Here is a 115,343-nt window from a genome sequence, read left to right as displayed (position 1 = left end):
TGTTCGCTTCTAAAAACACGGGCGCCATCGGACTGGCGATGGGCGTTTTAACGGGCGCTTCAAGGCGCGCAATGGTTGCGCCGATTAAAACAATTTTTCCTTGGAAAGCATCAGGCGGCACGCGATCGGTAAATACATCCGCAAAAGAATATGTAGGAAAAGGGGGTTGATCATTTTTCCATTTATAAAACATAGGATAAGCGCGGAATTGTTTATCGGTAATGAGTGCTTTGCCATCTAACAAAATGCCGTCTTTAAAAGTGACCGCAAATTTTTTCTGGCGGTATTCATTGCTCCAGCGAGTGGCTTGTAAGGCAAAAGACGGTAAGTAATGATCGCCGTGTAAGCCAATTAAGGGACGGGTCGCATTTAAACCATCCAGTGACGGTTGTCCCACGCCCAATCCGATGCCGCGCACGGCTTGGCCAATGACGCCTACCGGCGCGATGATGTCGTCTACTTTGATGGTGCGGCTGGGACGGAAAAATTCGGCGAACCAATTATGTTGACCCTTTTGATACAGCAATTCTTCAATCACATGCGGCTGCATAATGGTGGGCAATTTACTGGGCCGGGCGGGTCGGCTGGTTAATGCGGTATAAGGCACGGATAACAAAACATTGCCGGTGCGGTTAAAGGTGTGAGCTAAGGTACGATCTGTATTGAGTTGTAATAAAACCAGATTGAGCAGGCGCAACGTGTCTTTGTCGACTTCGTTGTCGCGATAATTACTCAGCGCACTCAAGGCGAGTTGATTTTGCGGTTCGTCAAAGGGCAGTGTGTAACCAATAACGGTGGCGCCGGCATTATCGAGTTTACGTGTGATAGTAGTGAGTTCATCGCGGGTCCATGGCCAGCGACCTAACATCTTGATCGAGGCATCATCGACGGTAACCACGACGACTTGTGGATTGGGACGACGATCCGGTGTGATCCAAACTGCGGTGTTATAAGCGCCCCATTCAAGATCACGAATAGTATTAGACCCACCGAGTACGATGAGCACGATGACAACAGCGAAACCGATGATCCAGTCTGACTTGAGGGATAATTTTTTTAGCAAAGCCAATTCCAAATGGTTTAGCAACGGGCGTAGTAAGGTCTGTATTAAGAAGGACTATATCAGTAAATTTGTGTTTAGATGAGGACGTATATCCGTTTTGGTGCGCGCTTAATCAGGAATTTTTTTTTAGAATTCAAACAACTAGCGTTGAATGCTCAACAGGCCCCCGTCACCGATCAAACAGCGCAAGATGCTTAAAATTTTAGGGAGCGGGGAGCATGGCCGCTAAGCTGTTGATGGCGGCTTATTCGTATTACGGGATTGTGTTAAGACGCAATTTTTACTACCCTTTGCAACCCTAAGCGAACCTCTCGGTATTGGCGAAGGTGTTAGTCAGGTTGCCGGAAACAGCTACCCGAAGTAAGCGTTTTATAAGGCCGGTTGCAAGTGATCGGCAATTCAAAATATTGTCCACAAGACAGCATACGGTGGGGTTCAAAAGACCTCGGTTTTAATCAAGAAAAAGGGTTTGCTATGGCCGATTCCAAAATTACGTTGCAAGATCCAAGTAATAATAAAAGTTTTGATCTTGATGTCCATCAAGGTACGTATGGCGCACCCGTCATCGACATTACGCCGCTCAATAAACAAAGCGGTTATTTCACGTATGACCCCGGTTTTGTATCCACTGCAAGTTGTCGCAGTGAGATCACCTATTTAGATGGTGAGAAAGGCGAGCTGATGTATCGTGGTTATCCCATCGAACAGTTAGCAGAAAAATGTTCTTTCTTGGAAGTGAGCCATTTATTGTTAAATGGTGAATTGCCAAATCCAAAAGAAAAAGAAGCGTTTGAATATTCTATTAGTCATCACACCTTAATCAATGAATCCTTGCTGCAATTTTTTAAAGGTTTCCGCCATGATTCACATCCAATGGCGATGATGACCGGCGTAGTAGGTTCTTTGTCAGCGTTTTATCACGATGATTTAGATATTTTAAATCCTGAGCATCGCATGTTAACTGCGCATCGCTTAATCGCAAAAATGCCGACGATTGCCGCCGCTTGTTATAAGCACATTGTTGGCGAACCCTTTATGTATCCGCGCAATGATTTAAGTTACACCGGTAATTTTTTACACATGATGTTTGCGCGTCCAGTAGAAGATTATGTGATTGATCCGATTGCTGAAAAAGCGTTAGACGTGTTGTTTACCTTGCATGCCGATCATGAACAAAATGCTTCTACTTCAACAGTACGTTTAGCCGGTTCATCAGACACCAATCCGTATGCAGCGATTGCCGCAGGTATTGCTTGTTTGTGGGGGCCAGCACATGGCGGCGCGAATGAAGCGGTATTGCACATGTTGGATGAAATTGGTGATGTCAAAAACATCGACAAGTTTATTGCGAAAGCTAAAGACAAAAATGATTCGTTCCGCTTAATGGGTTTTGGTCATCGCGTTTATCGCAATTTTGATCCGCGCGCTAAAATCATTAAGAAAATTTGTCATGAAGTATTGGCTAAATACGGCAACGATCCGCGTATGGAATTAGCGATGCGTTTAGAAGAAATTGCTTTGAAAGATGAATATTTTGTTGAACGTAAATTGTATCCAAACGTTGATTTTTACTCCGGCATTATCTACAGCGCACTAAAATTCCCAGTAGAAATGTTTACCGTGATGTTTGCGATTGCGCGTACGGTAGGTTGGATTTCGCATTGGAGCGAAATGATGGCCGATCCGAATAAAAAAATCGGCAGACCGCGTCAGTTATATACCGGCCCTGCGGCGCGCAATGTAATGGATTTGAAAAAACGTTAAGTTAATGGCGCGTTGCGTATAAAACGACGCATTAACGTGATCTCTAACCCTTCCCTGATAGCTGTCTAGGCGGCTGTTTCGGAAGGGTTTTTTTATGGGATGCATGTTGTAGCGTATTGAGTGTCTGCTCTAACCGCGCATAATAATCCTGCACTTGTTCATGAGTTAACTGCTGCGCATCACTGCGCAAATGATCTAGATATCCCAACATACCGGTGTGGTTGGTTTTATACATGAAAATCCCTTTTCATCGCTTAATAGAGTGTTTGCCCTGCTGCCGCTCGGCCTGTAAGTCCACCCTAGCGGCCAAAAACATTAAAGCTTGATGCTATCTACCAACACCATCGGGCATAATGGCTGCCTTGAGGATTTTCGTTATGCAAGACACGCTCACTCACTACCCGCACTCGGTAACTGCCAAAAAATTGGAGAAACGCTTGCGCCGTCAAGTCGGACAAGCGATTGAAGATTACGGCATGATTGAAGCGGGTGATCGTGTCATGGTGTGTTTATCGGGCGGCAAAGATTCTTATACTTTGTTGGACATGTTATTAAGTTTGCAGCGCAGTGCGCCCATTCAGTTTGAATTGTTAGCAGTGAATCTCGATCAGAAACAGCCTGATTTCCCCGTGCATGTATTGCCTGAGTATTTACAAGCACTCGGTGTGCCTTATCAGATTTTAGAAAAAGATACCTACAGCATCGTTAAAGAAATTATTCCGGAAGGCAAAACGATGTGCAGTTTATGTTCGCGCTTGCGGCGCGGCACCTTGTATGAGTTTGCACAAAAAAATGCGATTACCAAAATCGCTTTGGGCCATCATCGTGATGATATTTTAGAAACCTTATTTTTAAATATGTTTTATGGCGGCAAGTTAAAAACCATGCCGCCGAAATTAAAAAGTGATGACGGTAAAAATATTGTGATTAGACCGTTAGCGTATTGTGCTGAACACGATATTCAAAAATACTCGCAATATCGTGCGCATCCGATTATTCCTTGTAATTTATGCGGCTCGCAAGAAAATCTACAGCGTCAAGCGATTAAGAACATGTTGCAAGACTGGCAACAACGCTTTCCAGGTCGTATCGAAAGCTTGTTTCAGTCTTTGTCTAATATCGCGCCTTCGCATATGCTGGATACAGAGCTGTATGACTTCATGGCGCTGCCTGCAACTAACAATAATGAAGTCTCAATCAATCCCTGTGATACCTCATCTCAACGTACGCAAGATCTAGCGCTGCCGATAAAAGCGCAAGTCATAAAATTTATTTAATAATGTTTTTCTAATGAATTGGAGCCGCGCACAATTAAGTCAATTGATCCAGCAAGCCTTAGTGGATTCAGTGCCGGCTATAACATCAACTTCACAAAAACGCGCGGCGGTATTATTGCCATTGGTATGGCATGAACAAGCATGGTATTTGTTATATATCAAGCGCGCTGAAAATCCGCACGATATACACAGTGGTCAGATTGCATTTCCGGGCGGCATTGCACGTGCGGATGAAACACCATTACAAACTGCATTGCGTGAAACGCAAGAAGAAATTGGGGTTTTGCCAGAAGCTATTGAGGTGCTCGCGTGTTTACCCAGTATGCTTAGCATTACCGGCGTACAAGTCACACCCGTGATTGGTATTTTGGAATGGCCGCAAACATTCGTTTTGCAAACCACTGAAGTCAGCCGCACCTTGATCATGCCTTTGCAATGGTTGCGACAGGCTGAAAATTATGAAATGAAGCCACGGGTTTCGCCGGTTAGTTCGGTTAGCAATGAGGCAGTAGCGACGTTGCGTGCTCAGCTAGTGTATTATCGCGACTACGAAGGCGAGCGTTTGTGGGGATTGACCGCCAGAATGACGCAGGATTTATTGGCTCTTTTGTCATGAATGTTGCTCTAACTATCTGCTGATATTTTGTTATCAGTAAACGATTAATAAAGTGGGAGGTGTTCGTGTTTGATCAAACGTTAAAATTATTAAGTGCCCGTGTATTGTTGAGCGTAGTGTTGGGTTTAGTCGCCAACCTCGCGCTTGCCTATGAATATAATGCCACCACGCCTGGTACTCGTGCCGCTGGTATGGCCGGTGCGTTTATTGGTCAAGCAGATGACGCCTCCGCTATTTTTTATAATCCCGCAGGTTTGTCGTTGAATGCGCCTGATTCAGAAGTTGCAATTAATGTTGGTAATGCGCCTAGTTATAGCAGTGACGCACCAAGCGAAGTAACGCAAGACGATTTTTTTGTGCACTGGATAAGTTATCGCGTTAATAATTATGGTTTTGCTTATTTTCAACTACAAGATTACACCTTGCCTGCGAGCAGTCTAGAAGGCGCCAAAAATATTAAAAACTCACAGTGGTCTGTGGCAGGTGCATGGGACGTGCACGATTATATTGGGCTAGGTGCGAGTTTCGACATGATTGCTGCTAGTGAAGATTTTATTTGGGAAGATAATGCGTTTGGTTTTACTTTTGGTTTGCACAGTGCGTTGTTGAATATGCGCACGGTGGGTTTGAATGCGGGTTTAACTTATAAAACAGAAGCAGATTTTGGTACTTATACAGCAGATCGTTATTTTGGTCGTCCGCAATCCTTGGCATTAGGATTAAATGGCCGTTTTAATATTGCGTCTGCCTTACTTAATTTGAATTATCAAATTGAAACATTGGCTTGGGATAAAATCACGAGTACTCCTTCAGGTTCTTCAGTGATTGGTCAATATGAAAAAAGCGCGTTTGGCTTAGAAGTAGCAATGCCGATTAAAAATATTAATTATGCTTTGCGTTTTGGTTCGGCTACCGCGACCGAAGAAACAACGCTGCAAAAACCACAAGCGTATGATTATGACAGCAGCACTTTCGGTTTTGGTGCAAATTTTTCAGAAAACTACACTGTTGATATTGCCAATGAAGTGCGTGATTATGATTTAAATGGCGTGACGCTGTCAGAAACTTTTATTACCGTCGCGTTGACAGTGAAAATGAGATAAAGCTTTTATTCAATAGCAGATCGCTTGCGAAAGCGTTCTGCTATTGTTGTTCTTGCTGTTGTGATTATTTTAATAAAGTATTTAATAAGCCAGCAAAGGTGCCAACCAACGTTCGGCAGTTGCAATGTCCATATTTTTACGTGCTGCATAATCTTCTAATTGTTCTTTGCTGATTTTCCCAACGCCAAAATAGCGCGCATCGGGATGAGCAAAATACCAACCCGACACCGCAGCAGCAGGCCACATAGCTTTGCTTTCGGTTAAGCTCATGTCGATGCGCTCAGGTTGTAACAACGTCCATAAAGCATCTTTTTCAGTATGGTCTGGGCAAGCAGGATAACCGGGCGCAGGTCGTATGCCGCGATAGTTTTCTTTAATTAAATCTTCGTTATTTAAAATTTCATCGGACGCATAAGCCCAAAATTCTTGGCGCACGCGTGCATGTAAATGTTCAGCAAATGCTTCGGCTAAACGATCTGCCAAGGCTTTTAGTAAAATAGCATTGTAATCATCGTGATCTTTTTCAAAACGCGCTACATGCGGCTCAATGCCAAGCCCTGTGGTTACAGCAAACGCGCCTATGTAATCAGCTAAGCCGCTGGTTTGCGGCGCAATATAATCCGCTAAACAGTGATTATAACGACCTTGTTGTTTAATGCTTTGTTGTCGTAAAAAATGCAGCGTGTTTAATGTGGGTTGACGTGTTGTGTCTGTATATAAAGTGACGTCATCTGCGCCATTGCTATTGGCAGGAAAAAATCCAAACACCGCTTTCGCTGTTAGCCATTTTTCTTGAATAATTTTTTCTAGCATGATTTTCGCATCAGCTAATAATTTCCGCGCCTCCTCACCCACAATTTCATCATCTAAAATAGCGGGATAATTTCCAGCTAATTCCCATGATTGGAAAAACGGTGTCCAATCAATAAAGGGCACTAATTTTTCTAATGGATAATTATCCAGAATTTGTGTGCCTAAAAATTGGGGCGTGGGTGGTGTATAAGCGGACCAATCAATCGCTTGTTTGTTAGCGCGCGCATCAACCATGGAGGCTTGTTTGCGATTATCTTGTTGCGCGTTACGGCGATCACGCATATCACGATATTCTTCTTTTAAAGCTAGCGTATATTTTTCACGATTTTCGGGGCTTAATAAATTGCCTGCAACACCCACAGCGCGTGAAGCATCGGGAACATACACCACTGGATGTTCGTATTGCGGATCAATTTTTACCGCCGTATGTAATTTAGAAGTGGTTGCGCCGCCAATCATTAAAGGAATTGTAAAACCTTGGCGTTGCATTTCTTTTGCAACATGCGTCATTTCATCTAACGAAGGCGTGATTAAACCTGACAAACCAATAATATCGCAATTTAATTCTTTCGCTGTTTGCAGAATTTTTTCGGTAGGTACCATGACACCTAAGTCGATGACCTCATAACTATTGCATTGCAATACTACGCCAACAATATTCTTGCCAATGTCATGAACGTCGCCTTTTACGGTTGCCATTAAAATGCGGCCATTTTTTGAAGCGCCGGCTTTTTCATCTTCCATATAGGGCATTAAATAAGCGACTGCTTTTTTCATTACGCGTGCCGATTTTACTACTTGAGGCAAAAACATTTTCCCTGCGCCAAATAAATCACCGACGACATTCATGCCGTCCATTAACGGACCTTCGATAACATGCAAAGGTCGTTCGGCTTGTAAGCGCGCTGCTTCGGTATCCATCTCGATGAACTCATCAATGCCTTTTACTAAAGCATGCGATAAACGTTCATTCACCGGTAATTGGCGCCACGCTTGATCTTCTTTCTTGGCTTCTACGACTTGGCCATCACCGCGATAACGTTCGGCAATGGTAAGTAAGGCTTCGGTTGCGCCGCTGTGGCGATTTAAAATTACATCTTCAACTGCATCACGCAAGTCGCTGGGAATATCTTCGTATAATGCTAATTGACCGGCGTTAACAATGCCCATGTCCATGCCGGCTTTAATCGCATGAAATAAAAATACGGCATGGATAGCTTCGCGTACGGGATTATTGCCGCGAAATGAAAACGAGACGTTTGATACGCCGCCCGATATATTAGCGTAGGGCAGAGTTTGTTTAATAAGGCGTGTGGCTTCAATAAAATCTACGCCGTAATTATTATGTTCTTCGATACCGGTTGCGACCGCAAAAATATTAGGATCAAAAACAATGTCTTCTGCTGGAAAGCCGATTTGTTCCGTTAGAATTTTATAAGCACGTGTACAAATTTCCACTTTACGTTGTTGAGTATCGGCTTGCCCCGCCTCATCAAATGCCATGACGATGACCGCTGCGCCATAGCGCCGCACCAGTTTGGCTTGCTCAATAAATTTGGCTTCACCTTCTTTTAGCGAAATCGAATTAACAATGCCTTTACCTTGAATGCATTTTAAACCGGTTTCAATCACTTCCCATTTTGAGGAGTCGATCATGATGGGCACGCGTGCGATATCGGGTTCAGCTGCTATCAGATTTAAAAAACGTGACATCGCTTGATGCGCGTCCAGCAAGCCTTCATCCATATTAATGTCAATAATTTGCGCGCCGCTTTCCACTTGTTGACGCGCAACATCTAAGGCTGTTTCAAAATCGCCTTCTTTAATTAATTTTAAAAAACGCGCTGAACCCGTTACGTTGGTACGTTCACCGACATTAATAAATAAACTATCAGCGGTAATATTAAAAGGTTCAAAACCGGCGAGTCGTAATGCTTTAGGTATCGTCGGAATAACACGCGGCGCATGTTTGCGCGCCACCGCAGCGATGGCTGCAATATGTTCAGGCGTGGTGCCGCAGCAACCGCCAACAATATTTAAAAATCCTGCACTGGCCCATTCATCAATATGTTTCGCCATATCTTCCGGTGATAAATCGTAACCACCCAGTTCATTAGGCAAACCCGCATTCGGATGCGCAGAGACATGCGTATCGGCTAAGCGTGATAACTCATCAACATAAGCGCGTAATTCTTTGGGGCCTAGCGCGCAATTTAAACCAATTGAAATAGGTTCTGCATGTCGCAGTGAATTCCAAAATGCTTCAGTGGTTTGGCCGGTGAGCGTGCGGCCGGAGGCATCGGTGATGGTGCCCGAAATCATAATCGGTAATGACCAACCGAGATCATCAAATAATTCTTGTACCGCAAACACGGCAGCTTTAGCGTTTAGTGTGTCGAAAATAGTTTCTATCAAAATAATATCAGCGCCACCTTCCATTAAGGCTTTAGCCGATTCGTAATAAGCGCCGCGTAATTGATCGAAGCTGGTATTACGAAAACCGGGATCATTAACATCCGGTGAAATACTGGCAGTACGATTGGTAGGTCCTAACACGCCAGCAACAAAACGTGGCTGATTGGGGGTTTGCGCAGTTTTAGCATCGGCGGCGGCGCGGGCTAATTGTGCGGCGGCGCGATTAATTTCCGCTGACAAATCTTCCATCGCGTAATCGGCCATTGCGATGCGTGTTGCATTAAAAGAATTCGTTTCTAAAATATCGGCGCCCGCATTTAAATAAGCATCATAAATGCCGCGAATTATCTGTGGTTGGGTCAGCGTTAATAAATCATTATTACCTTTTAAATCACTGGGCCAATCGGCAAAACGCTTGCCGCGATAATCAGCTTCTTCTAAACGATGATTTTGAATCATCGTGCCCATCGCGCCATCGAGAATCAGAATACGTTGCTTGAGTGCAGCGTGTAGTTTGGTGGTGCGGCTTAATGCGGATTGTGCGAGCGGGCTGTCGGGTGTCATGATTTTGCGGATTAAGGTTGGTTTGCGAGGCGGCATTATACCTTATATAGATCCTATAAATAGATGAGCGTCTCCTTAGGCGACATGTTGTATGGTTTTTTTAGGGCGCGGCTAACGCATGTAATGCAGCGCACAAGCGACGAATGCCAAACATCATACGCGGCGTTGGTCTGAGTAATTCATCAGGATTAATGGTCATAATGCGAGCGTGCAGCGTTGGCCATTGTTGCCAATCGCGTTCTGCAGCGTGTGCTTGTTCAGTAGGCAAAGCCAACACAACCAACGCGGGCTTTTTTATTAACACGCTTTCAATATCAACTACCGGCGCTAAAGCTGGGGTATCAATAATATTATGTCCGCCACAACGTTGTAATGCATCCGTGAGTAAATGTTGCTGATTAATGCTCATTAAAGGCGCTGGCCAAATTTCAATAAAAGTATTTATTATTTTTTTATTGCGAGGTTTTAGTGTGCGTACAAAATCTTGCCACGCAATCGTCGCTTGGTTTGCTTGAGCGCCGCCACTTAAACGTCCAATGTCTAATAATTCTTTGCCTATATCATCTAAATTGCGCGGTTCGGATAAATAAACGTTGATGCTTAGCGCGCGAAGTTTTTCTATGGCATTCGCCGCGTTGCCACTTTGCCAGCCAATAATTAAGTCAGGCTTGAGTTGAATAATTTTTTCTAAATCTAAAGCGCCTGCGGCACCGATGCGCGGCAAGGCTTTAGCAGGAGTTGGATAATCGCTGTATTGCGAAACTGCGATGACCTGTGGACCTGCACCTACTGCAAATAATAATTCAGTAATATGCGGCGCTAAACTAATAATGCGTTTGGCCGGCTGCGCAAGCGTGATCGAGGTTCCGCTAGCATCACGTGCGTGAATGGCTTCATGCGCGTGAGCGACATCTATGAGGTTAATAAACACCGTGCAGATTAAAATTAAGCGCGGTAAATACAAAAAGAGCGATTGCATATTTGCCCCTTCGGCGCAAAACATGAATAATGCGACGCATTATGCCCACTCGCTCATCATTTCACCATGCTAATACGCGCCGAGAATATTTCATGCTCGCGCTGTGCGCGTTGGCTTTATTGTTAGCGGTGAGTTTAGGTATTAGCTTGGGCAGCGCAGGCTGGTATTGGCCCCTGTCTTTTGCTGATGCAAGCAGTCCCGCTTTTATTAAAATAGATGTGATTGGTGAACTGCGCATGGCGAGAGTAATAGCCGGTGCAGTGGTAGGCGCTTTATTAGCGTTAGCGGGTGTTTTATTGCAAATTGTTTTACGCAATCCTTTAGCCGAACCTTTTGTTTTGGGTGTGTCGGGTGGTGCAAGTGCATCCGTATTATTAGTAATCACTTTTGGCTGGACGTTTTTACCATTACCCTTAGCCGCGTGGTTGGGCGCATTACTCAGTTTGATATGTTTAATAGGCTTAAGTGCGCGGCATAGTGCATCACCCGAACGTATATTATTAATGGGCGTCGTATTAGCCACGGGTTGGGGTGCTGTATTAAGTTTTTTATTAAGCTTAGGCGCGCAACAACAATTACAAGTCGCTTTATTTTGGTTGTTAGGTGATTTAAGTGTGGCGCAACACTGGCCAATTGCTTTAGCGATATTGATAGTGGTATTTATTTGGGCGCACAGTATTGCACCTATCTTAGACATATTAATCCATGGCAATACCTTAGCTTATCATGCAGGCATTAATGTGCAGCGCGTGCAGTTGATGGTGTTAATAATGGCTTCATTAGCTTGTGCAGCGGCGGTGGCATGCGCAGGGCCGATTGGTTTTATTGGTTTGATTGTGCCGCATGTGTTGCGTTTAAGCGGCGTGCGTCGGCATCGTTATCTATTGAGCGCCTCGATTTTATTAGGCGCAGCTTTATTAGTTTTTGCTGATACTCTCGCGCGTGTTTGGTTAGCGCCACAACAATTGCCAGTAGGTGTTTGTACTGCGTTAATCGGCGTGCCTTTATTTATTTATTTATTGCGTCGTCGCGCTGCGGCGTTGGATGCTCTATGAGTTTATTCCAAGGGAGTTTATTGCAACTCAAAAACCTAACGATTCAACGTGGCGCTAAAAATTTAGTGCGTGATTTACAGCTGAATATTCAAGCAGGCGAACGCTGGGCAATTTTAGGCGCTAACGGCGCCGGCAAAACCAGTTTGTTGGACGCGATCACGGCGTGGTGTGCGCCTACTACGGGCAGCGTTTTATTAAATAACAAATTAATAACTGTCTGGTCTTCTTTAGAACGTGCGCAACAAATAGCTTTTTTATCTCAAGAACAAGCGTCAGTGTTTGCCAGCACCGTATATGAGCGGGTAGCACTAGGACGTTTTCCTTATCAACAATATTCTTTTTTTATTAAGAATACTCATACTGACTATGAACATCACGCGATTATTATGCAGGCTTTAACTGCCGTGCAAATGCAACATTTTGCGCAACGTGAATTAGCCAGTTTATCGGGCGGTGAGCGTCAGCGAGTAGCATTAGCAGCTGTTTTAGCGCAACAAAGCGCGTTGTTATTGTTAGATGAGCCCACTAATCATCTGGATTGGCATTTTCGCATACAGATGTTAGACGTGATTAACCGTGATCTCAGTGCGCGTGGTGCGACCTTAATCATGAGTGTCCATGAGCCTGATTTAGTTTGGCGTTATTGCACGCATGTGTTGGCTTTATTGCCGGAAGGTAAATGGCGCAGCGGTGTTGTCAGCGAATTATTAACATCTGAATTGCTCAGTGAAATTTATCAACATCCTATTCAACGTATCGAAACCGCGTTCGGTCCCGTCTTTCATCCTGCTTGATTTTTTACTTCAGTCTAAGTACTGTGCGCACACGTTTACAGGTGCTCGTCATTGCACGCGTTAAACGGGAAGTTTGGTGAAATACCAACGCTGCCCCCGCAACGGTGATCGGTTATAGCTTCATAAATAACCACTGTGTTAGTTACATGAATGTTTCAACATTCAATAGATAATATGGGAAGGTATGAAGCCGAATATTTAAAGCATATTTAAATCATGCGTTTAAACATTCAACCGTCAGCCCGGATACCGGCCTGTGAATATTAAACACGTTGCGGTGGGCCACGTGCGGGAATATTTTATTTTTTATCCCGCCACTCATCCCCGCAATATTTATTATTGTTCACAAGGGGATCTTCCCATGAAAAAACGTTTATTAAACGGGTTATGTTTATTGCCCGTATTGTTGTTAACGTCTAACACTGTTTGCGGGGCGCAAAGCAGTGCATTACCGGAAACTATTGTTAGCGCTTTACGCACGGAATCTGCAACCACTTATTTACCCGCAAGTTTCACCGTCATTGATCGCGCGGCAATTTTAGCGAGCAATGCCGTCACGCTAGATCAAATATTATTAGGTCGTGCAGGCATTAGCGTTACTAATCCTGGCACCGGTGCGGTTATTGATATGCGTGGTTTTGGTGAATCAGCAGGTTCTAACGTATTAGTTTTAATTGATGGGCGACGTTTAAACAATACCGACATCGCTGCACCCGATTTAAATACCATCGCTTTAGATGATGTTGAACGCATTGAAATTATTGAAGGCAGCGCCGGTACAGTTTATGGCGATCAAGCCGTCGGTGGTGTGATAAACATTATTACTCGCAAAGCTGATGCATTACGTGCTTATGCGAAAGTGGGTGTCGGTGCTTATAACACTTATCAAGCGGATGTAGGCGCGAGTCAGCAATGGGGTTTTTATGGTTTACGTGTCAATGCAAGCGATCGTCACACCGATGGTTATCGTGAGCACAGTAAAGTTGATGAAACATTTGTTAGCGTACGCAATGAATTTACCTTTGAATCATTCGGTGGCTTGTTGGAATACCAAGGTGCAGAACAAAAACAACAAACAGCGGGCGCTTTATCGGAAGACGATGCAAAAAGTTCGCCGCGTATTTCCTATGAAGATTTTGAAAATGATTATATTAATAGCAATACCGATACGGGTCATGCGCAAGTATGGTTAGGTTTTGCAGAACATTTTCGTGCGCAATTAGATGTCACACGTGCGCGAGATGAACAAGTCTTTTTGCAAAACTTTAGTGGCTGCGCTTTGTTTAGTTCCTGCACTACTGATCCAGGTAATAGTCTGCGCGAGCAAAACACAGTAAATCCGCAAATTGAAGCGCGTTATCAATTAAGCGCAGGTGAGTTGGTGAGTGCTTTAGGTTTTGAAAGGATTGATTCGGATTATAAAAGTTTTATTCCTAGTAGTTTTGGTGACTTTGATCGCAGCAATCAACAACAAACTGAATCGCTTTATTCCAATACGGTGATTCCTGTATTGCCGATGTTGGGTGTAACGGTGGGCTTACGGACTGCCAAGGTCGATGATGAGTTAACCGATGCTACTGACTATCCCGATGGTTTAAAACACGATGACAGTGTTACCGTTTACTCGTTAGGCGCTACGTTGCGACCCATTGAAAGTTTAAAATTGTTTGTACGTTTTGATCAAAACTATCGTTTTGCAAAAGTAGATGAACAAGCTTTTACGGCGTTGGGTAGCAATGGCTTAGAAGTGCAAACCGGTGATACCTGGGAATTAGGTGCACAATGGCAAAGTGATGTTCTGTACGTTAAATCATCCGCGTACTTATTAGATTTGCAAAACGAAATTGCGTTTGACCCAAGCGCAGACAGTGGTGGATTTTTTCCGGGCGCCAATGTGAACTTTGATGAAACGCGGCGTGTGGGCGGCACTTTAGAGCTTGGCGTTAATGCAACATCCGCATTGAGTTTTGTCGGCGCTTATACATTAACTAAAGCAGAATTCCGTTCAGGTGTATTTGCCGGTAACGATGTTTCAGGTGTGCCCGAAAATGTGATCCGTGGCGCGGTTAATTATCAGCTCGCGGATGTTAGCCTGTCGTTTGAAACTAAACGTATCGGCAAACAATATTTGCCCGGTGATAACGATAATGCAGCAGATCCACTATCAGGTTACAACGTGAGTAATTTCACCTTGAACTACAGCGTCAATCAGTGGAATCTGGGTTTGCGCATTGATAATTTGTTTAATGCACAATACTACGATTATGCTAACTCGTTTGGAGCTTATTATCCCGCCACGGGCAGCAACACTTGGTTAAGTCTTGCCTATCGTTTTGAATAATTATTTGTTAGCCCTTATGGGTCATTGACGAAATAAGGGATTTTTAGACTACTTCTCTATAAATGGTCGCTGCACGGATTGTCGCGGCGGCCATTTCCCTTTACCATGCTTCGCCCCTGCACAGTGATATGTGCCAGCCAATAATAGGAGCACGCCATGGGATATCGACTTACTAAAATTTATACACGCACCGGTGATGACGGCACTACTGCTTTATCGGATGGCAGCCGTGTCGAAAAAGACACGTTTGTAATTGAAGCCATTGGCGCGGTAGACGAACTTAATTCCGCTATTGGCATTGTCGTCGCGCATGACATTCCTGAAGATATGCGCTTTTTATTATCAGAAATTCAGCATGACTTATTCGAAATGGGCGGCCAGCTAAGCTCACCTGAATACAGCGGTTTAAACGAAGCGCGGATTACTGCAATTGAAAAACAACTAGACGATTTAAACGATCACTTGCCGCATTTGCGCGAATTCATTTTGCCGGCGGGTAATTTAGCGGTGGCGAGTTGTCATTTAGCGCGTAGCATTTGTCGACGCGCAGAACGTCGTTTAGTTACGTTAACATTTGAAGAACCTGAAACGGATCCTTTACTACAAAAATATTTAAATCGATTATCCGATTTTTTATTTGTGACCTGCCGAATCTTAGCTTTGCGCGCCGACGTACCAGAAGTGTATTGGCGTTCATCGCGCTTGCGTTATCAGAGTTAATTTTTACACAATTTTATTAACCTTGATTAGACAGAGTTTTCAATAAGCTCTGGAACAAACCATTGTAATGATTCGTGTAAAGCCGCCACTTCACCAATAATAATTAAGCTCGGTTGGCTTGCGTCATTGTTTTCTGTTTGTTGCACAATATTCGCTAACGTGCCACTGATCACGCGTTGATTAACCCGCGTGCCGTTTTCAACGATGGCAATCGGCATTACATCGGGCATCCCGTGCGCGCGCAATTGTTCAGTGATTTGTGCAAGATTTTTTAAGCCCATATAAAACACCACGGTTTGTTGTGGTTTACTCAAGGTTTGCCAATCCAGTGAACCGTTCAATATAAATTCACCGTCTTCACGTAAATGTCCGGTGACAAAAATCAAACTCTGCGCATGATCGCGATGCGTGAGTGGAATGCCCGCATACGCTGCGCAGGCCGTCGCGGCAGTGATGCCAGGCACGACTTGAAAACGTACTTTCGCTGCTACTAGACTTTGCAATTCTTCGCCGCCACGACCGAAAATAAAGGGATCGCCACCTTTTAAACGGCAGACACGTTTGCCTTGTTGCGCGTATTCCACTAGTAAACGATTAATTTCGCTTTGCGGTTTGCTGTGACAACCTTGAGTTTTACCGACAAATATTTTTTCCGCATCGCGGCGTACGAGATTTAATACTTCATCGGAAACGAGTTTGTCATATAACACCACATCCGCTTGCTGCATTAAACGCAATGCGCGAAATGTTAATAACTCTGGATCGCCTGGGCCTGCACCTACTAAATATACTTCACCGCCCATTTTATTGGCGGTATGTTGATGATTTTCACCGGTGTAGTGCGTCAGTAAATTTTCGGCGATGTGTTTTGCATCAACACTATTAGTTTGCATTAATTGATCGGCGTAAGGACTGCGCAACAGTTGCTCCCAAAAACGGCGGCGCACCGTTATGTCGGGCAACGCTTGTTTAATCTGTGCGCGTAAAGCGCCGGCGAGTGTGGCGAGTTTGCCGTAGTGTTGCGGAATTAAACCTTCGAGTTTTTCGCGTAACAATCGCGCTAATACCGGCGCACGGCCACCGGTGCTCGCAGCAATAATCACCGGTGAGCGATCAATGATCGACGGAAAAATAAAACTGCATAATGCGGGTTGATCAACCACATTAACGGGAATATTGGCCGCTTGCGCAACGTCGTGTACGGTTTGATTAATGACCGCATCATCGGTAGCCGCAATCACTAATACAAACGTGTTAATGCGTTCGTTTAATAAGTCAGCAAAATCTTTAGCTGCATATGGTAACCAGCGTTCGATGGTTCCCGCTTCATGCCAGCTAAGTAATTGTGGATGCAATTCAGTGGCAAGCAAGGTGATCTGCGCGCCGGCTTGCCGAAGTAGTTCGGCTTTGCGTAACGCAACCGCGCCGCCGCCTACGATGAGGCAGCGACGTTGCTGAAGATTAAGAAAAATGGGTAAGTGATCCATTACCCTGCCTGTGGTAAATAAGTAAGTAAGTTATGCGGCGTTGGGTTTGCCTGCATGCAAACCGCATTCTTTGGTTTCAGGATTTTCCCACCACCAACGACCAGCGCGAATATCTTCGCCTTTGCTGATAGCGCGGGTGCAAGGTGCGCAACCAATAGAAGGATAGTTGCGATCGTGCAAGGCGTTATAAGGAATATCTAAGGCTTTGATATAGGCCCACACATCGCTTTCTTCCCAATCAATCAATGGGTTAGCTTTATCCAAACCAAAGGCTTTATCGAACTCAATGGCCGGCACGTCCAAACGCGTGACCGATTGGCTACGCCGTAAGCCGGTGATCCAAGCGCCTTGACTCGCTAGTGCGCGTTTTAATGGCTCAACTTTGCGGATATTGCAGCATTCTTTACGCAGATCCACGCTGTTATAAAAAGCGTTGATGCCTTTGGTGCGAGTGAATTGTTCAATCGTCGTCGTGTCGGGATAGTAATAGGTCAATTTGAAGTTATAACGGTCTTCGGTTTTCTGCATCAAGTCATACGTTTCGGCGGGCAGGCGGCCGGTGTCCAAGCTGAAAATATCGACTTGGGTGAAATCTTTGCGTAGCAAATCCGTAATCACCATATCTTCAGCGCCGAGGCTGTTAGCAAAGACGACTTTGCCATGTTTGCTAGTGATTTCTTGCAAAATCGCTTTGGCAGCGGCGACTTTGGCTTGTAAATCGGGGCTTAAGGCAGTTGTCATAGGGCACCTGTTGCAGAAGTTGGGCATCGGGGCGGCGTACGCCTACCCGAGCGGCAGGGGTGGCACTATAAAGGGCTTTGTCAGTACATAAAAGAATGTTTGTTTATTTTTTTAGCTCAAATCGGTATATAAAGGTATTCCAGATCAGGCCGAGCAGCCATGAGCTCGTCCATTATCGTTTAGAGAAACCGCACCTTATGAAACTACAACAACTCCGGTTTTTGGCAGCCATCGTCAAAAACAATTTAAACATTTCGGAAGCAGCGGAAAAACTGTACACCTCGCAGCCCGGCGTTTCCAAACAAATTAAATTGTTAGAAGATGAATTAGGCGTCGAATTATTTCATCGTAGCGGCAAACACCTCACGCATATTACGCAAGAAGGATTGCTAATCATCGCGCGCGCCGAACATGTGTTAAAAGAAGTTGAGAATATTAAAAACCTCGCGGCGGAATTTCGGCATGCGTCGCGCGGTACTTTGAATATCGCCACCACTCACACACAAGCACGTTATTTATTGCCCCCGGTCGTACAAAAATTTCGCGGCCGTTATCCCGATGTGGATTTACATTTTCACCAAGGCACGCCACGTTCAATTTCTGAAATGGCCGTATCCGCCGAAGTAGATTTTGCCATTGCCACCGAGGCTATCGCTTTATACAGCGATTTAATCATGATGCCTTGTTATCGTTGGAATCGGTGTTTAGTCGTGCCGGCGCAACATCCACTCACACAATTAAAAACGGTCAGCATTCAAGACCTCGCGCAACATCCTTTAGTGACGTATGTCTCTGGTTTAACCGGTCGTGGCCAAGTCGATGATGCATTTAAGAACGCCGGCTTAACCGCCAATGTGGTATTTACTGCCACCGATGCCGACGTGATTAAAACCTATGTGCGTTTAGGTTTGGGCGTGGGTTTAATCGCGCGTATGGCCTATTTGCCAGAAGAAGATAAAGACTTAGTGAAAATAGACGTGAGTCATTTATTTGCAGGCAGTATCACTAAAATAGCCTTTCGACGCGGTATGTTTATTCGTGCTTATATGTATGCTTTTATGCAGCTATTCGCGACGCATTTAGATCGTGATACAGTCGATGCAGTGGTAGCGTGCCATAATCAAGAAGAAGTTGACGCGTTATTTGAAAATATAACCCTGCCAGAATATTAATTTATTTCAATCATTGGAGAACACCGCTATGCGTATTTCTATTTTATTTTCATTTTTAATTTTAGTTAGTGGTTTCAGCATAACTGCACATGCAGAAGAGAGCGCATGGGTAGACGTCAGCGGTGAAGGCGTTAGTCGCGTCAATCCAGAATGGATGGCGGTGCAATTTTCAGTGTGGGAAGTACAGCAAGATAAAGCGCTCGCTAAAAGCAAAGTCGACCAACGCACGCAAGCCGCTTTAAAAGTATTGCAACAAAACAATGTGGCCAAAGCGGATATTGACGCGGGTGATTTTCGTCTAGCGCCTGAATATAGTTGGGATAACAACACTCAAAAACTTACCGGTTATCGCGCAACCCGCAGCGTGCGTGCGGTGGTCCGCGATTTAAAAATCTTAAACACCATCACCGATGGTTTATTGCAAGCAGGCGTCAGCGAAATCAATCAAGTTGAACCCGGTCGTGAAAGTGTTGAAAAAGCCGAACAGGAAGCTTTAGCTAAAGCGTATGCATCGGCTAAATCAAAAGCCAATGAATTAGCCAAAGCCAGTGATCGCCGTTTAGGTGCTGTTTTAGAAATTAGCGAACAAGGCATCTCGCGCCCACCGATGTTAGAGCGCGGCATGAAAATGCAAGCAATGGCCGCTGATGAACCTGCGTTTGATCCGGGCATGCTAGAAGTGCGTGCGCAAGTGCGGATTAAGTTTGCGTTAAAATAAATTTTCTTAATTTTTAAAATTTTTTCAGAAGGTCTTATTGAATGATTAGCGCGGCCAATGCTTTTGTTTATAGCAATATCCGATTTGTCGAAATGGTCGGCGTATTAATGCGAATTTTTAGTTTCACATTAGTTAGCTGGATGGGACCCGAAAGTCCTTTCTTATTCGTTTGGGCATTTAATACCATTGATGCGATTATGTTGTCATGGTGTGCGATTTTACGTAAAGACAATGCCTATACATTGCTGAATCTGTTTTGGATTATTGTGGGGATTGTGGGTATGTTACGGGCGAGTGGGATGTTGCATTAAAAGTATTTTATTAGTTGGTCGCGTATCAATATTTTACAAACAAAAGCGTTTCGCTCGTCGCTACGCGACTACAGCGAGTGACTTTTTGTCGTAACAAAAAGTCACCAAACGCCGCTCTCTTGCATCCCTGCAATCGCGGCATTCGAACATCCTGTTCATCAATACTCTCCCCGATATCACGTACGGAAATGGAATGAAATTCCATTTCCGTATTCCCTCGTCATATTTAAAGGCTGACGCGTCGCCTCCACGCACATCCTGTTGCGATCGGCTCACATGAACATCCCTGTTCATGTGCCGCTAGCCTTTAAATATGCCTCAGCGTGCCATAACGGGTTTTTCCCTTGGTTTAATATCATTACAGTTTTTGATAATTATAAAGCTGAATGTGCCTTAGCATCGAAAACAAAGAAACGTAGGGCGCAATGCGCTACGCGTATTGCGCCCTACGGCGCTAAAATGGAAAATGGTATTATCGGCATGGCCTTCATGAGTGTTGTCCTGATCGAAGCACGCAGCGACGGTAAAAAATACACTGCGATTGCTGTTTACAAAGATGTCGTGGACGCGCAGCAACATAAAGAGATAGAGTTTTATGAAGTGTGGGGAGCTGCGTTGGATAATTGACGGCGCTAGTTAATAAGATATAAATAACTGTCTATAGGCTAATAAAAATGGATATTGATACATCATCACTAGAGTCCGCACGAAGAAATTTGGTGGTCCTTTCTACGGGTTTCATTTTGTTTGCGCTAGGAGATGCCCATTTAGGAAATCAAGAGCATGTTTCTACTATATCAGTACTTGCCAGCAGCATTACTTTTAAAAAACCACAAGTGCTAGCTTATTTTGCTTGGATTATGTTGGCTTGGTTTTTGTTGCGATTTTGGCAGTTTTCCAATCATAAGAATGATTGGCTTTCATATACGCATTCTATGTATAAGTCTGATCTCATGGGCAAATGGTTGAAACAAGAAACAAAGGACGGAACAAGTGCATATGACGGCGATACTTACCAACCCGTGTTTGGTTTATGGCAGTGGCAAGTAAAAGCAGGAACACGCAGCGCTCAAGAATTTTTTAAAATAAAACCTAATCAGGTATTTAGGAAATTAACATTGTTTTTATATATTGCATTTAAAACTGAAAAATTTGGACAATATTATTTTCCATATTTTATGGCGTTCTTTGCTGTCATTGCAAAACTGTTTTTTTAATCACAAAGGCATGGTATGTTTTTGATAGCAAAAACGTTCTGCTAACTATACTGTAAAAAATTTTCACAAAGAAAAGAATTATACCAATCGCTGCCCGACTGCAGTGAGTAACTTTTTGTCGTAATAGAAAGTTGCTAGCGTCGCTATCTTGTATAGGGGTGCTTTCCTCTTTGTTTTGTAACTCCTGTGATATTCACGCATTTGTCGATATTTGATTAATCACAATAAATAACGAAGGAGCATTCCCCTCGTGGCTCGCTGAGTGTTGCACGACTTGTCGGGGAAAACAAACAGGAAGTTTGTTTTAGTTCCGCCGCGACAAGGACGTCGCATCGGGACGACCCGTTACAAGTTGCGCAATACGAGGAGACTGCACGTGTTTGTTTACGCGCAGCGAGACATCGGGGAGAGTATTGATGAACAGGATGTTCGAATGCCGCGATTGCAGGGATGCAAGAGAGCGGCGTTTGGTGACTTTTTGTTACGACAGCAGATTTTTGCTCCTACAAAATCTGCATTCATGCCATCCATGGCAATCAAAGTTACTCGCTGTAGTCGCGTAGCGACAAGCGAAACGCTTCTGCTTTTATAAGAATATTCAATTTCTTGTTACGACAGCAGATTTTTGCTCCTGCAAAATCTGCATTCATGCCATCCATGGCAATCAAAGTTACTCGCTGTAGTCGCGCAGCGACGAGCGAAACGCTTTGTGTTGTATGGTGAAATATAAATGCATAATGAATTAAGTATTAATTTTTCCTAAATCATCTATTTTTAGATCGCGTCGCCTGTGGATAATGGTCAGCACATAGATATTTTTTTGATGAATTTGATAAATGATACGGTAGGAATAAACAGAAATTTCTCTTAAGGTTTCGTCATTTATTTCGGGAACAATTCTGCCTAATCGTGGCAATAAGTCGAGGGTGTTGGGTTTTGCGTAAATATCGTCAGTGACTTTTTTGGCGTAATGGACGGAATCGGAAGCAATGAAGTTGTAAATTTGTCGTAGGTCTTGTTTGGCGCTCAAGGTCCAAATTACCATTGATCCATCTCGCGGCGTAGGTCTCCGGCTGTGATAGTACGGCCTTCGCGGACATCGTTTTGACCTTTATGAACTTTGTCGATTACATATAGGCGGTACATAATTTCTTCCATATCAACGGCATCCGGTAATTGTTGGATAGCTTCAATGGCATTTTGTTTAGGTGTTTGCATATAAAACGCCTCAATTGAGTGGTTTTAGAATCAAATCGTTTTCTATGAAAAAGTATAGACTTTAGGGCGCAATAAGCAAAGCGTGAAATACTTGTAGGCCGCCTTACGTCGAATGTTTAGTTTTTATTCATATGCCGTGTTGCTGGCATTTCCGCTTTGTTCGGTTGGTATTGCACGGTAAACACATCAAACCCTTTTATAAGGTCTGCGATGTTTTTGCTAGGATCATTTTCAAATGCGTTAAAACCACAGCGTTCCATGAATTGCAGTTGATCACGCAGGACGTTACCGCCAGCGCGAATTTCTCCATTGAAGCCATAACGATTGCGTAGTAGATACGCTTGCGAGTAAGCGCGACCATCGCGGAATAAGGGAAAGTCTAAAACAATCAACGCGAAGTGCGCTAAGTCATCTTGCAGGCTGGTGACGTCGACATCATTCGGAATTTTTATGCCGAGTAATTGTGAATGTTTGATTAATTGTTCGCGCTGAATTTGCCAACGAGCGTAGGTGATGATGCTGTTTTCCGCGGGCAATGCGGTTTCGTCGTCTACGTAAACCCAGTTGTCATTTACTATTTTTCGATCACGAATTATTTTACTCATAGATGGCATCCTTAAATATTTGTATGCCGATACGATTGAACGTATCTATAAAACGCTCGCTTTCGATGCGGTGTTGGATGTAGACGTTTAATAATTTTTCCAGCGTGTTGGCGACTTCGTGTTTTTCGACGGCGGGACCTAATACTTTTCCGACCGCTGCGTTAAGGGATGCGTCGCCACCGAGTTGGATTTGATAAAACTCTACGCCTTTTTTATCAACACCTAAGATGCCGATGTGGCCCACATGATGATGACCGCAAGCATTGATGCAGCCTGACATTTTTAATTCGATTTCGCCGAGGTCGTATAAATAATCGAGTTTGTCGAATTTATCATTGATTTGTTTGGCGATGTCGATCGAGCCCGCATTCGCTAATGAACAAAAGTCTAAGCCCGGGCAGCAAATCATATCGTTGAGCGTGCCGATATTAGCCCATGCAAGATTTTGTTGGTCTAAGGCTTGCCACACTGCGAATAAATCGGCGTGTTTAACATCACCGAGCATGAGGTTCTGATTATGCGTGGTGCGAATTTGGCCGTAGCTATATTGTGTGGCTATTGCTGCTACTGCATCCATTTGCACATCGGTGATGTCGCCCGGTGCAATGGCGGGTGCTTTTAAGCTGATCCACACTGCACGATAACCGGCGACTTTATGATCGACGGTGTTGCGTTGTACCCAAGTTGCAAACAATAGATTGGTTTTTTTATGTTGTTCAAAACTTGTATCGCTAGCGGCTTGTGTGTCGTAAGTAAACGGCGTGAAGAATTTTTGGAAGTAACTAACACGTTCCATGTCGAGTTTGAGTGCGCCGGTTTTGATATGTGACCATTCGGTTTCGACGAGTTCGCCAAAACGTTTAATGCCTAAAGCGGTAACTAAAATTTTAATTCGTGCTTTGTAGATGTTGTCGCGACGCCCTTGCAAGTTGTACACGCGCAAGATGGCTTCTAAATACGATAACAAATCTTCTTTGGGTAAAAATTCGCGCACGACTTGACCAATGATGGGCGTGCGACCTAAGCCACCGCCGACTAATACTTTAAAGCCAATTTCATTTTGTGCATTGCGCACTAAATATAAACCGATGTCATGCACTTGTACGGCCGCGCGATCTTTGCCTTCCGCGCCACTGACGGCGATTTTAAATTTGCGTGGTAGATAACTAAACTCTGGATGAAACGTCGACCACTGACGAATGATTTCGCAATACGGCCGTGGATCTTCAATTTCATCTGTCGCAACACCGGCGAGTTGATCGGAGCTGACGTTGCGAATGCAGTTGCCACTGGTTTGAATGGCGTGCATTTCTACGCTGGCAAGATCTGCCAAGATATCGGGAACGGTTTCGAGTGCGGGCCAGTTGTATTGAATATTTTGCCGGGTGGTGAAGTGACCATAATTACGATCATACTTGCGCGCGATATGCGCGAGCATGTGCAATTGTTCGCTGGATAATAGACCATAGGGTATTGCTACGCGCAACATGGGTGCAAAACGTTGCACATACAAGCCATTCATTAACCGAAGTGGACGAAATTCTTCTTCCGTCAATTCTTTATTCAAATAACGTTGCGTTTGGTCGCGAAATTCTGCGACTCGTTGTGCAACAATTTGACTGTCAATGTCGTTATAACGATACATGGTCTATTTCCAATCTCAGGTTTAGCGTGCTGCGCTGTTTATTTGGCAGAAGCGCCGGTTAATTTAATTTCTACACGATCTTCAGCAGCAATGGTTTTATAGTACGCGCTGAGTATTTTTAATACTTCAGGGCGGCTAAAATTGTTGGGCACAGGCTGATCTTCCGATAATAATTTGCGTAGTTTGCTACCGGATAATAATAAGCGATGGCTGGCATCATGCGGACAGGTTTTGTCGGAGGCCATGCCTTCGCAAGCGTCACAGTAAAATGTCCAATCAAATTTCATGGCTTGAATTTGCAAAGCATCGGCAGGAATTTTGTCGAAAATAGTTTGCGCATCAAACGCGCCGTAATATTCACCTACACCGGCATGATCACGGCCAACGATTAAATACGCGCAGCCGTAGTTTTGGCGGAACACCGCGTGTAATAAAGCTTCGCGTGGTCCGGCGTAACGCATGTCTAGCGGATAACCTGCTTGAATCACGGTGCCTTTGACGAAATAGTTGTCGATCAGTGCATTGATGGCATTAACGCGGACATCCGCAGGAATATCGCCGGCTTTGAGTTTGCCAAGTAATGAATGAATGAGCACGCCGTCGGTGACTTCCACTGCGCATTTCACTAAATATTCATGTGAGCGATGCAAAGGGTTGCGGGTTTGAAAAGCGGTAACCCGATGCCAGCCGCGTTCGGCAAAAGCGGCGCGAGTTTCGGCCGGTGTCATGTAATGCTCGCCGTAAGTTTCGGGGAAACCGCCTTGTGATAACACTTTTACGGGGCCGGCAAGGTTGATCTCACCTTGATCCATGACCATTTTCACGCCCGGATGCTCAAGGTCTTGGGTAGCAAAGACTTCTTGGCATTCGAGTTTTTTATCAATACTGTATTTTTCGGTGAGCGTCAGCACGCCCATGATTTCATTGGTTTCGCTGCTGATTAAGGCGACGTCTGCGCCAATGTTGAGGCTGTCGGCGGTGGCTTTATCGGTCGAAAGGGTGATCGGAATGGGCCAGAACAAACCGTCAGCGGTGTGCATATTGCGGCAGACGCCTTCCCAGTCGGCCTTACCCATGAAGCCGGTTAAAGGCGTGAAACCGCCAATGCCGAGCATGATTAAATCGCCCACTTCACGTGAGCTAATGACGACTTTGGGTAAGCTGGCCGCACGGTGTTGTTCCGCACTTAAGGCGCTGCCGGTGAGTAATAGGGGTTTTAGTTCGCCGCCGCCGTGGGGTTTGATCAAGCCAGTCATGTATGCCTCTTTGAATACGCCGTGTTGTCGAATATTTACTTCCGCGCGGCGTGAGTCGGGGGAAGCAGGGCTGCGGCGAGATCGCCGGAGCAGGGGCGACACTATACCAAGCGGCTTTCAAAGCAAAAAGAATAAAAATGTATGAAGTTATACGTTAATCGATTAATTGATGGTTAATATGCGCGGCGGCTCATGAAAGAGCTGATTTAGCAGTCGCCGCAGCTTTATGCGGCATTAACACCAAGGGCTTGATTCAACGCCAGCATCTTGATTCATCGAGGAAGTAATTTGTCATGAGTACGCAAAAACATATTGTGATCGTGGGTGCCGGTGCGGGCGGTTTGGTATTGGCCACACGTTTGGGCAGAAAATACGGTGCGAAAAACCACTTGCGTATCACGTTAATTGATAAAAGCTTGACGCATATTTGGAAACCTTTGTTGCATGAAGTCGCTGCTGGAACCTTAACTTCTTTTGAAGATGAAATTAATTTGTTTGCGCACGGTGAACGTAATGGTTATGAGTTTAGCTTTGGCGAAATGATTGGTTTAGATAGAGCGAATAAAAAATTACAACTCGCAGAATTTCACGATGCTGCAGGTCGTGAAGTATTACCGGCGCGTGAAATGAGTTATGACCTTTTAGTATTAGCGGTTGGCAGTATGTGCAATGACTTTGGCGTGCCTGGCGTGAGTGAGCATGCGATATTTTTAGATAGTCGTGCGAATGCGGAAAGTTTTCATCAGCGTTTTCTGCACAGTTTATTGCGTAGTCATACGCGGCATTTGGCCGGTCAGTTACAAGAATTAAATATTGTGATTGTTGGTGGTGGCGCGACCGGTGTTGAATTAGCGGCTGAGCTGCAAGAGGTGATGACGAGCTTGCCTGACTATGGCATGGAAAATATTGATAAACAAAATGCGCGCATCTATTTAGTAGAAGCCGCGGGACGTTTGGTGTTGGCGCTGAATGAAACAGTGAGTCGGCGCGTAAAGCGTGAATTAGAAAAACTCGGCATCGAAGTAAAACTCAATACACAAATAAAAGAAGTTCAAACGCAAAGCGTGGTCACCGCCACCGGGCAAGTAATGGAAGCTCAGTTGGTAGTGTGGGCGGCGGGTGTTAAAGCGCCGGATTGGTTGAATACGCTGGGTTTAGAAAACAATCGCCTTAATCAGATTATTGTTAAACAAAATTTACAAAGTAGCGTAGATCCTAATATTTTTGTTTTTGGTGATTGCGCAGGTTTGCAATACGAAGAAGACGGTGTAATGGTGCGCGTACCGCCTTTGGCGCAAGCCGCAGCACAACAAGCGGAATATCTTGCGCGAGTGCTACCAGAATATTTAGCGACCGGCGTGATTAACAAATACTATTCATTTCACAATCAAGGTGCGTTTATTAGCATTGCCAGCGAAGGCGCGGTCGGCACTGTCATGGGTCGTTATATAAAGAGTATTGGTATTCAAGGTTTATTAGCGCGTTGGATTTATTTGGCTTTGTATCGCCGCCATCAATGGGTAGTGTTAGGCATGTGGACCACCGGCATCGCAATGATTAAAGATTTGTTGTCGCGTACCTTAGGCCCACGTTTAAAACTACATTAAGCTCAAATAGATTGATGATGGATGAATCGTTGATATGTGTTTAATCGTCTTGGCATTAGCGCAACATCCCGAGTATCCCTTGATACTGTTAGCTAATCGTGATGAATATTATGCGCGTCCTACTGCACCGTTGGCATGGTGGCAAGATCATGCGCAGATTTTGGCGGGACGTGATCTGCAAGCCGGCGGCAGTTGGTTAGGCATTAATCGCAACGGTTATATTGCCGCGTTAACTAATTTTCGGGAAGCGCCGCCGCTCCCAGGGATTCATTCGCGCGGTAAGATTGTGAGTGATTATTTACGCAATATAGATGACGCTAATAATATTCCTGATTTTATTAATGCTATCAAGCGTTCTGCTTATGCAGGTTTTAATGCCTTGTACGGCAATACTGCGGGTGAAATGTATTATTTTTCTAATCGCAGCAAAGAGGCGTATCAAAAATTAACGCCTGGAGTGTATGGTCTCAGCAATCATTTGTTAGATACTGATTGGCCAAAAGTACGCAGTATTAAGCAGTTGTTAGCGCAAGAATTGCAAGGAACGACTTTGGATGAAAGTGCTTTACTGAATTTGATGCGTGATACCACGCTGGCTAACGCCGATGAGCTGCCCGCTACGGGCGTGAGTTGGATACAAGAAAAAATGCTATCACCTATATTTATTAAAACAGCAGATTACGGCACACGTAGCACGTCGTTGCTAACGATTAATAAAGCGGGCCATATTAACTTTACTGAAATTGAATATTCGTCGCTGACTTTGAATTCTGACGTTATTACCAGACACGCTTTTGATTTTACGGTTTAGGCACGAAATCGAAGACATCATTAAGTTGCCAGTTATACGCATAACCATCAATTTTATTAAATTTTTGTAACTTTAATTTAAGCGCTGGACTAGCGTAACGTTGCAGCTGCGCAATAATAGCCGCATCGTTGCCGCCAAAATCTTCTGCGTACCATTTGTAGATAGTCGAAATGATTAAACGGTTGTTTTTAATAGTGACGCCACGGGAATGATTAATGTAGTTTTTGGCGCTATTGTTTAATAGATCTTGTAAGTTTGTACTCGTAAATGCTTGTGGGTTTAGATTAGGGCAGCCTAAAGAAGCGCAGTTAAGCGCGTAATGAATGCGGTTGTCTTGCCATTGAATTCTGAGGATACGATGCTCTATATCGTTGAGGCTCAGGTTTTTATTTTCAACTTTGATCAATTCTTTTTTCCAAGGCCCTGTGGAAAACCATCCAGAAATATTGATGTTGCGAATAGAGTCGGTAGGATAATGCTGTAAAATCACATTGACCGTGAGAGCGTTATATAAATTAATCCAATAAGCTAACTGTTCGTCGCGCGTTAATTTGCTAACACGCATGTTTTGTAATTGTTGTAAGTATTGTTGCAGATGTTTTTTGTCGGCAGCAGTAACCTTGGCATAACGTACACGATTAATGCCATCTGGATGAGTCACTACATATTCATCTAAAAATTGTTGCCACAACGCATGATCCACGCGATTGGACGCGATTTCTGCCGCCATGATCGGCGCGCTATTTAATGCACAAAACACTAAACTGTAGAATAACATCCAGTAAAAGCGCGGTCCGCGGATTGTCGCAAGTAACATATCAGATGCCTTATTCATAACAGTAAGCAAATATCTGTGTAACATGGATGTCGTTATACTGGCAATGGTTTAATGTGGTTAAAAATACTTTTTGAAATTATAAATCTATGCGAAAAATTATACATATCGATATGGATGCTTTTTTTGCAGCAGTGGAGCAGCTTGATTTTCCTGAATATCGACAACGTCCGGTCATTGTAGGCGGCCCACCGGATCGACGTGGAGTGGTTGCGGCCGCGAGTTATGAAGCGCGGCAATTTGGCATTCATTCGGCGATGCCCTCTTCACAGGCGTATCGTTTATGCCCGCATGCAATATTTACAGTGCCGCGTTTTGAGCGGTATCGAGAAGTCTCACGTCAGCTACAACATATTTTTCGGCAATATACCGATTTAGTAGAACCGCTTTCACTTGATGAAGCGTACCTTGATGTGACTCATGTGTGGGATGCGTCGGGTTCTGCGACGGCTTTAGCCAAAAAAATCCAGCAGGATATTTTTCAACAATTGCAGCTGACCGCATCGGCGGGTGTTTCTTATAATAAATTTCTTGCCAAAATTGCTTCCGATATTAATAAACCGAATGGCTTGTATGTGATCACGCCAGAAAAGGCACCAGCATTTATTGCAGCTTTGCCAATTGGGAAATTTTTTGGTATCGGCAAGGCAACCGAAGGAAAGTTACATAAGCTCGGCATTTATACAGGCGCAGATTTAAAAAACTGGGAGAAGGCTGAGCTCATTGCAAGTTTTGGTAAGTTGGGCGCGTATTGTTATGAGTTAGCACATGGCATTGATGATCGACCCGTGGTCAGTAATCGCGTGCGCAAATCTATAGGTAAAGAAATTACTTTTGAACAGGATTTGTCTAACCTTGATGCTATGCGCGGCATTTTAGAAGAGCTTGCGCACCAAGTATGGAGCGCTTTACAACGTCGGCGCTGTCGCGCTCGAACCTTGGTGATTAAAATAAAATATGCGGATTTTACCCAAATCACGCGGAGTCGCAGTTTTGAGCAAGGCTTAGATAATTTAAACGATACACTTTTGCCGATATCTGTTATTTTGGCTGAGTTGTTGGCAAGTACCGATGCTGCAACACAACCCGTACGATTGTTAGGTGTGACAGCAACCAATTTAATGACGAGTGATGCGCATGCGCGCGAACAATTACAGCTTTTTTAAATAGTTTATTGTATTAATAGTGGGCGAGTTAAATTTATGAAAATGCAAAATTTTTGTTTAGTGCTGATGATAATTAGTTTGTCAGCATGTCAAATATTTTCTCCGAAAACAGACGAACAAAAAAAAGCCAGTAGTCAGCAGCATTTGCAAAGCGTGCTCGCTAGTAAATACCGTTCTGCCGAACATAAAGCGCGTGATCGTTATCGCCATCCGTTAGAAACCTTACAGTTTTTTGATGTGCGTGAAGACATGACCGTCGTTGAAATTTGGCCGGCCGAAGGTTGGTATACAGAAATTTTGGCGCCGTATCTTAAAAAACACGGGACTTTTTATGCGGCGGGTTTTGAGAAAAACAGTGATATTGCTTTTTATACTGAAATGGCAGAAAAATTAGCCTTAAAATTTAAGCAACAACCTAAATTATATAAAAATGTAATCGTGACTGAATTACGGCCTTTGAAGAAATTAGATATTGCGCCGGCTAATTCAGCAGACAGAGTGCTAACTTTCCGCAATGTGCATAATTGGATGCGCATGGAAGGACATACGGAGTCGGTATTTGCGGCGATGTATAAAGCGTTAAAGCCAGGCGGTATTTTAGGTGTGGTCGAGCATCGTGGTGATGCAGGTATAGATCAAGATGCGTATGCCGAATCAGGTTATGTTACTGAAGCGTATGTTATCCAATTAGCTGAACAAGCAGGTTTTAAATTACTGGCGCGGTCAGACATTAATGCCAATCCTTTAGACACCAAAGATTATCCAGAAGGCGTCTGGGCGTTGCCGCCTACATTGCGTAAACACACGGGTGATGCGCGTTATCTGACAATTGGTGAATCGGATCGTATGACTTTAAAGTTTATCAAACTCGAATAGAATGTCGGCATTAATTATAAACATAACGAAACGTTAAATTAATCCGTGCAGTGATAGGGTGTCGTTGTTTGGGCAATTGATGTTGCCAATATTCTTGAGTGTCGCCCCGCATAATCAGCAGGCTGCCATGATTGAGCAACAACTTTAACGTGGAGTTCATTGTTCTATTTTTTTTCGGTCTTACCTGAAATTCACGACTTGCACCTAAACTAAGGGATGCAATAATCGGTTTTTGGCCTAAATTTTTTTCATCATCTGCATGCCAACCCATGCTGTCTTGTTGGTCACGATATAAATTAGCCAGCACCCCATTAAATTGAGTGCCGCTGATTTCCTCGATAATATTTTTAAGTTCAATAAGTTCGGGAATCCAATCATGATGCGGTTCAGTAAAACCTGAGTAGCGATAATTTATATTGGGGTCGGCATACCAAGCAGTGAGTCGCGGCATTAATTGAGTGCGACCAAAAAGTGTAATGCTGTGCTGAGTCCAGGGTATTTTTTGTAAGAGTTGCGCGAAATAATCAATATTGCTCGAGCAATCTGTTGTTAAGAATTGCGGATAATAGAATAACTCGGCGTTAGGCAAAACAATATGTTCTGCATGTGCAGTCCCCAGCATTATTTTAGCCGCGTGGTTGCAAGCGTCTGTCAGTATAAATTTTAATATGGTAATGCAGGCCTAATACGCCAAATACCGTAAGCGTCATGCCAATGGCGAGCAACAACATTGCTGCAGCAATAACAATTTTAACGTGGCGAACTAACCGTACTTGGGTAGTTTTGGCCATGGCTATTTGTTCTAGTTTCTCACCAATAGCGGTTTGTAATACGTCAATATCTTCGCGCAGTTTTTGAATTTGGCTTTCGGTGTAAAGAGGAGTTTCGGCAGCTTGTTGTTGGTTTACGTGATTAATACCGTTATCTAAAGCATTAACTTCTTGTTTTAAACTGTCTAAATCTAATTGCAATAAAATGTTTTCCCGAAAAACTTCTTCAGCACGGGGTTGAATATTGATTAAAACCTGCCATGCCAAGAAGGGAATAGTGACGACCATTAATAAGCCAATCAACACACAAATTTTGTAGATGGTTCTTAAGTTCATAAAGCAATCCCGGGCAAGCGAACATGATAGGGGGTGAGCTGAGATCTAGTATCTGCAGCTTGAGTCTTGATACTCGCACACAATATTAGTGTCCGCAATATTTTACGAAAAGGCCTATATATAAAGATAGATTATTTGGCAGTCGGAGCGGTGGTGGGTGTTTGGTCTTGTACGGGTGCGAGCGTCGACAACATAATTAAATTGCCCAAAAAGCTACGGACGCGCCAGTCATAAATTTCATTGTGGTCGGCGATGATTTTTTTGTCGACATAAATGAGCATATATGGATTGCGACCAATGCTGTGGTTCAGGTGCTTTAATACGGAACCTTGAAAACGAATGTCGCTGTTGGCTTCATCGTGTAACCAGCCTTGCCGAATATCATCTAAAGTGGCGAGCATTTGGCGCATATTTAAATCAGGCTGTACCGTTGAAGTATCGGGCATTAATTCATGCGTGCGGTAATCTTTAAAATGGCCAATGGCCATGCGATTGGCAGCCGTTTGATCAATTTCTTGTTGCTTATGTGATGCTTGATTTATGCGTGTGACTTTGCGATCGTTTTTAAACATGGTTGCAAAAAAACGACCCGCTGGAAAAGCATAACGTGTTGCTGTATCCGCTTCCGAAGTTAATACTGCTAACACGGGTAATTGCGAAGCAAAATAACTGCCGCGTGCGTTCGCCATATCACTGAGTGTGGCGAATTGCTGTGCTTCAAAAGCAGGATTGATTAACACCACTAAATCACCAAAGCCGCGAACATCTGAGCTAATGCCAGTAGGGCCGCGCGTATCGACAAAACGTTCCATTAATACTTGTGATAACGCTGAATAAACGACAGCACCACCAAAACTATGTCCAATAATAATTAAACGTGTTTGGCTGGAAGGATGTGATTGTTCCATCATTAATTTGGTATCACGAATTTCTTCCAAACGCGCAAACACTTCGGTAACACCGCCATGGCCAACGGCATGCGCGGCATTTTTGCGTGCCCAGAAAGTAGAATAGCGCAAGCCTGCAACATCAATTGATTCGCCGCGCCAACCGATGTATATGCCATAAACAATACGGGGTTTACGATTTGCAGCGCGTGCTTGTGCCGATTCTAAAAGACTGAGTTGTTGCAAAGATTTGCGAAACTCGGTGATATTATCATCACCTACACGGGCATTGTGATGCCAACCATGCACAAATACGGTTATCAAAATATCGTGCTGCGCTGCTTGTGCGGAAATATTATTGATCACTGCATTCATTTGAGCGCGATCGTGTAATTGACCTTGTTCATCAAACTCAATAAAACTTAACCAATAATTTTGCTGTGCATCATCATTCGTCGTGAGGGGTGTTATGTATTGCAGCGCATTAGTTTTGCATGTTTCATCGGGCGTGGGACTGGTGCAAATTTGATAGTTAGGTCGGTACATAACATTGCCAGCGCAACCGCTGAGCAATAATGCAAAGGCCGTAGTAATTATTGCGCAGCGATGAATAATGCGATGAGAATACATGGGCATAATAAATGTTAGCTGTTTCATTAAATGGTAAATTGCCACTGACCCTGACTTTCTTCTGTGCCACAGGCTTCAATCATGGCCCAGCCTAAGTAATAACCTAATTCACGATAGGCTTCAAATTGCACTTCGTTGAAAAATTGATCCGCTGTTGGTTCATGCGGAAATTCAGGATGCGAGCCTTTGTAGCTGAAAATATCGACGGATTGTTTGTGCGTCAAGGTTGATTTGACGTAAATAATTTTGCCTTCGCTGCCATCCGCATATTCAATACGACCTAAGGCAAAGCCATGGCGTGCTAATTTAAAACGGTCATTGAGTACGTCGCTTTCTGTAGCGCTGCTGGGCATAAGGTTGGTTAAATTATAAACAGGATGTTCAAATTTAATGCCAGTGCCAAAATCTACGCGTGCACGTTCGACAGCATTGCCTAAATCATCAAAACGAAATTCCGGATCTGCGCCACCATCAACAATCACAATCAATTTCAGTTGGCGACGAATTAATTCATATAAACCTAAATTATCAAAATGACCGCCATCGGTGAGTTCAATGTGACGATGAGTTTCGCGCAAGTGCCCACCTAAAATTCCGCCTTTAATAATGCCAGGATATAAAAAATTAGGTTTGAAAATAACTTTGTTCACAAAGGCGGGATTATTAGCCCAATAACCTAAGCGTAAATTAAGTAAGTTAAACAAGGTAGAAACAATGCGATTGTGCGTTAAGCCGCCGCCATTGTTGCCCGCGTTAGGATTAAATGATGCACCCGAAATAGCCATGGCGGTAGCGAGCGTCATGCCACTGCTGTTACCTGCTTTCATGTATTGCGAGGTTTGTGCCCAACCGGTGGCGTCGGAGCCACAATATAAGGGTGAAAATAAAAAACTATCACCGCCACGACCACGATATTTAGTTTCTAAAGAATCTGTTAATACTACATTTGCACCTATTAAATGATAAGGACGTTCGTTAGGTGTTTGGCACATGGTTTCTAATAAAGCAATGTCAGCATCAGTAGAAAGTTGCCAACGATTTTGTCTAACTGATTCGAGATTAGGTAAAAATGTTTCCATTAAGCGATCACGATACATGCGGTGTAAACCGAGATAATTGGTATTAACGGCGACACCTAAAATCACACTCGTAATAACAATAACGCTACTAAACAGAGCAGTGTAGTCGCTGGTGAGTACCCAGCTTGCAATTGTGTAAGCGCCAAACGCTAAACCATAAAGAATAAATCCAGAAGCAATCATATCGAGTGAAGCGGTAATAATATTCGGACGCTTCTCTTTTTTGTCGCGTTGCCCGCGTTGGAAAAATCCCCAAGCACTGCCTAATACCGTTAAGGTGCCGGCGGCTTGTAATTTAGCGTTTAAAGTTTCTAGCCAGCCATAAGTGTAGGGTAATAAGCCGACGATAAAAAATAACAAACCCATTGAAAGTAGTTTGCCTTGAGATATTTGTGCCCACGTCCGCAAACGATAACGAAATGAAGAGTTGTCAGTACTCCAGCGTGTGCTGAGTGCATAAATAAAACTACCAATAATATAAGCGACTAAACTTAAGGTGGCGACAGTAATAGGCAGATTGTTAAAAGTAGGTTGCAATTTTGCAGGCAAACCAATGACGCTCACATCGACTGATTCAAAAATATTGAGCGTGATTAATAATAAGAAGGCACTAATAAATAATAAAAAATAAGTTGTTAATGACACTAGCGTGGCACGTAATGCTAATCCAATTAAAGCCCACCCATTTAAGCCTTGGCCAGGTGTCAGATAGGTTCCATGTTGACGAATAAAATTGAGGATTGCATTGTGGTCATGAACGGCGGGGGTATTTAACTGTTGGCCTTGGCGTGCACCCGCGCGAGGTCTCCCAAAAGGAAAATTATCGGCATCAACACCCGCGAGATGTTGATCGGGTAAACCTTGTTTTAAAAACCACGTCAGCGCGCTACCAATATAACCGCCGCCGGATACGGTTGATAAATAATCAAATTTTTTCATCAAACCAGCAGCTACTAATGCTTGCATTACGCCTAATCCTAAAGAAGAGGAACGTATGCCGCCGCCGGAAATTGCGAATGCGCTATAGTTTGGATCTGAGATATTGGCACGTTGTCGTGCATTTTTAATGTGTTGTTGTTCTGCCGCAATGAGATCGGCACTGTTGCGTGTGCAATGCTCCGCCATGGAACTGTCCTTAGTTTTCAGATGTGAGTGAATGTGTCGTTCCTGTTAAAAAATAATTAAGACAGGGATTCAGCACAATTTTTATTATGAGTCGCGAACTTTAGACGGTTGCACGATTGAAGTAAAGTCATCACCCCCACGACTTCCATGGTGTTTTTTACCTTCTATTTTGGAGGGTCGTGTTGTCAGTGAATGACGTAAAAGCATGTAAGAATTTTGAATTTCTAGAGTGACTCGTTTATGATGCGGGTCGCTGACAGGGATGGAAGTGGTTTTATCTTACAAGGCTCTTTTCCCTTCTGCTTAATCACATCATCACGTTGTAATATTTTGCGTGGCTATGTCAATTTAAAATAATAGTGTTGAGTTTTCGTCGTGGCTCTGCTTCTTTAATTTACAGAATGCACAGTTTACGTCTGACCATCTACACCTTCATCGCTTGTATATTAAGGAGTCTTTATGTCAAAGAAAAAATGGCTAGTTGTGCTGGTACTTGCCGGCATTGCGATTGGCGCATGGTTATGGTTGAGCAAACAACATGATCCCATTGATACACCGATGGCTCAAGGCAAAACGCCTGCCGATTTTCCACAAACAGCGAGTGCTTGGTTCGATGCGATGGATGGCGGCGTGGTCTTATCAGATGAAGAACGTAAAGGTCGTAACACGTGGTTGTTATGGACGGGTGGTAATCAAGAATTTTGGAATTATATGTCGACCCATAGTTTTGGTTCGGTCGACTTATTAAAAATATTAGATAGTCGTAAGCGCGGTAGTCGTTTTGCATGGTATGGGATGATGAATGATCCCGATATGAAACAAGCGATTGCACCTGATGAATTTGGTTTGTGGATGGACGTGCCTAAAGATAAATTAGCCGCTGATGTTGATCCTACAGTGTATGGATATCCTTCCGGAATTGTAGGTTTGCGGGTTTATCCTAATCCTGACTTCGACGCAAAAGCGAAAGCGAAATGGGACGCTACTCGTTATTACACCGATCAAACTTATTATTACGACACTAAATTAGTACGCCCTTATCAAATTGGTATGAGCTGTGCATTTTGCCATGTGTCATTCCATCCAGTGCATCCACCGAAAGATTTAGAAGCGCCTGAATGGGCAAATTTATCTAATAATATTGGCGCGGAATATTTATGGATTAACCGCATATTTGGTTATGACTTAAAACCGAATAACTTTGTGTGGCAGTTATTTAATACAAGCCCACCGGGTGCATTAGATACGTCGTTTATTGCCACGGATAATATTAATAATCCGCGCACGATGAATGCTATTTTTAATGTAGGCGCACGTTTAGGTACAGGTCATTTAGAAAAACAAGCGGGCGGTGCTTTAGATTTGCCTGATCATAAACCTGAAATGTTGGTTCCACATATTCTTAAAGATGGTTCTGACTCTGTCGGTATCATTGGCGCATTGAGTCGTGTGTATGTGAATATTGGTCAGTTTCATCAGCAGTGGTTAAAAAATCACAATGCGATTTTGGGCGGTAAACCACAAACACCTTTTGAAGTTACAAAAGCCCAGAAAAATTCTGTGTATTGGCAATCTACTGCTGAGCGGGTAGGTCCTTTAGCGGCTTATTTTGTAAAAGCCGCGGGTCCTATGTATTTAAAAGATGCAGAAAGTGGCGAGACGTTTTTATCAAAAGATCAAACCCAACTCGCTACCGGTAAACAATTGTTTGCAGACAATTGCGCTGAGTGTCATTCCAGTAAGCAACCCACTGCTGCGCGTGGTTCGGAAGCTTATAAAACCGACATGCGTGTCATTGTCGCGGCGCCGGATTTCTTGGATAACAATTATTTATCAACCGATGAACGCATTGCCGTTAGTGAACTTAAAACCAATGCATGTAGTGCTTTATCGACAAATGCTATGCGCGGCAATGTATGGGATAACTTCTCTTCTGAAACCTATAAGACGTTGCCTTCGGTAGGCCAGATTGAAGTTCAGCATCCATTAACCGGTGAAAAGCGCATGTTTGATATGCCGGCGGGTGGGCCTGGTTATACACGCGTACCTTCATTAGTTACTGCATGGGCAACTGCACCGTTCTTCCATAACAATGCCTTGGGTTTATATAACCAAGATCCTAGCGTGACGGGTCGTCTTGCGGCTTACAATGATGCAATGGAAAAAATGCTGTGGCCAGAAAAGCGCAAAGGTATGGATTCTATTTATCGGACCACTGAAGAAAGCTGGATCCGCATTCATACAAACTTTGTACCAGCGGCTTTACGTCCTTTGTTAAAAGAACTAACCGATGATGAAAATCATATTGTGTTGGGACCTATTCCTAAAGGTACACCGGTTAATTTGTTAGCGAGTATTGATTTAAACTTAAAAGATCAAGAAAAGCTGAAAACCACCATTCAAACTTTGATTAAAGTTAAAAAAGGCCTGAAGAAGATTCATAAAGAAAATTTGACGGGTGATGCTGCTACTGAAGTATTAAAAGAATTGGTGGATCCTTTGTTAGCTATTAGCAAGTGCCCCGATTTTGTTACGGATCGTGGTCATTATTACGGTGCTGAATTAGCTGATACGGATAAAAAAGCATTAATAGAATTCGTTAAAACGTTTTAATTTTAGAATGATGATTAGGCTGGTCGCTGTAATGGCGGCTAGCCTTTTTTTTATAATATTTTCTATAAGGAATTTGTTTATGGCTGATGTTAAAAAAACGCCTGAATTTGATTATGTAGTCGTAGGCTCTGGGGCGGGCGGCGGACCTTTAGCGGCTAATCTTGCGAAAGCCGGTTATAAAGTATTGTTGTTAGAAGCCTGTGGTGATGAAGAGCCGTGGCATTATCAAGTGCCGGTATTTCATCCTTTAGCATCAGAAGATGAAACCTTACGTTGGGATTATTTTGTCCGTCACTATGCGGATGACGCGCAACAAAAACGTGATAGTAAATATACGGCTGCGAAAGATGGTGTGTTATATCCGCGTTCCGGTACGTTAGGAGGTTGCACAGCGCATAATGCAATGATCACTGTGTATCCACATAACAGTGATTGGGATTACATTGCTAATCTAACCGGTGATAAATCTTGGCAAGCCGATAAAATGCGTAATTATTTCCAACGTTTTGAAAATAATCATGCACACCCCGTGCGTCGTTGGTTGGCGAAATGTTTTGGTTGGAATCCCGCGCGTTATGGATTTGATGGTTGGCTGCATTCCAGTATGCCCAATCCTAGTTTAAACATTTTAAAAGATAGAGCATTGTTGGAATTGTTAAAACATTCAGCGGCGAAAGCGATTAAACAATTAGGTCGTCCGGTTGAAAGAATCAAACAAGGCTTAACGGGTTTGTTAGATCCTAATGATTGGCGTTTGGTAAAACAAAGTGCGGAAGGTTTGCGTTATACGCCGTTAGCTATTAAAAATGGTAAACGTATGGGCACACGCGATTACATTCGTAAAATTGCAGCACTGCATCCTGATAAATTAACTATTCGCACGCATGCTTTAGTCAGTCGTGTATTGTTAGATACTAATAACAACGCTATTGGAGTGGAGTATCAGCTAGGTAAAAGTTTATATCGCGCGGATCCACGTGCGCCGAGTGCTACTGTTAATAGTATTGAACAAGTGTATGTAAATAAAGAAGTCATTCTTGCGGGCGGCGCATTTAATACGCCGCAGTTGTTAATGTTGTCGGGTATTGGACCGCGTGCGGAATTACAAAAGCATGGCATTGAAGTAAAAATAGATTTACCGGGCGTAGGTCGTAATTTACAAGACCGTTATGAAGTAGGTGTGGTAAACGAAATGAAAGCGCCGTTTTCTTTATTAGAAGGCGCGACTTTTCGTGGGCCGGCTAATGATGACGAACAACCCGATCCTATTTTTGCGCAATGGAAAAAAGGCAAAGGTGTTTACACGACCAATGGCGCAGTTTTAGCGGTGATTACTAAATCAGCACCGGCGCGTCCAGAACCGGATTTATTTATTTTTGGTTTGGCGGGTAATTTTTATGGATATTTTCCGGGGTACGCAAAAATTATTACAGAAGGCCATAATTACTTTACCTGGGCGATTTTAAAAGCGCATACCAACAATACGGCAGGTACAGTAACGTTACGTTCGGCGGATCCTCGTGATGTACCGGATATTAATTTCCGTTATTTTGATGAAGGTAATGATGCGGCTGGCGAAGATTTGGAATCCGTTATTAAAGGCATCGAATTTGTGCGTAGCATGACGGAAGCCACCACCTCAGTTATGAAACAAGAAATTGTACCCGGCCCCGCGGTACAAACTCGCGAACAAATTGGTCAATTCATTAAAGATAATGCGTGGGGTCATCATGCGTCTTGTACCTGTAAAATTGGCACTGACAACGATCCGATGGCGGTATTGGATAGCAACTTCCGCGTGCGCGGTGTTAAAAATTTACGGGTAGTGGATGCTTCGGTATTTCCAAAAATTCCTGGGTTTTTTATTGTTTCATGTGTGTATATGATCAGTGAAAAAGCCTCGGATGTAATTTTGGCCGATGCTAAGTCTATACATTAAACAAATTTATATTTTTACTAAAAAAGCCCGTGAATTTATTCATGGGCTTTTTTTATGGATTATTCAATGACGAGTAAGCTCGGTATTAAACCTAATTCGTGTTTTATTTTCAGCGCGATTTTGGTGGCTTCCCATTTATTTAAAGTTTGATTGCCTTTAACGATCATGTATTGCACGCCAGACTCAACCGCTACTGCGTCGGGGATTTGAGTTTTTAATTCGGCCAATTTTTGCAACGCGTCCTCTTTAGTTGTGAATTGCCCTAATACAACAACATACATTGTCTTATCAAACTGAAAACCGGGATTAAAGTTTTGATTAGATTGAATGACTTGTTGAGTATTTTGTGCCCATGCGACACCTAGCGGATTTAATGAGGCACTGGGTTGCACTGCTTGATTAGTAGCGGGTGAGATATTTTCATCTGCTGAAATAATGCGTAGCGGTGTGTTTTGACTCGGCAGTGTCGTAATGCCTTCTTGTTGTCCTACTTGCGTCACAAAACTTTCCATTTTTTCATGCGTTTTTTGCGCTTGACTCGATACCATCGTGGTATTAAATGCGCCTGCAACTAAAGCTGGAATCGCGAGCGCCGCAAAAAATGTTTCTTTAGGTGTGCGTGCCACACCATATTCTAAAATCAACACAACGGTACCGATTAAGGCGCCAAATAAACCTACGATGGCCAGATAGTCGGGAGTAAATGCCGTTATCAACGAAATATTGTCATTGGTTAATAAGGCAGATAAACGCGGAATACTGATGGCTGCAATGCCGGCAGCAAAGCCGATGATAAATTTTGCGGCGGGTGCTTCTACCAAACGTGCGGGTAATAACATAGGCGTAGCGCTGCTAGGTTCTGACATAAAGATTCTTCCCTGAAGTAGATTTGATAGAGACTGATATTAGGTAACGGTAATATTTTTATGGGTGTGTGAAAATCACAGACGATTTTCGTGGAGCGCGGCAGGAATTGCAAGAGACTTATAATCAGTGCCAATAAAAACGGCGGGTTTAAGACCCGCCGTAGTAAAGCTCACGCCATCCTTGGCGCATCACCTGAGATCGTTGGTCGATCTCTTATAGCATTAGAGTCAATCGTTTACGTTTTATGCGTGCTAATAAAACGTATGGGGTACGCTTTAAAAGCTGAGTCCAATAAACCGGGAATAATGTCATTACGCGCGGTGTTGCTAATATTGTTAAGCGCAGCCGCGTTTAATGCTTGTGGTAACAGCTGTGTATCACGTGCGGCTGGGCTCGCTTGGATTTGCTGATATAACGCTAATCCTACTTGATGTTGATAATGAAGATTTTTCATGGTCGTCATTACCAGTTTAAAGCGCCGCCAGTTTGATATTCGGTCACACGTGTTTCAAAGAAATTCTTTTCTTTTTTCAAATCCAGCACTTCCGACATCCATGGGAATGGATTGCTGACACCCGGATATATTTCCGCTAAACCAATTTGCGCGCAGCGACGATTGGCGATGAATTGTAAATATTCTTCAAACATCGGCGCATTCAAGCCTAAGATGCCGCGTGGCATGGTGTCATGCGCATAACGTGTTTCCATTTCGACACCATCACGAATCATGGCGACAATTTCTTCTTTGAAAGACGTAGTCCACAAATGTGGATTTTCGATTTTGATTTGGTTGATCACATCAATGCCAAAATTCATGTGCATGGATTCATCACGCATGATGTATTGGAATTGTTCAGAGACGCCGGTCATTTTATTGCGTCTACCCATAGACAAAATTTGGGTGAAACCGACGTAGAAGAAAATGCCTTCGAAAATCACATAGAACGCGATTAAGTCGCGTAATAAACGTTGATCATCTTGTGGCGTGCCGGTGAAGAAGGTGGGATCCGCTAAGCTATGCGTGTATGGCAATGCCCATTCGGCTTTGGCTGCGACTGACGGCAATTCGCGATACATATTAAAAACTTCAGCTTCATCTAAACCTAAAGATTCAATGCAGTATTGATAAGCATGGGTATGCAAAGCTTCTTCAAACGCTTGACGCAGTAAATATTGGCGGCATTCAGGATTGGTGATGTGGCGATACACGGCCAGCACTAAATTATTTGCCACTAAAGAATCAGCGGTAGAGAAAAATCCTAAGTTACGCTTAATAACCATGCGTTCGTCTTCGGTTAAACCATTTGGGTTTTTCCATAACGCGATGTCAGCCGACATGTTTACTTCTTGCGGCATCCAATGATTAGCGCAAGCGTCGAGATATTTTTGCCAAGCCCATTGATATTTAAACGGCACTAATTGATTTAAATCAGCACGACAGTTAATGATTTTTTTGTCATCTACTTGAATGCGCGCCGCGCCCATTTCAATGCGTTCTAAACCGGTTATGCCAGCATGTGCGCTGTTAGTCGCGGTATTATCTTCAGCAGCCTGTAATTCTTGTAATGCGGCCGCCATAATGACCGGCGCAGTAATTGAAATGGGCGTGGCTTTGTTTGGTGTAGGGTTTGCAGCAGGATTGGTTTTTTTGCCAATGCTTTCAATATCATCCCAGTTCAACATAATGTTCATCCTCTTTTCTAAATGTTGCGTCGTAGCGCAACAGTGTTACGTGTGAATTTTGCTAAACGCGATTAATGCGTTCTAATAATTTGTGTACCTTGCGTTCCCACTGCGGCATTTCACGAATAAACCGTTTGCTGCCGCGATGAGGCTTGCTGATATCATGACCACCACTGCTTAACAACACGCTGCGTTGTTGTTCCCAATAAACCAATGATTGTGCAATCACTGGGTTATGGGGTGCCGATTCGTGAGTGACAGCTACTGACATGCCTCACACTCAGGATCTAATAATGAACAAGCTTTAGGTGCATCTGCGTTATCGCCGTTAATGCCCGCTAAAGGATCATCTATAAAAGCATTCGCATTAGTTTTAGTTTGGGCTTTGACCGCAGGTGCGTCTTGCACCGCATTTAATTTATTGTCACGACCGGCCATGGTGCTTTTCTCAACATGGGTTGCGCCGGTTGAACGCAGGTAATAAGTAGTTTTTAAACCACGAATCCACGCGAGTTTGTACAGGCTATCCATTTTTTGGCCAGACGGTTCAGACATGTATAAGTTGAGTGATTGCGCTTGATCTAGCCATTTTTGACGACGACTAGCGGCTTCAATTAACCAACGTGGATCCATTTCAAAAGCAGTGGAATACAAGGCTTTTAAATCGGCAGGAATGCGATCAATGGGATGAACGCTACCATCAAAATATTTCAAATCATTGACCATGACCTCGTCCCATAAACCGCGACTTTTTAAATCGTCAATTAAGTAGGGATTGACCACGGTGAATTCACCCGACAAATTCGATTTAACAAATAGATTTTGATAGGTGGGTTCAATGGATTGGCTGACGCCACAAATATTTGAAATAGTGGCGGTAGGGGCAATTGCCATCGTGTTGGAATTGCGCATACCGACGTTTTGTACGCGATCACGTAAATCATCCCAGTCTAAAGTACTGGAAGTATCCATTTGCAAATATTCGCCACGATTTTCTTTTAGCAAACGCACAGAGTCGAGAGGCAAAATGCCTTGATCCCATAAAGAACCGCTAAAGGTCGGATAAGCGCCGCGTTCTTCAGCTAAATCGGTTGACGCTTTAATCGTGAAATAACTAATTGCTTCCATTGAATGATCAGCAAATTCAACTGCTTCATTTGAAGCATAAGCGAGACGCATTTTATAAAGCGCATCTTGGAAACCCATGAGGCCTAAACCCACAGGACGATGACGTAAATTAGAACGGCGGGCTTCGGGTACGCTGTAATAATTGTAATCAATCACGTTATCTAACATGCGCATCGCGGTGTTAATAGTTTTTTCTAACTTAGCTAAATCCAAACCATTCTCGTTGACATGTTGTGCCATGTTTATCGAACCTAAATTGCACACAGCAATTTCAGTGTCGGAGGTATTTAAAGTAATTTCGGTGCATAAATTAGATGAATGCACGACACCAATATGCTGTTGTGGGCTACGCAAATTGCAAGGATCTTTGAAGGTTATCCAAGGATGGCCGGTTTCAAATAACATACCTAACATTTTGCGCCATAAATCTACTGCGCGAATGCGTTTGAAATTTTTGATTTCGCCGCGATCTACTTTGGTTTCGTAGGCTTCGTAACGCGCTTGAAATTTTTTGCCGTACAAATCATGTAAATCAGGCACGTCATCCGGTGAAAATAAAGTCCACTGACCTTCTTCACAGACGCGTTGCATAAATAAATCAGGAATCCAGTTGGCGGTATTCATGTCATGAGTACGACGACGATCATCACCGGTGTTTTTGCGTAATTCGAAAAACTCTTCAGCATCTAAATGCCAGGTTTCTAAATAAGCGCACATGGCACCTTTGCGTTTGCCGCCTTGATTAACCGCAACGGCCGTATCATTGGCAACTTTTAAGAACGGTACGATACCTTGTGATTTGCCATTAGTACCTTTGATATGTGCGCCCATCGCGCGAACACGCGTCCAGTCATTACCTAAACCGCCGGCAAATTTTGACAACATCGCATCATCAGTAATGGATTTGAAAATACCTTTCAAATCATCCGGAATGGTTGTTAAGTAACAGCTGGATAATTGCGGACGCAAAGTGCCAGAGTTAAATAAAGTAGGCGTTGAACTCATGAAGTCGAAAGAGGATAACAAGTGATAAAATTCAATGGCGCGATCTTCACGATCAACTTCGTTAATCGCCAAACCCATCGCGACGCGCATAAAGAAAGCTTGCGGTAATTCAAAACGAATATCGTCATGATGCAAGAAATAACGATCATATAAGGTTTGCAAACCTAAATAGGTAAACTGTTGGTCGCGTTCTGCATTTAATGCGCGACCTAGTTTGTTGAGATCGTAACGGGTTAATTCACTATCCAGTAATTCCACTGCAGCGGCTTTTTCGATGTAGTGTTTGAAGTATTCGGGATAACGTTCTTTCATTTCGCTATGGGTAGCGGTGTTAGCACCATCGCCAACAAATGTCAGTGCTTCGGTGCGCAAGGTATCTAGTAATAAACGAGCGGCGACAAACGAATAATTAGGTTCTTTTTCAATCCAGATGCGGGCACTCATGGCTAAGGCGTGACCCACTTCTTTTTGTGGAATGCCGTCGTATAAATTCCGCAAGGTTTCACTAATGACGATATCCGCATCAACCGCGTCTAGTTTGGAGCAGGCTTCGTTCACGACCGCGTGAATGCGATCCATATCTAATGGTGCACGTTGACCATTGGCGAGCGTGACATTGAGCGTTGAGGTTTTTTGTGCTTGTGCGGTTTTAGGTTTTTTGCTGTCAGCGGCCGCGCGTTCGCGGGCGCGTTCTTCACGATACAGCACATAAGCGCGGGCAATTTTATGATGGCCGTCGCGCATTAAAACCAATTCGACTTGGTCTTGTACGTCTTCTATATGGAAAGTGCCGCCGTCGGGTTGACGACGTTGTAAGGCATTCATGACGTGGTTGGTCAAGGCCGCAGCGACATCATGGATGCGGCGTGAAGCAGCAGCGCTACTACCTTCCACGGCTAAAAAAGCTTTGGTGATAGCGACATTAATTTTTTGGCTATCAAACCCGGTGACTTTGCCATTACGGCGAATCACCCGATATAAACCCGGCGCGGTGACCGAGATTTCCGAGGTGCTAGGTAATTGAGTTAATGCCTCATCGGCTGGAGGCTGGGTTACTGCCGTGTTAACCGCGCTTGATTCAGTTTGCATTGTCGTCCTTATAATTTGACTGGCAATCTAGGCAACTAGATTGCGGCGTTACGAAAAAAATACCCTGCGAACCTTCGCTATAGCAGTGGCGGATCTTATATGAAAATCGCCCACGCAAGGTCTCTCAAAATTGGTTGACCACTATAGAATGTGTCTTGATACTCGGTCAAGCACAATATAGTGTGTTTTCCAGGTTTGTAAGCTGAGTATAAGATGTGGATAAGTTAAGGGTAAGTCGCTTATTTCGCGGCATAATAGAGGCAGCCTCGGTCTGGCGCGGTTTTGTAAGAGTGGTAGAGATTTAATAGATATCTGCGATGAATAAGCCTTCAGATGAATGGTAATGAAATGCTTAAAAAATTAATGAGGAGAGATAAAGTCCGTGCGCATTGGGATTGATCTAGGTGGTAGCAAAATAGAAGGCGTGGCGTTGGATGCGCAAGGTAATGAGTGTTGGCGGAATCGTGTGGCGACGCCGCAAGGTGATTATCGAGCGATTATTGTGGCGATCAGCGAATTGCTCCAGCGTATTGAACAAGCAACCGGCACTACTCGGCCAAACAATACGATTGGGATTGGAATGCCCGGGACTATTGCTTCGCATAGCGGCTTAATTAAAAACTCCAATACCATAGTGTTAAATGGCCAAGCCTTTTTGCACGATCTAGAAACTCACTTGCAGCAGCCGGTGCGGATCAGTAATGACGCGAACTGTTTTGCTTTATCGGAAGCCACAGACGGTGCAGCGGTCGGTGCATCCGTCGTCTTCGGTGTGATTATAGGTACCGGCACCGGTGCGGGTGTCGTGGTAAATGGCCATGTATTGCAAGGTCCTAATGGTATTGCAGGGGAGTGGGGACACAATCCTTTACCGTGGCCGCGTGATGATGAACGTCCTGGTCGACCTTGTTATTGTGGTCAATATGGTTGTTTAGAAACATTTTTATCGGGTCCCGGTTGCGCTGCTGATTTTTACCAATTAACGGGTGAGTCCTTAGCAGCCGAGCAGATTGTGGCGTTAGCCGCTGTCGGTGAGATGCGCGCAGAAACGGTGATGCGACGTTATGTCGATCGTATGGCGCGAGGTTTAGCGCACGTGATTAATATTTTAGATCCTGATGTGATTGTGCTCGGCGGTGGCATGTCCAACATCGCACGTTTGTATACCGAAGTGCCGGCGTTGTGGGGCAGTTATGTATTTTCCGATCAGGTTAATACGCGCTTGCTGCCGCCGCGTCACGGTGATGCTTCGGGTGTGCGCGGCGCAGCGTGTTTATGGGATAAGGATTGATCGATACCGATGCCGATATATGTTCGTGTTTCATCACTAGTTATTTTTGCGCATGCAGTGAGATTTATTCAGGCGCGAATTTACTGAAAAAACGCAAACTCCATAAACGAAAACGTTCGATATAAATATACGCAGCCGGTACTACTACTAAAGTTAAAACGGTAGAAGAAATTAATCCTCCAATAACCGCAATGCCCATGCTGGTGCGTTGACTACTGGCTTCATTCAAACCAATTGCAACCGGCAACATGCCCGCAATTAATGCTACTGACGTCATAATAATGGGACGCAGACGAGTTTTACCCGCGGCGATAATACCCTCTGCAATAGATTCCCCTTGGTCGGTCATTTGTTTGATGTAATCAACCAACAAAATGGAATTTTTGGTGGCGATCCCTAATAACAAAATAGTCCCGATCATAGAAAAAATATCCAGCGATGAACCGGTAATAGCTAAACCATAAAATGCGCCGCAAATCGCTAAAGGCAATACCAACATAATAGTGAAAGGCGTGATAAATGATTCGTACAAGCTGGCGAGTACAAAATAAATAAAAATGACGGCAAGCAACATCGCGATGCTAATGTTTTTATTTAACTCTTCAAAATTTTCTGCTTGACCAACAAATTCATAACGAATATTGGGCGGTACTTTGGTTTCGCCAGTGCTTAAATATTTTTTCACGTCGGCAATAGCGCGCGCCATACCCAGCCCGTCAGGATTTAATTCGGCCGAGACTTGAATGTAGCGACCTCGGTCTTGACGATAAATAGTAGCAGGGCCGTCGGTTTCGGTAGATTTGGCGACATCCGATAATTTAATTAGACGATTATTAAAATTAGGAACGTATGTTGTGGAAAAGTTTTCTTTAAGATTACGCTGCTCGGGTAATAAACGTACGCGAATATCATATTCGTGAGCATTCGCTCGAAACATTGCCGGCACGCTACCTTCAATATGAGTGCGTAGTTCTTGTCCTAATTGTTGCGTGGAAACACCCAGTATCTTGGCGCGTTGTTGGTCGAGCACTACGCGAAGTTCGGGTTTGCCGGGCCGATAACTAATATCTACATCTTTTAAATCAGGATGATTTTTAATATGTTCATATAAATCAGTGGCGATTTTTTGAGTTTGTTGTAAATCTTCCCCAATAATGCTGACATTAAAAGGTTGTTCGTCTTCACCCATTGCGGTGGGATCTTGTACTTTAGGCGACGCATAGGCGTAAGGTGCAACGATGCCGCGCGCTATTTCTTTGAACTCTGAGGTGTTCATGCTGCGCATTTTGCGCGGCACTAGCTGTACATAAATATTGGCTTCATTAGGTTCACCGTTATTGCCGCCCACTGCCATTACTGTACGAGTAACTTCGCTGCGTTGACGTAATTCACGATCAATAGCGTCAGCGACTTTATTTGTTTGTTGTAAATCAGTGCCAGGCGGCATATCCATGGTAACCATGAATTCACCTGTATCTGCAGGCGGCAAAAATGTTTTTGGTACGCTGGCAATCGCAAAGAAACTGAAAACAAATATCGCTAATGCAATGCTTAATACGAGCAAGGGCCAACGTAAAGTAAAGTGTAAGGTTTTCACATAAAAATTTTCTAAATGAGTTTGGCCGCGCTCAAAACTATCCGTCACATATCCAATTCCGCGGCTGATAAAATTACGTCGAACGGCAGGTGCATTGCGACCGGCTAAATAGGCTGACAACATCGGCGCCATCGTGAATGCATCTAATAAGCTGATGAGCATGGCAAAACAAATGGTTAAACCAAATTCTTTAAAAAATTGCCCAACGACACCTTGTAAGAATGCTACAGGACCAAATACGGCGATCACCGTAAAGGTGGTGGCAATTACGGCTAATGCGACTTCACGTGTGCCGAGACTCGCCGCTTCACGTGGACTTTTGCCAAGTTGAATATGTCGAAAAATATTTTCGCGCACCACAATGGCATCATCAATTAATAAACCTACCGCTAAGCTCATGGCTAATAAGGTCATGATGTTGACGGTAAAACCAGCGACCATCATTAAAATAAATGCGCCTAACAAGGAGTTAGGCAATGCAATGCCGGTGATAAACGTGGAACGCGCGTTACCTAAAAATAAAAACACGACGGTAATGGTTAGCAAAATACCAAGAGCGATGGATTCTGCTACGTCAAGAACATTTGCTCTGATTTCATTACTGCCATCACGCACAATGGCCAAATCAAAAGTCGATGTTTGCTGCGTAAAAGTTTGATTGATTTTACTAATGCGCGTTTTTACCATGTCGACGACTGCGATAGTGTTGGCGCCGGAGCGACGGTAAACATACAGCGTCAATGCTTGTTTTCCATTAATAAACGTGCGGCTTTCTTCATCTTCTAAGCCATCACGTACTTCCGCTACATCTTTTATTTGTGTGGGTGTCTCATTGCCATAAAAATTAATCAGTGTGGAGCGAATATCGTCGAGTGAATCATATTCACCCAATGTACGGATGATGATTTCTTGGCCATTAAAGTTAGTTTTACCTGCAGGAATATTGGTGCCGGCCATTGCTAATTGAGTAGCAACTTGGCTTGCTGAAAGTTCGCGAGCTTTTAGTTTTTTGCGATCCAGTAATACTTGAATTTCGCGTTTGCGTGCGCCTACGATTTCAACTTGACCTACATCTTTTACTTGTTCCAATAAAGGTCGTATCGATTGATCCGCGAGGTCATACAATTCTGCTGGTGGCATATCTGCTGATAAGGCGAGAATTAAAATCGGTTGGTCACTGGGATTAACGGTTTTAATAATGGGTTCTTCCGCATCATCGGGTAATTTGGGTTTTACCGTGGCGATGCGATCGCGAACTTGTTGTTCAGCGTATTTAACATCGGTATCAAGGGTAAATTCCACGATGACTAAACTAATGCTTTCTTTATTCGTTGAACGAATCGTTTTAATACCCGACAAGGTGCCGACGGATTCTTCAATGGGTTTGGATACCAAGGTTTCAATTTCGCTGGGAGCCGCGCCCGGATAAGTAGTGCTGACGACCACAATAGGAAAACTGACATCTGGAAAGGTATCAACACCTAAACGCGTAATCGACAGCGCACCGAGCAAGGCAATTAAAACGAAACAGCAGGTGATAAAGACGGGACGTTTAATGGCAAGATCAGGCAAGTTCATAAACAAGACTCGAACAGGTTGAAGAGGGTTAAACTATTTAAGAAATAGTGACTGCGCAATTCGCAGCCTATCATTTTTACATTAACACTAATGTGGCAATTCCCAAGAACGCGAAAAAGCCGGTGACATCGGTGACCGTCGTTAAAATTACGCTACCTGCGACCGCAGGATCAATGCCCATTCGGTCGAGGATCACGGGAATAATCACGCCGGAAAAGGCGGCGGCTAATTGGTTAATGATTAACGCGGTGGCGATAATGGCGCCAATACGAATATCGTGAAACCATAAATACGCCACTACCGCGACTACGAGTGCCCACAATAAGCTGTTTAAGAAACCAATAAATACTTCACGATTTAATAACACGCGGAAATTACCGCGACCGATTTGTCCTAATGCTTGCGCGCGAATCACTAAGGTTAGCGTTTGGCTGCCGGCAATGCCGCCCATGCTGGCGACAATGGGCATCAGTACCGCTAAGGCCACGACATGTTGAATCGTGGCTTCGAATAAACCAATAACAAAGGCCGCTAGAAATGCTGTAAATAGATTAATGCCTAACCAAATCGCGCGTCGACGCGTGCTGCGTAAAATCGGCGAGAAGATATCCATATCTTCTTGTAAACCGGCCATGTGTAATACGGATCGATCGGCTTCTTCAACAATTACGTCGACCACGTCATCTACTGTCACGCGGCCGATTAATTCATTTTTTTCATTCACGACTGGCGCAGAAATTAAATCGCGATTACGGAATAAACGTGCGACTTCAATATCAGGCGTATTCACTGAAATTGGTTCTTCTTTCCAATCCATGACTTCAGCAACACTGTCGTCTAAATCACTGACCAATAATTTTTGTAGCGGTAAGGTGCCGAGATAACGAGTAAAACGATCCACGACAATAATGCGATCAGTGTTGTAAGGTAATTCACCCAAGTGCCGCAGATAACGTAATACGACATCGACGGTTACGTCGGGACGTACCGTGACGACATCCAAATCCATTAAGCCGCCGGCGGTGTCTTCGGGATAAGACAACACGGCCTCAACTTGGGCTAAGCGTTGCTTATCCATACTGAGCAAGGTTTCTTGGATTACCGTTTCCGGCAAAGACATTAACAAGTCGGCAAAGTCATCGGCGTCAAGATGTTCGGTCGCAGCCAATACTTCGGCTTTATCCATGTCCGCCAATAAGGCTTCACGCGCTTCTTCGCCCAGTTCGATTAATACTTCACCATCGAAACTAGGATCCACCATCTCCCACACAACTTTACGTTCGCGGGTCGGTAAAGATTCTAAGAGGTCAGCGATTTCGGCAGGGTGTAACGCATTTAACATGCGGCGCGCAGCGAGCATCGTGCCGCTGTTCATTTGCTTGCGCAATGAACTAATGCGATCCGATGTTTGCTCGACTGGTTTTTTTTCCGACATACCAAACGCTCATAAGGTAGGCGTTAAGTGTATCGCACTTTAATGACAAATGGCTTTGTTGGTCAGTGACGGTTTGAGGCAATGTTGCAGATTAAATAAAAGCGCGAGCGGCTTATTCGCCTTCACCAAAGCGATCATTAATAAGTTTTTCAATATCCACTAACGCCTCGTTTTCATCAATACCATCAATGCGCAGTTGCAAAGTAGTACCTTGACCGGCCGCTAACATCATCACTCCCATAATACTTTTGGCGTTAATAGTTTTGCTGCCACGGCTGAGCTCTATATGGGATTTAAAGCGTGACGCGGTGGAAACTAATTTGGCAGATGCGCGTGCATGTAAACCAAGTTTGTTAATAATTAAAATTTCTTTTTCTAGCATGGGTTAATCCATTATCAGTGAAAGGTGTTACGGTTTATTTGTACAAGTAAACACGCTGGCTTGGCCACCGCTAACGGCTTTTTCAGTTAATTCGTCTAAACCTAAATCCGCATAATTTAATACGCGCACTAACATGGGCAGATTAAGTCCGGCAACCACACGAATACCTGAGTGACAGGCTAAGCGATTAGCAATATTGCTGGGCGTGGCACCATATAAATCGGTCAATATCAAAACGCCTTGACCACTATCTAATAGCGCAATTTGTCGTGTCGCCTGTTGCAGCTCAAGACTAGGTTCGCACTGTGATCTAATGGCCATGCAATCGACTGGCGTTTTTATCGCGCCGCCCATAATTTCGCGTGCAGTGGCTAATAAATGCGCGCCAATATCATTATGCGTAATCAGTAATAGGCCAACAGTCATGGGTTGCCATTATTCAGCTAGGAAGAGAGTTCACGGTGTCGAATGGCGATATTACCCATTTTACGTCGTAAGATCATCGCTAATTGTTCGACTAAATAAACGGAACGATGTTGGCCGCCGGTGCAGCCAATTGAAATAGTCAGATAACGGCGATTTTCATTCATGAATCTTGGTAACCACGCTTCTAGAAAATGATGCACATCTTCCAGCAAGGTATTCACCATGGGTTCTTGTTCGAGAAATTTAATCACCGCCGCGTCTTTGCCGGTCAATGGACGCAGTTCTGGTAACCAATGCGGGTTTGGCAAACAACGCGCATCGAATACAAAATCCGTATCGTTGGGTACGCCGTGTTTGAAACCAAAAGATTGCAATAAAATTGATAAAGGTTGTACATCATCGGCTTGTGCGCGGACGCGATCAATGACCAATGAACGTAATTCGTGAACATTTTTGCGCGTAGTGTCGATCATTAAATCGGCGTGTTCTTGAATATTGCTGAGCAGTTCGCGTTCGTGGCGAATGGCATCTGCCAAGGGCATATTGTTTTCTGATAGCGGATGTTTGCGCCGTGTTTCGCTAAAGCGTTTTAATAGCACCACATCACTTGCGGTTAGAAATAAAATTTCAATATCAATACCGCGTTGACGGATCTGCTGCAAATATTCGCCAAACTTAGAAAAATCATCGCTGTAAGCGCGAGCGTCAATACCGACGGCAACTTTGTCGCGGCGGATTAATGCTTTGTGTTGGAGCTCATCAATGTAAGCAGGTAATAAGGCTAAAGGTAAATTATCAATACAAAAATAATTTTCATCTTCTAGTGTATGCAAGGCCACGGTTTTACCGGAGCCCGATAAGCCGCTGACAATAATCAATTTCATGAAGTGAGCTCAATCATTATAAGGGACAGGGTTAATCAGAATAATTGTTGTGCATCAAAGAACGTTGCCGACTAATAAGTTCTTCGCCAGCATCGTAACCGCGTGCGCCTAACAAATAACTCAACACGGCTGCTTCAACTAATACGGCCAAGTTACGCCCGGGCGCAACGTGTAAAGTAATTTCAGTAATGTCTAAGCCCATCACATTGCACGTGCGGCTATTGGGTGCGAGTCGATTAACATTCGTGTCAAAACCTGCGGGCACTAAATTAATCATTAAGCGTAAATATTTGCTGTGTTTAATTGCGCCGTCGCCATACATCTCGCGGACATTTAAAATACCTAAGCCGCGTACTTCCAACAAATCTTGTAACAATGCAGGACAAGAACCAGAAACGATATCGGGAGTAATTAAAACAAATTCAGGCGTGTCATCCGCGATTAAGCGATGTCCGCGCGTAATGAGCTCCAGCGCTAGTTCGCTTTTACCGACGCTGCTTTCACCAATGATTAATACGCCCACTGAAGAAACTTCCATGAACACGCCGTGTATGGTTTGTTTGTCTGCTAATAAGCGGGTTAAAACATAACGTAATTTAGTAACTAACTCGTTACTGGCCATCGGAGAAATTAATAAAGCCACGCGATGTTGATTGGCGAGGTTTAAAAAATCTGCCGGCGGTGTTAATCCTTCAGCCATAATGAGAGTGAAATTGTGCCCTGTGAAAACAGTCTCGAGTAAACGTTGGCGTTCGGGGGCATTAAGATTTTCGATGTAATTGAGCTCGATATTGCCGATGACTTGAATATTGTTGGGGTGGATAGGATTTAAATGTCCCACTACTTTAGGATGATTGCTCCAGCCCAAATCATTAATAACATTTCGATCCGCGGCGTTAAGACCCGCAACCCATTCCAACTGCAAGCGCCGTTGTAGGGTACTAATTAAATCGGCAACTGTAGTATTTTTTTCCATGATTTTTTAAGCAGAAATATCTTGAAGAGTTTGATCGGCTTCCCACGCGTGAATTAAATCAAGTAGCGTTTGCGGATGTGTGGCTTTACGTAAATTTAAACACAAGGTTTTATTGCTAAGCAGTTGTGCGAGCTGCGCCAAAATTTGTAAATGAATATCCGTACCCTGTTCGGGGACGGCCAAGGCAAATAATAAATCCACTGGCTGATCATCCAGCGCATTAAAATCGAGAGGTGTCGTTAACGTCATTAATGCTAAGGTCGCTTGCGGTAGATCATTAAGACGACAGTGCGGCAAGGCCACACCCTTGCCAAAACCGGTGCTACCTGAATCTTCGCGTTCCATTAATTTATTGAAAATGGTAGTGACATTAAGCGAAGGCTGGTTGTTAGCTAAACAACGGCTAAGCGTTTCCAGCGCTCGCTTTTTGTTACTGATCGAATCATGGACAATGATGCGCTCAAGACTTAATAAATGACTAATCATTAGTACTACAAATAACAGTGTTCATAAAAAATGTTACAACTGCGGCACGGTTTTATTGCGCAATTTCGATTTTATCCCGGCGATGATGGTCGGTGACTTTTTCTTTATGTTTGAGAATTTGTCGATCTAATTTATCAATCAAAGCGTCAATGGCGGCATACATATCATCATTAACGGAATTCGCATGTAAGTTACCTTGACCACCGGGTACGTGTAAGGTCGCTTCAGCTTTATGGCGGGTTTTTTCCACGCCTAAAACAACATGGACTTTAGTGACATGATCAAAATGACGTTCGAGGCGATCCATTTTGTCCATAACATAACTTTTTAAAGCATCAGTAAGTTCGAGATGGTGACCAGATACATCAATATTCATAGAACCTCTCCTCACGTTGAAAAGGGAAAGAACCAAAACCACGGCGTCCTGTGATTATGGGCCATCCATTAAAGCTTGGCTACCGAGATGGGCGTAAAGCGGGGCGGGGTTAGCCGCTAGTCTTACCCTCATTCATTTACCAAGAGTCGCTGGCCAAATGTCATTGGCAGACAGACTAAGACTATAGAGCCTAAATGAGACGTTTGCGTTCATTTGACGGAGGAATTTCTAAGGCTTCCCGATATTTAGCCACGGTACGGCGGGCGACATTGATGCCTTGTTGATCCAAGAGCTCAGCGATTTTGCTGTCACTTAACGGTTTGCGTGTGTCTTCGCCGATAATCAGTTTTTTGATCATGGCGCGAATGGCGACCGATGAGCATTCGCCGCCATCGGCGGTGCCGACATGACTAGAGAAAAAATGTTTGAGTTCAAAAATTCCGCGTGGCGTGTGCATATATTTTTGATTAGTGACGCGCGAGATAGTCGACTCGTGCATATCCAAGGTGTCGGCAACATCACGTAATACGAGCGGCTTCATCGCTTCGTCGCCATATTCTAAAAAAGCGCGCTGCCGCTCGACGATCACTGACGCTACTTTTAAAATGGTTTCATTGCGGCTGTGTAAACTTTTTAAAAACCAGCGCGCTTCTTGTAAGTTATTTTTTAGATACGTATTGTCATCACTTTTATCAGCACGACGAATTAAATTGGCGTACAGCTGATTAATTCGTAAGCGCGGCGCTAAGTCTGGATTAAGTTCAACGCGCCAACTGTTAGCACGTTTAGTAACAAACACGTCAGGAACGATATAAGCGGCTTGAGTGGAAGCAACCGATGCGCCGGGTTTAGGATTTAACGCTTGAATCAAGATTTCGGCGGCGTGTAACTCACCTTCTGTTGCGCCGGTGACTTTTTTCAAGCGCGCATAATCATGCAAAGCGAGTAACTCTAGGTGATCCCGCAAAATAATTTTAGCTAAATCTAAGCTGGGCGTATTCGCATCGTATAAACTGAGTTGCAATAATAAACATTCAGCGGCACTACGTGCGCCTACGCCAATCGGATCAAAGTGCTGAATGCGATGCAGCACGGTAATGATTTCTTCTATCTCTAACGCATCGTCTTGAATTTCAGTTTGTAATGCAGCGTGTAAACTTTCTAAGGACTCAGTGAGATAACCATCTTCGTTGATAGCATCAATAATAGCGGTGGCGATAACATAATCAACATCGCTAAAGTGACTAAGATTTAACTGCCACAATAAATGGTCGTGCAAGGTCGCAACTTCTAAATCCTGATTTTCATAGGCTTCGCGGCCGTTGAATTCGCCTTGATGTTGGCCATCGCTGCTGCTGTATTGACCTTCATTTTCCCACGCGCTTTCCCAATCACTGCTAACGGGTAATTCGCTATCATCATTGGCTTTTTCGGGCGCATGTTCGTGAATATCGTTAGCGTTAGTACCTTCGTAAGTTGCAGTAGAAAAATCTTCGCTAAAATTTTCCGTATTGTTTTCACCGACACTATCAAAACTTTCTGCGGTTTCGCCGAAAGGTTGTGCTTCATCAGTGAGTTCCAACATAGGATTGGATTCAAGAATTTGTTGGATTTCGTTTTGTAATTCAAATGTAGGTAATTGCAATAATTTGATAGCTTGCTGCAACTGCGGCGTCATTGTCAGCTGTTGACCAAGGCGAAGTTGTAATGATTGCTTCATGGTACTCACGATATCCCTAACCTACATATGCAATGTTGATGGATCCATCCCAATAAATACGCGCGTCGAAATCAGATTAAACTTATAGACGAAAATTTTCGCCTAAGTACACTTGTTTCACTTCCGGATTATTTAATAGGACCTCAAGCGTGCCTTCTGCAATAACTTTTCCCGCATTCAGTATATAGCTTCGTTCACAAATCCCCAATGTTTCGCGTACATTGTGATCGGTAATTAAAACACCGATGCCGCGGGCTTTTAATTGTCGGATAATTTTTTGAATTTCAATCACCGAAATAGGATCTACTCCGGCGAACGGTTCATCTAACAAGATGAAGCGTGGGTTGGCTGCTAAGGCGCGGGCAATTTCCACGCGACGACGTTCGCCACCCGACAAGCTTATGCCTAAGGTGTCACGTAAATGTGACACTTGAAAGTCTTCTAATAATTCATCGAGGCGTTGTTCGCGTTCAAGACGCGACATAGGCAGCGTTTCTAGAATCGCTAAAATATTATCTGCAACGCTGAGTTTACGAAACACGGATGCTTCTTGTGGTAAATACCCCACACCTAAGCGCGCCCGTTTATGCATGGGTTTGCTAGTAATGTCTTTGCCATCGAGCAAAATACGTCCCGCATCGGCGGCGATTAATCCGACTATCATATAAAAGCTGGTGGTTTTGCCGGCACCATTAGGACCTAACAAACCAACGATTTCACCGCTGCGTAAAATAAAACTCGCATCACTGACAACGGTGCGTTTGCCGTAATGCTTGGCCAAGTGTTCGGCGACCAAAGTGCTCGAGGTGTTATCAATGTTAGTGGACATATTATGGAGAACCTTGAATGCGGCCATCTTTGATAATAAATTTTACGCGGTCAGATGGAGTTTGTGGGTTATTGGTAGGATTGTGGCCGGCGCGTAAGCGACCTAATTTACGATCGTAGTCTAAGGTAGGGCCTTGCAAAAGTTGACCACCTTGTTCTAAACGAGCTTGCCCAGATAATTGCATGGTTTGTTCTTTTACTCGGTAATGCGCTTTAGTTGCACTGCCGCGCATAGGCGGTACCGCGCTGTCATCTACAAATTGAAAAGGGTCATCGGGCGTGCCTTCTAACCAAATATCTTGCACTTGATTATTTTCCGCGAGCACGCGCACTATCATCGCTTGGATTTTTAGTTTGCCTTGTTCAATGCGCACATGTCCGCGATATTCTGCCGTACCTTTACGTTGATCAAGTACCGCAGTATCCGCTTCAATATTAAGTGGCACACTGTAAACCCGTGTCGACACTATCCACAGCAAGCTTAATAAGATGAGTTTAGCGTTCATAGCGGATTTTTACTTTTTGTAATTCCCAATGTTGCGCGGCAATATCCGCATCAATGCTTTGGCTATTTAATTGCCAACCAGCACCCACCAATTGTGTAGCGCCTTCCGTTTTCAGTTTGGCTGTATCTGGCCAGAAGTATAATGTTTGTGCGCGTAGTTCTAAGGGCGCTTGTACTGAATGGCTTTGTAAATGCACATTTCCCGTGAGGTGTAGTTCATTAAGTTGTTCATCGGCGCGAGCTTGATCAGCGCGTAGTTGCCATTGTTTAGGCGGCGCGCGCAAAGTTTCGTTAAAAACCATGATTGGATGATCAATGATTAATTGTTTACGTTTGATATGTGCGTCAATTTTATCGCTAGCGAGTTGAATTTGCAGGTTACCGTTTGCATCGAACATTTGTAATTTTATATTTTCAAAAAATGCATCGGGTAATTGATCGGCACGGACATCGCGTATTTCCGGCGCTTCTTCTTGTAACCGATACCACGAACTGACAGCGGCTACGATCGCAAGTGTCAGCAATACAATTAAACCGAAGCGTTGGCGTAAGGCGAGTTGCATTAGTCGGTTAAATAACGCGCCAGCAATTCGTCATAACGTTGCTGTGCTTTCAGAATAAATTCGCAAATATCGCGGACGCCGCCATTGCCACCCGCACGGGGCGCAATAAAGTGGACGTGTTGTTTAACGATATCTGTGCCATTTGCCACCGTGCAAGCTAAACCCGCACGCCGTAATAAAGGTAAGTCGGGTAAATCATCGCCGGTATAGGCGACTTGTTCGGCGGTTACGCCGAGACGATTCAGTAATGCATTAAAGGTCTCACGTTTATCTTGTTGACCTTGATAAACGTGGCGAATACCGAGTTCTTGCATGCGTCTACGCACGACGGTTGATTGGCGTGCTGTGATAACACCGACTTCAATGTTAGCCGCTTGCAACAGTTTTAAACCTTGACCATCTTGCGCATTAAAACTTTTATATTGTTGGCCATCATCGCCGAGAATCAGACTGCCGTCGGTGAGTACACCGTCGACATCAAAAATCGCTACTTTAATAAGTTGTGCGCGTTGTTCTGCATTTTTTTCGGGCATTAGACAATTCCTGCACGTAGCATATCGATCATATTTAAAGCGCCGATAAAATGCTGTTGTTCATCAACGACTAACAAACCATTAATAGCATGATCTTGCATTAGCTTTAACGCCTCGGCCGCTAACATATCGGCGCCTACGGTTTTGCAGTGTGTGGTCATAACATTTGAAATCGGCGTGTTAGCAGAATTTAAAGCGCTGCTTTGTAATTTGCTTAAGGTACGACGAATATCACCGTCGGTATAAATGCCCAGCAAAATATTATTAGCATCCACAATCGCCGTCATACCTAAACCCTTGCGGGTCATTTCTGCTAAAGCATCATCAATACTCGCGGTCGGTAAAACCCGCGGCAATTGTTCGCCGCTGTGCATCACATCGCGAATCCGTAATAACAAACGTTTACCCAAGCTGCCGCCCGGATGCGATAAGGCAAAATCTTCTGCGGTGAAGCCACGCGTTTCTAATAAAGCAATCGCCATTGCATCGCCCATGGCTAAAGTGGCCGTGGTGGAAGAGGTGGGCGCTAAGTTTAAGGGGCAGGCTTCTTGGTGCACGCTGACATCGATATGTACATTTGCATTTTGCGCTAATGAGGAGGTCGGTTTGCCTGTCATCGCAATCAATGGAATGCCCATGCGTTTAATCAACGGCAAGATAGTTAATATTTCAGCAGTTTCGCCCGAATTTGAAATCGCTAAGACCGCGTCTTGCCGCGTGATCATGCCTAAATCGCCATGACTCGCTTCGCCAGGATGCACAAAAAACGCGGGTGTGCCGGTGCTGGCTAAGGTCGCGGCAATTTTGGAACCGATATGGCCCGATTTGCCCATGCCGATAACCACCACGCGACCTTGGCAATGCAGCATATAGTCGCAGGCGCGTACAAAATCATCGTTTACGCGTGCAATTAAATCACTGACGGCGCGGGCTTCCGTTTCTAATACGGCGCGACCTAATTGTTTAATGAGTTCATTTGACATAGGGGTTGATTCTAACGGTTTGTACGGCTTCATTGCCGAAAAAATATTGGTTTTTGTACGGCTTTAGAGACTAAGATCGGTCTCGGCTAGCGCTGAGCATCCTATCGCTTAAGGGGTAGCTTAATTGGCGCGTGCTAAACAGGTCGTAAAAACCCCGTGAATTTCCAAAAAGCCGAAGCAGATTCGAATACACGATTTGTATTTAATAAGGTTTAGAAAAACGGAGAAAGTTTTTTTAAGTCTATTTTCCTAATAGTAAGATAAAACCCGCGCAGCGATGACTAAAGAGCACCGCCTTGCATGAGTCGCACATTTTAATATTTGAGGTCGCAGCATGTTACGTAAAATCATCATTCTATTATTATGTATTGTGAGTAATACCACACTTGCCGCGCCCCCGACCACAGCAGCTACGGTCAAGGTGCACGTGCCTCCGCAAGCACTGGTAGAAAAAGTAACTGCTGACCTATTGCAAGTATTGCGGAACGACAAAGACAAGATCGCTAAAAATCCGACCTATCTAACCGCGAAAGTTGAAGAACTTATTTTTCCTGCAGTTGATTTTTTTGCCATGTCGAAATTCATTCTGGGACAACATTGGAAAAAAGCCACGGCCGCACAACAACAAGCGTTTGTAATTGAGTTCCGTCAATTATTAGTACGCACTTACCAACATGTGCTGAAAGAATTTGATAATGAATACATCGTGTTTGAACCTTTTATAGCCGGCCAACAACCCACTAAACTTGCAATCGTGCGCAGCCAAATTAAACGTGCTAATGGTCCGTCGATACCGTTAGTTTATAATTTGCGTTACACCATCGAAGACGGCTGGAAAGTGTATGACATTGGTGTTGAAGGTATGAGTCTTGTAACGAACTATCGTGCGAGCTTTAATCGCGAGATTTCGCAAAAGGGTATTGATAAGCTGATTGAACAATTAAAAGAACGCAATAAAGCGCCAGCAGCACCGGAAAAGGCTAGGTGATTTTAATAAGCAAAATAAGTAGGTCAACCCATGCGTAGTGGACTCAGTATATATTTTTTGCAGAATGTGTTTAAAGGATAATGGGCATGGAATATAAAATTAATGAGCCAATAAGCACCGATCAATTTATCGAATTGCTGGCAAGCTCTACATTAGGAGATCGTCGCCCAATTGAAGATCGTGAGTGCATGAAAGGAATGATTAACAATAGTAATCTCATAATCAGCGCTTGGGATTCAGGCAATTTAGTGGGGATTGCGCGCTCAATAACTGACTTTCATTATGCTTGTTATCTTTCAGATTTAGCCGTAAGCGCTCACTATCAAAAACGTGGTATTGGTAAACAATTACAGATTCTTACACAAAATCAACTTGGCCCAAGTTGCAAACTCATTTTAATCGCTGCACCAGCCGCTAATGACTATTATGAGCATATTGGCTTTACCAATAATTTGCGTTGTTGGGTGTTAGAGCGTGATGCACGTATCCAGAGTTAACAATGCCATCGATTTGCTTTTATGCTCGCTATACTTTTAGTGAGTTGGTGAGTTATGTCTTTTTTTGAAAACACTGATGAATTTCTTAATAGATTCGGCGATTTAACTGATAGCGTATTTTTTGATGCTGATAGATTTAATATTAAAAAAAGCGTTTCGCTCGTCGCTATGCGACTACAGCGAGTAACTTTTTGTCGTAACAAAAAGTCACCAAAAAGTACTCGCCCGAATAGCGTGCGCCTGAATGAAATAGCATTTCATTCAAGCATGCCCTCGTCGTGTTTTAAGGGCTAACGCGTCGCCTCAACGCAACATCCTGTTGCGATCGGCTCACCTGAAGATCCCTGTTCATGTGTCGCTACCCCTTAAACACAGCTCAGCACACCATAACGGGCATTATCCCTTCGTTTGAGCACAAAGAGATTTTTAACTTCTCAAGATGTTTATTCATTCGTGAATTTAAACAAAGGAACATTCCCCTCATGGCCCGCCGAGCATTTGAACGGTTGTCGGGAAAAACAAACAGGACGTTTGTTTTAGTCACGCCGCGACAGGGATGTCGCGTCGTGACTACCCGCAACAACAGATCAAACGCGACGGGAACTGCGCGTAATATTTACGCGCAGGGAGACATGGGGAAGCGCTTCTTTGGTTACTTTCTTGTCGCGACAAGAAAGTAACCGCCCGCCGGTGCGCAACCGGCTAATAAAATACTTTTATAGAAAATACATTGTTATGACGACAGCAAATTTTTGCTCCTGCAAAATCCGCATTCATGCCATTCAAAAGTTACTCGCTGTAGTCGCGTAGCGAGCGACGAGCGAAACGCTTTATTTTTTAATTCAATTAAAGCATGCAGCGCCATGCGCTGCGCTTATTATTTAATTTATTGAGCAATAACCGTATTGGGTAATACCGGATGACAATTTTTAATAATCACTTTGCCTTCTAACAAATTACTTTTTGAATATTCATTGAAGTAACAGGTATGAGTGCTGGGATCGTAATTTTCCACCCACAAATTATCATCTTTCCAAGTAGTGGATAAATGTAACTGTCCTTCGGGTACGCTGATGGACATCACGCCGCCGTATTGTTTTACGAAAACTTGTTGGTAATGAAAATAATAAGCTAATGAACTACCGAACAGGATTAATAATCCGCCAATAACACCAAACTTCCATTGCTTCGCGCTGCCCAGTAAAAACAAAGTGAGAACGGCGGCGCCGAAGGTTGCGATCCAGTACAAATAAGTAATCATGAGAAGTCTCGAGTGCGTAGATGATTCGGGGATTTGGAATCTACGGCCTAGAGTGTAGGCATGTCAATCAGCGCGCTGACGCGCTAAAATCCCCCCTTCGTTGAGCCCGCTGCGTGCGTTTCTCGCACCAGCATTCTGAGATATTGCTTGTATGGATAAATTGATCATCACCGGCGGTGTGCCGCTGCAAGGTGAGTTACGCATTTCTGGCGCTAAAAACGCCGTATTACCTATTTTGGCGGGTACTTTGTTAGCGGATACGCCGGTAACAGTGGGCAATGTGCCGCATTTGCACGATGTCACCACGACGGTGGAATTGTTAGGTCGCATGGGTGTGCGCATCTCCATTGATGAAAAACTCAATATTGAGGTCGATCCTCGCACTATCGAAACATTTGTTGCGCCGTATGATTTAGTAAAAACCATGCGTGCTTCGATTTTAGTGTTGGGGCCGTTATTGGCGCGTTATGGTCATGCCGAGGTGGCATTGCCGGGCGGTTGTGCGATTGGTTCGCGGCCGGTGGATTTGCATATAAAAGGTATGCAGGCGATGGGCGCGGATATTGTGGTGGAAAACGGCTATGTAAAAGCCACCTGTAAACGCTTGAAAGGCGCCAAGATCGTGTTGGATATGGTCACCGTGACGGGCACGGAAAATTTATTAATGGCGGCCGTGTTAGCGGATGGCGAATCTGTTCTTGAGAACGCGGCGCGTGAACCGGAAGTGGTCGATTTAGCGAATTTTTTAGTCAAGATGGGTGCGCGAATTTCGGGTGCCGGTACTGACACGATTCGCGTGCAAGGTGTGACGTCGTTGAAAGGTGTGCGTTACCAAGTGTTACCCGATCGGATTGAAACCGGCACCTATTTGATTGCTGCTGCCATTAGTGGTGGTCGCGTTAAATTAAAAGATACGCGTCCGGATTTGCTGGATGCCGTGTTGGAAAAATTACGTGATGCTGGCGCGATCATTGAAACCGGGGATGATTGGATTAGTTTGGATATGCAAGGTCGTCGTCCTAAAGCCGTGAATTTGCGCACTGCGCCTTACCCGGCGTTTCCGACGGATATGCAAGCGCAATTCGTCGCGATGAATGCTATTGCGGATGGAACCTCTTCGGTTACCGAAACGATTTTTGAAAATCGTTTTATGCACGTGCAAGAACTACAACGCATGGGCGCACAAATGACGATTGAAGGCAGCACTACCATTGTCCGCGGCATTGAATATTTAACCGGGGCTGAAGTGATGGCAACCGATCTGCGTGCATCTGCGAGTTTAGTATTAGCCGCGTTAGCCGCACGCGGTGAAACCATTGTTGATCGCATTTATCATATTGATCGTGGTTACGAAGCGATTGAAGAAAAGCTCCGTCAGTTAGGCGCAAAAATTCGGCGCGTACCTGGTTAATAATAAAAATATTGAGATAAGAGTAATGACGCAAACCAATAAACCGCCAAATACACCGGCGACCTTAACATTAGCGTTATCTAAAGGTCGTATTCTAGATGACACATTGCCGTTGCTTGCGAAAGCCGGCATTCGGTTGGTGGATGATCCAAAAGTAAGTCGCAAATTAATTTTGGATACCGATAATCCTTTTGTAAAACTGGTCGTGATTCGCGCTGCCGATGTGCCGACCTATGTGCAATACGGTGCCGCCGATGTAGGCGTAGTCGGTAAAGATGTATTAATGGAACATGGTGGTGCAGGTTTATACGAACCGTTGGATTTAAAAATCGCGCGCTGTCGTTTAATGGTTGCGGGTAAACCCGGTGTTACCGAAGATCGCACTCGTTTACGAGTAGCGACTAAATACGTCAACATCACGCGTGAATATTTTGCGAAACAAGGTCGACAAGTTGAGTGCATTAAATTATATGGCTCAATGGAATTAGCGCCGTTAGTAGGCTTAGCAGATTTAATTGTGGATTTAGTTGATACCGGTAACACCTTGAAAGCGAATGGTTTAGAAGCAAAAGAAAAAATTGCGGATATTTCATCGCGTTTAGTGGTGAACAAAGCGTCAATGAAAATGAAACATGCAGTGGTGCAAGCATTTATTGCACAGCTCGCGGCCGTGATTGATTAACTTAATATTTAACAGTAAGACAACAGGGTAACGACATGAAATACCAAACGGACAATTTACGCATTCAAAGTTTGCAAGAAGTTTCAGCGCCTAAGCAGTTGCATGAAGAATATCCGCTGACCGATGCCGCCGCGCAAGTGGTGCATGAAGCACGTGCTACACAGCACAATATTTTGAATGACGAAGATGATCGTTTAGTCGTTGTAGTGGGCCCTTGCTCCATTCACGATACCAAAGCGGCATTAGAGTATGCGAATCGTTTGAATGCGTTGCGTAAAGAGTTGGCCAAAGACCTCGTCATTATTATGCGAGTGTATTTTGAAAAACCCCGCACCACCGTGGGTTGGAAAGGTTTAATTAATGATCCTAATTTGGATGATAGCTTTGAAATCAACAAAGGCGTGCGCTTAGCGCGTAAGTTATTGTTGGATATTAATAGTATGGGTTTGCCGGCCGGCACTGAATTTTTAGATTTAATTTCGCCGCAATATTTTTCTGATCTAGTGAGTTGGGGCGCGATTGGTGCGCGCACCACGGAAAGCCAAGGTCATCGTGAACTCGCATCAGGTTTATCTTGCCCAGTAGGTTTTAAAAATGGCACCAGTGGTGATTTACAAATTGCCGTTGATGCGATCGGCGCAGCGATTCGTCCGCATAGTTTTTTAGGTGTTACTGATGCCGGTCATACCGCAATTGTGCGCACCACGGGTAATCCTGATTGCCATGTGATTTTGCGTGGCGGCAAACAACCTAATTATGATGCAGCCGGTGTTGATGATGCGGCCGCGCTATTAGAAAAAGCAAAACTACCTGCACGTATTATGATTGATGCGAGTCACGCGAACAGTCGCAAAATTTATGAACGCCAAATAGATGTATGTCACAACATTGCAGAACAAATTGCGCGCGGTGATGCGCGAATTTTTGGCATCATGTTGGAGTCACATTTAGTCGGCGGTCGACAAAACGTTGAGCCTGGCAAACCTATTACCTATGGCCAAAGTATTACCGATGCGTGTATTGGCTGGGAAGACACCGAACCTTTATTGCGGCGTATGGCAGAAGCCGTGAGCACGCGTCGTTTACAAACGAGTGCAAAAAAATAATGAACATGCGTCGCTTGCAAAGTAGTGCAGCAGATTTTGCGACACAGTTGCAAGCACTCACTGCATGGGATGCGGCCTTAGATGAAGCCGTGGTTGCCAGCGTCACAACTATTTTGCGTGATGTAAAACAAAACGGTGACAGCGCAGTATTAAAATATACGCAACAGTTTGATCACAGCACCGCCGCCAATATTGCGCAGCTAAAAATTCCTGCAGAACGTTTTACGCAAGCGCTACAAAACATCAGTGTCGAACAACGCCATGCATTAGAAACGGCCGCTGCGCGCATTCGTCAATATGCAGAACATCAAACCTTGCAGTCGTGGTCGTTCGTAGAAGCTGATGGCACCGTGTTGGGTCAACAAGTTACAGCCTTAGATCGCGTCGGTTTATATGTACCGGGTGGTAAAGCGGCTTATCCATCATCGGTATTAATGAATGCGATTCCTGCGAAAGTCGCCGGTGTGCGTGAATTAGTGATGGTGGTACCGGCACCGCAAGGTCAATTAAATGATTTGGTATTAGCTGCGGCAAAAATTGCCGGTGTTGATACTGCATTTACTATTGGTGGTGCGCAAGCCATTGCCGCTTTAGCTTACGGCACACAAAGTATTGCGGCCGTTGATAAAATTGTCGGCCCTGGCAATGCGTATGTAGCCACTGCAAAACGTTTAGTGTTTGGCACTGTGGGCATTGATATGGTGGCGGGGCCTTCGGAAATTGTGATTGTCTGTGATGGCAAAACCGATCCTGATTGGATCGCGATGGATTTATTTTCGCAAGCAGAACATGACGAAAGTGCGCAGTCTATTTTGATTAGTAGCGACGCGACATTTTTGGATAAGGTCGACGCGAGCATTCAACGTTTGATTCAAGACATGCCGCGAGCCCAGATCATCAAACAATCATTAAGTAGACGCGGTGCGTTTATTCACGTGCGTGATTTAACGGATGCCATCGATGTTGTTAATTATATTGCGCCCGAACATTTAGAGTTGTCAGTGGATGAGCCGCAGCATTGGGCGGCAAAAGTGCGTCATGCTGGCGCAATTTTTTTAGGTCGGCATACGCCTGAAGCCTTAGGTGATTATTGTGCTGGCCCTAATCATGTATTACCCACGTCGCGCACTGCACGCTTTGCATCACCCTTGGGTGTTTACGATTTTCAAAAACGCAGCAGCATCATTCATTGCTCTGTTGAAGGTGCGGCACAATTAGCAAAAACCGCCGCTGTGTTAGCGCATGGTGAAGGTTTAGTTGCGCATGCGCGTTCAGCAGAATATCGCTTGAAAACTTCTTAATTTTTTTAATTTTAATTTTTTAGCTGAATATCTTCGAGATGACTAAGCCTGTGAAATATACTGTTGAACAACTGATTCGTCCGAGCGTGCGCAAATTATCGGCTTATCACGTGCCAGATGCGCGCGGCTTAACTAAATTAGACGCGATGGAAAGTCCGTACAACTTGCCAGCAGAACTACAAACGGCATGGTTAGAAGCGGTGCGCCATGTTGCGCTTAATCGTTATCCCGGTGCGGAGATGGCGAATTTACGCGAACAATTAAAAACAGCGATGGACGTGCCTGCTGGCATGGATGTGTTGTTAGGGAATGGTTCTGACGAATTAATTTTGATACTAGCATTAGGGTTGGTTGACGCGCCTTATGCCGCGCAGCATAAACGTCCGGTGATTTTATCAGTGGATCCTGCCTTCGTGATGTATGAGTTATCTGCGAATGCAGTAGGTTTAGATTATGTCGGCGTGCCCTTAAAATCCGATTTTAGTTTAGATGTTGCGGCTATGTTAGCGGCGATTACACAACATCAACCGGCCTTGATTTATATTGCTTATCCAAACAATCCCACGTCAAATTTGTTTGGCGTGCAAGATATTGAAACAATCATTAAAGCCGCGCCTGGATTAGTTGTTGTAGATGAAGCGTATCATCCTTTTGCGCAAGCGAGTTTTATGTCGCGTTTGCCAGAGTTTGATAATTTATTAGTCATGCGCACCGTATCTAAAATGGGTTTGGCTGGTATTCGTTTAGGTTTGTTAGCGGGTCGACCGGAATGGATTGGTGAGTTTGATAAATTGCGTTTCCCTTACAATATCAATGTGCTCACGCAAGCAACGGCGTTATTCGCTTTGCAGCATTTAGATGTGTATGCCGCGCAAGCGACGGAAATTCGTACAGAACGTGCTCGCCTGTTGGATTGTTTACAAAAAATTCCCGGCGTTCAAGTATTTCCTAGCGACGCTAATTTTATATTATTTAAAGTACCGACTAATCAAGCGGCGGCTATCAATCAAGGTTTATTAAAAGACAAAGTCTTGATTAAGGATATGAGTAAAAGTTTTGCCGTGTTAAAAGATTATTTACGCGTAACCGTCGGTACTGCTGCAGAAAATGATCAGTTTCTAGCGAGCTTAGAGCATTTAATGGCTTGTGCGGTAAAGCTCGCTAAATAGTTTTTCTTGTTTATTCTTTTTAATAAAATTAGGAGCAAGTAATGAATATTTTGTATCCCATATTTGCGTTGGTCGCTTTTACTTTTGTTTTGATTCCGATTTTCGGCATTGCGCGGATTAATGCGGTACGCACCGGTAAAGTATCAGTGCGTTATTTCAAACTAATGGATGGCAGTGAGCAGTTACCAGAATTTATAGTTAAAAGTGGGCGTCACTTTACTAATTTGTTTGAAATGCCTGTGCTGTTTTATTTACTAGGCGTATTAATGCTGATCTTTAAGCTTGATCAACCCGGAATGATTATCTTGGCGTGGTTATATGTAGTAGCGCGTTTAGTACATGCGCTCATTCATTTGTCATACAACAATATTTTGCATCGCATGATAGCGTTTATGGCGGGTAATTTTATTTTGGGTTGTTTGTGGATTTGGGTCGGGTTGGGGTTGTTGTAATGCGTGGCGGATTATTAGGTCTAGTATTTTTATTAAGTGCTTGCGCGAAAGTTGCGCCGCCGCCTACGCAGCAGGTTTTTATTGACCACGTTATTAGTGCTCAAGCGCAAGGCGCCGCGGTACCTAAAGTGTCGCAATTATTGCCTGCTGTCACCGTCGCTGATGCGCAGACTTTACAAAAAACCTTAGTCGCGCAGCGCGTCCAAGCGGGTGAGCGCGTGGTTGGTTACAAAGCCGGATTAACGAATGTGGCGTTACAACAAAAATTCGGCATTGACACGCCGCTGATAGGTGCGTTGTTTGCGCGCGGCGCGTATCCGCAAGATCGAAATATTAAATTAAAACCCTATTACAAACCTTTAATTGAAACAGAAATTGGTTTTATTATTTCAGTTGCTATTGCTGAAGCGGTAAGCGCAGAAACAGATTTATCACAAAAAATAGTGATGGCATTACCGGTGATTGAATTGCCGGATATGGCGTTTGCGGATCCTAATAATTTGACCGCGATGGATTTGATTGCTAGCAATGTGGGTGCAGCGGGTTATATTTTCGGTGAGCCGGTTACCTTAAAAAATCGCGATGTAAATAAGGTTAGCGCGAAGTTGACTTTGAATAACGAAATCATGAGTCAGGGTCATGCGAGTGATGCGTTAGGCGATCAATGGGTCGCATTGCGTTGGTTAATTAACGCTGCTGTCGCACAAGGTTGGTCTTTGCAGCCCGGTGATATTTTAATTACCGGCGCTTTAGGAACGGTAGTGCCTGCGCAAAAAGGTGTGTATGTCGCCGATTTTGGTGACTTAGGTCGAATTGGCTTTACAGTAGAGGAAACGCCATGAGCGTGCATAAAAAAAGTGATGGTTCTATTTGGACGATACGTCCGGAAATTGCCGCCATCAATGGTTTGAAAATGGAAACGCTGTATAGCACCTTGGATATTCAAGTGAGCGAAGTAGGCGATGATTACATTAAAGCAACGATGCCCGTGGTGGGGAAAACGCACCAATTTTTTGGTAATTTGCACGGCGGTGCCTCGGTAGTGTTAGCGGAAACGTTGGGCAGCTTGGCGTCTTATTTTTGTTTAGATCAAGCGACGCAATATTGTGTCGGTTTAGAAGTTAACGCTAATCATCTACGCGGCAAAACCAATGGCGTGGTGACGGCGACTGCGCGGCCTTTGCATTTGGGTAAGCGCACCCATGTGTGGGACATTCCGATCACCGATGAACAAGATCGTTTAGTCTGTATTGCGCGCTTAACCATAGCGATTCTGGATCGCAGCCCCGAAGTGCCGGTGAATATCTTTTAGAATATTTTCTCGAATGTTTGTAGAGTTTAATGAATTTTCGTTCAGCTCTCTTTGAGCAGCTTGACGGAACTGACTAACCGATCAACTGCGGGAATTAATTCATTGCTGAGCTTGGTCTGCAGCAGGCAGGGGGCTATGATCATTAAAGACCGAGCGGACGCAGATCCGGTTTTGAATGAGCTCGGAAAACAAAAGGTGTATGAATGTCGCATACCGTGTTGCTTGTAGATGATGAACCTAGCTTACTAGCCACGTTGCAAATCATCATTCAAAGCCAAGGTTTTCAGGTATTAACCGCCGCCAGCGGTGAAGCCGCCTTAGAAATTCTGCAAGCCAGCCACATAGACGATGGCATACCTATTATCATTTCCGACCAACGCATGCCGGGTATGAATGGCGTGCAATTGCTGGAACAAATTCGTCAGCAATGGCCGCAAACTATTCGCATTTTGTTAACCGGCGATCCCGATCCACAAGTAGTAATGGATGCGATCAATCGCGGGGGCATTTTCAAATTACTGACCAAGCCTTGTGAGTCTGCCGAAGTCATGCGAGCCGTGCGTGACGCGGCGCAACATTTCCAAGCAGTACGTGAACACCATTTATTAACAGAAGAATTACAACAAGCCAATCAAGAACTTAAAGTGCTTAGCAGCACCTTAGAAGAACGCGTCGAAAGTAAAACTCAAGAATTAATGGAAGCTTTGTATTACGACAGCTTGACCGGCTTGCCGAGTCGTTTATTGATGACTGATCGGTTAGAACTCGCGATTAAAGCTGCGCGTCGCGCCAATGAAATGGTTACGGTTTTATTTTTAGGCCTAGAACAATTTAGCTTAGTAAATGAAAGCATGGGTCATGAAGCGGGTAATGGTTTATTACGATTATTAGCCGAACGGTTGCAAATGTATGTTTGGGACGGTGATTCCGTTGCGCGCATGTATGGTGATAAATTTTGTTTAGTGATTAATAATTCGGGCACTACCGAAAAAGTCGGTGAGTTAGCCGATAAGATTTTAAATGTTGTAGCCGAACCCTTTTTTATTAATGGCCAAGCCATTTCCATCAATGGCCACATCGGTATTTCCTTATTCCCGAATGACGGCGAAACGCCACCAGAATTATTCAGTCACGCGGAAGCCGCCATGCGCGAAGTGCGCGGCGAACATGGCAGCAATAATTACCGTTTTTATTCCGAAGAATTAAACAAACTTTCCACCAGCCGTATTTCTTTACAAGCCGAAATGCGCCGCGCCTTGCAAAACGAAGAATTCCGCGTGTTTTATCAACCGCGTGTGAACGTACGTTTAGGCCGCGTCGTAGGTGCCGAAGCATTAATTCGTTGGCAACATCCCGAACGTGGTCTAGTCGGGCCCGATGAATTTTTATTTATTCTCGAAGAAACCGGTTTAATCGAACCCGTTACTGAATGGTTGCTGCGCCGTGTGTGTGAAAAATTAGTATCCATTCAAGAAAAATCCGAACACCCCGTGCACATGGCCGTGAATATTTCACCGCGTCAATTAAAGCGCGATAGTTTTATTGATATCGTCAAAGGCGTGGTGCGGGATACGGGTTTAGATTTAAGTAAAAGTTTTTTAGAATTTGAAATTACTGAAAATATTTTGTTGCATGATATGCGCCAAGTGCAGCAATTATTGTCAGGCATTAAAGACATGGGCATTAGTTTAGCGATTGATGATTTCGGCACCGGTTATTGTTCGCTCAGTTACCTTACGCAACTGCCCATTGATTATTTAAAAATAGATCGTTCCTTTGTTTTAAAACTCACCGAAACCCAAGGCGCTAAAGCCGTGGTACACGCCATCATCTCCATGGCGCATAGTCTATTCTTACACGTCATTGCCGAAGGCGTAGAAACCCACGAACAATTAGAAATCTTACAGCGTTTAGGCTGCGATGAATTTCAGGGTTGGTATTTTAGTAAACCCATCTGCGAAAAAGACATGCTCGCATTGCTTTCCGGCAAAACCCACCTGGTGCATTATCTTGCACAAGTAGAACCCTTTCGCATTGATCCCGTCGATTTAAAAGATCTTGATAACGCCTCTGCAACGAGAGCGTGATTTTTTAACTTCTGAAATTTAAAAACGCTGCGCGTGTTTTAATTTAATTAAAAACAAAAGTGTTTCGCTCGTCGCTACGCGACTACAGCGAGTAACTTTTTGTCGTAACAAAAAGTCACCAAAAAATACTTTCCCCAACGTCTCGCTGCGCGCAAACAACACGCGCAGTACCCTCGTATTGCGCGACTTGTAACGGGTCGTCCCGACGCGCCGTCCTTGTCGCGGCGGGACTAAAACAAACCTCCTGTTTGTTTTCCCCTACAAGCCTCGCAACACTCGGTGAGTCATGAGGGGTATTTACTTCGTCCTGTTTTTGAAGCACATCAATCTTAGAAAACGTTTTAAGTTTGGCTGATCCTAAACGAAGGGATAATGCCCGTTATGGTGTGCCGAGCTGTGTTTAAGGGATAGCGGCATATGAACAGGGATGTTCATGTGAGCCGATCGCAACAGGATGTTGCGTTGAGGCGACGCGTTAGCCCTTAAACATCGCGAGGGCATGCGTTAATGGAATTTAATTCCATTAACGCACACAACATCCGGGCAAGTATTTTTTGGTGACTTTTTGTTACGACAAAAAGTTACTCGCTGTAGTCGCGTAGCGACGAGCGAAACGGTTATGCTCTGCTATTAAAAAGCTAAAATAAAACAATTTATTTCTTCGGAAAATACAAATCCGTAATACTACCTTCCACAATCTCTGCAGCGAAGTTCAGCGTTTCCGACAAAGTAGGATGTGGATGAATACTCAGCGCGATGTCTGCTGCGGTAGCATTCATTTCTAATGCCAGCACAGCTTCGGCGATTAATTCGCCCGCATTAGGACCGACAATGCCGGCGCCTAAAATGCGGCCGCTGTTTTTTTCAAATAATAATTTTGTTAAACCTTCGCTGCGTCCAAGGCTTAACGAGCGCCCGCTGGCTGCCCATGGAAACGCACCTTTTTCGTAATCGATGTTTTGTTGTTTGGCTTCTTCTTCAGTTAAACCCATCCATGCAATTTCCGGATCGGTGTATGCAACCGATGGAATAGTGCGCGCATCGAAGTAAGTTTTGTGGCCTGCAATAACTTCTGCGGCTACTTTCGCTTCATGCGTTGCTTTGTGCGCTAACATCGGTGGGCCTGTAATATCACCAATCGCAAAAATATGCGGGACGTTGCTGCGCATTTGGTTATCGGTTTGAATAAAGCCACGTTCGCTAACCATGATGCCGGCGTTTTGTGCGGAAATTTTATCGCCATTCGGTCTGCGACCAACAGCCACTAGTACTTTGTCGAATTCTGCGTTAGTAGGTGCGTCTTTACCGGTAAAGCTGACGTTTAATTTTTTTCCGGTTTTTATTTCAGTCACTTGGGTGCCGAGATAAATGGCTGCATAACGCGCACGAATCATTTTTTCTAAAGGTTTAACTAAGTCACGATCACAGCCAGGAATTAATCCGGGTGATAATTCGACGACGGTAACGGCTGAACCTAAGGCGTCGTAGACCATCGCCATTTCTAAACCAATAATGCCGCCGCCGATCACTAATAATTTTTCTGGAATATCATCGAGTGCTAATGCGCCAGTTGAATCAATGATGCGCGGGTCTTTGGGTAGTTGTGGTAATACAACAGGTTCTGAACCGGCTGCAATAATGGCGTAATCAAACTGTAAATTTTTTGTGCCGTCTTTGGTTTGAATGCTGACGCTGTGGGGTGAGTCAAATTGTGCGATGCCGTAAATGACTTCAACATTGCGTTTTTTGGTTAAACCTATTAGTCCGTCGGTAAGTTTTTTAATTACGTCATTTTTTTGTGCGACGAGTTTTTTAATATCAATTTTTGGCGCGTCAAATTCAACACCGTGCGCGGCCATCGTTTTGGTTTCGTTAATGATTTGCGCAACATGCAATAACGTTTTTGATGGAATGCAACCTACGTTTAAACATACGCCGCCTAACATCGGATCTTTTTCAATTAATACAACTTGTTTGCCCAAGTCGGCTGCGCGAAACGCGGCGGTATAACCGCCTGGGCCGCCGCCAATGACAATGACTTCTGCGTGCAAGGCAGGATCGCTATCATTAGTTTTAGAAGGAGCGCTGGTTTTTTGTTTGTCTGATTTAACAGTGCTAACAGTTGCAGCAGGCGTTGTTGTATTAGTGCCAGAAGCAGTGTTGCCTGTACTGCTGCGATAATGGCCTAGCAGAGTACCTTGCGAAATTTTATCGCCAATTTTAACGAGCAGACTTTCAATGATGCCATCCGCTGGCGCGGGAATATCGAGTGTGGCTTTGTCGGATTCAACGGTGAGTAGTGATTGTTCTTTTTTGATAGTCTCGCCGACTTTGACCAATATCTCGATCACTTCGACGTCTTTAAAATCACCAATATTCGGAACTTCGATGGCTGTAGATGCGCTCATAATTTTTTATCTAATTTGTTTTGGTTAAAGCACTAAACGACGTGCGTCAGACAAGACTTTGCCTAAGTAAGTAGTGAAGCGCGCCGCTTGCGCGCCATCAATCACGCGATGATCGTACGATAATGACAAGGGCAATATTAAACGAGGTACAAATACGCCTTCTTGAAAGACAGGTTTTATATCGGCGCGTGACACGCCGAGGATTGCAACTTCGGGTTGATTCACGATAGGTGTGAATGCCGTACCGCCAACACCACCTAAACTAGAAATGGTGAAGCAAGCGCCTTGCAATTCATGCGGTGCTAATTTACGTGCACGCGCACGTTCGGCCACTTCGCTGAGTTCTTTGGCAAGTTCGCCCAGCGATTTTCTATCCACGTCTTTAAACACCGGCACTACTAAACCTTCGGGTGTATCAACGGCAACACCAACGTTATAGTATTTTTTTAAGATGATATTTTCTTGCGCATTATCAAGTGATGAATTAAAACGCGGATATTCTTTAAGCGCGGAGACGACGGCTTTAATTAAAAAAGCGACGACGGTGATTTTGACATCTTTACTGGCATATTCTTTATTTAGATCTTTGCGAAATTGTTCAAGGTCGGTGACATCGGCTTCATCAAACTGTGTGACGTGAGGAACATAAAACCAGCTGCGATGTAAAAAACGTCCGGTGAGTTTGTTGATCTTAGTCAATGGTAAAATTTCGGTCTCACCAAATTTCGTGAAATCAATATCCGGTAATTCCGCAACATACAAACCGGGTTGACCGCCCGTGCTGCGACTTAATACTTGTTTGATATACGATTGCACATCTTCTTTTAAAATACGGCCTTTCGGCCCACGACCTTGAATTAAACCTAAATCCGCACCAAGTTCACGCGCAAAACGTCGCACTGAAGGACTCGCATGAGCTTTGCGAAAGCGACCATCATTAATTGGCGCGAGTGGTGCAGCGCTGGGACCGTTGGGATGCGTGCTGGCAGGTTTTGGCGCTTCGATTTTGGTTGGGATGTCGGTGTTGTTAGCGACGGGTGCCGATACTGATGCCGGTGCTGCAACGGATTTTTCTGTGTCAGTTTTTTCTGTCGCGCTTTCATTAACTTCTAACAGCAGCAGTAAATCGCCTTTAGAAATTTTATCGCCGACTTTAAGTTTTATTTCTTTAACTACGCCGGCGTACGGTGCAGGAATATCTAAAGTAGCTTTATCAGATTCCACTGTGATCAGTGAGTCTTCGACTTTAACGCTGTCACCCACGCTGACCAAAATTTCAAGCACGTCAACACTTTTAAAGTCGCCGATATCGGGGATGGTAATTTCTTTAATGACTGCCATGTTATTGTTACCTCCGCTTACACGTACAGCGGATTAAGTTTATTGGGATTTAAGCCGTACTGTTTAATCGCTTGGCTTACGGTCGTGACCGGTATTTGACCTAAATCAGCCAGTGATTTAAGTGCGGCAACCACAATGTAATGACGATTGACTTCGAAATGATCACGCAATTTAGCGCGTGTATCGCTGCGACCAAAACCATCTGTGCCGAGCGCAATATAATAACGACGAATCATGGGGCGAATTTGATCCGCATAACTGCGCATATAATCCGTGGCGGCAATGATCGGTCCTTCTTGATTTTGCAAGCAGTGTTGCACGTGACTGACTTTAGGTTTTTCTTCAGGATGCAGCATGTTGTAACGTTCAACATCAATACCATCCCTACGTAATTCATTAAAGCTGGTGACACTCCAGATATTGGAACTCACTTTAAAGTCTTGTTCTAATAATTCTGCCGCTGCAATAACTTCGCGTAATATGGTACCGCTGCCGAGTAATTGCACTTTGAGTTTAGCTTTAGCTGTTTGTTTAAATAAATACATACCTTTGATGATGTCTTCATTTACGCCTTCAGGAAGTGCAGGGTGTGAATAATTTTCGTTCATCACGGTAATGTAGTAATACACGTTGTCGCCACGCATATACATGCGTTGCAAACCTTCGTGAATAATGACGGCTAGTTCATACGCAAAACATGGATCATAAGAAATGCAATTCGGTACCATCGCGGCCATTAATTGACTGTGACCATCTTGATGTTGTAAACCTTCACCCGCGAGTGTGGTGCGGCCCGCAGTGCCGGCTAACAAGAAACCTTTAGTGCGGCTATCACCGGCTGCCCAACATAAATCACCGACGCGTTGAAAACCAAACATCGAATAAAAAATGTAAAACGGAATCATGTGCACGCCGAGTGTGCTGTACGTTGTACCGGCGGCGATGAACGATGACATTGCACCAGCTTCGTTAATGCCTTCTTCTAAAATTTGTCCGGCTTTATCTTCGCGGTAATACATTACTTGATCTTTATCGACCGGTTCGTAAAGTTGTCCAACGGAAGAATAAATTCCCATTTGGCGAAACATGCCTTCCATGCCGAAGGTGCGTGCTTCATCCGGAATGATAGGCACTATATGTGAGCCAATGGATTTATCACGAATTAACGCGGCTAAGATACGCACGAATGCCATCGTGGTCGACATTTCACGGTCTTCACTACTTTTTAATAGCGCATCAAAACTACTTAATTCAGGAATCGCTAAAGTCGGTGCGCTGGTGCGACGTTGTGGTAAAGAACCACCGAGTGCGCTGCGTCGTTCGCGCAAGTATTGCATTTCCGGACTGTCTTCAGCCGGTTTAAAATAATTCGCTTGTTCGCAATCGGCATCGGAAATAGGCAAACGAAAACGATCACGAATATATTTTAATGATTCTGCGTCGAGTTTCTTTTGTTGATGCGTAGGATTTTTCGCTTCAGCGATAGCGCCCATGCCATAACCTTTTACGGTTTTCGCTAAAATTACGACGGGTTTGCCAACCGTGTTTACGGCTTTGGAATAGGCCGCATACACTTTATGCGGATCATGACCGCCGCGATTTAAACGCCAAATATCTTGATCAGATAAATTCGCGACCATTTCTTTTACTTTTGGATCTTTGCCAAAGAAAAATTCGCGCGTATAGGCGCCGCCTTGGGCTTTATAGTTTTGGTATTCACCGTCAACGGTGTCTTCCATAATTTTTAATAAACGACCTTCGCTATCTTTGGCGATTAATGGATCCCAATAACTACCCCAAATAACTTTGATCGCTTCCCAACCCGCACCGCGAAACACCGCTTCGAGTTCTTGAATAATTTTGCCGTTGCCACGCACTGGGCCATCAAGGCGTTGCAAATTACAGTTCACGACAAAAATTAAGTTATCTAATTTTTCGCGGGCCGCCAGGGAAATAGCGCCCAAGGTTTCGGGTTCGTCCGATTCACCGTCGCCGACAAAACACCACACTTTTTGTTTTTCAGTATTAGCAATGCCACGCGCGTGCATGTATTTCAACATACGCGCTTGGTAAATCGCCGTGATCGGGCCAAGGCCCATCGAAACCGTCGGGAATTGCCAATAGTCTGGCATTAGCCAGGGATGCGGATAAGACGATAAACCTTTGCCATCGACTTCTTGGCGAAAAGTATCCAATTGGGTTTCGTTGAAACGGCCTTCGAGGAAGCTGCGGGCGTAAATACCCGGTGAAGAATGGCCTTGGTAGTAGATCAAATCGCCAGGATGGTCGTCATGCGGTGCATGCCAAAAATGGTTAAAACCCACGTCATAAAGCGTCGCCATCGAGGCAAAAGTGGCAATGTGGCCCCCAAGTTCGCTGTTATAACGATTGGCGCGGACCACCATGGCCATGGCGTTCCACCTTATATATGAACGTAACTTCCATTCTAATTCGCGGTTGCCGGGGCTGCGGGTTTCAAGATGGGGGGGAATGGTATTTAAATAAGCGGTATTGGCCGTAAACGGTAAATAAGCACCCGAACGGCGCGCTTTTTCAATCAGTTGTTCGAGTAATTGGTGCGCACGCTCGGCACCTTCTAGTTCGAGGACAACCTCTAGCGCGTCTAACCATTCTTGGGTTTCTTGGGGATCCTGATCTTTGAATTGCGGGTCAGTCATTCGAAATCCTCATAGCTTCTTTGCGGTGTGCAGAAGCAAGTATTAACTGGGTGACCGAATTTACGCAGCGTATGGCGAACGAAAACTCGGCCAGGAAATTAAGGGTTTGCGGTGCTGTATTGGAAATGCGCCAATACACCATATAAGCGGGCTTAATCTTAACGTGCTTAGGGCAGAATTTACAGTCATGTGTATTCTCGCTGAATGTGCTAGGCATTTTGCACCATCCTCGATTCACGGCGAGCGCAGCAACCGTGTACAATTCGCCGCCTTGCAATTCTCATCAGTCAGCCAAGTGGATCTCATGACGACACCTAAACAAGCTATTAAAAAAGTAGTACTCGCGTATTCCGGTGGTTTAGATACTTCCGTGATTTTGAAATGGTTGCAAGACGTTTATCAATGCGAAGTAGTGACCTTCACCGCTGACTTAGGTCAAGGCGAAGAGGTTGAACCCGCGCGTGCCAAAGCTGAAGCATTGGGCATTAAAGAAATTTATATCGAAGACGTGCGTGAAGAATTTGTCCGCGATTTTGTCTTCCCAATGTTTCGTGCTAACACCATTTATGAAGGTGAATATTTGCTTGGCACTTCAATTGCGCGGCCCCTGATTGCTAAACGTTTGATTGAAATAGCTAATGAAACAGGTGCCGATGCGATTTCGCATGGCGCAACCGGTAAAGGCAATGATCAAGTGCGTTTTGAATTAGGTGCATATGCGTTAAAGCCCGGCGTAAAAGTAATTGCACCGTGGCGTGAATGGGATTTAACGTCGCGTGAAAAATTATTGGAGTACGCAGCAAAAAATAATATTTCGATTGAACGTAAAAAAGGCGGTGGCTCACCGTATTCAACCGATGCGAATTTATTGCACATCTCTTACGAAGGTCAGATTCTAGAAAATCCGTGGAGCGAACCCGAAGAAGACATGTGGCGTTGGTCGGTGTCACCAGAAAATGCGCCGGATAAAGCAAGCTATCTAGAAATTACCTTTGCTAAAGGTGACGCCGTAGCATTAGACGGTAAAGCCTTAAGCCCTGCGACTATTTTAGAAACCTTAAATAAAATCGGCGGCGCGAATGGCATTGGGCGTTTGGACTTAGTGGAAAATCGTTATGTTGGTATGAAGTCACGCGGTTGTTATGAAACACCGGGCGGTACGATTTTATTAAAAGCGCATCGTGCGATTGAGTCGATTACCTTAGATCGTGAAGTCGCGCATTTAAAAGACGAATTAATGCCGCGTTACGCCAGTATGATTTATAACGGCTATTGGTGGAGCCCGGAACGTTCAGCGCTGCAAACTTTAATTAATGAAACACAAACGCCAGTGAATGGCGTAGTGCGTTTAAAACTCTACAAAGGCAATGTCATTGTGGTCGGACGCCAATCAGAAAGCGACAGTTTGTTTGATGCCAATATTGCTACGTTTGAAGATGATGGCGGTGCCTATAATCAAAAAGATGCAGAAGGCTTTATTAAGTTAAATGCCTTGCGCATGCGTATCGCGGCTAACAAACGCAACATTAAATAATTTATTACCTTTGTGAGCGAGCGCATGTGTGCGCTCGTTCTTTTTTCTGCTTTATCAATTAGCGCGCATATGATTGCTGCGACTGCGAATTTTATCCAAGTAATTTTTTACTTTGTCTGAGAAGCTGCGTTGTTCATCATCTTGAGGCGCATCTACGGCATAACGTTTGTTTAATTCCGGACGCGCGCGGAGCTGCTCAAAACGAATGAGCGAGGTGCTGATGGCGCGTTGTAATAATCCGCTAGACACAGGTTTAGGTAAATATCGATAGACTTGGCCTTGATTAATTAAATCAATTAAAGAGGTAACATCGCTAAAAGACGTGACAACAATCGCTAACAAACTCGGTTTGTGTTTGCGTAAGGCTTTAATCGTGCCGCTGATGTCTTGCTGATTAATGACTAATTCGGAAATTAAAATGGCAATATCGTGTTTGGCAATAATTTCAAAAGCTTCGCGTAAAGTGCGAGCACAAAAAATATTGATGTGTTGTAAAGCCATATCATTGATGGCATGTAAGGTTTCTTTGTCTTCATCTAATATTAAAATATTGACTTTGCCATCGCTGCTAATGATGGGTTCGGTGGTCTGCGGCGTTGAGCGCAGCAATTGCGCGGTTTCTTGAGCTGCGGTAGCCGCTTCTGCAACGGCGCTTTTTAACGTGTCGATGCTCCACGGCTTGCGTAAAAATCGAAACACTTCGCCTTCGTTAACCGAGTTCATGACCGCTTCGAAATCAGAATAACCCGTTAATAAGATCCGCATTGTTGTAGGTGAGATATCGCGGGCTTTGCGTAAGACTTCTACGCCGGTCATATTCGGCATGCGTTGATCGGATAATAAAACCTGCACATTATGTTTTTCTAATAAGGCCAGTGCTTCTTGTCCTGATGTGGCGGTTAAGATTTGATATTCATTGCGAAATAACATGCGTAATGAACGAAGAATGCGTTCTTCATCATCTAGCAGCAAAAGTGTAGGCAGTGTAGTTTGCGTCATAATAGGTGCCTTTATTTGTTGGACTTAAAAATCCATCACCTTTTTGAGTTCTAAAGGCGCGGCGGTCAGTGTATTAGACAAAATTTCCGGAGACATTGATTCGTTTGTTTGTAATTGTCTAATGGGCAGCTTGATATTAAAAAGAGTGCCATGTCCTACTTTTGATTTCACGCTAATGAGGCCGCGGTGTTGTTTGATGATTTGATAAACAATCGACAAGCCTAAGCCCGTGCCTTCGCCGATTTTTTTAGTGGTAAAGAAAGGATCGAAAATTTTATTTAATAAACTGTCAGGAATGCCTTTGCCTGAATCACGAATACTAATGATGACATGCGAGCCGTCATTTTTAGTGCTAATGTAAATATCGCCGAATGCTTCGATCGCTTGCGCTGCATTGGTGATTAAGTTTAAAAATACTTGGTTTAGTTTAGATGGCGAGCACGTAATTAACGGAATATCGTCCGCATATTTTTTATGGATGTTAGCTTTATTTTTTATAACGTTTTTCCCTATCATTAAAGCGTTATCAATGCATTCATGAATGGAGACGTTGGCAACGGCTGCTTTGTCGATGCGGCTAAAATCTTTTAAGCCGGTAACGATTTCGCCGATTTGATTGAGTCCATACAGGCTGTCGTCAATTAAGTTGTTAATTTCCGCGTAGAGTTTTTCTTCGCGTTGTTGTTCACATTCTTGCATGATTTCTAGAATGGCCTGATCTAATGTAGTGCTGTCGACATTTTCATCCGCCATCATGTGCAGTAAGTCTTCAAATTTGCTGACTAATTGCATGACTTGTAAAAATATACCGCGACTCATGTTGACGTTATTAGAAACGTAACCTAACGGCGTATTAATTTCATGCGCAACGCCCGCTACCATTTGACCGATAGACGCCATTTTTTCGGATTGGATCAGTTGGCTTTGTGAAGCTTTTAATTGTTTATAAGCTTTTTGCAGTTTTAAACTGTTGTAACGATATTGATTTTCTAGCGCGGTTAATAAGCTCGGTACCGCCGCCATGCCAAAATATTCACCGTCTTTAGTGATGATGAAGTCATCTTTAACGGGATATTCGATATTCTCAGTAATATGCCGCGCAGCGGAGTCGATGGACTCATCATGTCGCACCGTCAGTGCTTCGCTATACATGATGTGAGCAACGGTTTTTTTGCCGAACAAATCACGACCATACGGGCGCAAATAAATTTCCATGAAGCGATGTCGACTAATAATGCCGACAGCACAACGACCTTCCACTACTGGAATCGATAAAACGAGTTTGTATTCGGGACGAAGAAATAATAGTGCGACTTCTTCCACTTTAACGATAGTGGAAATAGGCGGCACGTTGACCGCTAAGCCTTCAACTGTCGTAATGACAAGTGGTGCAACAGAGACAGCAATATTTGTAGATGACATAGGTGTCGGTATCCCTAATGGGCGATAGCTTACCTATGGAATATGGCATTTTTATGAACGAACGAACTTACGAATGAAATTTATTGCGACCAACGTACCGAATCTAATGACATCGAAACAGAGCTGTCTTGATTTTTGATTTGTTCAATGCGCACTGGAATAAAATTTAAGCGCGGTGCAATCCAGGTATGAGTAACCCGCTTGCCATGGACGCGACTTAATTTTTGTGTTTGATATTCGCCGAGTTTGGTTTTAAGTGTTTCCGTGCCAGAGAAACTTAAGGTGTAGTTATTAATCTCGCCATCATCGAGCACGGGCACTTCAATCGATTTTGCGCCGGTTTGTAATGCGATGCTTAAAAATAATTGGGCAGATTGTGGGTCATATAATGGCTTGTCTAAAGGAAACTGTTTGGGGGCGCCATTTACAACGGTTGTGACAGTTTTTTGATTCCAGTCATAAACGTATTGCACATTTTTGGCTTTGTCGCCGCCTTTGTGTTTATGTTCGTAAATCAGCGGTTTAATACTATTGTCCGGCATGAGTCGCACTTGGCTCGATTCAACAACTTCTTGTTTAGTGAAAAGTGAAGCCACGCCATAAGGTTTAACGCGCGAACTGTATTCCCAAATGCCGTTGCCTTTATCGCTTAATGTCATGACTGCGTGACCAACCGCAACGCCAAGTTTTTCTATTTTATATTCTGCTACATACGGAGTAAGTGTTACTTTTGTCGCGGGCTTGTTGCTGTCGGTGGGAGTTAATACGGTAGGAGGCAACGCCGTTGGAGCTACTACGGCCGGTGCATTAGCAGCAGGGTTTGCTTCAGTCGATTGGGCTTCACCGCCCGCAATGACTGCATTGAGGTTAAATAAAACCATAAGACCGAAACATATTTTTTTCATGGGTTCACAGTATCTAAATTCAGTGGCTGTGACAAGCGTTGTTGATCGAATACCACGTGTTGATTAACCAGGTGTAAACGACCTTGGGCATACCAGTCTATGACCCGAGGATAAAGTTGATGTTCCCTGGTTTGAGTTTTAGTTGCCAAGGTTGCGGCAGTGTCGTCGGCGCAGATCTGAATACGTGCTTGTGCGATTAAGGGGCCGCCGTCTAATTCTTCAGTGACAAAATGCACGGTACTACCATGTTCGCTATCACCGGCATCCAGTGCGCGTTGATGAGTATGCAAACCGCGATATTTGGGTAACAGTGAGGGATGAATATTGAGTAAACGTCCCGCGTAATGCCGTACAAACGTCGGTGTTAAGATGCGCATGAAACCAGCCAGCACGATGAGATCCGATGCATAGGTATCGATAGTCAGTTGCAGTGTTTGATCAAACTCTTCGCGCGTTGCATACGTTCGATGATCAACATACGCGGTAGGAATTTGCGCAGCTTGTGCACGTTGTAATGCATAGGCATTAGCATTATTGCTAATTACGCCGACGACGGTTGCATGACAGCGTTGTTGTTGGCAGGCATCGATGATCGCTTGCAAATTTGATCCATTGCCCGAAACCAGAATCACCGTGCGGGTTGACGCTGTCATAAATAATTAAATTTTTAATTACTTAAATTATCGAGAATCACATGCGGCGCTGCGTTGCTAGCTGCGCTATTGGTTTCAAGTCGTCCAATAATATCGACTTGCTCGCCTGCCGTTTTTAAGTCACGCATGATCGCATCAACGTGTTCGGCGGCAGTAATAATAATTAAACCAATACCGCAGTTAAAAGTGCGGTGCATTTCAAATGCTTCAATATTGCCAGCGCTTTGTAACCAGTTAAAAATTTCCGCGCGTTGCCATGCGTGACAATCAATCCGCGCTTGCAGACCTTTGGGTAAAACACGGGGTAAATTTTCTGGTAAACCACCGCCGGTAATATGCGCAATCGCGTGCAAAGGATATTTGCTTAGCAATGCGAGCACCGGTTTTACATAAATACGCGTCGGTGCTAACAACGCTTCACCTAATGTGCGATCACCAAACGCGCTGTCGAGCGTCGCGTGGCTGTGTTCAATCACTTTGCGTGCTAAAGAATAACCATTCGAATGCAACCCCGATGAATGCACGCCGAGAATAACGTCGCCCGCAACACAGGCTTGACCATCGAGCAGCTGTTCTTTTTCGACAATGCCCACGCAAAAACCCGCGAGATCATATTCTTCATCGGCATACATACCGGGCATTTCGGCGGTTTCACCACCGACTAATGCCGCGCCAGATTGCAAACAGCCCTCAGCAATTCCGCTGATCACCGCAGTTGCGGTATCGACATTCAGTTTGCCTGTGGCGAAATAATCTAAGAAAAATAAAGGTTCGGCGCCTTGCACCAAAATATCGTTGACACACATGGCGACTAAGTCGATACCAATCGTGTCGTGTTTACCCATTTGTTGCGCGAGTTTTAATTTAGTGCCCACGCCGTCGGTGCCGGACACTAATACGGGTTGACGATAACGATGCAGCGGTAATTCAAACAAGGCGCCAAAACCACCCAGCCCGCCGAGGACTTCAGGCCGTTGGGTGCGTTTTACTAAGGGTTTAATCCGTTCGATTAAGGCATTGCCCGCATCAATGTTAACGCCCGCAGTTGCGTAGCTCAGAGAAGTATTTGAATTCGACGAATCGCCCATGAAAAATCGCTCGTGTGGCTATGGGATTGGGGGCGGCATTGTACACCGAGCGCCGCTGAGGCAACACCGTTGTGAAACCGAGGTTTCGGTTAATGGATGATTTCGCAGATGTTTTTATTGAGGGCAGCCATTAAGATAGCGGCCCAACCCATAAGGCTTCGGATCATGATAGTGCGATATACCTCGTTATTAGCTCGGCGTGTGCAATACAAGCTGGCGGCATACCTATTTATAGGTGGTTTGTTGCTCGGTGCCTCTGTTAGCAGTCATGCGGTGGATTTGACCAGTGGCCGCGTGCCGGTGGCCGATACCAGTTTGAATGCGCGTTCCGCCGCATTTACTCAAGCGTTTGATCAAGTGTTGGTGAAGTTGGGCGGCAATCCGAATGTATTGCAAACCCAGCAAGCCAAAGATTTACGCGCTAACGCTAACCAATGGGTGCGCAGCTATCGATATATAAGTGTTGATACGGCGGCATCAGACAAGCAGCAAATTATTGAAGTAAGTTTTAATGAGCGTGCGGTATTGCAAGCGGTGGAAGCAGCCGGTTTACCGTATTGGCGCGGCGAACGTCCGAAAGTATTGGTGTGGATAGTGGTTGAACGTGCGGGACAGCGTGAGTTTATTGCGGATGAAGACGAGTGGAGCGCAGCATTACACAGCGCCTTAATGACGGCGGCTTATCGACGCGGCATCGATGTGGTATTGCCTTTGTTAGATGCGCAAGATCGACAAGCTTTAAAAACCACCGATGTAATGAATGATGTCGTCAATAATATTCGAGTTGCTTCAGCTCGTTACGGTACGCCGGCCGCTTTGGTTGGTTATGTGAATGATAACGGCAGCACGGCGGATGCGCGTTGGAGTTTGCATTTTGGTGGTGACGCGCAAACGTGGCGCGGCCGTGCAGATAACGCCGAGTCCGCTGTTGCAAAAGCGGTAGACGACATGGTGAATATCGTCGCGCAACAATCACTCGGGCAACAAGGTGCGAGTAGTGCATTAAACAAAGTGTTATTGCGAGTCGATGGTGCAACGTCGGCGCGAGATTATGCTAACGTTTTGCAGTATTTAAAAAAACAAACCTTTATTGAACAAGTGACACCTATTAATTTGCAAGGTGATCGTATTGATTATCAAATTCAACAACGCAGCGATATTATAAAATTGCAACGTGCGCTAGATGCTTCAAACTTGTTGCAACCCGCAAGCAGAGAGTCATCGACTAGAGCGACAAACAATTCGAATGCTGTGCCAGAACTGCATTACACGCTGCGTCGTTAAACATGCAATTAGCGCTGAATATTCATTTGCCCGAAACGGCAACCTTGGCTGCATTTATCGCGGCTGATAATGCCGATTTAGTTGCGTTATTAAATGCGATGGCGCTGGGTCATAGTGAATTGCAAGCCTATGTCTGGGGTGAAAGTGGTGTTGGCAAAACCCATTTACTACAAGCGGCATGTCATGTTGCGAACAGCGCGGGTTTGCGCAGTGTTTATATTCCGCTCGATGTCGCAATGTCGTATGGTGCAAACGCGTTAGAAGGTTTAGATGCATTGGATCTCGTGTGTTTAGATGAATTGCATTTGCTAGCAGGGCAAGCAGACTGGGAACGCGCTTTATTTAATTTGATTAATGAGTTGCGTAGTCGGCAAGCGCGATTGATCTTAGCGAGTCGCAAACCAGTGAGTTATGCGTGGCAATTAGCTGATTTGCAATCACGTTTAAGTTGGGGGCCGGTGTATCAATTACGCAGTTTGTCGGATCAACAAAAAGCCGAAGTGTTAATTAAACGTGCAGCCTTGCGCGGTTTAGTATTAAAAGAAGATGTAGCGGATTATATGTTGAGTCGTTATCCGCGTAATCTCGCCATTCTCTGCGATATTTTGCAAACCTTAGATCGTGCTTCGTTAGCGGAACAACGGGCTTTAACTATTCCGTTTGTGAAACAGATTCTGGCACAACAGGCGTAAGCGTTTTATTAGCTTTGATAAATACTAAACAGCTGATAAATAATATTACGCTGCTCAATACTGTCATGATGCCAATCATGCGTGCGGGTGTATTCGGAAATGCCCACATCACGCCGACGGTAAAATAATACAAACTCAAAAAACTACACCACGCAAACGTATATGCGCGTGCATGCAATAAACCTCGCAACGGTAAGGTCAACGGTAACGCGAGACACAGCAACATAACCATACGTTGCACCGGATGATCATTGCCAATGGATTGAATCAACATCAGTATTAATAAAATGCCTAATGCAGCTAACGCGCTAATTCGACTAATAGTTTTGAGCATATTATTTACTTTATCGTTGATGTTAATTGTTGTGCAATCCGCGCGACGCGTTCACCTAAGGCACGCGCTAGGCGTTGTTCTTCATCGGTGAGTTGCGTGTTGTGCTCAAAAGCAACATGACTTGCACCGTAAGGACTGCCGCCGCTACGTGTGCTACTTAGTAGTGCTTCGGTATAAGGCAAACCGACCAGCACCATACCATGATGTAATAAAGGCAACATCATGCTCAGCAGAGTTGATTCTTGGCCGCCGTGCAAACTGCTAGAAGACGTAAATACTGCTGCGGGTTTACCTGCCAAGCTACCGCGCAACCAGTCTGCTGATGTTTGCTCGAGAAAATATTGCAAATTAGCCGACATATTTCCAAAACGGGTCGGGCTACCGAGAATCAAACCGCTGCATTGCCGCAATTCTTCGATGGTTGCGTAAGGCGGACCATCAAGAGGCTGTGAGCTATCAGCATGCTGAGTCATGTTATTACTGACCGGCGGGACACAACGAATCTGTGCGGTTAAGCCGCTTTGTTCAACGCCGCGCGCCAACGCATACGCCAGATTGCGCGTGGAGCCGTGACGGCTATCAAATAGAATTAAAATATTTCCCATCATGAACCTGTATTAGCTAATTTAAGTGAAAATGAATGCTTTATGACCGCTTTAACTTATTTTGCCGGCATTGTTGCGTCTTCATGACTTTACGGCAAATTAAAACCGAGTCTGGCTTGACACTCACTATATAGATAGGTAGTTTTGTGCCCAGCGTTTTATTGGTTCGAGATATTACACAAATAGGTTGAATGGAGGCCGTGCTTTATGAAGTTAACTAACATTTTCAAAAATTTAGGTATTTTGGTATTGGTTGTAGGCTTGGCCGTAGGTTGCTCTACTGGTCCTAGCAAAGACGAATTGGCTGCTAAACAAGCCGCTGAACAAGCGATTGCTTCTGCACAGTCAGCTATCGAAGAAGCGTCTGCATTAGGTGCTGAATGGCGCGACAGTCAAAAAATCTTGGATGAAGCGAAAGCAGCATTCGAAAAAGCTGATTATGTAACAGCAAAAGATTTGGCTAATAAAGCGGAAGCTCAAGCGCGTAATGCAATTGCGCAATTGAAGACCGCAGAGCAAGACAAAGCAGCCGGTACTGCAACGGGTGCCAGCAATGGCAATAGCGGCGCTAGCAATGCTTATACAGTGAAAAAGGGTGATAGCTTGTGGGCAATTTCTGGTAAGAGCTCAACTTATGGCAATCCTTATCAATGGCCGTTGATTTATAAAGCGAACAAAGACAGCATCAAAGACGCTGATCTTATTGAGAAAGGTCAAAAACTGAACATCAATTCTGCGCCGAGCGCGGCAGAAGTAGATGCAGCAGTTATGCATGCTAAGACCCGTGGCGCGTGGAGCGTAGGTCCTGCAGAAGCTTCTGATAGCTCTTACTTAGCAAAATAAGTTCTACATTATTTTGAAAGTTTAAAAGGGGCCTACTAAGGCCCCTTTTTTATTGTACGATCGGTGTTAATTCGTGCGGAAAAGACTATGAATAGTATTCATTGCAAACGCTTTAAAGTGACGGGTCGTGTGCAAGGTGTATTCTATCGCGCTAGCACACGCGAACAGGCTGTTCTATTAGGTGTAACTGGCTGGGTACGGAATCTTGCAGAGGGTAGTGTAGAATTATTGGCCTGTGGTGATGCGCAGCAATTGGCTGCGTTAGAACAATGGTTATGGCAAGGCCCTGAATTAGCACAAGTGCATGACATCGAGATACAAGCGGCCGCACTAGAAATATTCGCTGACTTTATGGTGCGTTACGATACGCATTAACAAATTAATAACATGGGAATTAAAGCATGAGTAGTATTCCAGCCAAAGGGCTTACTAAGGATCGTAAGTTAGACGTATTGGAATTACTGCGCGAGCTGGAGCAAGACGGCCTCATTGCTAAAGATAAAGCAGATTTAATGCGCAACATTTTTCGCCCTGAAGATGCAGAGCGTAAAAACGCGATTGAGTTCTTGGCCGAAAAAAATCTGACTAATCCCAAAGAAGTTAATCAAAAATTAAATTTAGAATTCCTCAGTCAGTGGTTAGCTAAAAAAACCGGCTTGCCGTATTTTCAAATTGATCCTTTAAAAATTGATGTGGCTTCTATTACCGAAGTTATGTCCTATGCCTATGCGCAGCGTTTTTTAGTGTTGCCGGTTAAAGTCACGATGAACGAAATCACTGTGGCCACGATTGAGCCTTATTCGATGGTGTGGACGCAAGAAATTTCCCGCATGACGAATAAAAATATTAGTTTTGTCATCGCTAAACCTGATGATATTCGGCGCTATCAAGTAGAGTTTTATAATCTCGCAAAAAACATGAAAGGCGCTAAAGATCGGCATACCGATGCGCCGAGTTTGGTGCAAAATTTTGAACAGTTAATCGAATTAGGTAAAGCAGGTACGCTTGACGCGAACAACCAACACATTGTTAATATTGTTGATTGGTTGCTGCAATACGCTTTTGAACAGCGCGCCAGTGATATTCATTTAGAACCGCGTCGCGATTTAGGTCATGTACGTTTTCGGATCGATGGTGTTTTGCATCCCGTTTATGACATGCCACCATCGGTGTTAATTGCGGTCACAAGTCGTATTAAAATTTTAGGTCGTATGGACGTTGCAGAAAAACGCAGACCGCAAGATGGTCGCGTGAAAACCCGTGATAAATCGGGTTTCGAAGTAGAGTTACGTTTATCCACCATGCCGACCGCGTTCGGCGAAAAAATGGTTATGCGGATTTTTGATCCAGAAACCGTCGGCAAAACATTTGAAGAATTAGGTTTTACTAAGCAAGATAGCGAAAAGTGGTCGCACATGATTAGTAAGCCACATGGCATTATCTTAGTTACCGGTCCCACCGGTTCGGGTAAAACCACCACGCTATATTCCTCGTTAAAACAATTATCCACGCCCGATGTAAATGTTTGTACAGTTGAAGACCCTATCGAAAATATCGAAGGCAAATTTAATCAAATGCAAGTGCAGCATAATATTGGTTTAGATTTTGCGGCGGGCATAAGAACGTTATTACGGCAAGATCCCGACATTATCATGATCGGTGAAATACGTGATAAAGAAACTGCGCAAATGGCGATTCAAGCGTCACTCACTGGGCATTTGGTCTTATCCACGTTACATACTAACGACGCAACCTCTGCAATTGCGCGTTTAATCGAAATTGGTGTACCGCCGTATTTGATCAACGCGAGTTTATTAGGCGTGATGGCGCAACGCTTAATAAGAGTCTTGTGTACTAATTGCAAAGCACCGATCGCTGTTGAAGAACAAGGCTGGTCTGAATTAGTTGCGCCGTGGAAAGTAAATGCGCCGAAACAAATGTGCGCTGCGGTAGGTTGTCTCGAGTGCAGGCAAACTGGCTATCGTGGTCGTTCGGGTATTTATGAGATTTTCTTGATGAGTGATAGCTTAAGAAGTCGCATCACCCAAGATATGGATTTAGTTGAGTTTCGCAAACAAGCACTGAAAGAAGGTTTAGTGCCGTTACGTTTAAGTGGTGCGCAAAAAGTAGCTGCGGGTTTAACGACGATTGCCGAAGTGATGAAAGTCGCACCGCCGGCGAGTTTGGGTTAGAGCGGTTTTTAAGTGTGATGAATATCTGCTGAGCTAAGCAGGAACGCGGTAGGGCGCAATAAGCTAGCGCAATGCGCCGCATGCTTATTATCATAAGTCATAACAAACCAGTATAACTATCTGCTCAATGATGAGAGCAGATGTCTTGCACGGCTAATTAATGAAATGACAACGTCATAGACTCAGTCGGTTTCATTTTTTAATTGAGAGTCTGATCCTCGATTACTTGATGAAAACATTAAAAGAGTGGTGTAACTTCATAAGTTTTTTAAGTATTGTCATAACGTTTTTCAACTTCTGACCAATTAGTAATAGACCACCATTTTTTAAGGTAATCTGCACGGCTATTTTTATACTGCAAGTAATAAGCGTGTTCCCAGACATCATTTAATAGGAGAGGTATGTGTCTTTCCATTAATGGAGTGTCGTGCCCAGACGTTGTTATTATTTCTAATGCGGCAGAATTATGCGAAGGTTTAATAAGCCAAACCCATCCTGACCCGAAAATTTTATTTCCTTTATCTTCAAATTCCGATTTGAATTTACTAATACTACCAAAAGTCTCTTTAATTGATTTTGCTAATTCTCCGGTGGGTGAGCCGCCGTTATTGGGAGACATCATTTGCCAATAAAGACTATGGTTGTAATGGCCGCCCGCATTATTTCGAATTGCAGTACGACTGCTATCTGGAATAGCATTCAAATGGTTTAATAACCATTCAAGGGATTTATCTTGAAATTCTGGGAGATGCGTTAATGCTTCGTTAAGTTCTTTAACGTACTTAGCATGATGCTTTTTATGGTGAACCATAATCGTTTCTGCATCAATATAGGGTTCTAAAGCGGTTACCGAATAAGGAAGTTTAGGCAAAGTATGAAAATCGCTGGCCATTAGTGTAATCCTATAAAATAGTTTTTAGCTTTAATCTATTGATCATATTATATGATTCACTTGTATTTTCTGTTTGTCATCGCACATAAGCGAGATAGGATGGGTTAAGCAACGCGCTACCCAACAATAAAAATGCTGCATTTAATATGGTGCAAGATGCACTGGGCATGCTGAAAGAATGGAAGGGTGAACTATTCTTTGTTTGATAATTATGTGCGTAAAGGGTTTTAGCTATGAAGTCGGTTTATGAATTACATGAATTGAATGACAGGAGTGCACGATGATGGGTGTCACGTTGCTCAACCCATCCTACGCGCGAACATAAATCAAGGATTCAAGCTGACGCCTTTAAGGTAGCACGCAGAATGTTCCTTTTTCGCAACCATTCCAGATTAATTACACATGGACGATTCAAAGGAACATAAACCCATGATAATGCGATACGTGATATTTAGTTTGTTTTGTGTTTTGATGGGTTGCGACGAAATGCCTGAGATTCAACTTCAAGATGGTTATCAATACGAAACAGTATATGGTGGAGCTAATTTGATTGTAGATCCAAATGATAATGTATTAGTCAATCCAAATGTAAGCAAGGCTATAGATAATAAACGCTACATAGTCGGTCTTAGAGAAGTGCCTGCTCATAAAGTTGTTGAGTCAGCCGGTTTTACAGATCAAGCTTACGGATATTTTATTTATGATAAATCTACCAAGGTTTTAAATATGGGATTAACAAAAAAAAGAATATGAGAGCGCTTTGAAAAATAAAGGCATAGATCTTAAATTGGAGTTAGTGCCCCGCCATTATTAGTGACGTCAAAAGTCACCTATAAAAGGGCTCTTGTAAAAAGGCCTTGAAATTACCTCGCTTTAACGACCACTTCGAAAGATCTTATTTCACAAACCACCGCTCGCTTAATGCGGTAAAAACTTTATCAGGATATTTGCGTTTGCCTACGCTGCCGTTATAGCGCGCGAGTGCTTTGCGTAAATCGCCTTTTTCCATGTCGTAGTAATAACGCAAAATAGTGGTGCCCATTCGTAAATTAGTTTTTATATTAAACAAATTAGCTTGTGGTTCATTAAGTTCTTTGCGCCAAAACGGCATGACTTGCATTAAGCCTTGCGCACCCACGCTTGAGATCGCGTAGCGATTAAAACGACTTTCAACATCCATGACAGCTAACACGAGTTCGGGAGACAATTTAACGCGCTTAGCTTCGTGATGAGTTGTATGCAAAATAGTCAAACGCTCTTGTGTATCTTTTAGATAACGCGACATGCGCATGCTCATGTCCATTAGCCAGACTTCCGCTTCAAAACGATCTTCAAAACTACTGGCATCGTGAATGGCGGCTTTTAATAAGGCGCGCAATTCTGGCGTGGGTGCTTGACGCTGATATTGTGAATCAGCGATGGCCGGCGTATTCGCGAGACTGAATATTATAAACAGTGCTGTGACGTTTAAATATTTCATTTGTTTAATGCTTCATCTATTTAGTGTTTACCGAGCATGATTTCTTTTAATGCAAATTGTAATTGTGTTAGCGGAATTTTTTTCTCGACATCGCCACGCCGATTTTTGTATTCGACTAAGCCTTCATCGAGACCACGATCGCTGATGACGATGCGATGCGGAATGCCAATTAATTCCATATCCGCAAACATAACGCCCGGGCGTGCATTACGATCATCTAATAAAACGCTAACACCTGCATTGCGTAAGTCGTTGTAGAGTTGTTCGACGGCTTCGGTGAGGCGTGGTGATTTTTGTAAATTAATAGGCACTAAAGCAATATCAAAAGGTGCCAGTTGAGCTGGCCAAATAATGCCATTCGCATCGTGATTTTGTTCAATCGCAGCAGCGACGACGCGCGTAACGCCGATGCCGTAACAACCCATTTGCATGATAATACTTTTACCATTCTCATCTAATACGGTAGTGTTCATGGCTTTGCTGTATTTGTCGCCTAACTGAAAAATATGTCCTACTTCAATGCCGCGTACAATTTCTAATGTACCTTGTCCATCAGGACTAGCGTCACCTGCTACGACGTTGCGAATATCTGCTGTTGTGGGTTCTGGTAAATCACGTCCCCAATTCATGCCGCGCCAATGTTTACCGTCTTGATTAGCGCCGCAGACAAAATCAGCGAGCTGCGCTGCTGCGTGATCAACAATTAATGTTATACCGAGATCTTTAGGACCTATAGAGCCGGGGCCGCAAGATAAAACATTGCGAATGGCTTCTTCGCTAGCGAAACTAAAAGGCTCGGCGATATTAGGTAATTTAGCTACTTTGATTTCGTTTAAGGTGTGATCACCGCGTAAAACCAATGCGATTAAACTATTATCTACGCCGTTAACGATTAATGTTTTTAAGCATTGCGCGGCTTTTATAGTTAATTTTTTAGCTACTTCGTCTATCGTTTTTTGATGCGGCGTATCCACTAAGCTGGCAGATTCGCTTGCATTAGGTCGAGGTGTTTGAGGGGCTACTGCAACCGCTAATTCAAGATTAGCCGCGTAATCGCTTTGATTTGAAAACGCGATGGCATCTTCGCCGCTATCGGCGAGCACGTGAAATTCTTGTGAACGATTGCCGCCAATAGAACCCGCATCAGCAGCGACGGCGCGAAATTTTAAACCTAAGCGCGTAAAAATATTGGTATAGGCGCGATGCATGGCATCGTAAGTAGCTTGCAAGGAGTCGCTGTCAGCGTGGAATGAATAAGCGTCTTTCATAATAAATTCGCGTGAACGCATGACGCCAAAACGCGGGCGTATTTCATCGCGGAATTTTAATTGGATTTGATAAAAATTAATGGGTAATTGTTTATAGCTTTTTAATTCGCGTCGCGCGTAATCAGTAATAACTTCTTCATGCGTAGGGCCGTAACAATATTCGCGATCATGGCGATCACGAATGCGTAATAATTCAGGGCCGTATTGTTGCCAACGTTGCGATTCTTGCCATAGTTCAGCAGGCTGCACGGTGGGCATAAGTAATTCTAAGGCGCCGGCATTATTCATTTCTTCGCGAATCACGGCTTCGACTTTGCGTAATACGCGCAGACCCAACGGTGTCCACGTATATAAACCAGCCGCTAAGCGACGAATCAAGCCAGCTCGCAACATAAGTTGATGACTGATAACTTCTGCATCCGCAGGCGTTTCTTTGATGGTGCTAATAGGAAATTGTGATGTGCGCATGAGTTTTATGTAATCGGTGTAGTGTTTAAATAGTGTGGTGCTTAAGTAAAAATATCAACACATCCCTGTGTTGTAGAAGCGGGGTTTAGTCATTAAACATTATTTGCATTCTTTGGCGATGCGATCTTGAGTTTCTTGCATCGTTTTTTCTTTTTCTTCGTCGGGCATTACTTCGGTTTCGCCATTATCTTTAGCGACACGGATGCGACCACTGCTTTGCAATGTTGCTAAATTAGCGCGTAATTTTTCACAGTTTTCTTTATTATCTTTTTGTGCGGCAGCGGCGGCGGTTTTGTCTTTGGCTGCATTAGCGTTAGCATCGGTTTTAGTATTGTCTTTGTCTTTGTCTTTATTTGCATCTGTGTTGCTGGTGGCGCTGTCATCGTTATCGGGGCGAGGGCCAGAAGAAGTTGTCATACGTTGAACATCTTGACCTTCTTCTTTGGGTCGTTTATCCGTATAACTTACATTACCTTTATCATCAGTTACGCGATACATCGCAGCATTGGCGCTGGCGATGAACACTAAGCTAATAAATGCGGTGCTGGCATATATTAAAAAAGTTTTAAACATATTTTTGTCTCCACGATATTAAAGGGTATTTAAGGCTTTACGTCATATATTGAGCGTTAGCTTGCTGCTTTGGGGATTCCCAAATCCTTGTTGCAGTGAGTTGATTATATAGGATTCACGCCCACAAAGCGGGCGTGAATTATCTTAAAGGACTTCGGAAGCGTGATCGGCGAGTCGTGAACGTTCGCCGCGTAGCAGGGTAATGTGACCGCTATAAGGCCAGCCTTTGAAACGATCAACAACATAGGTCAGGCCCGATGTTGTTTCGGTTAAATAAGGCGTATCAATTTGCTGAACATTGCCTAAACAAACAATTTTTGAGCCGGGCCCGCAACGGGTAATCAACGTTTTCATTTGTTTAGCGGTGAGATTTTGAGCTTCATCAATAATGATATATTTGCTTTGGAAAGTACGTCCTCGCATAAAATTCAACGAACGAATTTTAATACGGCTAGCGATTAAATCATTCGTAGCCTGACGTTCCCATTGACTGTTACCTTGTGGTGACGTTAACACTTCTAAGTTGTCCATCAAAGCGCCCATCCACGGTGTCATTTTTTCTTCTTCCGTGCCGGGTAAAAAACCAATATCTTCACCGACAGGTACAGTGACGCGCGTCATGATGATTTCTTTGAAGCGTTTGCTTTCCAATGTTTGAGTTAAACCCGCTGCGAGTGCGAGTAAGGTTTTGCCAGTACCGGCGATACCTAACAACGTTACAAAATCAATATCGGGATCCATCAATAAATTCAGCGCAAAATTTTGGCCGAGATTACGCGCGGTAATTCCCCATACTGAATGTTTCGGATTCATGTAGTTATGCGCTAATTCAACCACGGCTTGGTCATCGTTTATGCTCCGCACAATGGCTTGAAATTCACTGCCATCACCGAGATAAATACACTGACTTAATTGCCAATGCTCAACAAGCGGGCCGGTTAGACGATAAAATGTACGGCCTTCTTGTTGCCACGATTCCATGTCTTTGCTGTGCGTATCCCAAAAATCGTCTGGCAATTGCGCCATGCCAGTGGGTAATAAGCTAACATCGTCTAAGGCTTGATCACTGAAATAATCTTCAGCATTAATGCCAATGACGCGTGCTTTTAAACGTAAATTAATATCTTTAGAAACGAGCGTAACATCATATTCGGGACGCGTATCGCGAGCGGCGAGTGCGGTAGCAAGGATGTTGTTATCATTTTTTCCGCCGGGTAACCCAACAGGTAAAGCGACGTTGTGTTGTTGAATTTGGAAAAATAATTTACCCGTTGGACTCACGCCTTTAGCGTGGCCGTGTAAATTACCACTTAAACCTAAAGGATTAATGGTAATGCCTTGTTCGATGGGTTGGTTGCCGATACTTTTTACTAAATCATCAAGAAACCGACTCGCTTGGCGCGCATTACGCGAAGCTTCTGACATACCGCGTTTGCCGCCATCGAGCTCTTCCAGCACCACCATCGGAATATAAACATCGTGTTCTTGAAAACGAAATAAGGCAGAGGGGTCGTGCATCAGCACGGAAGAATCTAATACAAATAAGCGCAAGGGTGTTACCTCGTGATGGAGTTAATATTAAGCGCGATTAAAAGTTTTAACGGCAGCCAGTACTTCTTCGACATGCCCTTTAACTTTAACTTTGCGCCACGCTTGCTGTAACACACCTTCTTGGTCAATGAGAAAGGTGCTACGTTCTATACCTAACACTTTTTTACCATATAAATTTTTCATTTGGATAACATCAAATAAAACACATAAGGTTTCCTCGCTATCCGCGATTAGCTCAAAAGGAAATGCGTGTTTGATTTTGAATTTTTCATGGCTTGTTAAGGTGTCGCGCGAGACGCCGTAAATTGCCGCGCCTAATTTTTTGAAGGCGGCGTGGTGATCGCGAAAATCGTGGCCTTCTTGCGTACAGCCAGGCGTATTATCTTTAGGATAAAAATACAGAATAGAAAGTTGTGCGCGCAAATCTTGATGAGTCAGAGGCGTGTTACCCGTTGCGGGTACTTTAAAAGCAGGAACTTTCTTTCCTAATGTAGCTATCGGCATGTTGCTGTCGGTTGCCTCAGTGTTACTTCAGTGTACCGCATCGAATATTTCATGCAAGCATTCAAACGCACCGTTGTCAGTATATTCTTTTCCGTCTAGGAGTTGTCATTGCTCAAGCCCAGCAGTACCATGCCCGCACATTTCCCCGTCTTTTTGAATGATATCAGCGCAATGTTACCGATTATCACGGTGCTGATTTTTAATGAGGTAATACTATGTTTCGCGGCAGTTTAGTGGCCTTGGTTACGCCGATGCAGCCCGATGGCGCAGTTGATTATGCGGCACTGGAATATTTGATTAATTGGCATTGTGAACAAGGTACGCAAGGCATTGTGGCGGTTGGTACCACGGGTGAATCAGCCACATTAGATTTTGATGAACATACCGAAGTCATTCGTCGTGTCGTACAGATGGTGAATGGTCGAGTGCCCGTTATTGCCGGTACCGGTGCTAATGCTACGTCTGAAGCTATTTATATGACACAACAAGCGCAGTCGGTGGGTGCTGATGCATGTTTGTTGGTGACGCCTTATTACAACAAGCCTACGCAAGAAGGTTTATTTTTACATCATCAAGCGATTGCCGCCGCGGTTGATATTCCGCAGATTTTATACAATGTTCCCGGCCGCACGGCGGTGGATATGAAAGCTGCCACTGTTGCGCGTTTAAGTAAAATTTCCAACATCATCGGCATCAAAGAAGCGATGGGCGATATTCCGCGCATTCGTGAAATTCGTGAATTATGCGGCAAAGAATTTGCTATTTATTCAGGTGATGATGCAACGGCCGTCGAAGCTATGTTAGCCGGCGCTGATGGTGTGATTTCTGTCACTAATAATATTGCGCCTGCTGCTATGCGCCAAGTGTGTGACGCCGCGCTTGCGGGTGATGCGGATAGCGCGATGATGCTGGATAAAAAACTGCAGGGTTTGCATCAAGATTTATTTATTGAAGCGAATCCTATTCCAGTTAAATGGGCGTTAAATGAAATGGGTTTGATCAAAACCGGTATTCGATTACCGATGACGTGGTTATCAGAGTCTTGTCGTTCACGCGTTCGTGCGGCATTGCAACAAGCGGAGATTTTATGAGAATAAGTTTAGTTTTTATCGTGTTGTTATTGGCTGCTTGTAGCAGTGATCCGAAAAAAGAACCTTTACCTGTGTATATGAGCGCACAAGCGGCAGCCCCTGTACGTTATCCGCCCGGTGTAAAAGCGGTTGAAACGCAATCGACTTATAACATTCCTGCAATTGATGAAGTGGTGCAACAAAAACCCTATCATCCAGCCGATTTGGTGGAGCCGCCTATTTTGGCAGAATTGCAAATAGAGTTAAGCAAACCAGAAGATACGACGTTAGTACCTGACGATAAAGAATTAACTAAACCCGTAAAAGTCAAAGAAGATGAAAATAATTAAACAATAATTATTGTTCAGCATCTTTATCGCGTTTGATTAAAGCATACGCGGAGTGATTGTGAATAGATTCGAAATTTTCGGATTCAACAACATAGGAACGAATGCGCGTATCGTCATTTAATTTAGTCGCAACGTCGCGCACCATATCCTCAACAAATTTCGGATTGTCATAAGCGCGTTCAGTAACATATTTTTCATCCGGCCGTTTTAACAAACCATATAATTCGCAAGACGCGGTATCTTCGACGATATCAATTAATTCTTCTATCCAAACAAATTCACTGGTGCGCGCGGTAATGGTGACGTGTGAACGTTGATTATGAGCGCCGTAATCGGAAATCTTTTTTGAGCAAGGGCATAAGCTAGTAACAGGCACGACTACTTTCGTGTGCATATACACAACATTTTGACGAATCTCACCAATAAAAGTAACTTCGTAATCTAATAAACTTTTTACGCCACTGACAGGCGCGGCTTTGTTAACAAAATAGGGAAAGCTCATTTCGATATGGCCAGATTCTGCTTCTAAACGTTCAACCATTTCACGCAACATTTCTTGGAAGGATTGCACGGTGATGGCGCGTTCGTGAGAATTTAGAATCTCCACAAAACGTGACATGTGTGTGCCTTTAAATTGCTGTGGCAAATGCACATACATATTGAAATGTGCAATTGTGTGTTGCACGCCGTCACTACGATCACTGACTTGAACAGGATGGCGAATCGCTTTGATGCCGACTTGATCAATCGCAATATGACGTGAATCTTTACTGCCTTGTACATCCGCCATTGGCGCAGCGGTATGGTCAGAATTGAGCGTAGATTTAGACATAAGTTTGCCTATTCGGTATAGCGCACACAGGCGCGATCGGTTTCCCAGAGTGTGACGGCAGAAACCCGCACACGTTCATTGTTAATTACAGTCGCGATAGCGTTAAATAAATAAGCGGCAATATTTTCCGCAGTAGGGTTAATCTCGGTAAACGGTTCTATATCGTTTAAATAGTGATGATCTAGCCGATCACAAATGGCATTGGTTTCGCGGCGTATAGTTTTAAAATCAATGGCGATACCCAGCTCATCGAGTTGCTGCGCTTGTACTTCGACTTCGACTTTCCAATTATGACCATGCATGCGCGCACAAGCGCCGGGATAACCCCGCAAGGTATGAGCTGAAGCAAAATCTGTCAGGATTTTTAAGGTGTAAAGAGGCATAGGGCTTGTATACAGTCTGTCGAAAAGTTGAGTAATTTAGTGGGAGATTACCCGAGATTAGTTCGAGTGGCAATTGCGGGGTGGTGCTCGCACCAGCCGCTTTGTTTATTCAACCATGTTTGGATCTGTTGTTGTAAACCGGCGGCATCCAGACCTGCAGCGCTGAGCATTTCTTCGCGACTGCCGTGTTGGGTGAAGCTATCGGGTAAACCAATGTGTAATACGGGTAATACGATATTCAATTCGGCCAAAGCCTCGCTAATGGCAGCGCCGGCGCCGCCAGGAATGGCGTTTTCTTCGGTAGTGACTAAATAAGCGTGTTGACTGGCAATCTGTTGCAATAGCTCTTTATCCAGCGGCTTGATAAAACGCATATTGACGACCGTGGCGTTAAACGCTTCTGCGGTTTCTAAGCTGGGTTGAACTAAGGCGCCAAACGCTAAAATAGCTACTTCTTGGCCGTGGCGGCGAATCTCACCTTTGCCAATGGCTAAAGGTTCTAAACCGGCGGTTACCGCAACGCCTGCGCCTTTACCGCGTGGGTAACGCACAGCAGCTGGGCCTTTATGTAAGAACCCCGTGCTTAACATTTGCCGGCATTCGTTTTCATCCGCAGGCGCCATCAGCAGCATATTCGGTAAGCAGCGTAAAAAGCTGATATCAAAACTACCTGCATGGGTAGGCCCGTCTTGACCCACTAAACCGGCGCGATCGATGGCGAATAACACCGGTAAATCTTGAATCACGACATCGTGGACTAATTGATCGTAGCCGCGCTGCAAGAAAGTCGAATAAATTGCCACTACCGGTTTGATGCCTTCGCATGCCATACCCGCTGCTAGCGTTACCGCGTGTTGTTCGGCGATGCCAACATCGAAATAACGGGTGGGGAATCGTTGTTCAAATTCCACCAAGCCTGAACCTTCGCGCATAGCCGGCGTAATGCCCACTAAGCGTTCATCGTGCGCGGCCATATCGCATAACCAGTCACTAAACACCTGAGTATAAGTAGGACTGCCACCTGCTTGCGCGGCGGGTAAACCAAGTTCGGGATCAAAGACGCTAACGCCGTGATAGACCGTCGGTTTTTCTTCAGCGCGGGCATAACCTTTGCCTTTTTTGGTGACGATATGCAGCAGTCTTGGCCCCGGTAATTCTTTCAGATTTTCTAATACTTTTAATAAGTTAGGTAAGTCATGGCCATCCACGGGGCCAAAATAATGCACGCCTAGTTCTTCGAATAAAGTGCCCGGCGTTACCATGCCTTTCACGTGTTCTTCGGCTTTGCGGGCTAATTCGGCAAAACCTTTTGGCATGGTTTCTAAAACTTTTTTGCCGCCTTCGCGCACACTGGAATAAATTTTTCCGGATAGCAGACGGGTTAAATATTTATTCAACGCGCCCACGTTCGGAGAAATCGACATTTCATTGTCGTTCAACACAATTAACACATTGGGTAACACATCACCGGCGTGATTTAAGGCTTCAAACACCATGCCGGCGGTCATGGCGCCATCGCCAATGACAGCTATGCATTGACGGGCTTCGCCGCGTAATTGGCTGGCGAGCGCCATGCCCATGGCCGCACTGATCGACGTGCTGGAATGACCTACACCAAACGCGTCATATTCACTTTCGGCTCGTTTCGGAAAAGGACTTAAACCGCCGTGTTTGCGCATGCTATTCATGCGTTCGCGGCGACCGGTAAGAATTTTGTGCGCATAGGCTTGATGACCCACGTCCCAAGTAATGCGATCGTTGGGCGTGTTAAACACATAATGCAAGGCGATGCTGAGTTCGACCGTACCTAAATTAGCGCCAAAATGGCCGCCCGTGCTCGAAACCGATTGAATAATGAATTGACGCAATTCATCCGCCAATTCGGGAAGCTGTTTATCGTTGAGCGCACGCAGATCGGCAGGCGAATCAATACGACTTAGGAGCGGGAAAGTATCAGGCTTTGTCATTGGGCGCATTTTACCGGTAGCGCAAAGCGCCTGACCACTGCTTATTACGAGAATAGGCTTTTATTTTATGGGTATAAGAAAATTAATAACTGCGCTGGACGATGTAATCAGCGATTTGGCGTAACAAGTCCGCGCTATCGTCAAATTCAGATAAGGCGGCGAGTGCTTGTGCGTGAGTATCGTTTAATTTGACGCGGGCACCGTCTAAGCCTAACAAACTGGGATAGGTGGGTTTATTGCGTGCAATATCAGCGCCTTGGGTTTTGCCCAAGGTGCTTGTATCCGCGATAACATCAAGAATATCGTCTTGAATTTGAAACGCTAAACCCACATGGCGTGCGTAATCGCGTAATGCTTGACGTTGCGCGGCAGCAATCTGTTCGCTGCTATCACACGCTAATAGCGCGCAGGCTTCTATCAACGCACCGGTTTTATGACGATGCATGTTTTCTAATTCGGCGAGATTTAATTGTTGATCAACCGCCGCTAAATCAATCGCTTGGCCACCGGCCATACCTAAAGAACCGGATGCATGTGCGAGTGTACGAATTAATGCAATTCCGTGCGTCGCAGATGTTTGCACAATGGGCGCTTGGAGTAACACTTCAAATGCCATTGCTTGCAAAGCATCACCGGCTAAAATTGCAGTCGCTTCATCAAATGCGATATGACAGGTGGGTTGGCCACGGCGTAAATCATCATCATCCATCGCGGGTAAATCATCATGCACCAGTGAATAGGCATGAATCATTTCAACGGCACAGGCGGCTGCATCTAATTTGTCTAAAGAAATATTTAAGGCTTGGCCGCAAGCGTAAACTAAAACGGGTCGTATGCGTTTGCCACCAGCGGTGACGGCATAACGCATCGCTGCGTGTAATTGTGTGGGTGATTTTTCGGCAGACGGTAATGCTAAATCTAATGCAGCATCAACACGTTGCCGTAATACATTTAATTTATTTTCAAAATCAGTTGGCATGGTGGAAGATTTTATAGAAGAGTTTTAATTGTCATCGCCATCATCATCCAGTGCAAAAGGTTCAGGTTCTGCAGTGGCGGATTGACGCGTTAAAATTTGAACTTTTTGTTCGGCTTCACGTAACGTTTTTTCGCAGGCTTTTGCTAAAGCAACGCCGCGTTCAAAATATTGCAAAGCATTATCTAAACTTAGCTCGCCTTGTTCAAGTTGTTCCACGAGCTTTTCTAAATCAGCGAGATTTTTTTCAAAGCTGTCGGTGGTAGCTTTTTTGGCCATGTTAAGGTCCTCGTGCGAGCAGTGTTAACGCACTGCTGAATGGGTTGCTAAGGTAGCGAGTCGCAGAGATTCGGTCAAACTTAAATTAGATTAAATTCATGATGTCACTAATGCGTTGCACCGGGATAATTTCCATATCTAATTGCACGGATTTACGGGGCAGATTGGCAATCGGCACAATGGCGCGCGTGAAGCCCAGTTTTGAGGCTTCGATTAAACGTTCTTCGCCGTTCGGCACGGGACGAATTTCACCGGCTAAACCAATTTCGCCAAAAGTAACTAATTGATGATCCCAGGGACGATTCCGAAAACTCGATAACGCAGCGAGCACCACGGGTAAATCAGACGCCGTTTCAGTCACGCGCACACCGCCGACCACATTAACGAAAACATCTTGGTTGTACATCGCTAAACCGCCATGTCGATGTAACACCGCTAATAACATGGCTAAGCGATTTTGTTCTAAGCCTAATGTTACGCGCCGTGGATTGTTGCCTTGACTGTCATCGACTAAGGCTTGCACTTCAACTAATAATGGACGCGTACCTTCACGCGTCACCATAATAATACTGCCGGGCACGGGTTGTTCATGACGTGATAAAAAAATCGCAGAAGGATTGCTAACGGCTTTTAAACCTTGGGTCGTCATTGCAAATACACCGAGTTCATTCACCGCGCCGAAACGATTTTTAACCGCACGCACGATGCGATAACGACTACTCGCATCACCTTCAAAATATAAAACCGTATCTACCATGTGTTCGACTACGCGTGGCCCTGCGAGCGTGCCTTCTTTAGTAACATGGCCGATGATAAAAATGGCAGTGTTAGATTGTTTCGCAAAGCGCACCAGTTGTGCGACCGATTCGCGTACTTGACTAACCGAGCCGGGTGCTGCGCTTAAACTATCGGTGTACAAGGTTTGAATTGAATCGACCACCATCACGTGAGGTTTTTCTTGTTCCGCTAAGGCTAATACCGTTTCAATGCGTGTTTCAGTCGCCAGTCTTAATTCACCTGCATCAATTTTTAAACGTTGTGCGCGTAACGATATTTGTTGCAAAGATTCTTCACCCGAAACATACAAACAAGGTGATTGTGTATTTAATTGGGCTAACACTTGCAGTAATAAAGTTGATTTTCCAATGCCGGGATCGCCGCCAATTAAAATAACCGAACCTGCAACTAAACCGCCGCCGAGCACACGATCTAATTCTTCTAAGCCAATAGAAATGCGCGTAGTTTCGGCCGCGCTGATATTTTTTAATAAACTAATAGATTTGTTGGCATCGCCCGCCATTTGGCCGCGACTACTGGATTTGCTGATGATCACTTCTTGCAGCGTGTTCCATTCATTGCAATCACTGCATTGTCCCGACCATTGCATATGCAAAGCGCCGCATTCATTGCATTGATAATGTTTTTTGATTTTGCTCATAGTGAAGATGGAGAACCATTTTTGCGATTGGCTTGAATACTTTGCGCTTTTGAAGGCGACAGTCGCGCCAACTTAACGGTATTGTTTTGCGCTTTAATAATTTCGATAGGGCATTCATTAATTAATAAACTAGTGCCTGGCTCTGGAATCATTTCCAAATGTTCTAGGATTAAACCATTCAAGGTTTTTGCATCATCAGTAGGCAGGCTTATGTTTAAATAAGCATTAATGTCCCGTACGTGAGTGCCGCCGTCTATGAGATAACTGCCGTCGATTTGCGATAAAATATCTTTATTGCTAGAAACAGTGTCAGTAGTAAATTTTCCTACAATTTCTTCTAAAATATCTTCTAAGGTAACCAAACCTAATAAATCGCCGTATTCATCTACTACTAAACCAATGCGCCGTTTTTGTTTTTGGAAATTTACCAGTTGCTGCATCAACGATGTGCCTTCTGGAATAAAATAAGTTTCAGTAACGGCGGTTTCCAGTACATTCTTGTTGAGGTCTTCATCGCGATGTTCGGCTAATAAATGCACAATGCGCTTTACATGCAGCATGCCGATGATGTTATCAATGCTGTTTCGGTAGACCGGCAAACGAGTATGCGGGAAATGGTTTAATTGTTCGAGAATCTCGCTCCAGTTATCGTTTAAATCTATGCCAATAACTTCATTGCGCGGCACCATGATATCTTCGACTGTGGCATTTTCTAAATTTAAAATACTGATTAACATTGCTTGGTGACGAGTGCTCAGCAAGGCTGAGGCTTCTTTGACGACAGTGTGCAATTCTTCTTTGCTGAGGTTTATGTCATTGTTAGATGATTGAATGCCCAATGTACGCAAAATGCCGTTAACAATAAGATTAATAAACCAGACGAACACATACATAATTTTTAGTAAAGGCGTGTACACGTACGCTGCGATATATGAAAGTTTTTCAGGATGTAATGCGGCAAATGTTTTGGGTAATACTTCGGAAAAAATCAACACCACAATAATTAATAACACGGCAGCGATGCTGACCGCGAGCGACACTTGCTCCGGGAATAATTGCTGCGCAATAAGCGTGGTGACAATAGGCGCGGATAAATTAGCCGCGCAATTGCCGAGTAAAATCAACCCAATAAGACGATCGGGACGTTCGAGTAAGCGCAGCACCAAAATGGCACCTTGATGGCCCGCACGTGCTTTGTGGCGCAGACGATAACGATTGACTGACATGAGCGCGGTTTCGGTGCCGGAAAACCACGCAGAGAGTAATAAAAGAATACTTAGCAGCAGAAAAAGTGTGCCGACCGAAATAGTATCCAAGCGAAAAGTAGCTCCTTAAAAAATGTTTATAATTATTAAAGCATCAAGAACGATGCAAAATAATTTCTAATACAAATTTGCTACCAAAAAACGCCAGCATTAACAGCATAAAACCGCCCAGCGTCCAGCGAATGGCGATTTTACCGCGCCATCCTGCAATATGGCGGCCGAGTAATAAACATAAAAATACTAACCAGGCGATAACTGAAAATATGATTTTGTGATTAAACCAATTAGACGTGTAAGCAAAGCCGGTAATAAGCGCCAATGTTAAAAGTACAAAACCTGATTCAATCACTTTGAATAATAAATTTTCCATCGTGACTAATGCTGGCAAGGTTTGCACAAAACGACTAATGCGATGCTCATGCAATTGTTTATCTTGAATGGCGAGCAGAATGGCTAACAAAGCGGCAACGGTTAATACGCAATACGCAATGATAGAAATAATAATATGAATTTCGAGTTGCGGATTTAAATGCGTAACATGATTTTGGTGGACGGGTGTTAACACGGCCAATACGATACTCAGGATTGCAATCGGTAGGCTAAGCAGGTTCAGCGTTTCGACATTTGCGCGCCACGACATCAGTAAAATAATAACCACGCTGACCCACGTAAATAAACTTAAGCTATAAGCGAAACTAAAACTTAAACCCGTTGGCATGATAAGCAATTCTGTTAATAAGCCCACATGAAACAAAGCCCCGAGACACGCTGGAAACAACGCGGTTCGGCCCATGCCAGGTGTGTAAGTGCTGCGCGTGTCGCGTAAGCGCAACATGAGTAAAAGCCAGCTGATGCCATAAAAACTGCACGTCGCGATGCCGATAAGAATATTGTTCATCATGAAGGTCGATTCCATTATTTCGTGGGCGGATGTTCTATACCATATATATGGCCTAAATATGATCCAAGCAGAGACGTGAACCAATCGGCAGATTGCGCGATCGGCGCACGGGATTGTGAAGAGCTGCAAACTTTCCGTTACAATCCCCGCTGGCGTTGCAGTACCTTGTTCCGCTTCATAGTAGCATTTTCAAAAGAATCCCTGATAGGGACAGATTCATGCAAATTCGAGTTTTAGGTTGTAGTGGCGGGGTCGGCGGTCAGCGCCGGACGACCTCGCTGCTAATTGATAACGATGTGTTGATTGACGCAGGCACTGGCGCGGCTGATTTGTCGCTAGCGGAGATGCGACAGATTCGTCATATCTGCATTACTCATAGCCACCTCGACCATTTGGTGACATTGCCTTTATTGGTTGATACTTTATTTGGCGAATTAGAAGAGCCGCTGCAAGTGTATGCTCTGCCCGAAACGATTGATGCGATTAAACGCCATATTTTTAATTGGCATATCTGGCCTGATTTTAGCGAATTGCCGAATCCGCAAAATCCCGTCGTGCGATTTATTCCATTAGTGGCCGGTTCATTTATTTATTTATCAAACGATAGAAAAATTGAATCAGTGGCCGTTGCACACGCCGTACCAGCGGTGGGTTACATTGTTAGTCAGCGTCAACGTGTATTTGCATTTAGTGGTGACACTTCGAAAAATGATAGTTTGTGGCAAGCATTAAATCGTTATCCTACGTTAGATTTGTTAATCGTTGAATGTGCTTTTAGCAATGAAGATGCGGCGGTCGCACAACTTGCACAACATTATTGCCCTGATTGGTTAGCGCAAGATTTACAAAAGCTGCAACATCAACCCTTGATCGCGCTAACGCATATGAAACCCGGTGACGAAGCAGTGATTATAAAACAATGCAGCGCTTTATTAGCGCATCGTCAAATCATTGCCTTAGTCGGCAACGAACAATATCAATTTGATTAATAGTCCTTCTACTCTTGTTATCACTTATAGCGGTTAATGCCAATGTTTGAAAATCTTAGTCAACGTTTAAACAGTGTGGTGCGAAATGTCACCGGTCGTGGTCGTTTAACCGAAGAAAACATTCAAAGCGCTATGCGTGATGTGCGCATGGCCTTGCTCGAAGCCGATGTAGCTTTGCCTGTGATTAAAGGTTTTATCGAGCAAGTTAAAACCCGTGCCTTAGGTGCAGAAGTGAGCGAGAGCTTAAATCCCGGCCAAAGTTTTATTCGCATTGTTAATCAAGAACTCACGCAATTAATGGGTGAGGCCGCAACCGAATTAAATTTTACTACAAGACCGCCAGCCGTTATTTTATTAGCCGGTTTACAAGGCGCGGGTAAAACTACCAGCGCGGCAAAACTCGCACGGTACTTGCGCGATAGACTCAATAAAAAAGTTATGTTGGTCAGTTGTGATATTTATCGACCGGCTGCGATTGAACAATTAAAAACCTTAGCACAAAGTTTAGACATCGCGTGGTCAGCCAGTCACGCGGGCGAAACCCCCATAACGATTGCGACACGTGCAATTGATGAAGCACGCAAAGCCTTTGTAGATGTACTAATTGTTGATACTGCAGGTCGTTTGCATATTGACAATGACATGATGGACGAAATTAAAACCCTGCATAAAGCCATCACACCGATCGAAACGTTATTTGTAGTTGACAGCATGACGGGTCAAGACGCCGCCAACACCGCTAAAGTTTTTAATGATGCATTGCCATTAACTGGCGTTATCTTAACTAAACTTGACGGTGATGCGCGTGGCGGTGCTGCATTGTCGATTCGTTATATCACCGGCAAACCAATTAAGTTTGTTGGTATGGGTGAAAAAACTGACGCACTAGAAATATTTCATCCCGATCGAATGGCCTCGCGTATTTTAGGCATGGGTGATGTGTTATCACTTATTGAACAAGCCGGACAACAAGTCGACGCGGCAAAAGCAGAAAAACTCGCAGCGAAAGTTAAAAAAGGTCAGGGCTTTGACTTAAATGATTTACGTGATCAATTGTTGATGATGGAAAATATGGGCGGCATGGCCGCGTTATTAGATAAATTACCCGGCATGGGGCAACTGCCAGAAGCAGCTCGTAAACAAATGGATGATAAAAAAAATCGGCGTTTAATTGCGATGATTAATTCCATGACACCTATCGAACGCAAAAAACCCGACATCATCAGTGGTTCACGTAAGCGTCGCATTGCAGCAGGTTCCGGCACGCAGATTCAAGACATTAATCGTTTGCTTAAACAACATAAAGAAATGAGCACGATGATGAAAAAGTTTTCTAAAGGCGGCATGCAAGGCATGATGCGCAGCTTGCAAGGGAAATTACCGCCTGGATTTTTGGGTAAGTAGGGTTGGAAAAGAAGCGTTAATTTAATCTTGATAAATAGAAAATAGTAGTTTTGCGCCATCAAGTAAAAAAATCTAAAAATACACTTGTTTGTGTCATAGCTTTAAGTTAGGAAGGATGTTGGGTGAATTTAAAATAGGGCATCATCATGGAAGATAGGCAATTAGATTTATTGGCTTTAATTACTGATATATATGATGCCGCGAGTGATAGTACGCGGTGGCAAGCGTGCCTCGATAATATCTGTCGACAAACACAATGCGATTCTATGTTATTACGTATTAGTGCTGATTCTGATGTCAGGCTTAATCAAGCTTTTGCGCATGGTTATGAGTCTTCCGCTTTGCAACAATACGGCGCTTATTATGCTGGTATCGATCCATACCCTCAGCTTTTTTCTCAAACGGTTGAAGGTGTTGCCTATGCGAGTGAAGATTTTTATAGTCGCGAACAGTTTCTAAGGTCTCAATATTTCAATGAATTTCTAAAGCCGCAAAATAACTATTATTGCGGAGGTGGATATGCAGTGCATGAAGTTGATTATCAGGCTCAAATTCGTTTTTCGCGGGGATTGAAAGGCGACTTCTTCAATAAAGAAGAGTTAAAGAGCATAGAGTTTTTATTTCCCCATATTAAAAAATCGCTGAACCTCTCTAAAAAACTTTTACAAGCCGAAGCTAAGCTACAAATTGTTGATGATGCGTTTAATAAAATGTCCATTGGCCAGTTATTTTTTGATGCTAATAAAAAAGTAGTGCATTTTAATAGGGCGGCCATAGATATTCTTCGAGAGGCTTATGGACTAGATATTCGCCAAGGAAAGTTTTGCGCCAAGTCTCATGCTTTACAAATTAAAATAGATGCGGTGTTGGCTCGCATTGTGGAGGGACAGGTTGGCGCGGCGGATGCTGCGTTAAATATTCCTTCGCCAAAACCTCATTTGTCGCCCTTAAATATGGTTTTTTGTCCTACCAGACAATTAGCCCCACCGCTGGATTATATTTCCCAACCGACTGTGGCGACTTTGTTTATTATGCGAGTAGAGCAAAAGCTACAATATCCTTATGAAATATTAGAAGCTTTATATCAATTAACACCCGCGGAAAGTCGTTTGGTAAATGAGTTAATTAATGGTTATGAGCTCAATGAAATTGCTAGCCATTTGCAAGTTTCTAAAAATACCGTACGTTCACAATTGCAAAGTATTTTTGCAAAAACTCAAACTAGACGACAGGCTGAATTAGTAAGTAGTTTATTAAAAGCACCTATTTTGCTCAGCAGTACTTCTAAGCGGCGATAAATTACGTAAATACTATTTTTATCATCCATTTGGATGATGTAGGTTTGATAAAAATTCTTTACAGTCTCGCACACATATTATTGATTGAATGATAGGTGTGTTGGGCGAAGTGTGCTAGCTAGGCGGAAGAGTGGGGGCTCAATCGCCTAGCCTTTAATATCTGTTGTATGGTTGGGAGGTATTAATAATCAGATGCGTGTAAATACCAAACGTTTTTTTTATAACTGACACGATCTTCCTGCTGCAGTTTCAACAGATGCGCTAACAAAGATTGTTGTGCGATCGGATGTAATTCTGCTGACACATCGTCATAAACAAGTTTAACCAGTTCGCTTAAACTCAATCCGTGTTCTAACTGTAATATGTGTAATATCTTGGCTTCACGCCGCAGGCGGTGGGCGATTAGTTGTTCAATCGCGCGAATCGGTTCATCTATTACATCGCCATGCGCGGGTAATAAACAGGTGGGCGCAGGTGTTTTAAGTTTTTCTAACGAATCCAAATAGGCTTGCATGTCACCGTCGGGTGGCGCGATGACGACGGTTGAGCCATTCATTATATGGTCGCCGGTCAGCAGCCAATTCTCTGGTTGTAATAAAAAACAAAAATGGTTGGAGGCATGCCCAGGCGTGTGAATGGCGGTGATATGCCCTTGTGCAGTGGTGAACGTTTGTTGATCGTGCAATAGATGATCGGGCGTAACCGGCGTGTTGCCCATCGCGAGTGTTGCCGCATAAATAGGTGCGCCGCTGCGCTGCGCTAATATCGGGGCGGCGGGCCAATGATCAGGATGAGTGTGAGTTAATAAAATGCCACGCACCGTTTTGACACATTGCAAAATGCGTTCGATATGCTCTGGATCAGCCGGGCCCGGGTCAATGATCCATGCATTGTCGGGATCTATTATATAGGTGTTGGTACCGGGCCCCGTCATCAGCCCGGGATTAGGCGCGACCAGGCGCAGCACCTGCGGCGAGAGTTTGTCGAATTGCTTAGTTTGTAAGCTCATGATCGTATGATTTGTTGGATACTTTAATAGGTGGTATTCACTATAATGGCCGGGTCAAATTTAGGGTAGCGTTTACGTGCGATTGCTGGCAAGTTTTCATGGTGGTGGTTTTGTACGAGTGTTAATGGCGAGTATGGTTTTTACTAGCGCATTAAGCTCGGTTTTTGCTGTGGATGAGAAAACGGCATTCGCTCAAAATATTTCATCGCCGCCAATAAATCCCTGGAACGCAGTTCCCGCTATTGAATGGCAGCGACTCAAAGGCGATGAAGCTTATGTACGGGAACAGCTACAACGCATTAATGCAATGTCCCCGACGATGACGTCCACTCATCCAGATGGCACCGTCGTTAAAGTGAATGCCAATACTAAAAATCAACAGCTCGATAAATTGTATAGCTATCTTGATAGCATTGTCCCTTTAGCTGCTCTGCAGCAAACACGCTATGATGGCAGCGCAATAACATTACACTATGCAAACAAATTCACTCGGCATATTAATCTAAACAATAGTGATCCTAGCAGTACGCAAACCTTGAGTAATCAAACTGACCAGCACTTAGTGGTCGCATCACAAACTAACAATATTATAACCATTGAAACTAATACCAGCTCCGGCGCGCAAATTGTTGAAACGTACACCTTGAATGCGGCTAATCAACAATTAAAGTTAGACCTTGAAATTCGTACGCCGCGTTTTATTAAAGCCCAAAAACTTCATTTTGTTTATCAGCGCGTCATTTCTCCTGCTGCGCTGTCAATGCAATAGCGCGATTGATGATGCTCATGAATAATATCGATAGACGTTTTTCTGTCGCACCAATGATGGACTGGACCGACAAACATTGTCGGTACTTATTGCGCCTGATGTTTCCCGAAGCATTGCTCTATACCGAAATGGTCGTCACCGGCGCAATCTTGTACGGCGAACGCGCGCGGTTTTTAGATTTTAATGCCGCTGAACATCCCTTGGCATTACAGCTCGGCGGCAGCGATCCTGCGGAGATGGCCGCGTGCGCACGCATTGCACAAGACTGGGGTTATAACGAAGTAAATATCAATGTCGGTTGTCCCAGTGACCGTGTGCAAGCCGGTATTTTTGGTGCGTGTTTAATGGCGCAACCGCAACGCGTGGCAGATTGTGTGCGTGCCATGCGCGATCAAGTTGAGATTCCCGTTACTGTAAAATGCCGACTCGGCATAGATGACATGGATGACTACGATGATCTGCGACGTTTTGTCGATCACGTAGCCGCAGCAGGTTGTGAAGTGTTTATCGTGCACGCACGTAAAGCGTGGTTGCAAGGCTTAAGCCCAAAAGAAAATCGCGAAGTGCCGCCGCTGATGTACGACAATGTGTATCGTTTAAAACGCGAGCGGACCGATTTATCCATTACCATTAATGGTGGCATTAAAACCGTAGACGATTGCGTAGAGCATTTAAATCATGTCGATGGCGTAATGATAGGCCGCGAAGTGTATAACAATCCTTTTGCGTTGTTAGATGTGCGCCGGCAAATATTTGGTGCTACGAATTTACCCAGTCGCGTTGAGATTGTAGAACGTTATATTCCTTATATAGAATCGCAACTCGCCAACGATGTGTTTTTAAAATACATGACACGGCCTATGTTAGGATTATTTCAAGGCATGCCGGGCGCGCGTCATTGGCGGCGGTATATTTGCGAACAAGTCTGTAATAAAACCGCCGGTATTAATGTGTTACATAATGCCCTGCAAATTGTTTTGCGTAATCCCGAATTTGTTTCATCATCTACTGAGGTCGTATCGTAATGAGCCGTAATAAAAAAGAGAAACATAAAAAACACAAAAAACAACGCAGCGGCCCAGGTCGTGCAGAAACAGCAGACAAACACGCGTTGTACGAATCATCAGTACAAAACGTCGAACATGAAACCGAATTTGTCGCGAATCTTTTTAAAGAAATCCGTGGTCGCGCAGCGCATGCCATCCGCGAAGATTTTTGCGGCACCGCGCATTGTGCAACAGCATGGGTAGCGCTTGACGCTAAAAATACCGCCATCGGCGTAGATCTAGATGCCGATGTATTAGCGTGGGGACGCGAACATCATTTAGCGAAATTAACCGCCGAACAACAATCACGCGTTACATTATTAAATGAAAATGTACTCACCGCTAAAACCGCACCCGTCGATGTAGTGTTAGCCATGAACTTTAGTTACTGGATTTTTAAACAACGCGCAGAACTGGTCGAATACTTCAGTAAAGTACGCGCTGCGTTAAAAGACGACGGCGTATTTTTCTTAGATGCATTTGGTGGCTACGAAGCCTATCAAG

107 protein-coding genes and 1 riboswitch (1 of these 108 running past the window's edge) are annotated in these 115,343 nt (G+C 44.2%); of the genes, 46 read left to right on the top strand and 61 right to left on the bottom strand.

The features are described 5' to 3' along the window. Positions 1 to 1,006, bottom strand: partial view of a CHASE2 domain-containing protein gene (locus H0W44_09480; protein MBA3582668.1) — the 5' end (the start) only. 1,526 nt of this gene lie to the left of the window's left edge; the window shows 1,006 of its 2,532 coding nt (coding positions 1–1,006); the start codon lies at positions 1,004 to 1,006; its stop codon lies off the left edge, out of view. Positions 1,007 to 1,537: 531 nt separating this feature from the next. On the opposite strand from H0W44_09480, the gene H0W44_09475 reads away from it, so the two are divergent. After that, a complete protein-coding gene (locus H0W44_09475; GenBank protein MBA3582667.1) occupies positions 1,538 to 2,827 on the top strand; it encodes a citrate synthase in 1,290 nt (429 codons plus the stop codon). A gap of 43 nt (positions 2,828 to 2,870) precedes the next feature. Here the strand turns inward: H0W44_09475 and H0W44_09470 are convergent, their stop codons facing one another. Beyond that, positions 2,871 to 3,062, bottom strand: a complete 192-nt coding sequence (locus H0W44_09470) for a hypothetical protein (protein ID MBA3582666.1) — start codon at positions 3,060 to 3,062, stop codon at positions 2,871 to 2,873. 142 nt (positions 3,063 to 3,204) lie between these two features. Between H0W44_09470 and ttcA the strand changes: the two genes are divergently transcribed. The 3 genes from ttcA (at position 3,205) to H0W44_09455 (ending at position 5,823) form a co-directional block, all read left to right on the top strand. Beyond that, entirely contained in the window at positions 3,205 to 4,104 is a 900-nt protein-coding gene (ttcA, locus tag H0W44_09465; protein ID MBA3582665.1) for a tRNA 2-thiocytidine(32) synthetase TtcA, read from the top strand. A gap of 13 nt (positions 4,105 to 4,117) precedes the next feature. Further along, entirely contained in the window at positions 4,118 to 4,720 is a 603-nt protein-coding gene (locus H0W44_09460; GenBank protein ID MBA3582664.1) for a CoA pyrophosphatase, read from the top strand. Positions 4,721 to 4,785: 65 nt separating this feature from the next. Then, positions 4,786 to 5,823: a hypothetical protein gene (locus tag H0W44_09455; protein MBA3582663.1), complete on the top strand. Its 1,038-nt coding sequence runs from the start codon at positions 4,786 to 4,788 to the stop codon at positions 5,821 to 5,823. A gap of 81 nt (positions 5,824 to 5,904) precedes the next feature. Here H0W44_09455 and metH read toward each other — a convergent pair whose 3' ends face one another. Together metH and H0W44_09445 are read right to left on the bottom strand one after the other, a co-directional pair. After that, complete coding sequence (gene metH, locus H0W44_09450) at positions 5,905 to 9,615, bottom strand: methionine synthase (GenBank protein ID MBA3582662.1); 3,711 nt, start codon at positions 9,613 to 9,615, stop codon at positions 5,905 to 5,907. Positions 9,616 to 9,715: 100 nt separating this feature from the next. Next, positions 9,716 to 10,594, bottom strand: a complete 879-nt coding sequence (locus H0W44_09445; protein ID MBA3582661.1) for an ABC transporter substrate-binding protein — start codon at positions 10,592 to 10,594, stop codon at positions 9,716 to 9,718. Between the two features lie 92 nt (positions 10,595 to 10,686). Here H0W44_09445 and H0W44_09440 point away from each other — a divergent pair, with 92 nt between their 5' ends. From H0W44_09440 to H0W44_09425, 4 genes are all read left to right on the top strand, one after another. Further along, entirely contained in the window at positions 10,687 to 11,649 is a 963-nt protein-coding gene (locus H0W44_09440; protein ID MBA3582660.1) for an iron ABC transporter permease, read from the top strand. Beyond that, positions 11,646 to 12,443, top strand: a complete 798-nt coding sequence (locus H0W44_09435) for an ABC transporter ATP-binding protein (protein ID MBA3582659.1) — start codon at positions 11,646 to 11,648, stop codon at positions 12,441 to 12,443. Before H0W44_09440 ends, H0W44_09435 begins: the two co-directional genes overlap by 4 nt. Before the next feature lie 22 nt (positions 12,444 to 12,465). Continuing rightward, positions 12,466 to 12,716, top strand: a riboswitch (cobalamin riboswitch). Continuing rightward, positions 12,700 to 14,784: a TonB-dependent receptor gene (locus tag H0W44_09430; GenBank protein MBA3582658.1), complete on the top strand. Its 2,085-nt coding sequence runs from the start codon at positions 12,700 to 12,702 to the stop codon at positions 14,782 to 14,784. It overlaps the preceding riboswitch by 17 nt. A 156-nt stretch (positions 14,785 to 14,940) precedes the next feature. After that, entirely contained in the window at positions 14,941 to 15,504 is a 564-nt protein-coding gene (locus H0W44_09425; protein MBA3582657.1) for a cob(I)yrinic acid a,c-diamide adenosyltransferase, read from the top strand. Between the two features lie 26 nt (positions 15,505 to 15,530). Here the strand turns inward: H0W44_09425 and cobA are convergent, their stop codons facing one another. Both cobA and H0W44_09415 read right to left on the bottom strand, forming a co-directional pair. Further along, positions 15,531 to 16,991 carry a uroporphyrinogen-III C-methyltransferase gene (gene cobA, locus H0W44_09420; GenBank protein MBA3582656.1) on the bottom strand — a complete coding sequence of 487 codons (1,461 nt, stop codon included), beginning with the start codon at positions 16,989 to 16,991 and terminating at the stop codon, positions 15,531 to 15,533. Between the two features lie 30 nt (positions 16,992 to 17,021). Then, a complete protein-coding gene (locus H0W44_09415) occupies positions 17,022 to 17,759 on the bottom strand; it encodes a phosphoadenylyl-sulfate reductase (protein MBA3582655.1) in 738 nt (245 codons plus the stop codon). Between the two features lie 170 nt (positions 17,760 to 17,929). Between H0W44_09415 and cysB the strand changes: the two genes are divergently transcribed. From cysB to H0W44_09390, 5 genes are all read left to right on the top strand, one after another. Beyond that, the gene (gene cysB / locus H0W44_09410; protein MBA3582654.1) at positions 17,930 to 18,904 is read left to right on the top strand and encodes an HTH-type transcriptional regulator CysB; all 975 of its coding nucleotides are present in this window, start codon (positions 17,930 to 17,932) and stop codon (positions 18,902 to 18,904) included. Between the two features lie 28 nt (positions 18,905 to 18,932). Beyond that, positions 18,933 to 19,622: an SIMPL domain-containing protein gene (locus H0W44_09405; protein ID MBA3582653.1), complete on the top strand. Its 690-nt coding sequence runs from the start codon at positions 18,933 to 18,935 to the stop codon at positions 19,620 to 19,622. A 107-nt stretch (positions 19,623 to 19,729) separates the two neighbouring features. Next, positions 19,730 to 19,933, top strand: a complete 204-nt coding sequence (locus tag H0W44_09400) for a hypothetical protein (protein ID MBA3582652.1) — start codon at positions 19,730 to 19,732, stop codon at positions 19,931 to 19,933. 276 nt (positions 19,934 to 20,209) lie between these two features. Beyond that, a complete protein-coding gene (locus H0W44_09395; GenBank protein MBA3582651.1) occupies positions 20,210 to 20,560 on the top strand; it encodes a hypothetical protein in 351 nt (116 codons plus the stop codon). Between the two features lie 47 nt (positions 20,561 to 20,607). Continuing rightward, positions 20,608 to 21,150, top strand: coding sequence for a hypothetical protein (locus H0W44_09390; protein ID MBA3582650.1), 543 nt, complete (start codon positions 20,608 to 20,610; stop codon positions 21,148 to 21,150). Positions 21,151 to 21,892: 742 nt separating this feature from the next. Here H0W44_09390 and H0W44_09385 read toward each other — a convergent pair. The 5 genes from H0W44_09385 to sat form a co-directional block, all read right to left on the bottom strand. Next, the gene (locus H0W44_09385; GenBank protein ID MBA3582649.1) at positions 21,893 to 22,195 is read right to left on the bottom strand and encodes a type II toxin-antitoxin system RelE/ParE family toxin; all 303 of its coding nucleotides are present in this window, start codon (positions 22,193 to 22,195) and stop codon (positions 21,893 to 21,895) included. Further along, positions 22,189 to 22,368: a hypothetical protein gene (locus tag H0W44_09380; GenBank protein MBA3582648.1), complete on the bottom strand. Its 180-nt coding sequence runs from the start codon at positions 22,366 to 22,368 to the stop codon at positions 22,189 to 22,191. The genes H0W44_09385 and H0W44_09380 overlap by 7 nt, the downstream gene beginning before the upstream one ends. A gap of 116 nt (positions 22,369 to 22,484) precedes the next feature. Beyond that, a complete protein-coding gene (locus H0W44_09375; protein MBA3582647.1) occupies positions 22,485 to 22,973 on the bottom strand; it encodes a DUF934 domain-containing protein in 489 nt (162 codons plus the stop codon). Then, positions 22,966 to 24,618 carry a nitrite/sulfite reductase gene (locus H0W44_09370; GenBank protein ID MBA3582646.1) on the bottom strand — a complete coding sequence of 551 codons (1,653 nt, stop codon included), beginning with the start codon at positions 24,616 to 24,618 and terminating at the stop codon, positions 22,966 to 22,968. The genes H0W44_09375 and H0W44_09370 overlap by 8 nt, the downstream gene beginning before the upstream one ends. A 38-nt stretch (positions 24,619 to 24,656) precedes the next feature. Further along, positions 24,657 to 25,874 (bottom strand): sulfate adenylyltransferase, encoded by a 1,218-nt coding sequence (sat, locus tag H0W44_09365; GenBank protein ID MBA3582645.1) that lies wholly within the window; start codon positions 25,872 to 25,874, stop codon positions 24,657 to 24,659. 293 nt (positions 25,875 to 26,167) lie between these two features. Here sat and H0W44_09360 point away from each other — a divergent pair, with 293 nt between their 5' ends. Together H0W44_09360 and H0W44_09355 are read left to right on the top strand one after the other, a co-directional pair. Beyond that, positions 26,168 to 27,481 carry an NAD(P)/FAD-dependent oxidoreductase gene (locus H0W44_09360; protein MBA3582644.1) on the top strand — a complete coding sequence of 438 codons (1,314 nt, stop codon included), beginning with the start codon at positions 26,168 to 26,170 and terminating at the stop codon, positions 27,479 to 27,481. A 34-nt stretch (positions 27,482 to 27,515) separates the two neighbouring features. After that, a complete protein-coding gene (locus H0W44_09355) occupies positions 27,516 to 28,292 on the top strand; it encodes an NRDE family protein (protein MBA3582643.1) in 777 nt (258 codons plus the stop codon). On the opposite strand, the gene H0W44_09350 is transcribed toward H0W44_09355, so the two are convergent. Next, positions 28,282 to 29,070, bottom strand: coding sequence for a DUF547 domain-containing protein (locus H0W44_09350; protein ID MBA3582642.1), 789 nt, complete (start codon positions 29,068 to 29,070; stop codon positions 28,282 to 28,284). The genes H0W44_09355 and H0W44_09350 overlap by 11 nt on opposite strands. A 146-nt stretch (positions 29,071 to 29,216) precedes the next feature. Between H0W44_09350 and dinB the strand changes: the two genes are divergently transcribed. Together dinB and H0W44_09340 are read left to right on the top strand one after the other, a co-directional pair. Then, positions 29,217 to 30,293: a DNA polymerase IV gene (dinB, locus tag H0W44_09345; GenBank protein MBA3582641.1), complete on the top strand. Its 1,077-nt coding sequence runs from the start codon at positions 29,217 to 29,219 to the stop codon at positions 30,291 to 30,293. 42 nt (positions 30,294 to 30,335) lie between these two features. Beyond that, a complete protein-coding gene (locus H0W44_09340; GenBank protein MBA3582640.1) occupies positions 30,336 to 31,169 on the top strand; it encodes a class I SAM-dependent methyltransferase in 834 nt (277 codons plus the stop codon). A 10-nt stretch (positions 31,170 to 31,179) separates the two neighbouring features. On the opposite strand, the gene H0W44_09335 is transcribed toward H0W44_09340, so the two are convergent. From H0W44_09335 to H0W44_09320, 4 genes are all read right to left on the bottom strand, one after another. After that, the gene (locus H0W44_09335; protein MBA3582639.1) at positions 31,180 to 31,791 is read right to left on the bottom strand and encodes an alpha-ketoglutarate-dependent dioxygenase AlkB; all 612 of its coding nucleotides are present in this window, start codon (positions 31,789 to 31,791) and stop codon (positions 31,180 to 31,182) included. A 4-nt stretch (positions 31,792 to 31,795) separates the two neighbouring features. Next, positions 31,796 to 32,275, bottom strand: a complete 480-nt coding sequence (locus tag H0W44_09330; protein ID MBA3582638.1) for a hypothetical protein — start codon at positions 32,273 to 32,275, stop codon at positions 31,796 to 31,798. Positions 32,276 to 32,406: 131 nt separating this feature from the next. After that, positions 32,407 to 33,819, bottom strand: a complete 1,413-nt coding sequence (locus H0W44_09325) for an esterase (protein ID MBA3582637.1) — start codon at positions 33,817 to 33,819, stop codon at positions 32,407 to 32,409. Continuing rightward, positions 33,819 to 35,996 carry a patatin-like phospholipase family protein gene (locus H0W44_09320; protein MBA3582636.1) on the bottom strand — a complete coding sequence of 726 codons (2,178 nt, stop codon included), beginning with the start codon at positions 35,994 to 35,996 and terminating at the stop codon, positions 33,819 to 33,821. The genes H0W44_09325 and H0W44_09320 overlap by 1 nt, the downstream gene beginning before the upstream one ends. Before the next feature lie 459 nt (positions 35,997 to 36,455). Here H0W44_09320 and H0W44_09315 point away from each other — a divergent pair, with 459 nt between their 5' ends. Together H0W44_09315 and H0W44_09310 are read left to right on the top strand one after the other, a co-directional pair. Next, a complete protein-coding gene (locus H0W44_09315) occupies positions 36,456 to 38,609 on the top strand; it encodes a hypothetical protein (protein MBA3582635.1) in 2,154 nt (717 codons plus the stop codon). Between the two features lie 79 nt (positions 38,610 to 38,688). After that, positions 38,689 to 40,548, top strand: coding sequence for a GMC family oxidoreductase N-terminal domain-containing protein (locus H0W44_09310; GenBank protein ID MBA3582634.1), 1,860 nt, complete (start codon positions 38,689 to 38,691; stop codon positions 40,546 to 40,548). A 59-nt stretch (positions 40,549 to 40,607) separates the two neighbouring features. Here the strand turns inward: H0W44_09310 and H0W44_09305 are convergent, their stop codons facing one another. From H0W44_09305 to H0W44_09285, 5 genes are all read right to left on the bottom strand, one after another. Then, on the bottom strand, positions 40,608 to 41,414 hold the full coding sequence (locus tag H0W44_09305) for an SPOR domain-containing protein (GenBank protein ID MBA3582633.1): 807 nt from the start codon (positions 41,412 to 41,414) through the stop codon (positions 40,608 to 40,610). Positions 41,415 to 41,650: 236 nt separating this feature from the next. Further along, positions 41,651 to 41,869 carry a hypothetical protein gene (locus H0W44_09300; GenBank protein MBA3582632.1) on the bottom strand — a complete coding sequence of 73 codons (219 nt, stop codon included), beginning with the start codon at positions 41,867 to 41,869 and terminating at the stop codon, positions 41,651 to 41,653. A gap of 8 nt (positions 41,870 to 41,877) precedes the next feature. Next, positions 41,878 to 43,098, bottom strand: coding sequence for a ribonucleotide-diphosphate reductase subunit beta (locus H0W44_09295; protein ID MBA3582631.1), 1,221 nt, complete (start codon positions 43,096 to 43,098; stop codon positions 41,878 to 41,880). 61 nt (positions 43,099 to 43,159) lie between these two features. Continuing rightward, positions 43,160 to 43,369 carry a hypothetical protein gene (locus tag H0W44_09290; GenBank protein ID MBA3582630.1) on the bottom strand — a complete coding sequence of 70 codons (210 nt, stop codon included), beginning with the start codon at positions 43,367 to 43,369 and terminating at the stop codon, positions 43,160 to 43,162. Then, complete coding sequence (locus H0W44_09285) at positions 43,360 to 46,320, bottom strand: ribonucleoside-diphosphate reductase subunit alpha (GenBank protein ID MBA3582629.1); 2,961 nt, start codon at positions 46,318 to 46,320, stop codon at positions 43,360 to 43,362. The genes H0W44_09290 and H0W44_09285 overlap by 10 nt, the downstream gene beginning before the upstream one ends. 382 nt (positions 46,321 to 46,702) lie before the next feature. On the opposite strand from H0W44_09285, the gene H0W44_09280 reads away from it, so the two are divergent. Then, on the top strand, positions 46,703 to 47,611 hold the full coding sequence (locus tag H0W44_09280) for an ROK family protein (GenBank protein ID MBA3582628.1): 909 nt from the start codon (positions 46,703 to 46,705) through the stop codon (positions 47,609 to 47,611). 64 nt (positions 47,612 to 47,675) lie between these two features. Here H0W44_09280 and H0W44_09275 read toward each other — a convergent pair whose 3' ends face one another. From H0W44_09275 to H0W44_09210, 14 genes are all read right to left on the bottom strand, one after another. Then, on the bottom strand, positions 47,676 to 50,786 hold the full coding sequence (locus tag H0W44_09275) for an efflux RND transporter permease subunit (protein MBA3582627.1): 3,111 nt from the start codon (positions 50,784 to 50,786) through the stop codon (positions 47,676 to 47,678). 76 nt (positions 50,787 to 50,862) lie between these two features. Continuing rightward, complete coding sequence (gene mgtE, locus H0W44_09270; protein ID MBA3582626.1) at positions 50,863 to 52,221, bottom strand: magnesium transporter; 1,359 nt, start codon at positions 52,219 to 52,221, stop codon at positions 50,863 to 50,865. Between the two features lie 112 nt (positions 52,222 to 52,333). Then, positions 52,334 to 52,603: an HPr family phosphocarrier protein gene (locus tag H0W44_09265; GenBank protein MBA3582625.1), complete on the bottom strand. Its 270-nt coding sequence runs from the start codon at positions 52,601 to 52,603 to the stop codon at positions 52,334 to 52,336. A gap of 27 nt (positions 52,604 to 52,630) precedes the next feature. Beyond that, on the bottom strand, positions 52,631 to 53,029 hold the full coding sequence (locus H0W44_09260) for a PTS fructose transporter subunit IIA (GenBank protein MBA3582624.1): 399 nt from the start codon (positions 53,027 to 53,029) through the stop codon (positions 52,631 to 52,633). Positions 53,030 to 53,046: 17 nt separating this feature from the next. After that, positions 53,047 to 53,913: an RNase adapter RapZ gene (rapZ, locus tag H0W44_09255; protein ID MBA3582623.1), complete on the bottom strand. Its 867-nt coding sequence runs from the start codon at positions 53,911 to 53,913 to the stop codon at positions 53,047 to 53,049. Positions 53,914 to 53,944: 31 nt separating this feature from the next. Then, the gene (gene hprK, locus H0W44_09250) at positions 53,945 to 54,889 is read right to left on the bottom strand and encodes an HPr(Ser) kinase/phosphatase (GenBank protein MBA3582622.1); all 945 of its coding nucleotides are present in this window, start codon (positions 54,887 to 54,889) and stop codon (positions 53,945 to 53,947) included. Between the two features lie 6 nt (positions 54,890 to 54,895). Next, a complete protein-coding gene (locus H0W44_09245; GenBank protein ID MBA3582621.1) occupies positions 54,896 to 55,375 on the bottom strand; it encodes a PTS sugar transporter subunit IIA in 480 nt (159 codons plus the stop codon). A gap of 52 nt (positions 55,376 to 55,427) precedes the next feature. Further along, positions 55,428 to 55,751, bottom strand: coding sequence for a ribosome-associated translation inhibitor RaiA (gene raiA, locus H0W44_09240; protein ID MBA3582620.1), 324 nt, complete (start codon positions 55,749 to 55,751; stop codon positions 55,428 to 55,430). 190 nt (positions 55,752 to 55,941) lie between these two features. Further along, positions 55,942 to 57,471: an RNA polymerase factor sigma-54 gene (locus tag H0W44_09235; GenBank protein MBA3582619.1), complete on the bottom strand. Its 1,530-nt coding sequence runs from the start codon at positions 57,469 to 57,471 to the stop codon at positions 55,942 to 55,944. An 82-nt stretch (positions 57,472 to 57,553) separates the two neighbouring features. Further along, a complete protein-coding gene (gene lptB / locus H0W44_09230; GenBank protein MBA3582618.1) occupies positions 57,554 to 58,300 on the bottom strand; it encodes an LPS export ABC transporter ATP-binding protein in 747 nt (248 codons plus the stop codon). Position 58,301: 1 nt separating this feature from the next. Next, the gene (gene lptA, locus H0W44_09225) at positions 58,302 to 58,805 is read right to left on the bottom strand and encodes a lipopolysaccharide transport periplasmic protein LptA (GenBank protein ID MBA3582617.1); all 504 of its coding nucleotides are present in this window, start codon (positions 58,803 to 58,805) and stop codon (positions 58,302 to 58,304) included. Beyond that, the gene (lptC, locus tag H0W44_09220; GenBank protein MBA3582616.1) at positions 58,795 to 59,367 is read right to left on the bottom strand and encodes an LPS export ABC transporter periplasmic protein LptC; all 573 of its coding nucleotides are present in this window, start codon (positions 59,365 to 59,367) and stop codon (positions 58,795 to 58,797) included. Before lptC ends, lptA begins: the two co-directional genes overlap by 11 nt. After that, positions 59,367 to 59,900, bottom strand: a complete 534-nt coding sequence (locus tag H0W44_09215) for an HAD hydrolase family protein (protein ID MBA3582615.1) — start codon at positions 59,898 to 59,900, stop codon at positions 59,367 to 59,369. The genes lptC and H0W44_09215 overlap by 1 nt, the downstream gene beginning before the upstream one ends. Next, a complete protein-coding gene (locus H0W44_09210; protein MBA3582614.1) occupies positions 59,900 to 60,883 on the bottom strand; it encodes a KpsF/GutQ family sugar-phosphate isomerase in 984 nt (327 codons plus the stop codon). Before H0W44_09210 ends, H0W44_09215 begins: the two co-directional genes overlap by 1 nt. Positions 60,884 to 61,217: 334 nt before the next feature. On the opposite strand from H0W44_09210, the gene H0W44_09205 reads away from it, so the two are divergent. After that, complete coding sequence (locus tag H0W44_09205) at positions 61,218 to 61,871, top strand: ABC transporter substrate-binding protein (GenBank protein MBA3582613.1); 654 nt, start codon at positions 61,218 to 61,220, stop codon at positions 61,869 to 61,871. Between the two features lie 80 nt (positions 61,872 to 61,951). Further along, positions 61,952 to 62,368 (top strand): GNAT family N-acetyltransferase, encoded by a 417-nt coding sequence (locus H0W44_09200; protein ID MBA3582612.1) that lies wholly within the window; start codon positions 61,952 to 61,954, stop codon positions 62,366 to 62,368. Positions 62,369 to 63,254: 886 nt separating this feature from the next. On the opposite strand, the gene H0W44_09195 is transcribed toward H0W44_09200, so the two are convergent. Next, positions 63,255 to 63,629, bottom strand: coding sequence for a hypothetical protein (locus H0W44_09195; GenBank protein MBA3582611.1), 375 nt, complete (start codon positions 63,627 to 63,629; stop codon positions 63,255 to 63,257). A gap of 151 nt (positions 63,630 to 63,780) precedes the next feature. Here H0W44_09195 and murA point away from each other — a divergent pair, with 151 nt between their 5' ends. From murA to H0W44_09150, 9 genes are all read left to right on the top strand, one after another. After that, positions 63,781 to 65,040, top strand: a complete 1,260-nt coding sequence (gene murA / locus H0W44_09190) for a UDP-N-acetylglucosamine 1-carboxyvinyltransferase (protein MBA3582610.1) — start codon at positions 63,781 to 63,783, stop codon at positions 65,038 to 65,040. 25 nt (positions 65,041 to 65,065) lie between these two features. Next, complete coding sequence (locus tag H0W44_09185) at positions 65,066 to 65,722, top strand: ATP phosphoribosyltransferase (GenBank protein ID MBA3582609.1); 657 nt, start codon at positions 65,066 to 65,068, stop codon at positions 65,720 to 65,722. Positions 65,723 to 65,757: 35 nt separating this feature from the next. Beyond that, positions 65,758 to 66,828: a 3-deoxy-7-phosphoheptulonate synthase gene (locus H0W44_09180; GenBank protein MBA3582608.1), complete on the top strand. Its 1,071-nt coding sequence runs from the start codon at positions 65,758 to 65,760 to the stop codon at positions 66,826 to 66,828. Then, on the top strand, positions 66,828 to 68,129 hold the full coding sequence (hisD, locus tag H0W44_09175; protein MBA3582607.1) for a histidinol dehydrogenase: 1,302 nt from the start codon (positions 66,828 to 66,830) through the stop codon (positions 68,127 to 68,129). Before H0W44_09180 ends, hisD begins: the two co-directional genes overlap by 1 nt. Before the next feature lie 38 nt (positions 68,130 to 68,167). Next, entirely contained in the window at positions 68,168 to 69,298 is a 1,131-nt protein-coding gene (locus tag H0W44_09170; protein ID MBA3582606.1) for a histidinol-phosphate transaminase, read from the top strand. A 41-nt stretch (positions 69,299 to 69,339) separates the two neighbouring features. Further along, positions 69,340 to 69,750, top strand: a complete 411-nt coding sequence (locus H0W44_09165) for an MAPEG family protein (GenBank protein ID MBA3582605.1) — start codon at positions 69,340 to 69,342, stop codon at positions 69,748 to 69,750. Continuing rightward, positions 69,750 to 70,592: a fumarylacetoacetate hydrolase family protein gene (locus H0W44_09160; GenBank protein MBA3582604.1), complete on the top strand. Its 843-nt coding sequence runs from the start codon at positions 69,750 to 69,752 to the stop codon at positions 70,590 to 70,592. Before H0W44_09165 ends, H0W44_09160 begins: the two co-directional genes overlap by 1 nt. After that, entirely contained in the window at positions 70,589 to 71,062 is a 474-nt protein-coding gene (locus tag H0W44_09155) for a hotdog fold thioesterase (GenBank protein MBA3582603.1), read from the top strand. Before H0W44_09160 ends, H0W44_09155 begins: the two co-directional genes overlap by 4 nt. A 203-nt stretch (positions 71,063 to 71,265) precedes the next feature. Then, positions 71,266 to 73,149 (top strand): EAL domain-containing protein, encoded by a 1,884-nt coding sequence (locus H0W44_09150; GenBank protein MBA3582602.1) that lies wholly within the window; start codon positions 71,266 to 71,268, stop codon positions 73,147 to 73,149. Between the two features lie 653 nt (positions 73,150 to 73,802). On the opposite strand, the gene lpdA is transcribed toward H0W44_09150, so the two are convergent. Genes lpdA through aceE form a run of 3 tightly spaced genes read right to left on the bottom strand, consistent with a single transcriptional unit; the run spans position 73,803 to position 79,576 of the window. Next, positions 73,803 to 75,557, bottom strand: a complete 1,755-nt coding sequence (gene lpdA / locus H0W44_09145) for a dihydrolipoyl dehydrogenase (protein ID MBA3582601.1) — start codon at positions 75,555 to 75,557, stop codon at positions 73,803 to 73,805. Between the two features lie 24 nt (positions 75,558 to 75,581). Continuing rightward, complete coding sequence (gene aceF, locus H0W44_09140) at positions 75,582 to 76,898, bottom strand: dihydrolipoyllysine-residue acetyltransferase (protein ID MBA3582600.1); 1,317 nt, start codon at positions 76,896 to 76,898, stop codon at positions 75,582 to 75,584. Positions 76,899 to 76,915: 17 nt separating this feature from the next. Continuing rightward, the gene (gene aceE / locus H0W44_09135) at positions 76,916 to 79,576 is read right to left on the bottom strand and encodes a pyruvate dehydrogenase (acetyl-transferring), homodimeric type (protein MBA3582599.1); all 2,661 of its coding nucleotides are present in this window, start codon (positions 79,574 to 79,576) and stop codon (positions 76,916 to 76,918) included. Between the two features lie 304 nt (positions 79,577 to 79,880). On the opposite strand from aceE, the gene H0W44_09130 reads away from it, so the two are divergent. Then, positions 79,881 to 81,110, top strand: coding sequence for an argininosuccinate synthase (locus H0W44_09130; protein ID MBA3582598.1), 1,230 nt, complete (start codon positions 79,881 to 79,883; stop codon positions 81,108 to 81,110). A gap of 54 nt (positions 81,111 to 81,164) precedes the next feature. Here H0W44_09130 and H0W44_09125 read toward each other — a convergent pair whose 3' ends face one another. From H0W44_09125 to purM, 5 genes are all read right to left on the bottom strand, one after another. Then, complete coding sequence (locus H0W44_09125) at positions 81,165 to 82,109, bottom strand: response regulator (protein MBA3582597.1); 945 nt, start codon at positions 82,107 to 82,109, stop codon at positions 81,165 to 81,167. Between the two features lie 24 nt (positions 82,110 to 82,133). Next, on the bottom strand, positions 82,134 to 83,531 hold the full coding sequence (locus tag H0W44_09120; protein ID MBA3582596.1) for a GHKL domain-containing protein: 1,398 nt from the start codon (positions 83,529 to 83,531) through the stop codon (positions 82,134 to 82,136). Positions 83,532 to 83,611: 80 nt separating this feature from the next. Then, complete coding sequence (locus H0W44_09115) at positions 83,612 to 84,412, bottom strand: DUF3108 domain-containing protein (protein MBA3582595.1); 801 nt, start codon at positions 84,410 to 84,412, stop codon at positions 83,612 to 83,614. Positions 84,413 to 84,432: 20 nt separating this feature from the next. Beyond that, complete coding sequence (gene purN / locus H0W44_09110) at positions 84,433 to 85,089, bottom strand: phosphoribosylglycinamide formyltransferase (protein ID MBA3582594.1); 657 nt, start codon at positions 85,087 to 85,089, stop codon at positions 84,433 to 84,435. Between the two features lie 14 nt (positions 85,090 to 85,103). After that, on the bottom strand, positions 85,104 to 86,177 hold the full coding sequence (gene purM, locus H0W44_09105) for a phosphoribosylformylglycinamidine cyclo-ligase (protein ID MBA3582593.1): 1,074 nt from the start codon (positions 86,175 to 86,177) through the stop codon (positions 85,104 to 85,106). Positions 86,178 to 86,342: 165 nt separating this feature from the next. Between purM and H0W44_09100 the strand changes: the two genes are divergently transcribed. Together H0W44_09100 and hda are read left to right on the top strand one after the other, a co-directional pair. Then, entirely contained in the window at positions 86,343 to 87,461 is a 1,119-nt protein-coding gene (locus tag H0W44_09100) for a DUF2066 domain-containing protein (protein ID MBA3582592.1), read from the top strand. Between the two features lie 2 nt (positions 87,462 to 87,463). Further along, positions 87,464 to 88,153, top strand: a complete 690-nt coding sequence (gene hda / locus H0W44_09095; GenBank protein ID MBA3582591.1) for a DnaA regulatory inactivator Hda — start codon at positions 87,464 to 87,466, stop codon at positions 88,151 to 88,153. On the opposite strand, the gene H0W44_09090 is transcribed toward hda, so the two are convergent. Together H0W44_09090 and wrbA are read right to left on the bottom strand one after the other, a co-directional pair. Then, entirely contained in the window at positions 88,113 to 88,487 is a 375-nt protein-coding gene (locus H0W44_09090; GenBank protein MBA3582590.1) for a DUF2069 domain-containing protein, read from the bottom strand. The genes hda and H0W44_09090 overlap by 41 nt on opposite strands. A gap of 5 nt (positions 88,488 to 88,492) precedes the next feature. Continuing rightward, the gene (gene wrbA / locus H0W44_09085; protein ID MBA3582589.1) at positions 88,493 to 89,092 is read right to left on the bottom strand and encodes an NAD(P)H:quinone oxidoreductase; all 600 of its coding nucleotides are present in this window, start codon (positions 89,090 to 89,092) and stop codon (positions 88,493 to 88,495) included. A gap of 207 nt (positions 89,093 to 89,299) precedes the next feature. Here wrbA and H0W44_09080 point away from each other — a divergent pair, with 207 nt between their 5' ends. From H0W44_09080 to H0W44_09070, 3 genes are all read left to right on the top strand, one after another. Continuing rightward, positions 89,300 to 89,935 carry a LysM peptidoglycan-binding domain-containing protein gene (locus tag H0W44_09080; GenBank protein MBA3582588.1) on the top strand — a complete coding sequence of 212 codons (636 nt, stop codon included), beginning with the start codon at positions 89,300 to 89,302 and terminating at the stop codon, positions 89,933 to 89,935. Positions 89,936 to 90,022: 87 nt separating this feature from the next. Beyond that, positions 90,023 to 90,310, top strand: coding sequence for an acylphosphatase (locus tag H0W44_09075; protein MBA3582587.1), 288 nt, complete (start codon positions 90,023 to 90,025; stop codon positions 90,308 to 90,310). A 26-nt stretch (positions 90,311 to 90,336) separates the two neighbouring features. Further along, the gene (locus H0W44_09070) at positions 90,337 to 92,127 is read left to right on the top strand and encodes a type II/IV secretion system protein (protein ID MBA3582586.1); all 1,791 of its coding nucleotides are present in this window, start codon (positions 90,337 to 90,339) and stop codon (positions 92,125 to 92,127) included. Positions 92,128 to 92,395: 268 nt separating this feature from the next. Here H0W44_09070 and H0W44_09065 read toward each other — a convergent pair whose 3' ends face one another. Continuing rightward, positions 92,396 to 93,019, bottom strand: a complete 624-nt coding sequence (locus H0W44_09065) for a superoxide dismutase (protein ID MBA3582585.1) — start codon at positions 93,017 to 93,019, stop codon at positions 92,396 to 92,398. Positions 93,020 to 93,505: 486 nt separating this feature from the next. On the opposite strand from H0W44_09065, the gene H0W44_09060 reads away from it, so the two are divergent. Continuing rightward, entirely contained in the window at positions 93,506 to 93,772 is a 267-nt protein-coding gene (locus H0W44_09060; GenBank protein ID MBA3582584.1) for a hypothetical protein, read from the top strand. Positions 93,773 to 93,914: 142 nt separating this feature from the next. Here H0W44_09060 and H0W44_09055 read toward each other — a convergent pair whose 3' ends face one another. The 5 genes from H0W44_09055 to H0W44_09035 form a co-directional block, all read right to left on the bottom strand. Beyond that, positions 93,915 to 94,499 carry a lytic transglycosylase domain-containing protein gene (locus H0W44_09055; GenBank protein MBA3582583.1) on the bottom strand — a complete coding sequence of 195 codons (585 nt, stop codon included), beginning with the start codon at positions 94,497 to 94,499 and terminating at the stop codon, positions 93,915 to 93,917. A gap of 20 nt (positions 94,500 to 94,519) precedes the next feature. Next, positions 94,520 to 96,235, bottom strand: a complete 1,716-nt coding sequence (locus H0W44_09050) for a proline--tRNA ligase (GenBank protein MBA3582582.1) — start codon at positions 96,233 to 96,235, stop codon at positions 94,520 to 94,522. A 99-nt stretch (positions 96,236 to 96,334) separates the two neighbouring features. Continuing rightward, positions 96,335 to 96,808 carry a DUF4124 domain-containing protein gene (locus tag H0W44_09045; GenBank protein ID MBA3582581.1) on the bottom strand — a complete coding sequence of 158 codons (474 nt, stop codon included), beginning with the start codon at positions 96,806 to 96,808 and terminating at the stop codon, positions 96,335 to 96,337. Between the two features lie 144 nt (positions 96,809 to 96,952). Next, entirely contained in the window at positions 96,953 to 98,326 is a 1,374-nt protein-coding gene (locus tag H0W44_09040; GenBank protein MBA3582580.1) for a PhoH family protein, read from the bottom strand. A gap of 60 nt (positions 98,327 to 98,386) precedes the next feature. Further along, complete coding sequence (locus tag H0W44_09035; protein MBA3582579.1) at positions 98,387 to 98,863, bottom strand: peroxiredoxin; 477 nt, start codon at positions 98,861 to 98,863, stop codon at positions 98,387 to 98,389. Between the two features lie 215 nt (positions 98,864 to 99,078). Between H0W44_09035 and H0W44_09030 the strand changes: the two genes are divergently transcribed. Next, positions 99,079 to 99,954, top strand: a complete 876-nt coding sequence (locus H0W44_09030; GenBank protein MBA3582578.1) for a 4-hydroxy-tetrahydrodipicolinate synthase — start codon at positions 99,079 to 99,081, stop codon at positions 99,952 to 99,954. Next, entirely contained in the window at positions 99,951 to 100,283 is a 333-nt protein-coding gene (locus H0W44_09025) for a hypothetical protein (GenBank protein MBA3582577.1), read from the top strand. Before H0W44_09030 ends, H0W44_09025 begins: the two co-directional genes overlap by 4 nt. Positions 100,284 to 100,290: 7 nt before the next feature. Here H0W44_09025 and H0W44_09020 read toward each other — a convergent pair whose 3' ends face one another. The 8 genes from H0W44_09020 to ccsA form a co-directional block, all read right to left on the bottom strand. Beyond that, positions 100,291 to 101,115 (bottom strand): GTP cyclohydrolase I FolE2, encoded by an 825-nt coding sequence (locus H0W44_09020; GenBank protein MBA3582576.1) that lies wholly within the window; start codon positions 101,113 to 101,115, stop codon positions 100,291 to 100,293. An 8-nt stretch (positions 101,116 to 101,123) separates the two neighbouring features. Next, positions 101,124 to 101,498 carry a 6-carboxytetrahydropterin synthase QueD gene (gene queD, locus H0W44_09015; GenBank protein MBA3582575.1) on the bottom strand — a complete coding sequence of 125 codons (375 nt, stop codon included), beginning with the start codon at positions 101,496 to 101,498 and terminating at the stop codon, positions 101,124 to 101,126. Between the two features lie 47 nt (positions 101,499 to 101,545). Continuing rightward, complete coding sequence (gene dxs / locus H0W44_09010) at positions 101,546 to 103,465, bottom strand: 1-deoxy-D-xylulose-5-phosphate synthase (protein MBA3582574.1); 1,920 nt, start codon at positions 103,463 to 103,465, stop codon at positions 101,546 to 101,548. A gap of 82 nt (positions 103,466 to 103,547) precedes the next feature. Further along, positions 103,548 to 104,444: a (2E,6E)-farnesyl diphosphate synthase gene (gene ispA / locus H0W44_09005; GenBank protein MBA3582573.1), complete on the bottom strand. Its 897-nt coding sequence runs from the start codon at positions 104,442 to 104,444 to the stop codon at positions 103,548 to 103,550. A gap of 24 nt (positions 104,445 to 104,468) precedes the next feature. Next, the gene (locus H0W44_09000) at positions 104,469 to 104,720 is read right to left on the bottom strand and encodes an exodeoxyribonuclease VII small subunit (GenBank protein MBA3582572.1); all 252 of its coding nucleotides are present in this window, start codon (positions 104,718 to 104,720) and stop codon (positions 104,469 to 104,471) included. An 85-nt stretch (positions 104,721 to 104,805) separates the two neighbouring features. After that, positions 104,806 to 106,158, bottom strand: a complete 1,353-nt coding sequence (gene radA / locus H0W44_08995; protein MBA3582571.1) for a DNA repair protein RadA — start codon at positions 106,156 to 106,158, stop codon at positions 104,806 to 104,808. Next, positions 106,155 to 107,474: an HlyC/CorC family transporter gene (locus H0W44_08990; protein ID MBA3582570.1), complete on the bottom strand. Its 1,320-nt coding sequence runs from the start codon at positions 107,472 to 107,474 to the stop codon at positions 106,155 to 106,157. The genes radA and H0W44_08990 overlap by 4 nt, the downstream gene beginning before the upstream one ends. Positions 107,475 to 107,517: 43 nt before the next feature. After that, a complete protein-coding gene (gene ccsA / locus H0W44_08985) occupies positions 107,518 to 108,324 on the bottom strand; it encodes a cytochrome c biogenesis protein CcsA (GenBank protein MBA3582569.1) in 807 nt (268 codons plus the stop codon). 218 nt (positions 108,325 to 108,542) lie between these two features. On the opposite strand from ccsA, the gene H0W44_08980 reads away from it, so the two are divergent. From H0W44_08980 to H0W44_08970, 3 genes are all read left to right on the top strand, one after another. Then, positions 108,543 to 109,313 (top strand): 3',5'-cyclic-nucleotide phosphodiesterase, encoded by a 771-nt coding sequence (locus H0W44_08980; protein ID MBA3582568.1) that lies wholly within the window; start codon positions 108,543 to 108,545, stop codon positions 109,311 to 109,313. A gap of 42 nt (positions 109,314 to 109,355) precedes the next feature. Further along, positions 109,356 to 110,717, top strand: a complete 1,362-nt coding sequence (ffh, locus tag H0W44_08975) for a signal recognition particle protein (GenBank protein MBA3582567.1) — start codon at positions 109,356 to 109,358, stop codon at positions 110,715 to 110,717. 266 nt (positions 110,718 to 110,983) lie between these two features. Continuing rightward, the gene (locus H0W44_08970) at positions 110,984 to 112,015 is read left to right on the top strand and encodes a helix-turn-helix transcriptional regulator (protein ID MBA3582566.1); all 1,032 of its coding nucleotides are present in this window, start codon (positions 110,984 to 110,986) and stop codon (positions 112,013 to 112,015) included. A gap of 181 nt (positions 112,016 to 112,196) precedes the next feature. On the opposite strand, the gene H0W44_08965 is transcribed toward H0W44_08970, so the two are convergent. After that, complete coding sequence (locus tag H0W44_08965) at positions 112,197 to 113,024, bottom strand: MBL fold metallo-hydrolase (GenBank protein ID MBA3582565.1); 828 nt, start codon at positions 113,022 to 113,024, stop codon at positions 112,197 to 112,199. A 76-nt stretch (positions 113,025 to 113,100) separates the two neighbouring features. Here H0W44_08965 and H0W44_08960 point away from each other — a divergent pair, with 76 nt between their 5' ends. From H0W44_08960 to H0W44_08950, 3 genes are all read left to right on the top strand, one after another. Further along, positions 113,101 to 113,793, top strand: coding sequence for a hypothetical protein (locus H0W44_08960; protein MBA3582564.1), 693 nt, complete (start codon positions 113,101 to 113,103; stop codon positions 113,791 to 113,793). 17 nt (positions 113,794 to 113,810) lie between these two features. Then, entirely contained in the window at positions 113,811 to 114,818 is a 1,008-nt protein-coding gene (gene dusA, locus H0W44_08955; GenBank protein ID MBA3582563.1) for a tRNA dihydrouridine(20/20a) synthase DusA, read from the top strand. After that, positions 114,818 to 115,343: class I SAM-dependent methyltransferase (locus tag H0W44_08950; GenBank protein MBA3582562.1), on the top strand; the 526-nt coding region annotated here is incomplete at its 3' end. The genes dusA and H0W44_08950, both read left to right, overlap by 1 nt.

Source organism: Gammaproteobacteria bacterium (assembly GCA_013817245.1).
GTDB lineage: Bacteria > Pseudomonadota > Gammaproteobacteria > HTCC5015 > HTCC5015 > JACDDA01.
This window is presented reverse-complemented; position numbering and strand designations above follow the sequence as displayed.

What these genes read in the sequence shown, in the direction of transcription:
- H0W44_09475 (MBA3582667.1), top strand. Translation starts at nt 1,538, where the DNA reads ATGGCCGATTCCAAAATTACGTTGCAAGATCCAAGTAATAATAAAAGT.
- H0W44_09470 (MBA3582666.1), bottom strand. Translation starts at nt 3,062, where the DNA reads ATGTATAAAACCAACCACACCGGTATGTTGGGATATCTAGATCATTTG.
- ttcA (MBA3582665.1), top strand. Translation starts at nt 3,205, where the DNA reads ATGCAAGACACGCTCACTCACTACCCGCACTCGGTAACTGCCAAAAAA.
- H0W44_09460 (MBA3582664.1), top strand. Translation starts at nt 4,118, where the DNA reads ATGAATTGGAGCCGCGCACAATTAAGTCAATTGATCCAGCAAGCCTTA.
- metH (MBA3582662.1), bottom strand. Translation starts at nt 9,615, where the DNA reads ATGACACCCGACAGCCCGCTCGCACAATCCGCATTAAGCCGCACCACC.
- H0W44_09445 (MBA3582661.1), bottom strand. Translation starts at nt 10,594, where the DNA reads ATGCAATCGCTCTTTTTGTATTTACCGCGCTTAATTTTAATCTGCACG.
- H0W44_09440 (MBA3582660.1), top strand. Translation starts at nt 10,687, where the DNA reads ATGCTCGCGCTGTGCGCGTTGGCTTTATTGTTAGCGGTGAGTTTAGGT.
- H0W44_09435 (MBA3582659.1), top strand. Translation starts at nt 11,646, where the DNA reads ATGAGTTTATTCCAAGGGAGTTTATTGCAACTCAAAAACCTAACGATT.
- H0W44_09425 (MBA3582657.1), top strand. Translation starts at nt 14,941, where the DNA reads ATGGGATATCGACTTACTAAAATTTATACACGCACCGGTGATGACGGC.
- cobA (MBA3582656.1), bottom strand. Translation starts at nt 16,991, where the DNA reads ATGGATCACTTACCCATTTTTCTTAATCTTCAGCAACGTCGCTGCCTC.
- H0W44_09415 (MBA3582655.1), bottom strand. Translation starts at nt 17,759, where the DNA reads ATGCCCAACTTCTGCAACAGGTGCCCTATGACAACTGCCTTAAGCCCC.
- cysB (MBA3582654.1), top strand. Translation starts at nt 17,930, where the DNA reads ATGAAACTACAACAACTCCGGTTTTTGGCAGCCATCGTCAAAAACAAT.
- H0W44_09405 (MBA3582653.1), top strand. Translation starts at nt 18,933, where the DNA reads ATGCGTATTTCTATTTTATTTTCATTTTTAATTTTAGTTAGTGGTTTC.
- H0W44_09400 (MBA3582652.1), top strand. Translation starts at nt 19,730, where the DNA reads ATGCGAATTTTTAGTTTCACATTAGTTAGCTGGATGGGACCCGAAAGT.
- H0W44_09395 (MBA3582651.1), top strand. Translation starts at nt 20,210, where the DNA reads ATGAACATCCCTGTTCATGTGCCGCTAGCCTTTAAATATGCCTCAGCG.
- H0W44_09390 (MBA3582650.1), top strand. Translation starts at nt 20,608, where the DNA reads ATGGATATTGATACATCATCACTAGAGTCCGCACGAAGAAATTTGGTG.
- H0W44_09385 (MBA3582649.1), bottom strand. Translation starts at nt 22,195, where the DNA reads ATGGTAATTTGGACCTTGAGCGCCAAACAAGACCTACGACAAATTTAC.
- H0W44_09380 (MBA3582648.1), bottom strand. Translation starts at nt 22,368, where the DNA reads ATGCAAACACCTAAACAAAATGCCATTGAAGCTATCCAACAATTACCG.
- H0W44_09375 (MBA3582647.1), bottom strand. Translation starts at nt 22,973, where the DNA reads ATGAGTAAAATAATTCGTGATCGAAAAATAGTAAATGACAACTGGGTT.
- H0W44_09370 (MBA3582646.1), bottom strand. Translation starts at nt 24,618, where the DNA reads ATGTATCGTTATAACGACATTGACAGTCAAATTGTTGCACAACGAGTC.
- sat (MBA3582645.1), bottom strand. Translation starts at nt 25,874, where the DNA reads ATGACTGGCTTGATCAAACCCCACGGCGGCGGCGAACTAAAACCCCTA.
- H0W44_09360 (MBA3582644.1), top strand. Translation starts at nt 26,168, where the DNA reads ATGAGTACGCAAAAACATATTGTGATCGTGGGTGCCGGTGCGGGCGGT.
- H0W44_09355 (MBA3582643.1), top strand. Translation starts at nt 27,516, where the DNA reads ATGTGTTTAATCGTCTTGGCATTAGCGCAACATCCCGAGTATCCCTTG.
- H0W44_09350 (MBA3582642.1), bottom strand. Translation starts at nt 29,070, where the DNA reads ATGTTATTCTACAGTTTAGTGTTTTGTGCATTAAATAGCGCGCCGATC.
- dinB (MBA3582641.1), top strand. Translation starts at nt 29,217, where the DNA reads ATGCGAAAAATTATACATATCGATATGGATGCTTTTTTTGCAGCAGTG.
- H0W44_09340 (MBA3582640.1), top strand. Translation starts at nt 30,336, where the DNA reads ATGCAAAATTTTTGTTTAGTGCTGATGATAATTAGTTTGTCAGCATGT.
- H0W44_09335 (MBA3582639.1), bottom strand. Translation starts at nt 31,791, where the DNA reads ATGCTGGGGACTGCACATGCAGAACATATTGTTTTGCCTAACGCCGAG.
- H0W44_09330 (MBA3582638.1), bottom strand. Translation starts at nt 32,275, where the DNA reads ATGAACTTAAGAACCATCTACAAAATTTGTGTGTTGATTGGCTTATTA.
- H0W44_09325 (MBA3582637.1), bottom strand. Translation starts at nt 33,819, where the DNA reads ATGAAACAGCTAACATTTATTATGCCCATGTATTCTCATCGCATTATT.
- H0W44_09320 (MBA3582636.1), bottom strand. Translation starts at nt 35,996, where the DNA reads ATGGCGGAGCATTGCACACGCAACAGTGCCGATCTCATTGCGGCAGAA.
- H0W44_09315 (MBA3582635.1), top strand. Translation starts at nt 36,456, where the DNA reads ATGTCAAAGAAAAAATGGCTAGTTGTGCTGGTACTTGCCGGCATTGCG.
- H0W44_09310 (MBA3582634.1), top strand. Translation starts at nt 38,689, where the DNA reads ATGGCTGATGTTAAAAAAACGCCTGAATTTGATTATGTAGTCGTAGGC.
- H0W44_09305 (MBA3582633.1), bottom strand. Translation starts at nt 41,414, where the DNA reads ATGTCAGAACCTAGCAGCGCTACGCCTATGTTATTACCCGCACGTTTG.
- H0W44_09300 (MBA3582632.1), bottom strand. Translation starts at nt 41,869, where the DNA reads ATGAAAAATCTTCATTATCAACATCAAGTAGGATTAGCGTTATATCAG.
- H0W44_09295 (MBA3582631.1), bottom strand. Translation starts at nt 43,098, where the DNA reads ATGTTGAACTGGGATGATATTGAAAGCATTGGCAAAAAAACCAATCCT.
- H0W44_09290 (MBA3582630.1), bottom strand. Translation starts at nt 43,369, where the DNA reads ATGTCAGTAGCTGTCACTCACGAATCGGCACCCCATAACCCAGTGATT.
- H0W44_09285 (MBA3582629.1), bottom strand. Translation starts at nt 46,320, where the DNA reads ATGCAAACTGAATCAAGCGCGGTTAACACGGCAGTAACCCAGCCTCCA.
- H0W44_09275 (MBA3582627.1), bottom strand. Translation starts at nt 50,786, where the DNA reads ATGAACTTGCCTGATCTTGCCATTAAACGTCCCGTCTTTATCACCTGC.
- mgtE (MBA3582626.1), bottom strand. Translation starts at nt 52,221, where the DNA reads ATGTCGGAAAAAAAACCAGTCGAGCAAACATCGGATCGCATTAGTTCA.
- H0W44_09265 (MBA3582625.1), bottom strand. Translation starts at nt 52,603, where the DNA reads ATGCTAGAAAAAGAAATTTTAATTATTAACAAACTTGGTTTACATGCA.
- H0W44_09260 (MBA3582624.1), bottom strand. Translation starts at nt 53,029, where the DNA reads ATGACTGTTGGCCTATTACTGATTACGCATAATGATATTGGCGCGCAT.
- rapZ (MBA3582623.1), bottom strand. Translation starts at nt 53,913, where the DNA reads ATGAAATTGATTATTGTCAGCGGCTTATCGGGCTCCGGTAAAACCGTG.
- hprK (MBA3582622.1), bottom strand. Translation starts at nt 54,889, where the DNA reads ATGGAAAAAAATACTACAGTTGCCGATTTAATTAGTACCCTACAACGG.
- H0W44_09245 (MBA3582621.1), bottom strand. Translation starts at nt 55,375, where the DNA reads ATGATTAGTCATTTATTAAGTCTTGAGCGCATCATTGTCCATGATTCG.
- raiA (MBA3582620.1), bottom strand. Translation starts at nt 55,751, where the DNA reads ATGAATATTGATGTATCTGGTCACCATCTCGAACTTACTGATGCTTTA.
- H0W44_09235 (MBA3582619.1), bottom strand. Translation starts at nt 57,471, where the DNA reads ATGAAGCAATCATTACAACTTCGCCTTGGTCAACAGCTGACAATGACG.
- lptB (MBA3582618.1), bottom strand. Translation starts at nt 58,300, where the DNA reads ATGTCCACTAACATTGATAACACCTCGAGCACTTTGGTCGCCGAACAC.
- lptA (MBA3582617.1), bottom strand. Translation starts at nt 58,805, where the DNA reads ATGAACGCTAAACTCATCTTATTAAGCTTGCTGTGGATAGTGTCGACA.
- lptC (MBA3582616.1), bottom strand. Translation starts at nt 59,367, where the DNA reads ATGCAACTCGCCTTACGCCAACGCTTCGGTTTAATTGTATTGCTGACA.
- H0W44_09215 (MBA3582615.1), bottom strand. Translation starts at nt 59,900, where the DNA reads ATGCCCGAAAAAAATGCAGAACAACGCGCACAACTTATTAAAGTAGCG.
- H0W44_09210 (MBA3582614.1), bottom strand. Translation starts at nt 60,883, where the DNA reads ATGTCAAATGAACTCATTAAACAATTAGGTCGCGCCGTATTAGAAACG.
- H0W44_09205 (MBA3582613.1), top strand. Translation starts at nt 61,218, where the DNA reads ATGTTACGTAAAATCATCATTCTATTATTATGTATTGTGAGTAATACC.
- H0W44_09200 (MBA3582612.1), top strand. Translation starts at nt 61,952, where the DNA reads ATGGGCATGGAATATAAAATTAATGAGCCAATAAGCACCGATCAATTT.
- H0W44_09195 (MBA3582611.1), bottom strand. Translation starts at nt 63,629, where the DNA reads ATGATTACTTATTTGTACTGGATCGCAACCTTCGGCGCCGCCGTTCTC.
- murA (MBA3582610.1), top strand. Translation starts at nt 63,781, where the DNA reads ATGGATAAATTGATCATCACCGGCGGTGTGCCGCTGCAAGGTGAGTTA.
- H0W44_09185 (MBA3582609.1), top strand. Translation starts at nt 65,066, where the DNA reads ATGACGCAAACCAATAAACCGCCAAATACACCGGCGACCTTAACATTA.
- H0W44_09180 (MBA3582608.1), top strand. Translation starts at nt 65,758, where the DNA reads ATGAAATACCAAACGGACAATTTACGCATTCAAAGTTTGCAAGAAGTT.
- hisD (MBA3582607.1), top strand. Translation starts at nt 66,828, where the DNA reads ATGAACATGCGTCGCTTGCAAAGTAGTGCAGCAGATTTTGCGACACAG.
- H0W44_09170 (MBA3582606.1), top strand. Translation starts at nt 68,168, where the DNA reads ATGACTAAGCCTGTGAAATATACTGTTGAACAACTGATTCGTCCGAGC.
- H0W44_09165 (MBA3582605.1), top strand. Translation starts at nt 69,340, where the DNA reads ATGAATATTTTGTATCCCATATTTGCGTTGGTCGCTTTTACTTTTGTT.
- H0W44_09160 (MBA3582604.1), top strand. Translation starts at nt 69,750, where the DNA reads ATGCGTGGCGGATTATTAGGTCTAGTATTTTTATTAAGTGCTTGCGCG.
- H0W44_09155 (MBA3582603.1), top strand. Translation starts at nt 70,589, where the DNA reads ATGAGCGTGCATAAAAAAAGTGATGGTTCTATTTGGACGATACGTCCG.
- H0W44_09150 (MBA3582602.1), top strand. Translation starts at nt 71,266, where the DNA reads ATGTCGCATACCGTGTTGCTTGTAGATGATGAACCTAGCTTACTAGCC.
- lpdA (MBA3582601.1), bottom strand. Translation starts at nt 75,557, where the DNA reads ATGAGCGCATCTACAGCCATCGAAGTTCCGAATATTGGTGATTTTAAA.
- aceF (MBA3582600.1), bottom strand. Translation starts at nt 76,898, where the DNA reads ATGGCAGTCATTAAAGAAATTACCATCCCCGATATCGGCGACTTTAAA.
- aceE (MBA3582599.1), bottom strand. Translation starts at nt 79,576, where the DNA reads ATGACTGACCCGCAATTCAAAGATCAGGATCCCCAAGAAACCCAAGAA.
- H0W44_09130 (MBA3582598.1), top strand. Translation starts at nt 79,881, where the DNA reads ATGACGACACCTAAACAAGCTATTAAAAAAGTAGTACTCGCGTATTCC.
- H0W44_09125 (MBA3582597.1), bottom strand. Translation starts at nt 82,109, where the DNA reads ATGACGCAAACTACACTGCCTACACTTTTGCTGCTAGATGATGAAGAA.
- H0W44_09120 (MBA3582596.1), bottom strand. Translation starts at nt 83,531, where the DNA reads ATGTCATCTACAAATATTGCTGTCTCTGTTGCACCACTTGTCATTACG.
- H0W44_09115 (MBA3582595.1), bottom strand. Translation starts at nt 84,412, where the DNA reads ATGGTTTTATTTAACCTCAATGCAGTCATTGCGGGCGGTGAAGCCCAA.
- purN (MBA3582594.1), bottom strand. Translation starts at nt 85,089, where the DNA reads ATGACAGCGTCAACCCGCACGGTGATTCTGGTTTCGGGCAATGGATCA.
- purM (MBA3582593.1), bottom strand. Translation starts at nt 86,177, where the DNA reads ATGGGCGATTCGTCGAATTCAAATACTTCTCTGAGCTACGCAACTGCG.
- H0W44_09100 (MBA3582592.1), top strand. Translation starts at nt 86,343, where the DNA reads ATGATAGTGCGATATACCTCGTTATTAGCTCGGCGTGTGCAATACAAG.
- hda (MBA3582591.1), top strand. Translation starts at nt 87,464, where the DNA reads ATGCAATTAGCGCTGAATATTCATTTGCCCGAAACGGCAACCTTGGCT.
- H0W44_09090 (MBA3582590.1), bottom strand. Translation starts at nt 88,487, where the DNA reads ATGCTCAAAACTATTAGTCGAATTAGCGCGTTAGCTGCATTAGGCATT.
- wrbA (MBA3582589.1), bottom strand. Translation starts at nt 89,092, where the DNA reads ATGGGAAATATTTTAATTCTATTTGATAGCCGTCACGGCTCCACGCGC.
- H0W44_09080 (MBA3582588.1), top strand. Translation starts at nt 89,300, where the DNA reads ATGAAGTTAACTAACATTTTCAAAAATTTAGGTATTTTGGTATTGGTT.
- H0W44_09075 (MBA3582587.1), top strand. Translation starts at nt 90,023, where the DNA reads ATGAATAGTATTCATTGCAAACGCTTTAAAGTGACGGGTCGTGTGCAA.
- H0W44_09070 (MBA3582586.1), top strand. Translation starts at nt 90,337, where the DNA reads ATGAGTAGTATTCCAGCCAAAGGGCTTACTAAGGATCGTAAGTTAGAC.
- H0W44_09065 (MBA3582585.1), bottom strand. Translation starts at nt 93,019, where the DNA reads ATGGCCAGCGATTTTCATACTTTGCCTAAACTTCCTTATTCGGTAACC.
- H0W44_09060 (MBA3582584.1), top strand. Translation starts at nt 93,506, where the DNA reads ATGCCTGAGATTCAACTTCAAGATGGTTATCAATACGAAACAGTATAT.
- H0W44_09055 (MBA3582583.1), bottom strand. Translation starts at nt 94,499, where the DNA reads ATGAAATATTTAAACGTCACAGCACTGTTTATAATATTCAGTCTCGCG.
- H0W44_09050 (MBA3582582.1), bottom strand. Translation starts at nt 96,235, where the DNA reads ATGCGCACATCACAATTTCCTATTAGCACCATCAAAGAAACGCCTGCG.
- H0W44_09045 (MBA3582581.1), bottom strand. Translation starts at nt 96,808, where the DNA reads ATGTTTAAAACTTTTTTAATATATGCCAGCACCGCATTTATTAGCTTA.
- H0W44_09040 (MBA3582580.1), bottom strand. Translation starts at nt 98,326, where the DNA reads ATGCACGACCCCTCTGCCTTATTTCGTTTTCAAGAACACGATGTTTAT.
- H0W44_09035 (MBA3582579.1), bottom strand. Translation starts at nt 98,863, where the DNA reads ATGCCGATAGCTACATTAGGAAAGAAAGTTCCTGCTTTTAAAGTACCC.
- H0W44_09030 (MBA3582578.1), top strand. Translation starts at nt 99,079, where the DNA reads ATGTTTCGCGGCAGTTTAGTGGCCTTGGTTACGCCGATGCAGCCCGAT.
- H0W44_09025 (MBA3582577.1), top strand. Translation starts at nt 99,951, where the DNA reads ATGAGAATAAGTTTAGTTTTTATCGTGTTGTTATTGGCTGCTTGTAGC.
- H0W44_09020 (MBA3582576.1), bottom strand. Translation starts at nt 101,115, where the DNA reads ATGTCTAAATCTACGCTCAATTCTGACCATACCGCTGCGCCAATGGCG.
- queD (MBA3582575.1), bottom strand. Translation starts at nt 101,498, where the DNA reads ATGCCTCTTTACACCTTAAAAATCCTGACAGATTTTGCTTCAGCTCAT.
- dxs (MBA3582574.1), bottom strand. Translation starts at nt 103,465, where the DNA reads ATGACAAAGCCTGATACTTTCCCGCTCCTAAGTCGTATTGATTCGCCT.
- ispA (MBA3582573.1), bottom strand. Translation starts at nt 104,444, where the DNA reads ATGCCAACTGATTTTGAAAATAAATTAAATGTATTACGGCAACGTGTT.
- H0W44_09000 (MBA3582572.1), bottom strand. Translation starts at nt 104,720, where the DNA reads ATGGCCAAAAAAGCTACCACCGACAGCTTTGAAAAAAATCTCGCTGAT.
- radA (MBA3582571.1), bottom strand. Translation starts at nt 106,158, where the DNA reads ATGAGCAAAATCAAAAAACATTATCAATGCAATGAATGCGGCGCTTTG.
- ccsA (MBA3582569.1), bottom strand. Translation starts at nt 108,324, where the DNA reads ATGATGAACAATATTCTTATCGGCATCGCGACGTGCAGTTTTTATGGC.
- H0W44_08980 (MBA3582568.1), top strand. Translation starts at nt 108,543, where the DNA reads ATGCAAATTCGAGTTTTAGGTTGTAGTGGCGGGGTCGGCGGTCAGCGC.
- ffh (MBA3582567.1), top strand. Translation starts at nt 109,356, where the DNA reads ATGTTTGAAAATCTTAGTCAACGTTTAAACAGTGTGGTGCGAAATGTC.
- H0W44_08970 (MBA3582566.1), top strand. Translation starts at nt 110,984, where the DNA reads ATGTTATTACGTATTAGTGCTGATTCTGATGTCAGGCTTAATCAAGCT.
- H0W44_08965 (MBA3582565.1), bottom strand. Translation starts at nt 113,024, where the DNA reads ATGAGCTTACAAACTAAGCAATTCGACAAACTCTCGCCGCAGGTGCTG.
- dusA (MBA3582563.1), top strand. Translation starts at nt 113,811, where the DNA reads ATGAATAATATCGATAGACGTTTTTCTGTCGCACCAATGATGGACTGG.